The organism is Nesterenkonia flava, assembly GCF_031432335.1.
GTDB classification, from domain to species: domain Bacteria; phylum Actinomycetota; class Actinomycetes; order Actinomycetales; family Micrococcaceae; genus Nesterenkonia; species Nesterenkonia flava.
This window is the reverse complement of record NZ_JAVKGT010000001.1, coordinates 1-113,589: the sequence shown is the minus strand read 5'-3', so window position 1 is coordinate 113,589 and position 113,589 is coordinate 1. Positions and strand designations below refer to the sequence as shown.

General features: G+C 64.5%; 105 protein-coding genes and 1 tRNA gene (1 of these 106 only partly in view). 66 read left to right on the top strand and 40 right to left on the bottom strand.

Going from position 1 to position 113,589, the window contains the following annotated elements:
• The 17 genes from RH857_RS00530 to RH857_RS00450 form a co-directional block, all read left to right on the top strand.
• Positions 1–968, top strand: the 3' portion of a protein-coding gene (locus tag RH857_RS00530) for an aspartate carbamoyltransferase catalytic subunit (protein WP_310536098.1). 10 nt of this gene lie to the left of the window's left edge; 968 of the gene's 978 nt are visible here — the last part of the coding sequence; its start codon lies beyond the left edge, outside the window; it ends in the stop codon at positions 966–968.
• Positions 965–2,311 carry a dihydroorotase gene (locus tag RH857_RS00525; protein ID WP_310536019.1) on the top strand — a complete coding sequence of 449 codons (1,347 nt, stop codon included), beginning with the start codon at positions 965–967 and terminating at the stop codon, positions 2,309–2,311. Before RH857_RS00530 ends, RH857_RS00525 begins: the two co-directional genes overlap by 4 nt.
• On the top strand, positions 2,311–2,874 hold the full coding sequence (locus RH857_RS00520) for a PH-like domain-containing protein (protein WP_310536018.1): 564 nt from the start codon (positions 2,311–2,313) through the stop codon (positions 2,872–2,874). Before RH857_RS00525 ends, RH857_RS00520 begins: the two co-directional genes overlap by 1 nt.
• Positions 2,871–4,142 carry a glutamine-hydrolyzing carbamoyl-phosphate synthase small subunit gene (carA, locus tag RH857_RS00515; protein ID WP_310536017.1) on the top strand — a complete coding sequence of 424 codons (1,272 nt, stop codon included), beginning with the start codon at positions 2,871–2,873 and terminating at the stop codon, positions 4,140–4,142. The genes RH857_RS00520 and carA overlap by 4 nt, the downstream gene beginning before the upstream one ends.
• Positions 4,135–7,464, top strand: a complete 3,330-nt coding sequence (gene carB, locus RH857_RS00510; protein WP_310536016.1) for a carbamoyl-phosphate synthase large subunit — start codon at positions 4,135–4,137, stop codon at positions 7,462–7,464. Before carA ends, carB begins: the two co-directional genes overlap by 8 nt.
• A complete protein-coding gene (gene pyrF, locus RH857_RS00505) occupies positions 7,461–8,285 on the top strand; it encodes an orotidine-5'-phosphate decarboxylase (RefSeq protein ID WP_310536015.1) in 825 nt (274 codons plus the stop codon). The genes carB and pyrF overlap by 4 nt, the downstream gene beginning before the upstream one ends.
• Before the next feature lie 110 nt (positions 8,286–8,395).
• Positions 8,396–8,716: an integration host factor, actinobacterial type gene (gene mihF, locus RH857_RS00500; protein ID WP_310536014.1), complete on the top strand. Its 321-nt coding sequence runs from the start codon at positions 8,396–8,398 to the stop codon at positions 8,714–8,716.
• A gap of 140 nt (positions 8,717–8,856) precedes the next feature.
• Positions 8,857–10,314: a benzaldehyde dehydrogenase gene (locus RH857_RS00495; protein WP_310536013.1), complete on the top strand. Its 1,458-nt coding sequence runs from the start codon at positions 8,857–8,859 to the stop codon at positions 10,312–10,314.
• Positions 10,315–10,340: 26 nt separating this feature from the next.
• A complete protein-coding gene (gene gmk, locus RH857_RS00490; RefSeq protein ID WP_310536012.1) occupies positions 10,341–10,937 on the top strand; it encodes a guanylate kinase in 597 nt (198 codons plus the stop codon).
• A 14-nt stretch (positions 10,938–10,951) separates the two neighbouring features.
• Positions 10,952–11,224: a DNA-directed RNA polymerase subunit omega gene (gene rpoZ / locus RH857_RS00485; RefSeq protein ID WP_310536011.1), complete on the top strand. Its 273-nt coding sequence runs from the start codon at positions 10,952–10,954 to the stop codon at positions 11,222–11,224.
• A gap of 44 nt (positions 11,225–11,268) precedes the next feature.
• Entirely contained in the window at positions 11,269–12,525 is a 1,257-nt protein-coding gene (gene coaBC, locus RH857_RS00480) for a bifunctional phosphopantothenoylcysteine decarboxylase/phosphopantothenate--cysteine ligase CoaBC (protein ID WP_510186604.1), read from the top strand.
• Positions 12,526–12,645: 120 nt separating this feature from the next.
• Entirely contained in the window at positions 12,646–14,022 is a 1,377-nt protein-coding gene (locus RH857_RS00475; RefSeq protein WP_310536009.1) for a lyase family protein, read from the top strand.
• Positions 14,019–14,867: an alpha/beta fold hydrolase gene (locus RH857_RS00470; protein WP_310536008.1), complete on the top strand. Its 849-nt coding sequence runs from the start codon at positions 14,019–14,021 to the stop codon at positions 14,865–14,867. Before RH857_RS00475 ends, RH857_RS00470 begins: the two co-directional genes overlap by 4 nt.
• On the top strand, positions 14,860–15,240 hold the full coding sequence (gene pcaC, locus RH857_RS00465) for a 4-carboxymuconolactone decarboxylase (protein WP_310536007.1): 381 nt from the start codon (positions 14,860–14,862) through the stop codon (positions 15,238–15,240). The genes RH857_RS00470 and pcaC overlap by 8 nt, the downstream gene beginning before the upstream one ends.
• Positions 15,240–16,436 carry a thiolase family protein gene (locus RH857_RS00460; protein ID WP_310536006.1) on the top strand — a complete coding sequence of 399 codons (1,197 nt, stop codon included), beginning with the start codon at positions 15,240–15,242 and terminating at the stop codon, positions 16,434–16,436. Before pcaC ends, RH857_RS00460 begins: the two co-directional genes overlap by 1 nt.
• Before the next feature lie 26 nt (positions 16,437–16,462).
• The gene (locus RH857_RS00455) at positions 16,463–17,119 is read left to right on the top strand and encodes a 3-oxoacid CoA-transferase subunit A (protein ID WP_310536005.1); all 657 of its coding nucleotides are present in this window, start codon (positions 16,463–16,465) and stop codon (positions 17,117–17,119) included.
• A gap of 14 nt (positions 17,120–17,133) precedes the next feature.
• Positions 17,134–17,784 carry a 3-oxoacid CoA-transferase subunit B gene (locus RH857_RS00450; RefSeq protein ID WP_310536004.1) on the top strand — a complete coding sequence of 217 codons (651 nt, stop codon included), beginning with the start codon at positions 17,134–17,136 and terminating at the stop codon, positions 17,782–17,784.
• 38 nt (positions 17,785–17,822) lie between these two features.
• Here RH857_RS00450 and RH857_RS00445 read toward each other — a convergent pair whose 3' ends face one another.
• The 5 genes from RH857_RS00445 to RH857_RS00425 form a co-directional block, all read right to left on the bottom strand.
• Positions 17,823–19,037 carry a CynX/NimT family MFS transporter gene (locus RH857_RS00445; protein WP_310536003.1) on the bottom strand — a complete coding sequence of 405 codons (1,215 nt, stop codon included), beginning with the start codon at positions 19,035–19,037 and terminating at the stop codon, positions 17,823–17,825.
• 142 nt (positions 19,038–19,179) lie between these two features.
• Complete coding sequence (ligM, locus tag RH857_RS00440) at positions 19,180–20,586, bottom strand: vanillate/3-O-methylgallate O-demethylase (protein WP_310536002.1); 1,407 nt, start codon at positions 20,584–20,586, stop codon at positions 19,180–19,182.
• An 18-nt stretch (positions 20,587–20,604) separates the two neighbouring features.
• The gene (locus tag RH857_RS00435; RefSeq protein ID WP_310536001.1) at positions 20,605–21,471 is read right to left on the bottom strand and encodes an ABC transporter ATP-binding protein; all 867 of its coding nucleotides are present in this window, start codon (positions 21,469–21,471) and stop codon (positions 20,605–20,607) included.
• Positions 21,461–22,249, bottom strand: a complete 789-nt coding sequence (locus RH857_RS00430; RefSeq protein WP_310536000.1) for an ABC transporter permease — start codon at positions 22,247–22,249, stop codon at positions 21,461–21,463. Before RH857_RS00430 ends, RH857_RS00435 begins: the two co-directional genes overlap by 11 nt.
• A complete protein-coding gene (locus tag RH857_RS00425; RefSeq protein ID WP_310535999.1) occupies positions 22,246–23,058 on the bottom strand; it encodes an ABC transporter permease in 813 nt (270 codons plus the stop codon). Before RH857_RS00425 ends, RH857_RS00430 begins: the two co-directional genes overlap by 4 nt.
• A gap of 190 nt (positions 23,059–23,248) precedes the next feature.
• Here RH857_RS00425 and RH857_RS00420 point away from each other — a divergent pair, with 190 nt between their 5' ends.
• The 4 genes from RH857_RS00420 (at position 23,249) to RH857_RS00405 (ending at position 27,888) form a co-directional block, all read left to right on the top strand.
• Entirely contained in the window at positions 23,249–24,145 is an 897-nt protein-coding gene (locus tag RH857_RS00420) for a LysR family transcriptional regulator (RefSeq protein ID WP_310535998.1), read from the top strand.
• 225 nt (positions 24,146–24,370) lie between these two features.
• Complete coding sequence (locus RH857_RS00415; protein WP_310535997.1) at positions 24,371–25,297, top strand: ABC transporter substrate-binding protein; 927 nt, start codon at positions 24,371–24,373, stop codon at positions 25,295–25,297.
• Positions 25,294–26,955, top strand: coding sequence for a thiamine pyrophosphate-binding protein (locus tag RH857_RS00410; RefSeq protein ID WP_310535996.1), 1,662 nt, complete (start codon positions 25,294–25,296; stop codon positions 26,953–26,955). The genes RH857_RS00415 and RH857_RS00410 overlap by 4 nt, the downstream gene beginning before the upstream one ends.
• Positions 26,956–26,964: 9 nt before the next feature.
• Complete coding sequence (locus RH857_RS00405) at positions 26,965–27,888, top strand: malate dehydrogenase (RefSeq protein ID WP_310535995.1); 924 nt, start codon at positions 26,965–26,967, stop codon at positions 27,886–27,888.
• 14 nt (positions 27,889–27,902) lie between these two features.
• On the opposite strand, the gene RH857_RS00400 is transcribed toward RH857_RS00405, so the two are convergent.
• A complete protein-coding gene (locus RH857_RS00400; protein WP_310535994.1) occupies positions 27,903–28,565 on the bottom strand; it encodes a response regulator in 663 nt (220 codons plus the stop codon).
• 173 nt (positions 28,566–28,738) lie between these two features.
• Here RH857_RS00400 and RH857_RS00395 point away from each other — a divergent pair, with 173 nt between their 5' ends.
• From RH857_RS00395 to RH857_RS00385, 3 genes are all read left to right on the top strand, one after another.
• Complete coding sequence (locus tag RH857_RS00395) at positions 28,739–29,638, top strand: IclR family transcriptional regulator (protein WP_310535993.1); 900 nt, start codon at positions 28,739–28,741, stop codon at positions 29,636–29,638.
• 91 nt (positions 29,639–29,729) lie between these two features.
• Complete coding sequence (locus RH857_RS00390) at positions 29,730–31,304, top strand: dihydroxy-acid dehydratase domain-containing protein (RefSeq protein ID WP_310535992.1); 1,575 nt, start codon at positions 29,730–29,732, stop codon at positions 31,302–31,304.
• A gap of 122 nt (positions 31,305–31,426) precedes the next feature.
• On the top strand, positions 31,427–32,785 hold the full coding sequence (locus RH857_RS00385; RefSeq protein ID WP_310535991.1) for an FAD-dependent oxidoreductase: 1,359 nt from the start codon (positions 31,427–31,429) through the stop codon (positions 32,783–32,785).
• Positions 32,786–32,789: 4 nt separating this feature from the next.
• On the opposite strand, the gene RH857_RS00380 is transcribed toward RH857_RS00385, so the two are convergent.
• Together RH857_RS00380 and RH857_RS00375 are read right to left on the bottom strand one after the other, a co-directional pair.
• On the bottom strand, positions 32,790–33,896 hold the full coding sequence (locus tag RH857_RS00380) for a hypothetical protein (protein ID WP_310535990.1): 1,107 nt from the start codon (positions 33,894–33,896) through the stop codon (positions 32,790–32,792).
• Positions 33,893–34,438, bottom strand: a complete 546-nt coding sequence (locus tag RH857_RS00375; RefSeq protein ID WP_310535989.1) for a UGSC family (seleno)protein — start codon at positions 34,436–34,438, stop codon at positions 33,893–33,895. Before RH857_RS00375 ends, RH857_RS00380 begins: the two co-directional genes overlap by 4 nt.
• A gap of 272 nt (positions 34,439–34,710) precedes the next feature.
• Here RH857_RS00375 and RH857_RS00370 point away from each other — a divergent pair, with 272 nt between their 5' ends.
• The 14 genes from RH857_RS00370 (at position 34,711) to RH857_RS00305 (ending at position 47,849) form a co-directional block, all read left to right on the top strand.
• The gene (locus tag RH857_RS00370; protein ID WP_310535988.1) at positions 34,711–35,067 is read left to right on the top strand and encodes a protocatechuate 3,4-dioxygenase; all 357 of its coding nucleotides are present in this window, start codon (positions 34,711–34,713) and stop codon (positions 35,065–35,067) included.
• Positions 35,060–35,938, top strand: a complete 879-nt coding sequence (locus RH857_RS00365; protein WP_310535987.1) for a class III extradiol dioxygenase subunit beta — start codon at positions 35,060–35,062, stop codon at positions 35,936–35,938. Before RH857_RS00370 ends, RH857_RS00365 begins: the two co-directional genes overlap by 8 nt.
• Positions 35,935–37,302 (top strand): MFS transporter, encoded by a 1,368-nt coding sequence (locus tag RH857_RS00360; protein WP_310535986.1) that lies wholly within the window; start codon positions 35,935–35,937, stop codon positions 37,300–37,302. Before RH857_RS00365 ends, RH857_RS00360 begins: the two co-directional genes overlap by 4 nt.
• Entirely contained in the window at positions 37,299–38,030 is a 732-nt protein-coding gene (locus tag RH857_RS00355; RefSeq protein ID WP_310535985.1) for an alpha/beta hydrolase, read from the top strand. The genes RH857_RS00360 and RH857_RS00355 overlap by 4 nt, the downstream gene beginning before the upstream one ends.
• Before the next feature lie 29 nt (positions 38,031–38,059).
• Positions 38,060–38,335, top strand: a complete 276-nt coding sequence (locus tag RH857_RS00350) for a muconolactone Delta-isomerase (RefSeq protein WP_310535984.1) — start codon at positions 38,060–38,062, stop codon at positions 38,333–38,335.
• Between the two features lie 41 nt (positions 38,336–38,376).
• Positions 38,377–39,153, top strand: coding sequence for an SDR family NAD(P)-dependent oxidoreductase (locus RH857_RS00345; RefSeq protein WP_310535983.1), 777 nt, complete (start codon positions 38,377–38,379; stop codon positions 39,151–39,153).
• A 32-nt stretch (positions 39,154–39,185) separates the two neighbouring features.
• The gene (locus RH857_RS00340; RefSeq protein WP_310535982.1) at positions 39,186–39,911 is read left to right on the top strand and encodes a PIG-L deacetylase family protein; all 726 of its coding nucleotides are present in this window, start codon (positions 39,186–39,188) and stop codon (positions 39,909–39,911) included.
• Positions 39,908–40,612: a 4-carboxy-4-hydroxy-2-oxoadipate aldolase/oxaloacetate decarboxylase gene (locus tag RH857_RS00335; protein WP_310535981.1), complete on the top strand. Its 705-nt coding sequence runs from the start codon at positions 39,908–39,910 to the stop codon at positions 40,610–40,612. The genes RH857_RS00340 and RH857_RS00335 overlap by 4 nt, the downstream gene beginning before the upstream one ends.
• Positions 40,613–40,617: 5 nt before the next feature.
• Complete coding sequence (locus RH857_RS00330) at positions 40,618–41,904, top strand: GAF domain-containing sensor histidine kinase (protein ID WP_310535980.1); 1,287 nt, start codon at positions 40,618–40,620, stop codon at positions 41,902–41,904.
• A gap of 147 nt (positions 41,905–42,051) precedes the next feature.
• Positions 42,052–42,918 carry a methylenetetrahydrofolate reductase gene (locus RH857_RS00325; protein ID WP_310535979.1) on the top strand — a complete coding sequence of 289 codons (867 nt, stop codon included), beginning with the start codon at positions 42,052–42,054 and terminating at the stop codon, positions 42,916–42,918.
• Between the two features lie 29 nt (positions 42,919–42,947).
• Positions 42,948–43,877: a formyltetrahydrofolate deformylase gene (purU, locus tag RH857_RS00320; protein ID WP_310535978.1), complete on the top strand. Its 930-nt coding sequence runs from the start codon at positions 42,948–42,950 to the stop codon at positions 43,875–43,877.
• A 31-nt stretch (positions 43,878–43,908) separates the two neighbouring features.
• Positions 43,909–44,754, top strand: coding sequence for a bifunctional 5,10-methylenetetrahydrofolate dehydrogenase/5,10-methenyltetrahydrofolate cyclohydrolase (locus tag RH857_RS00315; protein WP_310535977.1), 846 nt, complete (start codon positions 43,909–43,911; stop codon positions 44,752–44,754).
• 44 nt (positions 44,755–44,798) lie between these two features.
• On the top strand, positions 44,799–46,205 hold the full coding sequence (gene ligM / locus RH857_RS00310) for a vanillate/3-O-methylgallate O-demethylase (RefSeq protein ID WP_310535976.1): 1,407 nt from the start codon (positions 44,799–44,801) through the stop codon (positions 46,203–46,205).
• Between the two features lie 156 nt (positions 46,206–46,361).
• Positions 46,362–47,849, top strand: coding sequence for an aldehyde dehydrogenase family protein (locus RH857_RS00305; protein WP_310535975.1), 1,488 nt, complete (start codon positions 46,362–46,364; stop codon positions 47,847–47,849).
• A 67-nt stretch (positions 47,850–47,916) separates the two neighbouring features.
• Here RH857_RS00305 and RH857_RS00300 read toward each other — a convergent pair whose 3' ends face one another.
• From RH857_RS00300 to RH857_RS00275, 6 genes are all read right to left on the bottom strand, one after another.
• Positions 47,917–48,885: an ABC transporter substrate-binding protein gene (locus tag RH857_RS00300; protein WP_310535974.1), complete on the bottom strand. Its 969-nt coding sequence runs from the start codon at positions 48,883–48,885 to the stop codon at positions 47,917–47,919.
• 142 nt (positions 48,886–49,027) lie between these two features.
• Positions 49,028–50,035, bottom strand: coding sequence for an ABC transporter substrate-binding protein (locus tag RH857_RS00295; protein WP_310535973.1), 1,008 nt, complete (start codon positions 50,033–50,035; stop codon positions 49,028–49,030).
• Positions 50,036–50,080: 45 nt separating this feature from the next.
• Positions 50,081–50,647, bottom strand: a complete 567-nt coding sequence (pcaG, locus tag RH857_RS00290) for a protocatechuate 3,4-dioxygenase subunit alpha (RefSeq protein WP_310535972.1) — start codon at positions 50,645–50,647, stop codon at positions 50,081–50,083.
• A gap of 2 nt (positions 50,648–50,649) precedes the next feature.
• Positions 50,650–51,447, bottom strand: a complete 798-nt coding sequence (gene pcaH, locus RH857_RS00285; protein ID WP_310535971.1) for a protocatechuate 3,4-dioxygenase subunit beta — start codon at positions 51,445–51,447, stop codon at positions 50,650–50,652.
• Positions 51,448–51,505: 58 nt separating this feature from the next.
• Complete coding sequence (locus RH857_RS00280) at positions 51,506–52,690, bottom strand: 4-hydroxybenzoate 3-monooxygenase (protein WP_310535970.1); 1,185 nt, start codon at positions 52,688–52,690, stop codon at positions 51,506–51,508.
• A 66-nt stretch (positions 52,691–52,756) separates the two neighbouring features.
• The gene (locus RH857_RS00275; protein ID WP_310535969.1) at positions 52,757–53,554 is read right to left on the bottom strand and encodes an IclR family transcriptional regulator; all 798 of its coding nucleotides are present in this window, start codon (positions 53,552–53,554) and stop codon (positions 52,757–52,759) included.
• A 170-nt stretch (positions 53,555–53,724) separates the two neighbouring features.
• On the opposite strand from RH857_RS00275, the gene RH857_RS00270 reads away from it, so the two are divergent.
• The gene (locus tag RH857_RS00270) at positions 53,725–54,519 is read left to right on the top strand and encodes an IclR family transcriptional regulator domain-containing protein (RefSeq protein ID WP_310535968.1); all 795 of its coding nucleotides are present in this window, start codon (positions 53,725–53,727) and stop codon (positions 54,517–54,519) included.
• A gap of 16 nt (positions 54,520–54,535) precedes the next feature.
• On the opposite strand, the gene RH857_RS00265 is transcribed toward RH857_RS00270, so the two are convergent.
• From RH857_RS00265 to RH857_RS00200, 14 genes are all read right to left on the bottom strand, one after another.
• Positions 54,536–56,110, bottom strand: coding sequence for an ABC transporter substrate-binding protein (locus RH857_RS00265; protein ID WP_310535967.1), 1,575 nt, complete (start codon positions 56,108–56,110; stop codon positions 54,536–54,538).
• Between the two features lie 24 nt (positions 56,111–56,134).
• Complete coding sequence (locus RH857_RS00260; RefSeq protein WP_310535966.1) at positions 56,135–57,757, bottom strand: ABC transporter substrate-binding protein; 1,623 nt, start codon at positions 57,755–57,757, stop codon at positions 56,135–56,137.
• A gap of 42 nt (positions 57,758–57,799) precedes the next feature.
• The gene (locus RH857_RS00255) at positions 57,800–59,398 is read right to left on the bottom strand and encodes an ABC transporter substrate-binding protein (RefSeq protein ID WP_310535965.1); all 1,599 of its coding nucleotides are present in this window, start codon (positions 59,396–59,398) and stop codon (positions 57,800–57,802) included.
• Between the two features lie 167 nt (positions 59,399–59,565).
• Positions 59,566–61,152 (bottom strand): ABC transporter substrate-binding protein, encoded by a 1,587-nt coding sequence (locus tag RH857_RS00250; protein WP_310535964.1) that lies wholly within the window; start codon positions 61,150–61,152, stop codon positions 59,566–59,568.
• Between the two features lie 45 nt (positions 61,153–61,197).
• On the bottom strand, positions 61,198–62,019 hold the full coding sequence (locus RH857_RS00245) for an ABC transporter ATP-binding protein (protein ID WP_310535963.1): 822 nt from the start codon (positions 62,017–62,019) through the stop codon (positions 61,198–61,200).
• Positions 62,019–62,903, bottom strand: a complete 885-nt coding sequence (locus RH857_RS00240; protein ID WP_310535962.1) for an ABC transporter ATP-binding protein — start codon at positions 62,901–62,903, stop codon at positions 62,019–62,021. Before RH857_RS00240 ends, RH857_RS00245 begins: the two co-directional genes overlap by 1 nt.
• Positions 62,903–63,781 carry an ABC transporter permease gene (locus tag RH857_RS00235; RefSeq protein ID WP_310535961.1) on the bottom strand — a complete coding sequence of 293 codons (879 nt, stop codon included), beginning with the start codon at positions 63,779–63,781 and terminating at the stop codon, positions 62,903–62,905. The genes RH857_RS00240 and RH857_RS00235 overlap by 1 nt, the downstream gene beginning before the upstream one ends.
• Positions 63,778–64,755, bottom strand: a complete 978-nt coding sequence (locus RH857_RS00230; RefSeq protein ID WP_310535960.1) for an ABC transporter permease — start codon at positions 64,753–64,755, stop codon at positions 63,778–63,780. Before RH857_RS00230 ends, RH857_RS00235 begins: the two co-directional genes overlap by 4 nt.
• A gap of 253 nt (positions 64,756–65,008) precedes the next feature.
• Positions 65,009–65,824: an IclR family transcriptional regulator gene (locus RH857_RS00225; protein ID WP_310535958.1), complete on the bottom strand. Its 816-nt coding sequence runs from the start codon at positions 65,822–65,824 to the stop codon at positions 65,009–65,011.
• A 198-nt stretch (positions 65,825–66,022) separates the two neighbouring features.
• The gene (locus tag RH857_RS00220) at positions 66,023–66,928 is read right to left on the bottom strand and encodes an amidohydrolase family protein (protein WP_310535957.1); all 906 of its coding nucleotides are present in this window, start codon (positions 66,926–66,928) and stop codon (positions 66,023–66,025) included.
• Positions 66,922–68,328 carry a 3-oxoacid CoA-transferase gene (locus RH857_RS00215; RefSeq protein WP_310535956.1) on the bottom strand — a complete coding sequence of 469 codons (1,407 nt, stop codon included), beginning with the start codon at positions 68,326–68,328 and terminating at the stop codon, positions 66,922–66,924. Before RH857_RS00215 ends, RH857_RS00220 begins: the two co-directional genes overlap by 7 nt.
• A 116-nt stretch (positions 68,329–68,444) precedes the next feature.
• Positions 68,445–69,302 (bottom strand): SDR family NAD(P)-dependent oxidoreductase, encoded by an 858-nt coding sequence (locus RH857_RS00210; RefSeq protein WP_310535955.1) that lies wholly within the window; start codon positions 69,300–69,302, stop codon positions 68,445–68,447.
• A 32-nt stretch (positions 69,303–69,334) separates the two neighbouring features.
• The gene (locus RH857_RS00205; RefSeq protein WP_310535954.1) at positions 69,335–70,387 is read right to left on the bottom strand and encodes a hypothetical protein; all 1,053 of its coding nucleotides are present in this window, start codon (positions 70,385–70,387) and stop codon (positions 69,335–69,337) included.
• Positions 70,388–70,527: 140 nt separating this feature from the next.
• A complete protein-coding gene (locus tag RH857_RS00200) occupies positions 70,528–70,785 on the bottom strand; it encodes a hypothetical protein (protein WP_310535953.1) in 258 nt (85 codons plus the stop codon).
• 296 nt (positions 70,786–71,081) lie between these two features.
• Here RH857_RS00200 and RH857_RS00195 point away from each other — a divergent pair, with 296 nt between their 5' ends.
• From RH857_RS00195 to RH857_RS00145, 11 genes are all read left to right on the top strand, one after another.
• A complete protein-coding gene (locus tag RH857_RS00195; protein WP_310535951.1) occupies positions 71,082–72,245 on the top strand; it encodes an NDMA-dependent alcohol dehydrogenase in 1,164 nt (387 codons plus the stop codon).
• A gap of 44 nt (positions 72,246–72,289) precedes the next feature.
• The gene (locus RH857_RS00190) at positions 72,290–73,759 is read left to right on the top strand and encodes an aldehyde dehydrogenase family protein (protein WP_310535949.1); all 1,470 of its coding nucleotides are present in this window, start codon (positions 72,290–72,292) and stop codon (positions 73,757–73,759) included.
• 20 nt (positions 73,760–73,779) lie between these two features.
• A complete protein-coding gene (locus tag RH857_RS00185) occupies positions 73,780–74,901 on the top strand; it encodes an NDMA-dependent alcohol dehydrogenase (RefSeq protein WP_310535947.1) in 1,122 nt (373 codons plus the stop codon).
• Positions 74,902–74,911: 10 nt separating this feature from the next.
• Entirely contained in the window at positions 74,912–75,454 is a 543-nt protein-coding gene (locus RH857_RS00180; protein WP_310535945.1) for a UGSC family (seleno)protein, read from the top strand.
• A 30-nt stretch (positions 75,455–75,484) separates the two neighbouring features.
• Complete coding sequence (locus RH857_RS00175; protein WP_310535943.1) at positions 75,485–76,591, top strand: zinc-dependent alcohol dehydrogenase; 1,107 nt, start codon at positions 75,485–75,487, stop codon at positions 76,589–76,591.
• 14 nt (positions 76,592–76,605) lie between these two features.
• On the top strand, positions 76,606–77,610 hold the full coding sequence (locus RH857_RS00170; protein WP_310535941.1) for an amidohydrolase family protein: 1,005 nt from the start codon (positions 76,606–76,608) through the stop codon (positions 77,608–77,610).
• A 469-nt stretch (positions 77,611–78,079) separates the two neighbouring features.
• Positions 78,080–79,615 (top strand): ABC transporter substrate-binding protein, encoded by a 1,536-nt coding sequence (locus RH857_RS00165; protein ID WP_310535939.1) that lies wholly within the window; start codon positions 78,080–78,082, stop codon positions 79,613–79,615.
• Positions 79,615–80,652: an ABC transporter permease gene (locus RH857_RS00160; RefSeq protein ID WP_310535937.1), complete on the top strand. Its 1,038-nt coding sequence runs from the start codon at positions 79,615–79,617 to the stop codon at positions 80,650–80,652. The genes RH857_RS00165 and RH857_RS00160 overlap by 1 nt, the downstream gene beginning before the upstream one ends.
• Positions 80,639–81,535, top strand: a complete 897-nt coding sequence (locus tag RH857_RS00155; RefSeq protein ID WP_310535936.1) for an ABC transporter permease — start codon at positions 80,639–80,641, stop codon at positions 81,533–81,535. Before RH857_RS00160 ends, RH857_RS00155 begins: the two co-directional genes overlap by 14 nt.
• The gene (locus RH857_RS00150; protein WP_310535934.1) at positions 81,532–82,665 is read left to right on the top strand and encodes an ABC transporter ATP-binding protein; all 1,134 of its coding nucleotides are present in this window, start codon (positions 81,532–81,534) and stop codon (positions 82,663–82,665) included. The genes RH857_RS00155 and RH857_RS00150 overlap by 4 nt, the downstream gene beginning before the upstream one ends.
• A gap of 20 nt (positions 82,666–82,685) precedes the next feature.
• The gene (locus RH857_RS00145) at positions 82,686–83,825 is read left to right on the top strand and encodes an ABC transporter ATP-binding protein (RefSeq protein WP_310535932.1); all 1,140 of its coding nucleotides are present in this window, start codon (positions 82,686–82,688) and stop codon (positions 83,823–83,825) included.
• Positions 83,826–83,962: 137 nt separating this feature from the next.
• Here RH857_RS00145 and mftB read toward each other — a convergent pair whose 3' ends face one another.
• The gene (mftB, locus tag RH857_RS00140; RefSeq protein WP_310535930.1) at positions 83,963–84,235 is read right to left on the bottom strand and encodes a mycofactocin biosynthesis chaperone MftB; all 273 of its coding nucleotides are present in this window, start codon (positions 84,233–84,235) and stop codon (positions 83,963–83,965) included.
• Positions 84,236–84,242: 7 nt separating this feature from the next.
• Positions 84,243–84,356 carry a mycofactocin precursor MftA gene (gene mftA / locus RH857_RS00135; RefSeq protein WP_310535928.1) on the bottom strand — a complete coding sequence of 38 codons (114 nt, stop codon included), beginning with the start codon at positions 84,354–84,356 and terminating at the stop codon, positions 84,243–84,245.
• A gap of 188 nt (positions 84,357–84,544) precedes the next feature.
• Between mftA and mftR the strand changes: the two genes are divergently transcribed.
• From mftR to RH857_RS00120, 3 genes are all read left to right on the top strand, one after another.
• Positions 84,545–85,156, top strand: a complete 612-nt coding sequence (gene mftR, locus RH857_RS00130) for a mycofactocin system transcriptional regulator MftR (RefSeq protein WP_310535926.1) — start codon at positions 84,545–84,547, stop codon at positions 85,154–85,156.
• Positions 85,157–85,158: 2 nt separating this feature from the next.
• Positions 85,159–86,790 (top strand): GMC family oxidoreductase N-terminal domain-containing protein, encoded by a 1,632-nt coding sequence (locus tag RH857_RS00125; RefSeq protein ID WP_310535925.1) that lies wholly within the window; start codon positions 85,159–85,161, stop codon positions 86,788–86,790.
• 122 nt (positions 86,791–86,912) lie between these two features.
• A complete protein-coding gene (locus RH857_RS00120) occupies positions 86,913–88,511 on the top strand; it encodes an ABC transporter substrate-binding protein (RefSeq protein ID WP_310535923.1) in 1,599 nt (532 codons plus the stop codon).
• A gap of 27 nt (positions 88,512–88,538) precedes the next feature.
• Here RH857_RS00120 and RH857_RS00115 read toward each other — a convergent pair whose 3' ends face one another.
• The 4 genes from RH857_RS00115 to RH857_RS00100 all read right to left on the bottom strand — a co-directional run bounded on the left by RH857_RS00115 (position 88,539) and on the right by RH857_RS00100 (position 92,477).
• Positions 88,539–89,393 carry an IclR family transcriptional regulator gene (locus RH857_RS00115; RefSeq protein WP_310535922.1) on the bottom strand — a complete coding sequence of 285 codons (855 nt, stop codon included), beginning with the start codon at positions 89,391–89,393 and terminating at the stop codon, positions 88,539–88,541.
• An 83-nt stretch (positions 89,394–89,476) separates the two neighbouring features.
• On the bottom strand, positions 89,477–90,832 hold the full coding sequence (locus RH857_RS00110) for an NtaA/DmoA family FMN-dependent monooxygenase (protein WP_310535921.1): 1,356 nt from the start codon (positions 90,830–90,832) through the stop codon (positions 89,477–89,479).
• A 38-nt stretch (positions 90,833–90,870) separates the two neighbouring features.
• Complete coding sequence (locus RH857_RS00105; RefSeq protein WP_310535920.1) at positions 90,871–91,401, bottom strand: flavin reductase family protein; 531 nt, start codon at positions 91,399–91,401, stop codon at positions 90,871–90,873.
• Positions 91,402–91,547: 146 nt separating this feature from the next.
• Positions 91,548–92,477, bottom strand: a complete 930-nt coding sequence (locus tag RH857_RS00100; protein WP_310535919.1) for an SDR family oxidoreductase — start codon at positions 92,475–92,477, stop codon at positions 91,548–91,550.
• 180 nt (positions 92,478–92,657) lie between these two features.
• Between RH857_RS00100 and mftC the strand changes: the two genes are divergently transcribed.
• Genes mftC through mftF form a run of 4 tightly spaced genes read left to right on the top strand, consistent with a single transcriptional unit; the run spans position 92,658 to position 97,647 of the window.
• On the top strand, positions 92,658–93,974 hold the full coding sequence (gene mftC / locus RH857_RS00095) for a mycofactocin radical SAM maturase (protein WP_310535917.1): 1,317 nt from the start codon (positions 92,658–92,660) through the stop codon (positions 93,972–93,974).
• Positions 93,975–94,010: 36 nt separating this feature from the next.
• Positions 94,011–95,315, top strand: a complete 1,305-nt coding sequence (mftD, locus tag RH857_RS00090) for a pre-mycofactocin synthase MftD (protein ID WP_310535916.1) — start codon at positions 94,011–94,013, stop codon at positions 95,313–95,315.
• Entirely contained in the window at positions 95,312–96,079 is a 768-nt protein-coding gene (gene mftE, locus RH857_RS00085) for a mycofactocin biosynthesis peptidyl-dipeptidase MftE (protein ID WP_310535915.1), read from the top strand. The genes mftD and mftE overlap by 4 nt, the downstream gene beginning before the upstream one ends.
• A gap of 44 nt (positions 96,080–96,123) precedes the next feature.
• Positions 96,124–97,647: a mycofactocin biosynthesis glycosyltransferase MftF gene (gene mftF, locus RH857_RS00080; RefSeq protein ID WP_310535913.1), complete on the top strand. Its 1,524-nt coding sequence runs from the start codon at positions 96,124–96,126 to the stop codon at positions 97,645–97,647.
• A 13-nt stretch (positions 97,648–97,660) separates the two neighbouring features.
• Here the strand turns inward: mftF and RH857_RS00075 are convergent, their stop codons facing one another.
• Complete coding sequence (locus RH857_RS00075; RefSeq protein ID WP_310535911.1) at positions 97,661–98,125, bottom strand: MarR family winged helix-turn-helix transcriptional regulator; 465 nt, start codon at positions 98,123–98,125, stop codon at positions 97,661–97,663.
• A 194-nt stretch (positions 98,126–98,319) separates the two neighbouring features.
• Here RH857_RS00075 and RH857_RS00070 point away from each other — a divergent pair, with 194 nt between their 5' ends.
• The 5 genes from RH857_RS00070 (at position 98,320) to RH857_RS00050 (ending at position 102,836) form a co-directional block, all read left to right on the top strand.
• On the top strand, positions 98,320–98,790 hold the full coding sequence (locus tag RH857_RS00070) for a MaoC family dehydratase (RefSeq protein WP_310535909.1): 471 nt from the start codon (positions 98,320–98,322) through the stop codon (positions 98,788–98,790).
• Between the two features lie 8 nt (positions 98,791–98,798).
• Complete coding sequence (locus RH857_RS00065; protein ID WP_310535907.1) at positions 98,799–99,794, top strand: SDR family NAD(P)-dependent oxidoreductase; 996 nt, start codon at positions 98,799–98,801, stop codon at positions 99,792–99,794.
• A gap of 7 nt (positions 99,795–99,801) precedes the next feature.
• Positions 99,802–101,445, top strand: a complete 1,644-nt coding sequence (locus RH857_RS00060; RefSeq protein ID WP_310535905.1) for an AMP-binding protein — start codon at positions 99,802–99,804, stop codon at positions 101,443–101,445.
• The gene (locus RH857_RS00055) at positions 101,442–102,647 is read left to right on the top strand and encodes an acyl-CoA dehydrogenase family protein (protein ID WP_310535904.1); all 1,206 of its coding nucleotides are present in this window, start codon (positions 101,442–101,444) and stop codon (positions 102,645–102,647) included. Before RH857_RS00060 ends, RH857_RS00055 begins: the two co-directional genes overlap by 4 nt.
• A 115-nt stretch (positions 102,648–102,762) precedes the next feature.
• Positions 102,763–102,836 (top strand) — tRNA-Val (locus RH857_RS00050).
• 88 nt (positions 102,837–102,924) lie between these two features.
• On the opposite strand, the gene RH857_RS00045 is transcribed toward RH857_RS00050, so the two are convergent.
• Positions 102,925–103,563 carry an HD domain-containing protein gene (locus tag RH857_RS00045; RefSeq protein ID WP_310535903.1) on the bottom strand — a complete coding sequence of 213 codons (639 nt, stop codon included), beginning with the start codon at positions 103,561–103,563 and terminating at the stop codon, positions 102,925–102,927.
• Between the two features lie 183 nt (positions 103,564–103,746).
• On the opposite strand from RH857_RS00045, the gene RH857_RS00040 reads away from it, so the two are divergent.
• The gene (locus tag RH857_RS00040; protein ID WP_310535901.1) at positions 103,747–104,727 is read left to right on the top strand and encodes a GlxA family transcriptional regulator; all 981 of its coding nucleotides are present in this window, start codon (positions 103,747–103,749) and stop codon (positions 104,725–104,727) included.
• 20 nt (positions 104,728–104,747) lie between these two features.
• Here the strand turns inward: RH857_RS00040 and ppgK are convergent, their stop codons facing one another.
• Positions 104,748–105,611: a polyphosphate--glucose phosphotransferase gene (gene ppgK / locus RH857_RS00035; protein ID WP_310535900.1), complete on the bottom strand. Its 864-nt coding sequence runs from the start codon at positions 105,609–105,611 to the stop codon at positions 104,748–104,750.
• 137 nt (positions 105,612–105,748) lie between these two features.
• Positions 105,749–106,642, bottom strand: a complete 894-nt coding sequence (gene map / locus RH857_RS00030; protein ID WP_310535899.1) for a type I methionyl aminopeptidase — start codon at positions 106,640–106,642, stop codon at positions 105,749–105,751.
• A gap of 84 nt (positions 106,643–106,726) precedes the next feature.
• Between map and RH857_RS00025 the strand changes: the two genes are divergently transcribed.
• Positions 106,727–106,903 carry an SPOR domain-containing protein gene (locus tag RH857_RS00025; protein ID WP_310535898.1) on the top strand — a complete coding sequence of 59 codons (177 nt, stop codon included), beginning with the start codon at positions 106,727–106,729 and terminating at the stop codon, positions 106,901–106,903.
• 12 nt (positions 106,904–106,915) lie between these two features.
• Here the strand turns inward: RH857_RS00025 and panB are convergent, their stop codons facing one another.
• Complete coding sequence (gene panB, locus RH857_RS00020; protein WP_310535896.1) at positions 106,916–107,803, bottom strand: 3-methyl-2-oxobutanoate hydroxymethyltransferase; 888 nt, start codon at positions 107,801–107,803, stop codon at positions 106,916–106,918.
• Positions 107,804–107,889: 86 nt separating this feature from the next.
• Between panB and glnA the strand changes: the two genes are divergently transcribed.
• Entirely contained in the window at positions 107,890–109,230 is a 1,341-nt protein-coding gene (glnA, locus tag RH857_RS00015) for a type I glutamate--ammonia ligase (RefSeq protein ID WP_310535895.1), read from the top strand.
• Between the two features lie 15 nt (positions 109,231–109,245).
• Positions 109,246–112,311 (top strand): bifunctional [glutamine synthetase] adenylyltransferase/[glutamine synthetase]-adenylyl-L-tyrosine phosphorylase, encoded by a 3,066-nt coding sequence (locus tag RH857_RS00010; RefSeq protein WP_310535894.1) that lies wholly within the window; start codon positions 109,246–109,248, stop codon positions 112,309–112,311.
• A 76-nt stretch (positions 112,312–112,387) separates the two neighbouring features.
• Here RH857_RS00010 and RH857_RS00005 read toward each other — a convergent pair whose 3' ends face one another.
• Positions 112,388–113,389, bottom strand: a complete 1,002-nt coding sequence (locus RH857_RS00005; protein WP_310535893.1) for an LLM class flavin-dependent oxidoreductase — start codon at positions 113,387–113,389, stop codon at positions 112,388–112,390.
• Positions 113,390–113,589: the final 200 nt, after the last annotated feature.

Genomic DNA, 113,589 nt, shown 5'->3' with positions numbered 1-113,589 from the left:
TGCTCTCCACCGCCGACCTCGCCGCCGAGGATGCCCTGACCATCCTTGACACCGCTGAGGAGATGGCGGCGGTCTCCACCCGCGAGGTCAAGAAGCTGCCGACCCTTCGCGGCCGGACCGTGGTGAACCTCTTTTTCGAGGACTCCACACGCACACGCATCTCCTTCGAAGCCGCGGCCAAGCGGCTCTCCGCGGACGTCATGAACTTCTCCGCCAAAGGGTCCTCGGTCTCTAAGGGCGAGTCCCTGAAAGACACCGTCAAGACCTTGGAAGCCATCGGAGCGGACGCCATCGTGATGCGTCACAGCGCCTCCGGTGCCGCCGCCCAGCTGGCCGGGTCCGGGTGGACCGACTGCGCGGTGGTCAACGCCGGCGACGGAACCCATGAGCACCCCACACAAGCGCTCCTGGACGCCCTGACCCTGCGCCGCGGATGGAGCGCCGCCCACGGTGAGAGCCCCCGCGGCAACGACCTGTCCGGCATGAAGGTGCTGATCGTCGGGGACATCCTGCACTCCCGTGTCGCGCGCTCCAACATCTGGCTGCTCAGCACCCTCGGGGCGCAGGTCAGCCTGGCCGGTCCGGCCACCTTGATGCCCTACGGGGTGGAGAACTGGCCCGTGACCGTGCACTACGGACTCGATGATGCCCTGGCAGCAGGGCCCGACGCCGTGATGATGCTGCGCGTGCAGACAGAGCGCATGGGCGGCACCTACTTCCCGACCGCCGCCGAATACACCCGCCGCTGGGGACTCAGCGACGAGCGCCTGGCCGTGCTGAACCGACTCACGCTGGGGGAGACCGACTCCCCGGCACTGATTCTCCACCCGGGTCCCATGAACCGCGGTGTGGAGATCTCCTCCGCCGCCGCCGACTCACCACAGACCAAAGTCCTCGACCAGGTGTCCCACGGCGTCTCCGTGCGGATGGCCGTGCTGCACCTGCTGCTGACAGGAGACCACTCATGACCACTTACCTCATCACCGGCGCCAAGCCCTACGGCGAAGAACCCGCAGACCTGCTCATCCACGACGGGCTCATCGCAGCCCTGGGCCCCTCGGCCGCCGAGCAGGCCGGCCGGTACGACGACGTCACCACCGTCGAGGCCGCCGGGCTCATCGCCCTGCCCGGCATGGTGGACCTGCACACTCACCTGCGCGAACCCGGACGTGAGGACGCTGAAACCGTGGAGACCGGCACCCGGGCGGCCGCGCTGGGCGGCTTCACCGCGGTGCACGCCATGGCCAACTCCTCGCCCGTGGCCGATACCGCCGGCGTCGTTGAACAGGTGCACCGCCTGGGCCAAGAGTCCGGCTGGAGCGAGGTCTACCCGGTCGGTGCGGTGACCGTGGGCCTGGCCGGAGAGCAGCTGGCCGAACTCGGAGCGATGGCCGAATCCTCCGCGAAGGTCCGCATGTTCTCCGACGACGGCATGTGCGTGCACAACCCCGTGCTCATGCGCCGGGCGCTGGAGTACGTGAAGAACGTGGACGGATTCGTGGCCCAGCACGCCCAGGATCCCGCGCTGACCGGATGGGATACAGAAAACCCCGCGCAGATGAACGAGGGAGAGGTCTCCTCCGTGCTCGGACTGCCCGGGTGGCCGGCCGTGGCCGAGGAGGCGATCATCGCCCGCGACGTGCTGCTGGCTCAGCACGTGGGGTCCCGCCTGCACATCTGCCACGTCTCCACCAAGGGATCCGTGGAGATCATCCGGTGGGCCAAGGAACGCGGCATCGCCGTCACCGCGGAGGTCACTCCGCACCATCTGCTGCTGACCGACGAACTGGTGCGCAGCTATGACCCCGTCTACAAGGTCAATCCGCCCCTGCGCACGGCAGAGGATGTGGAAGCGCTGCGTGAGGGACTGGCGGACGGAACCATTGACGTGATCGGCACGGACCACGCCCCGCATCCCACGCAGGCCAAGGAGTGCGAATGGGTTCACGCCGCCATGGGGATGACGGGACTCGAGACGGCACTGCCTGTTGTTCAGCACGCCATGGTGGAGACGGGGCTCATCAGCTGGCGCCGCTTCGCGGAGGTGACCTCCGAGCGTCCGGCCCAGATCTACGGCCATGCCCACCACGGTCGCCCGCTGGCGGCCCAGGAGCCGGCCAACCTCATCCTCGTCGACCCCCATGCGGCCCGCAGAGTGGACCCGGAGCAGCACGCCACCAAGGGCAGGAACTCGCCGTTCCGCGGTCTTGAACTGCCTGGACAGGTGCGGGCCACGTTCCTCTCCGGACACCCGGTGGTCCTCGACGGCGAACTCCACACATCACTGACCGGCAGGAAGGGCCAGAACTGATGCTTATCCCACTGCTGACCACCCAGGCAGACCGCACGGGGGAGTACCTGACGTACCTGTGGGTGGCGCTGGGCCTGATCACCGTGTTCTGCCTGCTCATCTGGCTGGGATGGCGCAACCGTAAACGACGCCAGGCCACCCTGCCCGCACCGCAGGAGATCCCTGCGCACCTGCTTGAACGCGAACCACTGGCCGCCGCCGAGGGCATGGTCATCGGCACCGTCTCGGCCGCGGACTACCTCGACCGGATTGCGGTGCACCAGCTGGGACTGCGCACCGGAGGCCGCGTGGAGCACCACACAGACGGTGTCGCGGTGTTCCGGGCAGGAGCACGCAACTACTTCATCCCGGCCCCGAGCATCACCTCCGTGCGCACTGACCGGGGAGTGGTGGGCAAGTTCGTCGAACGCGACGGGGCCATCATCATCGGCTGGACGCTGGGGGAGACCGCGGTGGAGACCGCATTCCGCGCCCGCCACGCCCAGACCAACACCGAGCTGCTGAACTCGCTGAACGAGGCTGTCACGTCAGAGGCCGTGAAGAAAGAGAGCACCACCGAATGAGCGTTACCACCGATGGGACCAGCGCAGTCCTCGTGCTGGAGGACGGCACCGTCTACCGCGGCACCGCCTACGGCGCCACCGGAACCACCCTGGGAGAGGCTGTCTTCTCCACCGCAATGACCGGTTACCAGGAGACCCTCACCGATCCCTCCTACGCCCGCCAGATCGTGGTGCAGACTGCACCGCACATCGGCAATACGGGAGTCAACGACGAGGATCCTGAGTCCCGCCGCATCTGGGTAGCCGGGTATGTGGTCCGCGACGCCGCCCGCCGTGCCTCCAACTGGCGCTCCGCGCGCAGCCTTGACGACGAGCTCGCGGCGCAGGGCATCGTCTCCATCAAAGACGTCGACACCCGAGCCATCACCCGTCACCTGCGCGATAAGGGCGCGATGAAGGCCGGCATCTTCTCCGGCGATGCGCTGACGGACGCACGCGGTGAGGAGCGCCCCACCGCCGAGCTCGTCGACGAGGTCATCAACCAGCCGGGCATGCTTGGTGCCCGCCTGGCGGAGGAGGTCACCACCGAGGAGGCCTACGTTGTCGAACCCTCCGACCACGGCTACAGCGGCGAACCGGTGGCCACCGTGGCCGCGATCGACCTGGGGCTGAAAACCATGACCCCGGTGCGTATGGCCGAGCGCGGGCTGCGCGTGCACGTGCTGCCGGCCACTACTACCTTCGCCGAGATCGAAGCACTGAACCCGGACGGTGTCTTCCTCTCCAACGGACCGGGCGACCCCGCCACCGCCAGCACTCAGATCGGTCTGCTGCGAGAGGTGCTCGACGCCGGAAAGCCCTTCTTCGGCATCTGCTTCGGGAACCAGATCCTGGGCCGCGCCCTGGGCTTCGGCACCTACAAGCTGCCCTTCGGCCACCGCGGCATCAACCAGCCGGTGATGGACCACACCACCGGCAAGGTCGAGATCACCAGTCAGAACCACGGATTCGCCGTGGACGCGCCCATCGGTGAGATCGTGACCGCTCCTGAGTCCCGCTACGGGCGTGTTCAGGTCAGCCACTCCAGCCTCAACGACGGCGTCGTGGAGGGGCTGCGATGCCTGGACATCCCTGCGTTCAGCGTGCAGTACCACCCCGAGGCTGCTGCCGGCCCCCACGATTCGGCCTACCTCTTCGACCGATTCGTCGAGCTCATGACGCGCGACGACGTCGCCACCGGCGCCGATACGCTCCCCCCGGCTGACCGCCGTCCCTCTGCCACCGACTCCGCCCCCGCTCCCACAGGAGGACACGACCAGCATGCCTAAGCGCCAGGACCTCAACTCCGTACTGGTGATCGGCTCCGGACCGATCGTCATCGGCCAGGCCGCCGAGTTCGACTACTCCGGCACCCAGGCTCTGCGGGTGCTGAAGGAGGAGGGCATCCGTGTCATCCTCGTCAACTCCAACCCGGCCACCATCATGACCGATCCGGAGTTCGCCGACGCCACCTACGTGGAGCCGATCAGCCCCGACGTCGTCGCCAAGATCATCGAGAAGGAACGCCCGGACGCGCTGCTGCCGACCCTGGGCGGACAGACCGCGCTGAACACCGCGATCGCCCTGGACAAGTCCGGAGTGCTCGAGAAGTACAACGTGGAGCTCATCGGCGCGAACATCGCCGCCATCGAGCTCGGTGAGGACCGCGAGAAGTTCAAGGGCGTGGTGGAGCGCTCCGGCGGCGAATCCGCAAAGTCCATCATCGTCCACACCATGGATGAGGCCTTTGCCGCCGCCGAGGAGCTGGGCTACCCGATGGTGGTCCGCCCCTCCTTCACGATGGGCGGTCTGGGCTCAGGCCTGGCCTACAACGCCGAGGACCTGCGCCGCATCGCCGGTGCCGGTCTGCAGTACTCGCCCACCACCGAGGTGCTCCTGGAGGAGTCCATTCTCGGGTGGAAAGAGTACGAGCTGGAGATGATGCGCGATGCCAATGACAACGTCGTCGTCGTCTGCTCCATCGAGAACTTCGACCCCGTAGGCGTGCACACCGGCGACTCCATCACCGTGGCGCCGGCCATGACGCTGACCGACCGGGAGTACCAGAAGCTGCGCGACATCGCGATCAACGTGATCCGTGAGGTCGGAGTGGACACCGGCGGGTGCAACATCCAGTTCGCCGTGGACCCGAAGACTGGCCGCGTGGTGGTCATCGAGATGAACCCGCGCGTCTCCAGGTCCTCGGCACTGGCCTCGAAGGCCACCGGTTTCGCCATCGCCAAGATCGCCACCAAGCTGGCGGTGGGCTACACCCTGGATGAGATCCCCAACGACATCACGCAGAAGACGCCGGCCAGCTTCGAGCCCACGCTCGATTATGTGGTCGTGAAGGTTCCGCGCTTTGCCTTCGAGAAGTTCCCCGCCGCCGATCCGACGCTCACGACCACGATGAAGTCGGTAGGCGAGGCCATGGCGATCGGCCGCAACTTCACCGAGGCCATGCAGAAAGCCCTCCGCTCCCTGGAGCAGCGCGGCAGCGAGTTCAGCTTCGTCCCCGCCTCGGGGGAGGAGCTCGACGCTCTCAAGAAGGGTATGGCCACCCCCACCACGGCACGTCTTTATCAGGTGCAGCGGGCGCTGCTCTCCGGAGTGAGCCTCGAGGAGATCCACGAGATCACCGCGATCGATCCATGGTTCCTGGATCAGCTGCAGCTGATCAACGAGACCGCACAGATGATCGCAGAGGCCGGGGAGCTCACCCCCCATGTGCTGCGCACCGCCAAGCGTCACGGATTCTCCGATGAGCAGATCGGACAGCTGCGGCACATGGACCCCGCGGTGGTGCGCGGCGTCCGCCACGCCCTCGGTGTCAGGCCCGTCTACAAGACGGTCGACACCTGTGCCGCCGAGTTCCCGGCCTTCACCCCGTACCACTACTCCAGCTACGACCTCGAGGATGAGATCGCCGACCACGCTGCGCCGTCGGTGATCATCCTGGGATCGGGCCCCAACCGCATCGGTCAGGGCATTGAGTTCGACTACTCCTGCGTCCACGCCACCATGGCGCTGGGCGAGGCGGGGTACGAGACGGTGATGGTCAACTGCAATCCTGAGACTGTCTCCACCGATTACGACGTCTCCACTCGCCTCTACTTTGAGCCGCTGACCCTGGAGGACGTGCTCGAGGTCATTGCCGCAGAGGAGCGCACCGGGGGAGTGGCCGGTGTGTTCGTCCAGCTCGGCGGACAGACCCCGCTGAAGCTGGCTCAGCAGCTGGCCGACGCCGGAGTTCCCATCCTGGGCACCAGCCCCGAAGCGATCGACCTTGCCGAGCACCGCGGAGCCTTCGACCAGGTGCTGCGCGAGGGCGGGCTGATTGCGCCGAAGAACGGCACCGCGGTGAGCTTCGAGGAGGCTAAGCAGGTCGCCGACTCCATCGGCTACCCCGTCCTGGTGCGTCCTAGCTATGTGCTGGGCGGCCGCGGCATGGAGATCGTCTACGACGAGGCGGGACTGGCCCGCTACATCGAGAACGCCACCGAGGTGACCCCCGAGCACCCGGTGCTGGTGGACCGTTTCCTCGAGGACGCCATTGAGGTCGACGTCGACGCCCTCTATGACGGGAGCGATCTCTACCTGGGCGGCATCATGGAGCACATCGAAGAGGCCGGCATCCACTCCGGCGACTCCGCCTGCGTGCTGCCGCCCATCACCCTCGGCCCCGAGGTGCTCCAGCGGGTCCGCGAGGCCACCCGCGCCATCGCGGCCGGCGTCGGAGTGCGCGGACTCATCAACATTCAGTTCGCCGTGGCATCCGATGTGCTGTACGTCATCGAAGCCAATCCGCGCGCCTCCCGCACGGTCCCGTTCGTCTCCAAAGCCACCGGGGTGCAGCTGGCCAAGGCAGCCGCCCACATCGGTACAGGAGTCAGCATCGCCGAGCTGCGTGAGGGCTCAGGCCATCAGCTCTCGGGCCTGCTTCCGGCCACCGGTGACGGCTCGCTGCTTCCTCCCGGAGCACCCGTGGCGGTAAAGGAGGCCGTGCTGCCCTTTGCGCGATTCCGCACCGAAGAGGGTCGCGTCGTCGACTCGCTGCTGGGTCCTGAGATGCGCTCCACCGGAGAGGTCATGGGTATTGATAAGCACTTCGATACGGCCTTCGCGAAGTCCCAGCTCGCTGCCAACAATCCGCTGCCGACCTCCGGCAAGGTGTTCGTCTCTGTGGCCAACCGCGACAAGCGAGGCATCATCATGGCGGTCAAGCGTCTGACCGACCTGGGCTTCTCAGTGGTCTCGACCGGCGGCACCGCCGATGTTCTGCGCCGCAACGGCGTGCACTGTGAGGTCGTGAAGAAGATTGCCGATGCCGAGGGCGAGTCGGGCACCATCCTGGAGGCGGTGGAGGCCGGGGAGATCGACCTGATCATCAACACACCCTCCGGCGGCGATGCCCGCAGCGACGGCTACGAGATCCGCGCGGCCGCGACAAGCCTGGGCATCCCGGTCATCACCACCGTGGCCGAGTTCGGCGCCGCAGTGCAGGCTATCGAGGCGCAGCGGCACTACACGTGGTCCGTGGCCTCTCTGCAGGAGCACGCAGAGCGGCTGCGCCTGGCAGGTCTGGGAGACAAGGCGGAGGCGGCCGGGTGAGCAGCTTCGGCAGCCGCCTGAAACACGCGTTCGAGGAGTATGGGCGCCTGTGTGTCGGCATTGACCCCCACCCGGGAATGCTCCCCGAGTGGGGGCTGCCCGATGACGCCTCCGGACTGCGCGAGTTCGGCAGCCGAGTGGTGGAGGCCTCCGTCGGACGCGTAGGGGTGGTCAAGCCCCAGGTGGCGTTCTTCGAGGCCTACGGGGTCGCCGGCATGCGGGCCTTGGCGGAGACCATTGCTGAGGCGAAACAGGCAGGTCTGCTGGTGATCGCCGATGCTAAGCGTGGAGACATCGGTTCCACGATGGCCGCTTACGCCGAGGCTTGGTTGAACCCGGAGGGCGATTTCGGAGCAGATGCCCTGACCGTGAGTCCTTTCCTGGGGTTCGGCTCGCTGGATCCTGCGGTGGAAGCCGCTCATCGCTACGACGCCGGCCTCTTCGTCCTGGCCTTGACCTCGAACCCGGAAGGGCAGGAAGTACAGCTGGCGCGCACCGAGCACGGGACCATCGCTGCGGGCATCGCTTCCCGTGCCGCGGCACTGAACGGAGAAGCGGAGCTGGGCAGCATCGGCCTGGTGGTGGGAGCCACCACCGCCTATCTGGCTCAGGCCAACGGCATCGATCTCACCCAGGGGCGCCCTCCGCTGCTGGCCCCGGGCTACGGCGCCCAGGGGGCTACTGCCCAGGCCATGCGGGAAGGATTCGGGGATGCCTGGGACCAAGTGCTGGTGAATTCCTCCCGGGACATTCTGCGCCGGGGCCCGGAGATCCTCGCCCTGGCGGAGGCCGTCGACGAGGCTCGGGCGGACGTGGCCTGAGCTGAGGCTTGATGGGTGCGGGGTGTCACGTCCTATTGCCGTGGACGAAAATTGCCGCTAGATTCTGCCTAAGATAGCTCTGGCGCACCACGCGATGAGGAGAACCAACAGTGGCACTGCGAGAACTCACCCAGGAAGAGCGAGATACCGCGCGGCAGAAGGCACTGGCTGCCCGGGTCGAGCGGGCTGAGGTGAAACGCGAGTTCGGCGCCGGACGGCTTAGCTTCACAGGCGTCCTGTCCCGCGCAGACGATTCTGAGGCGGTCGCACGGCTGAAGACCCTCGAACTCCTCGAGGCTCTGCCGGGAATCGGCCGGGTCACCGCCACCAAGATTCTCGAGGACCTGGGCATCTCCATCAACCGCCGACTCGGCGGTCTCGGGGTCAAGCAGCGCCGCGCCCTGGGCGATCACCTCGCCCGCCTGGGCTGAGCGCCCGCACCGTAGCCTCCCACGGTCCCGCCCGTTGAACGGGAGACCCCATTGCGAGGGCGCAGCCCCGCGGGAAACAGTGATCTGGGTAACACTCACTGCACTGTTTCTGCACAGGCGACGAGCCGGGGAGATGCGCCATGGGACTGTTGGACACCGCCGTATGGCACGGCAAGATCTTCATCAACGAGTGGACCGACGGGGGAGGCGGAACATCGCCGGTCATCGAACCGGCTACCTCCCAGCAGCTTGCTGACCAAGGCTTTGCCTCCATCGAGGACGTCGCCCGAGCCTCCGCTGCCGCAGCTCGCGCCCAGGCGGAGTGGGCTCTCCGACCTCCTGAGGAGCGAGCCGGGGTTCTGCGGCGCGCCGGGCAGCTCTTCGAGCAGTATGCCGAGGAGATCCGCTGGTGGATTCAGCGGGAGACCGGTGCTATTGCAGCCAAGGCGGGACTCGAGACTCACGTGGCGGCCAATGAGTGCTTTGAGGCTTCCGCACTGCCTACCCTGGCCCAGGGAGAGGTGCTCTCCTCCAACGATGACCGCTGGTCCTTTGCCCGACGTCGGCCCCTGGGAGTGGTCTCTGTCATCGCGCCCTTCAACTTCCCGCTGATCCTCTCCATCCGCGCGGTGGCACCGGCGCTGGCCACCGGCAACGCGGTGCTGCTGAAGCCCGATCCGCGCACCACCGTCAGCGGCGGTTACGTCCTAGCCCGGATCTTCGAGGAGGCAGGCCTGCCTGCCGGCCTGCTCCAGTTGACTCCCGGCGGAGGAGATATTGGGGCGGCCGTCGTGGAGGCCCCCGAGGTGAAGATGGTGGCCTTCACCGGATCCACCGCGGCAGGACGCAAGGTGGGTGAAACTTGCTCGCGCCTGTTGAAGAGAGCGCATCTGGAGCTCGGCGGCAAGAACGCGATGATCGTGCTTGAAGGGGCGGGTGTGGACAAGGCGGCATCAGCGGCGGCCTTCGGCTCCTTCCTGCACCAGGGCCAGATCTGCATGACCGCGGGCCGGCACATCGTCCACGACTCGGTCTATGACGAGTACGTCTCGGCGCTGGCCGACAAAGCGAAGAACCTTCCCGTGGGCGACCCCACGGACGCCGGCACCGTGATCGGCCCCATCATCGATGAGAAGCAGCTGGCGCGTGTGGACGGCATCGTGCAGGATGCGGTCGCCCAGGGTGCGACGATCCTCGCGGGCGGCGAGCACTCCGGGCCGTTCTACAGCCCCACGGTGCTGACCAACCTCACCCCAGAGAACATCGCCTGGCGCGAAGAGATCTTCGGTCCAGTGGCTCCGGTGATGCGCTTCTCCGACCTTGAGGAGGCGATCTCCCTGGCCAATGACACCGACTATGGACTCTCCATCGGGATCCTCGGTGATGTGGGCGAGGCGATGAAGATCGCAGACAGGGTGGTCTCCGGCAAGATTCATATCAACGAACAGACAGTCTCCGATGAGGCACATGCGCCGTTCGGCGGCTTCAAATCCTCCGGCAACGGCACGCGGATCGGCGGAGCGACCGTGAACCTGGAGGCCTTCACTGAGATCCAGTGGCTGACCATGCGACCAGAGATTGCCCCGTACCCCTTCTAGGGTTACCGGCGGATAAGATGGTCGGCATGCCATCGCCGGACTCCACTGCCCCGACCGTCACTGTGCTGGCCGGGCCCACCTCTGTGGGCAAGACCACGCTGAGCCGCTATATCCGCAGCACCTACCCCCAGGTGCACTTCTCCGTCTCCGCCACCACCCGCCCCGCACGGCCGGGTGAAGTGGACGGCGTCGACTACCTGTTCCTGAGCCCCGAGCGCTTCGACGAACTGGTCGCAGAAGACGCGTTCCTTGAATGGGCCACCGTCCACGGCACCCATCGCTACGGGACGCTGCAGTCCACGGTGGAGGAGGCTCTGGCGGAGGGTAAGCGCGTGCTTCTGGAGATCGACCTGCAGGGAGCGCGTCAGGTCCGGCAGCGTCTGCCGGAGGCCCAGTTCGTCTTTTTGGCCCCTCCCAGCTGGGATGATCTGGTCTCCCGGCTGCTGCAGCGCGGCACCGAGAGCCAGGAGGAGCAGCAGCGTCGCCTGGAAACCGCTAAGATAGAGCTTGCGGCAGAGAAGGAATTTGACGTCACCATCATCAACGACGACGTCAACCGCGCCGCCGCCGAACTTGTCACCCGCATGGGTTTTGACCTGAAGAACCACGACATCAACAGCTAAGGACACACGTTCACGTGACTGAGCAGCTCGAAGGCATCATCGACCCGCCGATCGACTCCCTGCTGGAGAAGGCCGACTCCAAGTACGCTCTGGTGCTCTTCGCCTCCAAGCGCGCGCGTCAGATCAACGCCTACTACGCCCAGCTGCATGAGGGGCTCTTCGAGTACGTCGGACCCCTGGTGGACACCAAGCTCAACGAGAAGCCGCTGTCCATCGCTCTGCGCGAGATCAACCAGAACCTTCTGGTGAATCACCCCGCAGGCAGCGCCGAGGCTGAGGCCGCCTAGGGCGACGTCGCCTCAACACTCCTTCACATCGACCTGATGCAGATCTGACCCGCATGAGAATTGTTCTCGGAGTCTCGGCAGGCATCGCCGCCTACAAGGCGGTGCACCTGCTGAGGCTTCTGCGGGAGGACGGGCATCAGGTCGATGTCATTCCCACCCCTGCCTCCCTGGAATTCGTCGGGAAGGCCACGTGGGAGGCCATCAGTGGCCGACCGGTCACTACCGGGGTCTTCGAGGGCGTCGAAGACGTCCGCCATGTGCGCCTGGGGCAGGAGGCTGAGCTCGTCGTCGTCGCCCCCGCCACTGCTGATCTGCTGGCTCGAACCCGCGCCGGTCAAGCGGGGGATCTGCTGACCACCACTCTGCTGGCGACGGAAGCGCCCGTCGTTCTGGTCCCCGCGATGCACACCGAAATGTGGAACAATCCAGCCACCGCGGAGAATGTGCGAGTGCTGCGCGAGCGGGGCATCGACGTGATGGAGCCTGCGGTAGGCCGTCTGACCGGCGCCGATACAGGTCCCGGTCGACTCCCGGAGCCCGCCGACATCTATCAGCATCTGAGAATGCGCATGACGCAGATTCAGGAACCCAGCACCGGGGTGCTGGCAGGACGCCGGGTGGTCATCACCGCAGGCGGCACCCGCGAACCGCTCGACCCGGTGCGGTATCTGGGCAATCGCTCCTCCGGCAAGCAGGGGATCGCGCTGGCTCAGGAGGCCGCCGCGCAGGGCGCTCACGTGCACCTGATCGCCGGCATTGTGGAGGCTGAGCTGCCTCGGGGCACTGCACGTCTTCAGGTGGAGCGCATTGAAACCGCGCAGGAGCTCCAGGAGGCCGTGCAGCGCGCGGCTCCCGAGGCGGACCTGCTGGTGATGGCCGCGGCCGTGGCGGACTTCCGGCCTGCGGAGTACGCCCAGGCCAAGATCAAGAAGACTGACAACGGCGGGGCCCCGGTGATCACTCTCACGCGGAACCCCGACATCCTTGCCGAGACCGTCCACCGCCGCAGCGTGGAAGGAATCGGGCCGCGTGTGATCGTCGGCTTCGCCGCCGAGACCGGTGACGAAGGGTCTGACCCGCTCACCCTGGCCCAGCAGAAGCTTCAGCGGAAGGGCTGCGACCTGCTGGTGCTCAACCGCGTGGGAGAGAACCTGGTCTTCGGCGAGGACGCTACAGAGGTCCACATTCTCGCGTCAGAATCCGCGCGAGCGCAGCTGAAGGATTCAGAGGTCATATCAGTGCGCGGTACCAAGGCGCAGGCCGCCGAGGCCGTGCTGCTGCAAGCCGCAGAGCTGCTCTAGCGTCGCTGAAGACTGCGGTCTCGCTGAACATTCGTTGAATGAGACCGGGATAGCCCGGATCGGCAGCCTGCTGAAGACTGGTGTGCAACGAGCTGCCGGATCGAGGAGGTACTGACGTTCATGGACGGGCTGCTTTCTCCGGTGTGGGCTGGTATCCCGGCTGCTGAACAGACCAGTGACCACGCGTTCCTCGCCGCCCTCCTCGAGGTCGAGGCCGTCTGGGCCGAAGTGCTCGCCGATGGCCAGCACGTGGAGTTTCAGGACGCCCACAGCGTGCGGCGGATCGCCAACGAATGGACGCATCTGTCTGAGCTGAGTCCCGAACGGATCGCCGCGGCCGCGCCCGCCGGCGGAAACCCGGTGATTCCGCTGCTGAACGCCGTCCGAAAAGTGCTGAGCAGCCGCGGCGAATCCGATGCGGCGCTGCACCGGGGAGCCACCAGCCAAGATGTGATGGACACAGCCCAGATGCTCGTGGCGCATTCGGTGACGGAGTCCGTGCTGGCAGACACAGCCCGGGCCGCGGATTCACTGGCGGCGCTTGCCGCCGAGCACAGGGGAACAGTCTGCATCGCTCGGACCCTGACCCGACACGCTCTGCCCAGTTCGTTCGGCCTGCGTGCTGCCTCATGGCTTGACGGTCTGACCCAGGCCGTCTCCGAGGTGCGGTCGGCGGCCGCGCAGCTGCCCCTCCAGTGGGGTGGGGCGGTTGGCACGCAGGCGGGTCTGGTCGAAATCGTCGGCGCAGGGGAGGCCAGAGAGCTCACCGCGCAGCTCGCGGAGCGGCTGGGCCTGCAGAATCCGGGACAGCCCTGGCACGTCCAGCGACAGCCGATCCTCCAGCTCGCCTCAGCGCTGACCTCACTCACCGCAGCCTACGGAAAGATCGCCTCCGACATACTGCTGCTGCAGCGTCCGGAGATCGGGGAGCTCAGCGAACCACGCCGAGCCGGCCGCGGCGGCTCATCCGCCATGCCGCAGAAGCAGAACCCCGTCTTCTCCGTGCTGATCCGCTCAGCGGCCCTCGGCGCTCCGGGGCATATGAGCACCCTTTATCAAGCTGCCTCTTTGAGCGTCGAGGAACGGCCCGACGGTGCCTGGCAGGCCGAATGGCCCGCCCTGCGAGATCTCCTGCGGCTCAGCGCCGGAGCATCAGCACGCGCCGCAGAGCTCCTCTCGGGTGTCGTCATCCATCCGCAGCGCATGAGACAGAACCTCGAAGAGGCGGGCCCCTCGGTCTTCAGTGAACGGCTCGTGGAGACCTTTGCGCCATATCACCCGCAGCAGCGCAGTGGCGTTCGGGACGCGATCGCCCGGTCCGCAGCTGAGCACACTGAATTGGCACCGCTGCTGCGGGAAGAGATTCCAACGAAAGCTCTCGCAGACCAGGAGTTTGAGGTCCTGATGGGCCAGATCCTCGATCCCGCTGGGTTCCTCGGGCGGACGCAGGAGTTCGTCGACGCCGCACTGGCGGCCCACCGACAGGAGAACCTATGACATCGCAGATCCCTGACCCCTCCGCAGAGCCGGTGGTGCCCGACCTCGCAGCCGTGCTGCTGTCCCCGGCCGAGGCCGCGGGTGCCGCCTCTCAGGAAAAGCCGATTCTGGTGGTGGGGCCGTCTCTGGGGACCAGCGCCACGGCGCTATGGTCACTTGCTGCCGAGCACCTGGGCTCGGATTTCACCGTGATCGGCTGGGACCTTCCCGGTCACGGCTCAAGCCCCGCGGCACAAGCGCCGTTCCGGGTTGAGGATCTGGCCCACGCCGTCGTCGGGCTCGTCGAACGAGTCCGGGAGGAGCTGGAGCTTCCCCGGGAGGTTCCCCAATTCGCAGCGGGGGTGTCCCTGGGCGGTGCGGTGACACTTCAGCTTGGCCTGACCGCGGAGAGCCCCTTCCAAGGGCTCGCAGCTCTGTGCACGGCCGCCCACATCGGCGAGCCAACGATGTGGCAGGAACGGGCAGAACTCGTCGAGCGGGCCGGAACTCCCACGATGGTGGAGGGGTCGGCCAAACGCTGGTTCGCGCCAGGTTTCCTCGAGCGCCATCCACAGCGGGCCACCTCGCTGCTGCATGTGCTCCAGCAGGCCGACCGGCACTCCTACGGCTACGCCTGCAGGGCACTGGGGAACTACGACATCCGGGACAGACTCCAGGAGATCAGCCTTCCCGTCCTCGCAGTGGCCGGAGCCCACGACGCCGTCTGTCCGCCGAGCGATCTGGAGCAGGTCGCTGAGGGCGTCGCCGACGGCAAGCTGGTGACCCTCGACGACGTCGCGCACCAGGCGCCGATCGAAGCACCCGCAGAGACCGCCCGAATCCTCAAGGAGTTCTTCCATGGATGAGACCCGCTACAGCGAGGGCATGAAGGTTCGACGGGAAGTCCTCTCCGACGCTCATGTGGACCGCGCCGAAGCCTCCAAGAATGCCTTCACCGAAGATTTCCAGGAGCTCATCACTCGCTACGCCTGGGGCAGCATCTGGACCCGACCGGGACTGCCCAGAACCACACGATCAGCTATTACCCTGACGGCGCTGATCGCCGGGGGGCACTGGGAAGAGCTGGAGATGCACATCCGGGCCGCGCTGCGCAACGGCATGACCTCGGACGAGATCAAAGAGGTCTTTCTGCAGTCGGCCATCTACTGCTCAGTGCCCTCGGCCAACCACGCGTTCGCCATTGGGCAGCGTGTCCTTCGTGAAGAGGAGAACTCCTGATGGAACAGGCCTACGTCTACGGAGGTGTTCGCACCCCCTTCGGCAAAATCGGAGGCGGGCTGGCCTCGGTGCGACCCGACGACCTGGCAGCCCATGTTCTGACGACTCTCGTGGAGAAGGCCCCGGCGCTGGCCCCCGAGTCCCTGGCCGAGCATGTGGGAGAGGTGATCCTCGGAAATGCGAACGGTGCCGGCGAGGACAACCGCAACGTGGCCCGGATGTCGTGGCTGCTGGCAGGTTTCCCGGTGGAAGTTCCCGCCACCACGGTCAATCGCCTGTGCGGATCCTCGCTGGACGCAGCCATCTCCGGGGCTCGCCAGGTGGTGCTGGGGGAGACCGACCTGGTCCTGGTGGGCGGTGTGGAGTCCATGTCGCGCGCCCCCTGGGTGCTACCCAAGACAGAACGACCCTATCCTCTGCAGAATCTCGAGCTGGTCAACTCCAGCCTGGGCTGGCGCCTGATCAACGAGCGTATGCCCAAGAAATGGACGGTCTCACTCGGGGAGGCCACGGAGCAACTGCGCGAGAAGTACGGCATCACCCGTGAGCGTCAGGACCATTTCGCCGCCGTATCCCACGAGCGCGCGCGGGCGGCGTGGGACGCCGGGCACTATGACGACCTCACCGTGCAGGTTCCCAACACCGAGCTGGAGCGTGACCAGACCATTCGCGAAGGGGTTACGGAAGAGAGCCTGGCGGGCCTGAGAACCGTGTTTCGCCGAGAGGGCGGGACCATCACCGCCGGTAATGCCTCACCCATGAACGATGGCGCCTCCGCGGCATGGATCGGCTCGGCAGCTGCCGCAGAGATCCTGGGCACCTCGCCGCAGGCGCGGATCGCCGGCTGGGCCGCCGCCGCCAACGAGCCCCAGTACTTCGGCTACGCACCGGTGGAGGCCACGAATCGGGCCCTGGATCGAGCCGGCATCACCTGGAGTGATGTCGAGGCCGTGGAGCTCAACGAGGCCTTCGCGGCGCAGTCCCTGGCATGCATTGACGCCTGGGGCATCGATCCGCACATCGTCAACGAATGGGGCGGTGCCATCGCCATCGGCCATCCGCTGGGCGCCTCCGGAACTCGTGTCCTGGCCACACTGGCCAAGCGGCTTCAGGCCAGCGGCGCCCGCTGGGGCGTGGCCACCCTGTGCATCGGCGTCGGACAGGGTCTGGCTGTGGTCCTGGAGAACGCGGCCTGAGGGCTGGCGAGAGAAGGAGATCGACAATGCCGGAATTTGTGGACAGCGCTGCCGAGGCGGTTCGGCATGTCAGCGACGGCTGCACGGTGCTGATGGGTGGCTTCGGCAATGCCGGACAGCCTTTCGAACTGATTGATGCACTGCTCGACACCGACGTGCGGGACCTCACCGTGGTCAACAACAACGCCGGTCAGGGCGATGCCGGCCTGGCACTGCTGATCAAGGAGCGGCGGGTGCGCAAGATCATCTGCTCCTTCCCCCGCCAATCCGATTCCTGGCACTTCGATGAGGCCTACCGGTCCGGGGAGATCGAACTCGAACTCGTCCCGCAGGGAAACCTGGCCGAGAGGCTGCGTGCCGCCGGGGCGGGGATCGGGGCGTTCTACACGCCCACCGGATACGGCACGGTGCTGGCCGAAGGGAAAGAGACCCGTGAGATCAACGGTCGGCAGTACGTATTGGAGTACCCCATTTTCGGTGACGTCGCCTTGATCAAAGCGCATCAGGCCGACGACGTCGGGAATCTTGTCTACCGCAAAACTGCGCGGAACTTTGGTCCGCTGATGGCTGCGGCTGCGACCCACACCGTGGTCCAGGCCTCACAGCGCGTCGCCGCCGGAGAGATCGATCCGGAATCAGTGGTGACCCCTGGGATCTACGTCGACACCATCACGGTGATGTGAGGAGCCGGAACACCATGAGTAACTCCACCCTTAGCCGCGAGGAACTGGCCCAGCTGGTCGCCGAGGACATCGCCCCCGGATCATTTGTGAACCTGGGCATCGGTCAGCCCACCAAGGTTTCGGATTACCTGCGTCCCGAGCAGCGGGTCACCCTTCACACGGAGAATGGCATGCTGGGCATGGGACCGGCTGCCGTGGGAGACCAGATCGATGAGGATCTGATCAATGCGGGAAAGATCCCGGTCACCGAGCTGCCCGGAGCAAGCTACTTCCATCATGCCGACTCCTTCGCCATGATGCGTGGGGGCCACCTCGATGTCTGTGTCTTGGGGGCCTTTCAGGTCTCGGCCAGAGGCGACCTCGCCAACTGGTCCACGGGTGCTCCCGATGCGATCCCGGCAGTCGGCGGCGCCATGGATCTGGCGATCGGGGCCAAGGAGGTCTTTGTGATGATGACTCTCTTCACCAAGGACGGGACCCCGAAGATCGTTCCTGAGTGCAGCTATCCGCTGACCGGGGTGGGCTGCGTGACCCGGGTCTACACTGACCACGGTGTTTTCAGCATTACCAAAGACGACGACGGCGGGACCACGCTGAGCCTGCGGAAGCCTTATGGGCTCTCCCGCGAGGAGATCGCGGCCCGTCTGGACGTCTCCCTGGACTGAGAAGGGCTGTCCAAGGGACACCAACCAGCGGCCGGTGCTCAGCGCCTGGGCCCAGCCGGAGGTATCTGGACGTTGCGTCCGGCGAAGTAGCCGACTGTGGTGTAGATGGCGATCACCACCAGAGCTGCGTAGAGCGGGGGGAGCCAGGAGCCGGTTACCTCGAAGAGGTTTCCTCCCAGGACAGGCAGCACCCCGCCGATGATATAGCCCAGCCCCTGAGCCATGCCGGAGAGCTGGGCTGCCTGCTCGCCGCTGTTGGCGCGCAGAGAGATCATCGTCATGGACAGCATCAGGGTTGCAGTGGAGGACAGGCCGCAGATCACCGCCCACAGGGGCATGACGGCGGGGAAGAGGATCATGCCCAGCACACCGACGCCCATACCTGTCCCGAGCCCTACCGCCACCATCCGGTGGTCGGCCATGCGCTGCATGATGCGCCCAATGACCAGAGTGGCGACGATGCCGATGGCCTGGAACGCTGCCACGCTGTAGCCGGCGGTGCGCTCGCTGTAGCCCTGGTAGGTGTGGATCGAAGCCATCCAGGTCAGGAAGAAGTAGAAGATCGAGGACTGGAATCCGAAGAAGAGCGTCACCTGCCATGCCAGGCCGGAGGTCCAGACGCTGCGCTCCTTCTGAGCCGGAGCGCTTGCGGGAGCTGCTGAGACGTGGGCCGACGTCCTGTCGCGACGTGCCAGACGGGTGCTCCAGAGCGCAGCGGCAATCAGTGAGAGAAGAGCGGTACTGGCCAAGGCGTACTGCCAGCCGATGCTGTCTGCCAGCGGAACCGCCACACCCGAGGCGACCGATGCGACCGCCGTGAGCGACGCCGTGTACGCGCCGGTCATCATGGGCACACGGTCAGGAAAGTCCCGTTTGACGATGATGGGGACTAACACGTTGGTGACCCCGATTGCGGCAGCGAGCAGGACGGTTCCGGCAAACAGCGTGTAAGGCACGGCCGGAAGCGCTCGAAGCAGGGTTCCCACGGTGAGCACCAGCAGAGCGATGAAGATCGCCCGTTCCATGCCCCACCGTCGGCCCAGTAGATGGACGAACGGAGAGACGACGGCGAAGGTGAAGACCGGAGCTGCCCCCAGGACTCCCAGGGAAACTGCGCTCATCCCCGTATCGCTTCCGATACGTTCGATGAGGGGTCCGACCACGGTGATGGCGGGGCGAAGATTGGCTGCGACGACCAGAACGGTGGCCAGCAGCAGCAGCCGCGAGGGTGCGGCAGCGCGTGCGTGCTCCATGGGCTCACCCTAGTCCTGTCCTGATCAGCATCGATGAACAGTCCCAACGATCGGGACGCCGAGGCGCATTGCCCGCGACACACGGATGCCCCGACCTGATTCAGGCCGGGGCATCCGTGATTCAGAAGGGCAGAGCGGGCGATCAGTCGTTGTAGCCGGTGCGCCAGCCGCCCTGGTACTCCTTGCGGGCTACCACAGAGAACGGCACCGGGCTGACCACGGCGCGGATCTCGATCTGCTCGTGAGGCTCCACGGTGGGCTTGGAGGTGCCGCCGTTGGGCTCGCCCCAGATGACCTTGACCTCTGCGCCCTCCGGCACGTCTGCTGCCACGGTGGACAGCGAGATGACCCGGCGGTCGTTGGAGGTATAACCGGTGAACATGGAGAAACCGATGTTGGTGCCGTTGGCATCCACCACGGAGTCGTAGTTCGAGGAGCCGTACTGAGCCATCGGCAGGTCGAAGTACTTGTACTGCGGACCGTCGACGTCGACCAGGGATCCCCACACCTTCTTGATGTCTTCGGGGTTCCACGACAGAGTCACCTTGCGGCGCTGAGTGGAAGGATCGATCTTCTCCAGGGCCTCGCGGCCGATGAAGTCGTGATCGAACTTCACGAAGCTGCCGTAGCCCAGCTCCCACGGAGTCAGGTAGTAGTCCTCGATGTTCTCGGAGACGAAGCTGCCGGCCAGCGCGTTGACCGACTCGTAGCTGTCAGCGCCGAGCCATTCACGGTAGCCGCGCATCTCTTCACCGGTGTACACGGCCGGTAGCGGGGACGGGATCCAGCCGGACTCGATCGTGTTAGATGAGTAGGTGCGGGAGCCGACCGGCAGCAGACCGAACTCGGCGCCCGCCTCCAGGATCGCGTCGCGGACCTGGAAGTAGGTCTCGTAGGGTCCCCAAATCTCGAGTCCCGGGGCACCTGCCATACCGTGACGCAGGGTCCGCACCTGCTGGCCGCCGATGTTCATGTAGGACATGTTGAAGAACTTCAGCTTCTCCAAGGACTCGCCGTGGAGCTTCTCAATGACCTGCCACGCGTTGGGACCCTGGATCTGGAAGCGCCAGTACTTCCGCTGCACCGGACGGCCCATCGGGTGGGAGGGCGAGCGGCGGTCGACTTCGACCTCCACGTTGTACCCGCCCGTTTCAGCGTGGTACAGCAGCCAGTTCGCGGCGGGGGAGCGGCCGACGTAGACGAACTCCTCCTCAGCCTCACGGAACATGATGCCGTCGCCGATCACGTGGCCGGAGTGGGAAGTGGGGACGTACTGCTTAGCCTTATTGACCTCAAAGTTGGCCACGGAGTTCACCGCGGTGTCGGAGATCAGCTTGAGCGCATCAGGGCCCTTGATGAACAGATTGTCCATGTGGTGGGACTGGTCGAAGAGGACCGCCGTATTGCGCCAGGCCTGCTGCTCACTGCGCCAGTTGGAGAACTCGGTAGGCACCACGGGGTACACGTAGGCGCCGAGCTGGGAGTTCCGCAGGTGATCTACGGTGTTTCCGGCTTGGTCGAGGACTTCCTGGAGGTTCTGTGCTGACATGGATGTTCCTTCCTGTTTTCAGGCTTCGCCGGGACGGAAGCCCTGCTTTGCCTTCTGAATCTGTTCGTAGACGTGGTGGCGAAGTTCGGTGAATCGTGGATCTGAGCGTGTCTCCAGCTGAGTGCGCTCCGCGGGCAGGTCAATCTCGATGTCGTCCTGCACGACTGTGGGAGAGGAAGAGAGCATGATGACGCGTTGGCCCAGATAGACCGACTCATCAATGTCATGGGTTACGAAGAGAATCGTCACCCCCAGTTTCTTCCACACGGAACGAATAAGGTCCTCAAGGTCCGCGCGGGTCTGCGCGTCAACGGCAGCGAAGGGCTCGTCCATCAGCAGCACCTCAGGCTGGTAGGCGATGGCCCGTGCGATGGCCACGCGCTGCTGCATGCCACCGGAGAGCTGCCAAGGATAGGACTTGGGTACGTGCCCCAGACCCACCGCTTCGAGGGCCTCCTCGACGAGCTCCTTGCGCTTAGCTTTGGGAATGCCGGCATTCTTCAGCGGAAGTTCGACGTTCGAGGCGACTCGCAGCCAGGGGAAGAGCGATCGTCCGTATTCCTGGAAGACCACCGCCATCTTCTTCGGCGGGCCCGTGACGAGCTTGCCGTCCAGGAGGACCTCACCGCTGGTGGTGTTCAGGAGTCCGGCGATGCACTTCAGCAGCGTCGTCTTGCCTGAGCCGGAGGGGCCGACCAGGCAGGCGAGCTCTCCTCGTCCCAAATCAAAGGTGAGGTCGCGAACAGCCTCGATGGGGCCGGCGTCGGACTGGTAGATCTTCTGAAGGCCGCGGACCCTCAGCAGCGTCTCCTCGTCCGGGAGCGTGCGGCCCGAGGGCGTGGGGCCCTCTGCGGCGGCGGGGGAGGAAGGGGAATTAGGCTGCATTTTCTACCTCTTTCAGTCCGTGATACCAGCGAAGAACTCGTCGTTCGACAAACTGGAAGATGAAGGACAGGGTGACGCCGATGATGCCGAGGACGGCGATACCGGACCACATTTCAGGGATGGCGAAGGAGCGCTGGAACTGCACGATGGTGAAGCCCAGGCCCGAGGAGGTGGCGAACATCTCCGAGATCACCATGAGGATCAGGCCGATCGAGAGGCTCTGGCGCACACCCGCCATAATCGGGGGCGCCGCGGCGGGGACGATCTGGTAGCGGATTCGGCTGAAACCCCGGATTCCGTAGGACCTGGAGGTTTCGCTCTGGACCGGGTCGATGCCGCGGACACCCTCGATGGTGTTCAGCAGCACCGGCCAGATGCAGCCGGAGACAATGACCGCGACCTGCATGGTGTTACCCACACCGATCAGCAGCATCAGCACCGGGATAAGCACCGGGGGCGGAAGGGCGCGAAAGAACTCGAACACCGGTTCCGTCAGGGCTCGGATGGTCTTGTTCAGGCCGATCAGCAGTCCCAGGATGATGCCCAGCACGATAGCCAGGAGCAGGCCGGTAGCCAGGCGCTGCAGGCTAGGCAGCACATCACGGGTAAGCCGTTCGCCGGTCACCCACGTGCTGATGAACGTGTCGACCAGCTGCAGGGGCTCAGGGACGAAGAAGTTCGAGGTGTTCAGCGTGTAGATCCACCATGCTGCCACCAGGATCGCCGGCAGGGCGACGAGCGCCAGCACTGGGGAGATAAAGCGTCGGAAAATGCTCATGCCGCCAGCTCCGCTCTCACTGAAGTGTGCCAGGACAGAACGCGACGCTCGACGTAGCGCGCGGCCAGGTTGATGATGACGCCCAAGATGCCCGTGGCGAGGATCAGTGCATACATGTTGGTGATGGCGCCGCCCTGCTGGGCGCGACTGATGGCGCTGCCCAGACCCGGCGAGCCGATGACGAGTCCGGCGGTGATCGCCAGGATGAGTGCCACTGCTGCGCCCAGGCGGATGCCCGTCATGAAGTAGGGCAGCACCGTGGGAATGACGACGTCGCGTACCCGCTGGATGTAGCTGAAGCCGTAGGACTGTGCGGTGTTCATGGCCACAGAGTCCACATCAGCTACTCCATAGAGCACCTGGATAAGCACCTGCCAGAAGCACGCGTAGATGATCAGCATCAGAGCAGACTCAATGCCGATACCGAACAGCAGAACAGCCAGGGGGATCAGCGCCACTGAGGGAATCGGGCGCAGGAATTCGATGGTGGAGTTCGTGTAGCGCCGCAGGAACTGACTCATACCGATCACCAGGCCCAGCACCGTCGCGGCCAGAGCTGCAGTTCCCAGGCCGATGGCCCAGGCGAGCATGGTGTCGTAGACATCGGACCAGAAGGTTCCGCTGCCCAGATTGCTTCCAGCAGCAGCCAGCACTTCCGTGGCAGGCGGCAGATAGCGGCGATCCACCAGGTCCAGGCGCGGAAGAAGCTCCCACAGTGCCAGGAAGCCCACAATGCCGATCAGACCCAACACTGGGACTTTCCATGAGGGGTCGCCTCTGCGCTGCTTACCCCGGGATCCAGGTGCCACAACTCCTCCTTGCTTCGCGTGCGAACGAATCGGTCGTTGGTCTGGTGCCATCATGGAATAACCAGCTACGTGATGCGCGTCACGGCCCATTGGGTAGGAAAATGCGAACAGGCGTGCGGATTGTGAACTGCATGTGATACTCCACACGGCGGAAGAAAAAGATTCTGGCCGCAGTGAGAGAGGCGGAGAGATGGATCTGAACCTACTGCGGGTTTTCGCCGCGGTTTATGAGGAGGGGTCGCTTTCGGGGGCGGCGGGTCGGCTGCACCTGACACAGCCGACCATCAGCCACTCGTGCCAGAAGCTGCGCAGACACTACGGTGACCCGCTCTTTGTGCGTACCGGCCGAGGGGTTCGCCCCACCTCTTTCGCCGACGACCTTTACCGCCAGGTGGGCGCTCATGTGCAGGCCCTCGACGGGATTGCCGCCCAGAGAGTCAGCTTTGACCCGGCCATTGCCCGTCAGGAGTTTGTCCTGTGTCTGTCTGACATCGGGGAAAGCGCGTTCTTGCCGACCATTCTTTCCCGGCTCATGGTGGAGGCTCCAGGGGTGACCGTGCAGTCAGTTCCGGTGGACGTAGCCACAGCTGCGGAGCGGCTCAGCCGCGGGGAGTGTGATGTGGTCATCACCAGTGGGCATCTCGAGGCGACGACGGAGAGTTGGGTGATTCGTCGGGACAGCTACTGCTTTGTCCACCACCCTGCTGCAACGGTGCCCCTGAAGGACGGGCGATACGCCGAGGTGCCCTTTGTCTTCGGGCATCCGAGCCTGGGGCATCATCCGCCTGTTCAGAGGCTCCTGGAGTCTGAGGGTTTCAGTGGTGTCCGTTACTCAACGGTGCAGAGCTTCTCCTCCCTGCCCTACATACTCACCACACTGCCGGGGGCGAGTGTTGCGCCTGAGCTGATCGTCCGGCACTGGCGCCACCTATGGCCGCAGTTGAGGCTCACGCCGCTGCCCACTGGGGAGGGAATTCCTGAAGTGAGGCTGCATCGTCGACCTGGCGCGGTGACTCCCGCGCTGGACTGGTTCTGTGCGTTTGTGCTGGATGCGGCGCGCAGTGCCACCGCCTCGCTTCCGAAGTGAGGCGGTGCCGGGTTTCTTCTCTCCCGATGGCGTGCGATATAGAGGTCGTCTATATCGCACTCAGCTCGGATTTAGTGGACCAGTTCCTTTTGGGCCTCTACGGTGAGGAGAAGTCACGCAGTGTGGCGTGTATCACAGTCAGTTAAGCGGAGGTAGAACATGCGCACCACCAGATCTCAACGACGAGAAGCTGTGTCCCTGTCAGCGACAGGATTGGTGGCACTGATGGCTCTGACCGCCTGTGGGGGCGACGGAGGGAACTCCGAGGGCGAGCTCACCGAGGTCTCGGTGGGGGCTATGCCGATCGCTGACACCGGCCCCCTGTGGCTCGGGGTGGAAAAGGGCTTCTACGAACAGGAAGGCCTGGACCTGGAAGTGATCGAGACGACCGGCGGGGCAGTCCAGGTTCCGGGAGTCCTGGCGGGAGAGTACGATTTTGCCTTCGCGAACATTGTCACGGGCATGGTCGCGCACGACCAGGGTCTGCCCGTGGAGTACATCATCAATGGTTCCTCGGTCACCGGTGATCCCGACGAGGATGTGGCGGCTGTCCTGGTGCCCGCTGACTCCCCGATTCAGAGCATTGAGGATCTGGAGGGCACCACCATGACCTCCAACAACCTCAACAACGTCGGTGATACGGCTATCCGTGCTGCGATGGACCTCAACGGATACGAGGGGGCCTCAGCTGAGTTCATCGAGCTGGCCTTCGGCGAAGCCATGAGCGTGGCAGAGCAGGGACAAGTTGACGCCGTTCTGCTGGTCGAGCCGTACAAGACGATCGCTCTGCAGCAGCACGACGCCCGCATCATCATGCACCCCTACACGGAAACCCACGAGAACTTTGACATCGGTGGACTGCTGGCGACCCACGAGCTCATCGAAGGGGATCCCGAACTGGTGGAGGCCTTCCAGCGTGCTACGGCCCGAGCGATGGAGTATGCGCAGGAGAACCCGGAGGAACTGCGCGAAGTGATCCTCGCCAACACGACGATTGAGGAGGACATCATCGACGACATCACCCTGCCGACCTTCCGTCCGGAATTTGACCGGGAAGCGGTGCAGGTGATCGCCGACGCCGCGCACCAGCACGGAGTAGTGTCTGACCCCATTGATTTGGATGAGCTTCTGCCCGAGGAGTACACCCGATGACTGAGCAGACCATGACAGTGGCCCAGGCGGTGGGAACGGCGCTCGCAGAATTGGGCTCCTCACACATCTTCGGCGTCGTCGGCAGCGGCAACTTTCACATGACCAACGCGATGATTGCCGCCGGGGTGGGCTTTACCGCTGCACGGCACGAGATGGGTGCCGCCTGCATGGCGGACGGCTACGCCCGGTCCACCGGCAAACTCACGGTGGTCTCCGTGCACCAGGGGTGCGGGTTGACGAATTCCCTGACGGGAGTGACCGAAGCCTCCAAGTCGGGGTCGCCGGTCATCGTTCTTTCTGGGGATACACCCGGATGGAACCCGGGATCCAACTTCTACATAGACCAGGATGCTGTCGTCCGCGGCCTCGGGGCTGTGGCCGCGCGTGTCCACCGGCCGGAGACCGTGTGGCAGGACGTGACGACTGCGGTGCGCACCGCTGTGCATGAGCGCCGGACGGTTGTCCTGTCGGTGCCCCTGGATATCCAGGAGCAGCAGGCACCGCCCAGGCCGCCGGAGGGGTTGCGGCTGCTGCCGGTGGTTCCCGCCGGCGCCTCGCCCGAGGCGATCGAGGAACTGGCCAGCGCGCTGCTGGCGGCCGAGCGTCCCGTCATTGTGGCCGGCCGGGGTGCGCTGCACGCCAAGCAGGAGTTGCAGGCCGTGGCGGGGAGGGTGGGGGCACTCCTGACTACCTCCGCGGTGGCACGCGGCCTCTTCGCCGATGACGATTGGTACCTGGATGCGATGGGTGGTTTCGCCACTGACGGCACCGCTGAGCTGATCGGCGAGGCGGATCTGCTGGTGGCCTTCGGTGCCAGCCTGAACAGATGGACCACTCGCAGCGGGTATCTGCTGCGGGGAAAGAAGGTCATTCAAGTTGACGACCGGCCCCAGGCCTTCGGTTTTCATTTCGATATCGACCTACCGGTGCTCGGAGACAGTCGCCACATCGCTCAGGCGCTTGATGCGTCCCTCGCGAGCAGGGGTACGGGTCCCAAGATGGGCTACCGCCGCGAGGACATCCGGGAGAAGGTGCGCCGTTCACGCCACTGGTGCGAGCAGCCCTTCGATGACACATCAACTGACACAGAGATTGACCCCCGGTTGCTGACCGTCGAGCTGGATCGCAAACTGCCCGATCACCGAGTCGTGATTCCCGACGGCGGAAACTTCAACTGCTATCCCGCCATGCTCTTCAGGGTTCCGGACAATACGGGGTACTGCCTGGGGCTCGCCTTCCAATCGATCGGTCTCTCCCTGGCCATGGGCATCGGAGCCTCCGTGGCACTGCCTGATCGGCTTCCTATCGTGGGCATCGGTGACGGCGGGTTCATGATGAGCCACGTGGAGCTGGACACCGCGGTAAGACTGGGAAAGCGGATGGTCGTGGTCGTCTACAACGACCATGCTTACAGTGCCGAGGTGCATCACTTTGTGCATGAAACCGACCACCTGGACACGGTCATCTTCCCGGAGACCGATATTGCCTCCATTGCGCGAGGATACGGCTGTGAGGCGGTGACGGTGCGCACCAAGGAGGACCTCTCAGCCGTCGACGAATGGCTGAACAGCGACAAAGCCGTGCCGCTGGTCATCGACGCGCGCATTACCTCCTTCCCCTCCTGGGTGCTGGCGCACTCATTCGAGGGACCCGAGTAAGCCGGGGCCGTGCACCAGTTCTCAAGGATCTGCGTCATCGGTGCAGCCGGAGTGGTGGGATCCTCTGTGGCGGCGCAGCTGGCAGCCCACGGTCTTGGACAGGAGCTCTATCTCCAGGACATCAGGGAGAACCTCGTCGAGGCTCACCGGATAGATATCAGCGACGCCCAGGCTCTCCTGGGGCTGGACGAACCGCAGCTCTTTGTAGGAGCGGCCCCTGCGGGCACCGCCGATCTTGTGATCGTGGCGGCGTCGCTGCCGGAGAACCCCCGGGCCGACCGTCGGGAGTTCCTGCAGGGGAACGCCGGACTGCTCCGGGGCCTGGCTCCCAGCGTCCATGAGCAGCTGGCCCCCGAGGGGGTGGTGCTGCTGCTCTCCAACCCGGTGGACATCCTGGCAGACTGGATGACGCGTACTCTGGGCTTCTCGGAGACCAGGCTCATCGGCTATTCGCTCAACGATGCGGCGCGCTTCCGAGCAGCGGTTGCCGACGAGCTCGGAATGAGGGTCTCGCACATCGATGCGATGGTGCTGGGGGAGCACGGCAGGGGACAGGTCCCCGTCTTCTCGAGTGTGCGCGTAAACGGGCGGGCCGTGGAGTGGCGCCCTGCCCAGAAGCAGCGCCTGGAAGAGCACATGGCCGGATGGTTCGGCAGGTACCTGGCGCTGAACTCCGGGCGAAGCTCAGGCTGGGCATCGGGGTTCGGCGTGATGAAGCTCGTGCGGGAGCTCGAGCACGGGCAGCAGGTCATCACCACGGTCTCGACCCGGGGGATCCCTCAGCTGCCCGAGACGTACACCGCGCTGCCGGTGCGCTGGTCCGGTCAGAGTATGCGCGCCGAACTCCCAGCCCTCGACCGCGGTGAGTTGGAGCTGCTCCGCCAGGTGGCTCGCAGCACGAGGGCTGCAGCCGATGAGCTGGAGTCGACTTAGCCGGGCTGAGAGTTTCAGCTGCGGGAGGCCAGGAGTCCCGCATCCACGGCAAGCAGTGCAGCCTGGGTGCGGGACCGAAGGTCCAGCTTGCGAAGAATGTTGGAGACGTGGGTCCGAGCGGTGCGTTCGCTGATGAACAGCTCCTGGGCAATCTGCCGGTTGGAGCGGCCTTCGCCCACCAGAGCGAGCACCGTCCTCTCTCTGTCGGTGAGAGTGGAGATGCCGGTGGCCGGGCTGTTCATCATCTGCGCGAACTTCTTCGTCATGGCGGTATCGATGTACATCTCGTCGCGAAGAGCCGCCCGCATCGCAGACGCCACCTCCTGCGGACCGGCATCCTTGAGCAGATACCCGACGGCGCCGAGTCGCATGACGGTGTTCATCCGCTCCGGTTCGGCGAAGCTAGTGAGCACCACAACCTTCACCTGCGGGTAGCGGGCTCGGATCTCCGGCAGCGTAGCTGCCCCGTCCATCCTGGGCATGATCAGATCGAGCAGCACGATGTCGGGAAGATTGTCATAGGCGTCTAGCTCGGCGAGCTTTTCTAGAGCTTCTTTGCCATCACCGGCCTCGCCCACCGCCTGGACGTCCTCGACGACCTCCAGATAGGCGGCAATGCCACGCCGGACGACGGCGTGGTCATCCACAATGAGAACTTTGACGGTGCGATCATCCACTGCGCGTTTCTCCTGCACGTCGTCTTCCGCACCTGGTGCGGAAGGGGAAGAGGGGTGGGACCCGGAACAGGCCCGCCTATGGTGTGGTAGGCATCACATTATGCCGTGTTTGCGATTCTGGCCAGTGGAAGGCGGGCTGATCATCGTGAGCATGGTGCGGCACCCTGACGTCTATGGTGGTCACACTGATAGACGGCGAGGGCTCCTCGGACCGCTCGCCAGAGGCTCGGGACACGGCAAAACCAACGGCCGGGGCGGGGGTGGCGTCCGGCAGGAGTTCCCCGAAGCGCTCCTCCCTGGAGCGGTTGCACCGGCTCCTCTCGGCTTTCGACTATGAACACACCACCCTTAGCCTCTCCGAGCTCAGCCGCCGCTCAGGCCTTCCGCTGTCGACGACTCATCGAATGGTCTCCGAGCTGCTGGAGCTGGGGATGCTGGAGCGGGGGGAGGGTGACAGGCTGTGCATCGGCATCGATGTCTGGAAGTTCGGCCTGCTCACGCCCAAGACCCACGGGATCCAGCGTGTCGCCCTTCCCTTTATGCAAGATCTCTACGCCACCACCGGATACCCCATCCACCTGGGTATCCCGCAGGGGGACTATGTCACCGTCGTAGAGAGCCTGCGGCCTCGCGAACCAGGGCACGAGCGCCCACGCGTCGGCCAGTGCGACCCCTATCATGTCGCGGCGGTCGGATTGGCTCTGCTGGCCTTCTGCGAACCCGCCTTTCAAGAGCAGTATCTGCAGACCCTTGAATCTCAGGGCGCCCACGGCAAGGAAGCTCCTGAGGAGATCCGCAGAGCACTGGCGCGCACCCGTGCGGAGGGCTACTGCGTCAACGACCATCGCACCTATCCCCATGTGGGAATCGGCGCGCCCATCCTGGGACAATTCGGTCTTCCGATCGCCTCGCTGTCCGTCGTCGTGCCACCCGGAACCTCCGAAACTCCCTACGGTCACATGATCCGCAGTGCCGCCCGCGCCGTGCAGCGTACGGCCTGGGAGCAGGGCATCGGTGCCCCGAGGGTTTCGGGTATGCGGAAACACCGCTTGTCGCCCGTCCAGAGCGCGTGACACCGTCTGCTCATCATCGCGCCGCCGTTCCGGGCGCGCTTGCGGTGCCGACCCGCCTCCATCGTTTCCGGTGGAGCCAAGGAGGAAGACCATGACATCGCGACCACCGTCCAGCCTGCGCAGCAACTTTGGTCCCCATCACGCAAAGACTGTGACCCGTCGAGCTCAGTGGGTCACTCTGGGTATCAATCCGGAGGACATGGAGCGACCCAAAGTCGCCATCGTGAACACCTCAAACGACCTGGCAGCGTGCTTTGCGCACCTTGACGACATTGTGGCAGTCATCAAGCAGCAGGCCTACGACGCTGGTCTGCTGCCCTTTGAGATCCGGACTACGGCTCCCTCCGATTTCATCACCAGCGCGGGGAAAGGCGGGCGATACGTTCTCTCGTCCCGGGACCTGATCGTCAACGACATCGAAGTGATGGTTGAGGGCGCACAGCTGGATGCCATGATTTGTCTGAGCTCCTGCGACAAGACGACTCCGGCCCACTTGATGGCGGCAGGCCGCCTGGACATCCCCACCGTCATCATTCCCTGCGGTTACCAACGCAGCGGGCTTGCTGAAGGTGGCGACGCCGACGTGGAGGAGGTCTTCTTTAATGCTGCGCTGGAGGCGTTGGACGGGGAAATCTCCCAAAAGGTGGTGCAGCAGGCAGACCGGGCGATTCTTGGTCCCGGGGTGTGCTCAGGGCTGGCCACGGCAAACTCCATGCACATGGTCGCCGAAGCGCTGGGAATGGCCGTTCCGGGCGCGGCCCCTGTGAAGGCGAACTCGCCGCGGATGTGGGACGCCGTCGCCCGTTCAGTGGACGCGCTGACGCGAGCTGTTGAGCAGGACCTGCGGCCGCGGCAGATCATCACGGAGGCCAGCGTCACCACTGCGGCCAGGCTGATGCTCGCCGTCGGGGGGTCCAACAACACCATCAAGCACCTCCAAGCGGTGGCGGTGGAGACCGGACTGAGCCTCGATGTCTGGGAGACCTACCGCCGCCTCGGGCGCCAGACGCCCACGCTGTGCTCCATTCGGCCCAACGGCAACCACCTAGTGGAGGATCTTGAAGCGTCCGGCGGTGCGGCGACCGTTCTGAAGGAGTTGCTTCCCCTCATCGACGGAGCCGCGATGACCATCACCGGTGCCACGCTCGCGGAGAACCTCAAGACGGCCCCGGGTGCCGACGGCACGGTGATCCGCCCCCTGGAGGCACCGTTGTCGCGGACCCCGGCCATCGTGGTGGTCAAAGGATCGTTGGTGCCGGAAGGAGCCGTGGTCAAGCGTCCGATTCCTGATCCAGGGCCCTACCAGTTCACCGGGCCAGCCCGGATCTATCACTCCCGGGAGGAGGGAATCGACGCCATCGGCCGGGACGAAATTCAACCCGGCGACGTCGTCGTCATCCGCGGGCTGGGCGTCAGAGGCGGTCCAGCCATGGGCATGGTCTCGGCCTTCATCTTCGCTCTGGACGGCCGCGGCCTCAGCGACCAGGTCGCAGTGATCTCCGACGGTCAGCTCAGCGGACTGGTCAACCGCGGAATCGTGGTGGGCGAGGCCTCGCCAGAGGCGGCCGCTGACGGTCCCCTGGGGCGGCTGCGCAACGGCGACCAGATCCACATCGATCTCACCACGGGAACCGTCGACGTGCTGGTGGACCCCGAGGAGCTGTAGAGCCGCCCGCCATATCAGCCGCCTGCAGGTCACCAGGATGAAGCCGGCAGCGGATTCCTCGACCAGTACCGCGCTACGGTCCAGCCGCTGTCCTGCGGCGCGGTCTTGTGCGGAGGCCAGTCATGAGCGCGCAGATCTATGAGTCGCCGCGGCGTACTCCGGTGGTCGGTGAGTATGACGTCGTCGTCGTAGGCGGGGGCCCCGCCGGCCTCATGGCCGCGGCCGCCGCCAGCCGCGCGGGATGTTCGACCCTGATCATCGAGCGCTACGGGTTCCTCGGAGGGGCGGGCACCATGGGCGGCCTGAGCACCTTCTGCGGCCTGCACGCAAGGGTCCACGGAGAACATCGGCGTGTGGTGCGCGGCTACGCCGACGAACTGCTGGAACGGCTGGAACGCATGGACGGACTCAGCCGGCCGCATCTGAGCGTGCAGGACCGCATTCAGGCCCAGGCTTTCGACATCTCCGCCTACAAGATCGCTGCGGATGACCTTCTGCTGGACGGAGGGTGCGAGATCCTCTTCCATGCCTCGGTGGTGGACGTGGTGATGGAGGACGAGACCAGGATCGACGCCGTCGTCATGGAGTCCAAGTCCGGACGGGAGGCTGTGCGGGGCCGGATCTTCATCGACGGTTCTGGGGACGCGGATATCGCCCACCGTGCGGGCGCCCCCACCGAGACCTCCGAACATCTCCTCTATCCCTCCCTGATGTTCCGGATCAACGGCGTCGATGCCGAGCGCGCAGGGCCGGCGTGGAAGACCATCGCCCGGCTCATGGAGGAGGCCGAGGCGCGCGGCGAGCAGCGATTTCCTCGGAAGAAACCGATCGTCAGGCCGCAGCGCAACCCTCTGGAATGGCGATCCAATCTCACCCAGCTCTCCAACGACGACGGCAGCGCCATCGACGGCACTGACGTCCGTCAGCTGACCCGGGGAGAGCTGCAGGGCAGGAAGCAGGTGTGGGAGACCTTCGGGTTCATTCGACGTAGCACGCCGGGCTTCGAAAACTCCTACATCGTGGACATCGCCCCCCAGGTCGGGATCCGCGAAACCCGGCGGAGCATCGGTCTCTACCAGCTCAGCGAGGATGACATCTTAGGCTGTGTGAACTTCAGCGACAGTATCGGTGTGCAGGGCTGGCCGGTGGAGGCTCACGTGGAGGGGACCGTTGAATTCCGATTCCCTTACGCGGGGGACGACTCGCGGGGTTTTAATCAGCTGCCCTACCGAATGCTCGTTCCACAGAAGGTCCAGAACCTGCTCACCGTGGGGCGCTCGGCCTCGATGACGCAGTGGGGACAGTCCTCGGCGCGTGTGACCGGGCCCTGCTTCGTCATGGGTCAGGCCGCGGGCCTCGCAGCCGGCATTTCCCTGGCCGCCGGCGTCCCAGTAGGAGACGTCGACTACCCGACTCTGCGCCGATCCCTGGAGGACACCGGGGTCTACCTGGGCGCGGACCTTCCGCCCGACCACCCCTGAACGTTCAGGGGTAGACCACGCGGCTGTAGGAGGAGGGACGCAGCCTCGCGTGCAGGCCGAAGATCTCCACCACCGCGGAGACGCCGGCGTTATTGGCGCCAGCGACCATGATCTGTACGGATTCCGGATTCGTGAGCCCACGCACCTGCTCTGGGGTGGAGGTGGCGCTCGCCGTATCCGGCTCGGCGTCTGGATGATCCGTAGCCAGGCGCCACTTGGTGTGCCGGGAGACCGCGTCCTTCCCCACGGCGGCGAAGTCCGGGCGCGGCCGCACCGCGTGTGCGTAGACGAACTCCCGGAGGTCCTCCTTGCTCCAGCCGGCACGGGCAAAGAGGTCCGCATGCTCCGGGCTGACCACCAGCAGTGCATTGGTGTACTCGTGGATGAAGGCGCCGGTGCGCATGATGGAGTCTGTAAAGTCCAGCGCCAGGTGCTCGGCGGCCTGCGTATGCCGGGCTTCAATGTGCATCACCGAGCGAATCACGAATGAGGTGACGACGTCGTCGTCGCGTGTGAACCCATACTCGGTGTGTAGGGGATCCCAGGGGCTCATCTCCTCGTTCTCCCCAATGAGGGCCGTGTACTTGGCCGGTGTGGCCTGGGTCGCCTGGTCCAGTCCGTGAGGGTGCAGGCCGAAGACATTGATGAGTGCCAGGCGCAGGGCCCGTCCGATAGTGGCGTTCGCCCGGTGCCCCGAACCGAAGATGTTGCCTGCGGAATTGATGTCCAAGCGCTGGCGCACCGGCCCGTTGACCACTGTGAAGGGGGCCGTGCCCGTGGTGGACTGCCAGATGCCCTTCTTAGGATTCGGCTCCTGGGCGATCCCCTCCCACGCGGCAACGACCACGGGAAAGTACTCGGGCAGGCACCCGGCCAGAGCCGCATTGATGGCTGCATCGCGCACTGTCAGGCGGCGATTCAGGTGGGGCTTCTCGAACAGGACCTCATCGGGATCCTTCGGAGTCGTGGCCAGAAACTCCTCCAGCACGGACTCGCTGACCGGAGCGACGGGTAGGCCGTCTGTCCAGCCCTTGCGCTGGTACTCCTCCAGCAGCTCGCGTACCTCGCGCACATCCACTGGCGTCTGCCTCTGGGCACCTGTGACCGTCATGCCGTCACCCCCAGGATTCGTTCCACCTGGGGCACCAGGTCTCGGGCGCGCTCGCTCAATTCATCAGCGGTGAGGCTCGCCACCGGATGAGGCACGGCGAGAAACTCGTAGCCGGGGAATCCCTGCACGGTGGCTATAGCCTCGCCGGAGACGAAGAAGGCGTCGCTGGTAATGCTGACGGCCGGAATCCCGGCGCGTTCGAACAGAATCCCGTCCGCGACGGTGGCCGCGCTGCAGGATCCGCAATCGCCCACCGCAGTGACCACGGCGTCGCAATCGGCGGCGATCTGTTCCAACAGTTCGTCTTTGACGGGAGTGCCGAAATAGTCCTTGGTGTACAAGGTGACGTGCGCTAGGCCGTGGCGTTCCTGCAGGGCGGAGGCGATGTTCTCCAGCAGTGCCGTGGCATTAGTCTTCGTGTTGTCCAGCAGGCCGAGCCGCAGGCCCGTGAGGGAACCGGGTCGGGGAGCCAGCGTGGCGTCGTCGTCGCGTTCGGAAGCCCCTGTGGGATCCAGGAGGGGCTCCGTGGTCAGTATGGTCATGATCCCTTACTCCTTTGGTTATGGGTGGGATGCTGTCACCACACCACAGGCGCGGAGACCCGTTTAACCCGCCTTTCCGCGCATTGGAAGCCCCCCTGGGTGGTGGAAGAGGTATGCGGCAGGGTGTCTCAGGACGCCTGCAAGAGCCCAGGACGACGCCGGGACAAATGTCGCATCCCCATTAGGTCGGGCTGCCTATGTGCCTCAGCTCACACCACATCTACACTTCATGAGTGAGGCACATCACACAACCCGGTATTCAAGGAGGCATTGTGTCGTCCTACACCCCGCATATCGAGGGAACCCATGTCTTCGACACTCAGATGAGTAATCGTGGGCGTGCCCTCAACAAAATGCTGTATTCGCTGAAGGACCCGCAGAACCGCGAGCAGTTCAGCGCTGACGAGGCAGCCTACTGCGACAAGTACCTGCTCACCGACGAGCAGAAGCAGGCAGTGCTGGACCGCGACTGGAAGAAGATGACAGACATCGGCGCATCGATCTTCTACGTCATCAAGCTCGCCGCCATCGATAAGAAGTCCATGCAGGACCTCGGCGGTGTCTTCACAGGCATGACTACTGAGGAATTCAAAGCAGAGCTCAAAGCAGGAGGGCGGAAGTTTGGCTGAGATCATTTGGGGACTGGCAACTTCTCACGTCCCGTCCATCGGCGCAGCCATGGACGGAAAGAAGACCGAGGACGAACTGTGGAAGCCGCTGTTCGACGGCTACGGTCCGGCCCGTGAGTGGATGGCCCAGCACACACCGGACGTGGCGGTGGTCGTCTACAACGATCACGCCAACGCCCTGGGTCTGGAAATGATCCCGACCTTCTCCATCGGCACTGCGGATCACTACGACGTCGCTGACGAGGGCTACGGCCCCCGCCAGGTGCCTGACGTGGTCGGCGCCCCCGACCTCTCCGAGCACGTGCTGGTGAACCTCGTCGACGAAGGCTTCGACATGACCGTCCTGCAGGAGCTGGACGTGGACCACGGCCTGACCGTGCCCCTGTCGGTTTACACCCCCGAGCCGGGCGACGCCTGGCCTTGCAAGGTGGTGCCGATCCTGGTCAACGTCCTGCAGTACCCCCAGCCCACGGCACAGCGCTGCCTGCAGCTGGGTGAAGCCCTCGGGCGGGCCATCCGGTCCTTCCCGAAGGACATCAAGGTCGCTGTCTTCGGCACCGGCGGAATGTCGCATCAGCTCTCCGGCGAGCGCGCAGGTCTGATCAACCAGGAGTTCGACCGCAACTTCCTGGAGAAGATCGAGACCGATCCCCAGAGCCTGGCCGAGATCTCCCGCGCCGACTACATCAAGGAAGCCGGCTCCGAGGGCATCGAGATGATCATGTGGCTGATCATGCGCGGAGCCCTGGGTGACAACATCCGCCGCATCCACGACACGTATCACGTGCCCGCCTCCAACACGGCTGCGGCGCTGGCTCTCTTCGCCACCGACGCCGTGGCGGAAGAAGGATCGGAGGAAGCCGCCGCATGAGTGAAGCAGCTCTCTCAAGCGGCACTAGTCTGCCCTCCGCCAAGGAGCGCCAAAAAGTTCTTGGCGCTTCCTTGGTGGGGACGGCGATCGAATGGTACGACTTCTTCATCTACGGCTCCGCCGCCGCACTGATCTTTGGACCACAGTTCTTCCCCTCGGAGAACCCGCTGGCCGGCACACTCGCCGCATTCGCGACCTTCGCCGTCGGCTTCCTCGCCCGCCCGCTGGGCGGCATCATCATGGGGCACTACGGGGATCGCGTCGGTCGCAAGACCATGCTGATGGTCTCGATGCTGCTGATGGGCGTGGCCACTGTCGCAATCGGCCTGCTGCCGACCTATGCGGCCATCGGCATCTGGGCGCCCATCCTGCTGGTGCTCTTCCGCATCCTCCAGGGCGTCGGCGTTGGCGGTGAATGGGGCGGCGCGGTGCTCATGGCAGTCGAGTACTCACCGAGCAACAAGCGGGCTCTCTACGGCTCGTTCCCGCAGATGGGTCTGCCGCTGGGCATCATCGGCGCCAACGTGGTCTTCGTGATTGTGTCCAACATTCTGGCGCCCGAGGCCTTCGAGGCATGGGGCTGGCGCATTCCGTTCCTGTTCAGCGCCCTGCTGGTGCTCATCGCGCTCTACATCCGACTCCAGGTCGAGGACTCCCCGGCGTTTAAGAACGTCAAGGAGTCCAAGACCGTGGCCAAGGCGCCGATGCTGGATCTGTTCAAGAACCACACCGGCACTGTGCTGCTGGCAGGCATCGTCTCCATCGCACCCCCGGCCATCGGCTACATGTACTCCGTCTGGATGCTCTCCCACCGCGGCAACCTCGGCGAGGACGGCGTCTCTCAGAACATGATGCTCGCCCTGATCATCTGGGGTGCTCTGTGCCACCTGGTGACCGTCGCCCTCGGAGCGATCCTTGCCGACCGCTTCACCCAGAAGAAAGTCTTCCTCTGGGGCGCCGGCATGCTGGCGGTCTGGGCCTTCCCGTTCTTCTGGCTCGTGGACACCGCTCACTGGTACAACATCGCGATCGCCTTCGCAGTGATCCTGCTGGCCCAGTCGCTGATGGCCGGACCACAGGCCGCACTCATCGCAGAGCTGTTCCCGGCCGAAGTCCGCTACTCGGGCGCCTCGGTGGCGTACCAGATCGGATCCATCCTCGGCGGTGGCTTCATGCCGCTGATCGGGACCAGCCTCTACGCCGCGTTTAACGCCTCCTGGCCGATTGCCACCTATCTGCTGATCATGGGTGTCGTGAGCTTCCTGGCCATGAGCGTCTTGAAGGTGGGAACGTACCGGGCCTCGGCTGATGCCCTCAACAAGCCCGAGAACCAGACGACGACGACAAAGGAGGCCGTGCTGTGAGCACCTTCGTTCTGACCTCCGGCGCCTGGCACGGTGGCTGGTGCTGGCAACGGGTCGCGCCCCTGCTGCGGGACGCCGGCCACGAGGTTCACACCCCCACCCTGACCGGTCTCTCTGACGCCGCACACCTGATCAGCCCCTCGGTGGGGCTGGAGACCCACGTGACCGACGTCGTCAGCCTCATCGAGGCCTATGACCTGCGTGACGTGATCCTGGTGGGGCACAGCTACGCCGGACAGGTCATCACGGGTGTGGCCGACCGCGTGTCCGAGCGCATCAGCCGCCGAGTCCACCTGGACGGCTTCATCGGGGACGGGCAGCCTGCCATCGACCTGCTGCCCGAGAAGGTGGCTCACCACTACTACGAGTCCGTGGCGGAGGCCGGCTTCGGCTGGCTGATTCCGCCCCGGCCGCTGGAGAAGCTGGGGGTCACCGATCAGCGTGACATCGACTGGCTGGTGCCGCGCCTGACGCCTCACCCGTGGAAGACCTATACCGATCCTCTCCCGCTGAGCGGGGCCTACCAGGAGGTCACCGGCGTCTACGTAGAGTGCGTGGACTGGATGCGGGTCTTCCAACCGTTCCACGAACAGGCAGCCGCGGCTGGCTGGGACACCTATGAGGTGGCCACCGGGCATGAGGCTATGGTCACCGCGCCCGCCGAGCTGGCTGAGGTGCTGCGGACCATCGCTGACCGCGCCGCAGTCTCCGCGCCGAAGCACGACTGACCCACCCCTCACCGAGGAAGGAACCTCTCATGGAGTTTCTCGTCCGTTTCGAAACCCGCCTGCCGGAGTCGCTGAGCAGCGAGCAAGTTGCTGAGCTGAAGGCGGCCGAGCGTGAGCGCGCGGTGCAGCTGCGGCAGTCGGGGATTCTCAAGAAGCTCTGGCGCGTACCCGGCCGCCGTGCCACCGTAGGGCTGTGGGAGGCCGATGACGCCACGGTCCTGCACGAGGCGCTGGCGTCTCTACCCCAGTTCCCGTGGATGGACGTCGAGGTCGAGCCGCTGGCGACCCATCCGCAGGAGAAATAGGTCTGAAGTCGGCAGCACATCAGGTCAAGAGAGGGTCAACGATGAGCACCCAGCACGCTGGTCCGGCTGAGGAGCCGGCTGCCGTCCCCGGGAGGCTCAGGGGCACGGTGTCGGTGGTCACCGGTGCGTCCGGTGGACTCGGCCGGGGCATCGCAGATCGTCTCGCCGCAGAGGGCAGCGCCGTGGCCTGCCTGGACATTCGGGAGCCTGACGTTCCGTGGGGCGAGAACCAGCACTACTTCGGCTGCGATGTGACCGATGAAGACGCCATCGTTGAGGTGGTCGGCGCCATCGCCGACCGCCTCGGCGGCGTGGACATCCTGGTCAACAATGCGGGTCTGCTCTCGGGTCGAGGCAGTTATCTGGACGTGAGCGCACAGGAGATGCACCGGTACTTTGCGGTCAACGCGGTAGGTGCCCTCCTGATGGTGCAGGCCTGCCACGATCATCTGGTGCGCAGTCCGTGGCGGGGGCGGGTGATCAACATTGCCTCGCGCACGTTCTTCACCGGCAATGCCGGGCAACTGGCCTATATCGCCTCCAAGGGCGCGCTCACGGGCATGACCCGCGTTCTGGCGCACGAACTGGGAGCCGAAGGCGTGACGGTCAACGCCGTCATGCCTGCCCAGGTGGCCACCCCCGGCACCCGGGCACATTCCGGTGACGAGGTCTTCGCCGCCACCCGGGACAAGCAAGCTATCAAAGAATTCGTCACACCAGCCCACTTCGCCGGCATGGTGGCCTACCTCGCCTCACCCGACGGCGTCCTGGTCACCGGACAGACCATGGTCTGTGACGGCGGCGGGCTGATGAAATAGCACACACGCACACTAGGGAGAGCAGTCACCTCATGGCATCTGAGAAGAAATCTGTCGTCGTCTTCAGCGCGCACTCCGGAGACTTCGTCTGGCGGGCCGGCGGCGCGATCGCCACCGCAGCCCAGCGCGGAGACGACGTGCACGTGATCTGCCTGAGCTTCGGCGAGCGCGGAGAATCCCAGGGGCTCTGGCGCCAAGAGGGCATGACCATGGAGAAGGTGCTGCAGAAGCGCCGCGAAGAGGCGACCAATGCCGCGGAGATCCTGGGAGCGAGCACCGACTTCCTGGACCTGGGTGACTACCCGCTCCACGTGGATGACGAGGCCTTCAATCGCGTCGTGGACCTGCTGCGCGCCTACCAGCCGCACACCATCCTCACCCACGTCGCCAACGATCCCTACAACCGCGACCACAACATGGCTCACGAGACGCTGCTGCGGGCACGCATGGTGGCCCAGGCGATGGGCCATCAGACGGAGAACCCTCCGATCGGGGCGCCGCAGGTGCTCATGTTCGAACCCCATCAGCCCGAGATGTGCGGCTTCTCCGTGGACCTGCTGCTGGACATCACCGAGGTCTTCGACACCAAGCGCCGAGCCATGGAGTGCATGGGCGCTCAGAGCCATCTGATCGAGTACTACACCGACTTGGCGGTGCGTCGCGGAGTCCAGGCTGTGCGCAACGGCGGGCCCAAGTCCATCACTCACGCTGAGGCCCACGCTCGCCTGTTTCCCGTGGTGGGACGTGAGCTTGTATGAGCGGGCACAAGATCGTCCGCAGCGCCTCCATTCCCGGCCCCGACCCGGAGGCACTATCCACCTTCAGTCGTCTGGGCGTCTCCACGGTGCACGAGGCAATGGGCAAAAGCGGCCTCGTGGAGCCCGTTCTGCGTCCCATCTATCCTGGGGCGCGGATCGCCGGACGCGCGGTGACGGTCCTGAGTCATCCAGGCGACAACCTCATGATTCACGCGGTCATCGAGCAGTGCGGGGAGGGTGACGTGCTGGTGGTCACCACCACCTCGTCCTCGAGTGACGGCATGTTTGGGGACCTCTTCGCGACCGCGCTGAAGGCCCGGGGGACCCTCGGTCTGGTGATCAACGCCGGCGTCCGTGATGTCGCTGACCTCACGGAGATGGGTTTCCCCGCATGGTCGCGTGCTGTGCATTCCCAGGGCACCAATAAGCTGAATCCCGGATCCATCAACGTCCCCGTGCAGCTGCCCGGGGTCACGGTGCATCCGGGGGATGCCGTGGTGGCAGACGACGACGGCGTCGTCGTCGTTCCCCGCCGTCTGGCAACGGAGGTCGCGGAGAAAGCTCAGGCCCGTGCGGAGAATGAGGCACAGAAGAGAGAGCAGTTCAGTCAGGGCGTGCTGGGACTGGATCTCTACAATCTGCGCCCCAAGCTGGAAGAATTGAACATCAGATACGTCGATGCCGAGGAGGCGGACGCTTAAAGATGATGCCGGAGCCACTCGTACCGACGGAGCTGGAGGCGATTCGCCGTCGAGAACGTCGGGCCGCCGCTGTGGCGCGCACTGCGGCGCGAGTGGCCTCTGAGCGTTCCCTTCCGGCCACGCTGCGAGCCCTGGCCCATGAGATTCTCCAGGCGGACGGACTGGCCGGAGTCCAGGTGCTCACCAACGAGCATTCGGGAGACAAGCTCCATATGCTCGGCATCGCCGGTTTTCCCACCTCCCGAGGTCGATCCTTTTTTGCGAGGCTGAAGGAGTGCGAGCAGCGTGGCGCCGATCTGCGCATGATCGAGGCGCTGCACACCGGGGAACCGGTGATCATCCCGCACCGCTACCAGGCGATCATGAACGATCCTGCGTGGGAGCCACTGCACGATTATCACCGGTATCCGGAATGGGACGCCTTTGCCTCCGTGCCCATCAAAGTTCGACAGTCAACGATCGGGATCCTCAACGTCTTCGTGTCCCCGGGCAAGGAGATCGACCAGGAGGGCCTGGAGTTTCTGCTGGCCATGGCAGAGCAGGCGGGTCTGGCCATCGACTATGCGTCACTGCTGGAGCAGGAGCGCAGCGCCGCGCAGCGACAGGTTCGCCAGCAGCTGGCTCGCGACCTTCACGACTCGGTGGTTCAGCAGGTCTTTTCCATGGGCATGATCGTCCAGACGTTGAAGGTGCTCAGCCGCGGGGAGCACCCGCAGAGTCTCCAGCGCATCCAGGAGATCACCGAGGACCTCGAAGGGATCACGGGCTCGGTGCTGCAGGATCTGCGGGGACTCGTGGCCCAGTTGCGCCCCTCGGCCATCAGCGGGGTGGGGCTGCGTGAGGCGCTGAGGAAGCTGGAGGCCACCACGCACCGGCAGACCGGCGTCGTCTTCGATATGACCGTCGGGCCAGTCGCGGAGGAGCTCGCGGGTGAACTGGCCGAAGATATCTACCATGTCATTGCCGAATCGGTCCACAACGCTGTCAAGCACTCTTCCGCCGACCTGCTGACGATCAGTCTGGACCAGGCCGGTCTGGATGCCATCCAGATCTCCGTGCGGGACAACGGGCGTGAGCCCGATTCCGTGCCCAAGGGACGGGAGAACCCTTGGATCGAGGGCAATGGTCTGAGCTTCATGCGTCAACGCGTGGAGCGTTGGGGCGGGCAGCTGGATGTCACGCTCGACATCGGGGGAGTGGGCACGCTTGTGCGGGCTGAGTTCCCCTATCCGGGGGCCGACGGTGAGCCGGACACCGAGGCGGCGCATGGTTCGGCCGCGTCCGGCGCATAGGACAAACGTCGCAGGACAACTTCCGTCTATTACCCCATGGAGTGGGGCAAGTCACACCGTAGAGTGAATGTGAAGCAGATCACTCTCCAGTGCCCGGGACGCGTTCAGGGTATTGGAGCAGTCACACGTACCGAGGAGACACCACTTATGGCCAAGCCAGTAGCAGTCACCGCGCAGGAGAAGAAGGTCCTCGCCGGACTCGTTGAGAACATCGGCTACGAGGTGATGCCGTTCAAGACCGCGAAGGACAAGGTCGTGGCCGAGGTGCCCACCGAGGTTCCCCTGACGATCACGGCCACCGGAGGCAAGGGGCTGGAACCGACCCTGGACGCCGCTTTCTTCCTGCGGGACAAGGGTTACACCGTGGCCCCCCACGTCCCGGCCCGGCTGGTCCGCGGTCCGGAGGAGCTGGACCAGCTGGTCTCCCGCATGGAAGCCGCGAACATCGACCGAGTCTTCATCGTCGCCGGTGACGCCGAGAAGCCAGCAGGTGAGTTCAACAACGCGCTCGACCTGCTCAAGGCACTGGATGCGCGCGGCCACCACTTCTCCAACATCGGCATCGGAGGCTACCCGGAGGGGCACTCGCTGTTCCCCCAGAAAGACATCGACCAGGCCCTGCGGGACAAGGCTCCCTACGCCGACCGCGTCCTGACCCAGATCTGCTTCAGCGCAGACGCCTTCATGGACTGGGGCAAGCGGATCAAGGCTGAAGGCGTGGATCTTCCCGTCTACGTCGGCATGCCCGGACCGGTGAGCCGTCAGAAGCTGGCGCGCGTCTCAGCCGGACTGGGGCTGGGACAGTCGGCCAGCTTCCTGAAGAAGCAGCAGAACATGTTCTGGAAGTTCTTCTCGCCCTCGGGGTACAAGCCGACCAAGCTCATTCGCGGCCTCGTCCAGCATCTGGCCCAGGGCAACGCGGACACAGCCATCACTGGCTTCCACATCTTCACCTTCAACGACCTCGCCAACACTGAGGCGTGGCGGCGCGATCTCATCGCCCAGGCCTCATAGACCGCATCTTCAGGGATAAGGAGCACCACGTGGAGACTCACACTGCGCCCGCACCGCAGAATCCGACGACGACGTCGACCGCCGGCGATGCCAGCGCCGCACAGCAGCGGGAGAATACGGCGCGACTCATCGTCCAGGGCGTGGACCGCCCTGGACTGGTCGCAGCGATCACCAGCACCCTGGCTGAGGTGGGGGCGAACATCGCCTCCCTGGATCAGTACACCTCGGATCCGGAAGGCGGACGATTCTTCCAGCGCACCGTGTTCACGCTGCCTCAGCTCTCGGCTGTCCTGCCTCAGCTGGAGGCAAGACTGCACGAAGTGCTCGGCGAGTTCGATCTGAGCTGGAACCTGGTCGAGGCAAAGAAGCGCAAGCGGGTGGCCGTGTTCGCCTCGAAGTCCGATCACTGCCTCCTGGACCTGCTGTGGCGCCAGCGCCGAGGTGAGCTGCCCATCAATATCAGCATGGTGATCTCCAATCACCCCGATCTCAGCGATGACGTCAGGGCATTCGGCATTCCCTACTTCTACGTTCCGGTGGAGAAGGGCAAGCGTGAAGAGGCCGAGGCACGGCATTTGGAACTGCTGGAGGGAAATGTCGACCTCGTCGTGCTGGCCCGCTACATGCAGATCCTCACCGAGGGGTTCATCGACAACGTGGGCGTGCCCATCATCAACATCCACCACTCCTTCCTGCCGGCCTTCATCGGGGCTGCCCCGTACCGCAAAGCCAAGGAGAGGGGCGTCAAGCTCATCGGCGCCACGGCCCACTACGTCACCAAGGACCTCGACGAAGGCCCCATCATCGCCCAGGACGTCATCAGCGTGACGCATAAGGAGACTGCCTCGGATCTTCAGCGACGCGGCGCTGACGTGGAGCGTCGTGTCCTGTCCTCCGCAGTGGAGGCCCACTGTGAGGACCGGGTGCTGCGTGACGGCAACGCCACCATCGTCTTCTGATCCCCGCACCAGTACAGAGAGAGGTACGAGGATGAGCGCACAGATACTCGACGGCCGAGCAACGGCCAAAGCCATCACCGAGGAGCTTCAGGCGGAGGTCGCAGACCTGACCGCGAAGGTCGGCCGCGCACCCGTTCTGGCCACCGTTCTGATCGGTGACGATCCGGCATCTCACACCTACGTGAAGATGAAGATCAACCGCTGTCGGCAGGTCGGCATTGAGCCCCGCAAGATTGAGCTGGACCACAGCACGACCACTGAAGAGGCCGTCGCCGCCGTGCGCCGCCTCAGCGAGGACGCAGAAGTTGACGGCATCCTGGTCCAGCATCCCGCCCCCCCGCAGGTGGACGAGGCGGCGGTGTTCGAGGCGATCGATCCCGCCAAAGATGTGGACGGTGTGACCAGCGGATCGCTGGCTTCCATGGCGTTCAACGAGGGCGGGTTCCGTTCCGCGACACCGGGCGGCATCATGCGCCTGTTCGAGCGCTACGGGATCGAGCTTGAGGGCAAGCACGCCGTCGTCGTCGGGCGCAGCCGGATTCTCGGCATCCCCATGGGCCTGCTCCTGCTGGGCCAGAACGCCACCGTGACCTACTGCCACTCACGCACGACCGATCTGGCCGATCACGTGGGCCGGGCCGACATCGTCGTGGCCGCCGCCGGACGCCCTGAGCTCATCAAGGGGGAGTGGCTGAAGGCAGGAGCCGTGGTTGCCGACGCCGGCTACGCGGACAACACCGGCGACGTCGAATTCGGCTCAGCCGCCGACCGTGCCCGGTGGATCACCCCGGTTCCGGGTGGCGTCGGTCCCATGACCATCGCCTGCCTGCTGGAGCAGACCGTTCAATCCTTCAAACAGCGCACCCGTCTCGCCTGAGAACCTCAACCCTCAGCGCCGAATTCAACGAGAGGAACATGATCATGTCGAATAAGTCCCTGCAGGACGTCCTGGACGCCTCAGGTAACGTCGTCGAACACCTGCGCAATGTGCAGGTCGGCGCCTATGTCTACCCCGTGGTGGCATCGGAGTTCACCAACTGGCGCCGGGAGGTTCAGGCCTGGCGCGAATCCGCGGTGCTCTTCGACCAGAGCCACCACATGGATAACCTCTACATCAAGGGACCGGATGCGCTGAAGCTCATCTCGGACACCGCCATCAACTCCGTGGCGAACTTCCCGGTCAACAAGGCCAAGCAGTACGTGCCGGTGACCCCCTACGGTCACGTGATCGGTGACGGCATCCTCTTCCGCGAGGCCGAGGAGGAATTCGTCTACGTGGGTCGCAGCCCTGCTGCCAACTGGCTGATCTTCCACGCGGAGACCGGCGGCTACAACGTTGAGCTGACGGTGGACCGTCGATCTCCCTCGCGGCCCATGGGTAAGGCCGTCATCCGCCAGGAATGGCGTCTGCAGATCCAGGGGCCCAAGGCGTGGGACGTCATCGAGAAGGTGCACGGCGGCCCGCTGGAGAAGCTGAAGTTCTTCAACATGTCCACCATGAACGTCGGCGGCAAGCAGGTGCGCACCCTGCGTCACGGTATGGCCGGAGCCCCGGGCCTCGAACTCTGGGGTCCCTATGAGGACTACGACTTCATTCGCGAGACCATCATCGAGGCCGGTGCCGAGTTCGGCCTGGAGCCCGCTGGTGCCCGTGCCTACTCGTGCAACACGCTGGAGTCGGGCTGGATCCCCTCGCCCCTGCCTGCGATCTACTCCGGCGACAAGCTGGCCGACTACCGCAAGTGGCTCGGCGCCGACAGCTACGAGGCGAACTCCGCCATCGCCGGCTCCTACGTGCCTGAGAGCATCGAGGGGTACTACACCACGCCGTGGGAGCTCGGCTACGGATCGTTCATCAAGTACGACCACGACTTCATCGGCGCGGATGCCCTGAAGGAGATGGACCCCGAGGCGCAGCGGAAGAAGGTCACCCTGGCATGGAACGGCGACGACGTGGCCACCATTCACGCCTCGATGTACCAGAAGGACAAGCCCCCCTACAAGTTCTTCGACCTGCCCAACGCCAACTACGGCGCCTCCAACTTCGACTCCGTGATCGATGAGTCCGGCAAGGTGGTGGGCCTGTCGATGTTCACCGGATACAGCTGGAACGAGCGGCGCCCGCTGTCTCTGGCCATCGTGGATCCCAGTGTCGAGATCGGATCTCAGCTGAAGGTGGTCTGGGGCGAGCCCGACGGCGGCACCAAGAAGTCCTCGGTGGAGCCGCACCGCCAGTACGAGGTCTCCGTCGACGTCAGCCCGGTGCCCTACTCCGAGGTTGTTCGCCAGAGCTACACCGACGGCGGATGGCGCACTAAGGCGGAGTAGTCGCCTCTGAGCTATCTCGGTGGGCACCCGCGGTACCACATGTGTGGTCCCGCGGGTGCCCACCGTCCAATTGAGTGGGATATTCAGGGAGCGCTTCCGTGACCTGGAACACAATGGAACTGTCGTACATTCACGTCCACGAGGAGGTGGGCACCTATGCCCGCAGCAGGAACTAATGAACCAGTCGTGACCGGCTTGTTCATCGGCGGAGAAGAGATCCGCACGGACGACACGCTGACTGTCGTTGACCCAGCACGGCCTTCCCACGTGGTGGGCCATGCAGCGGCAGCGACCCCGGACCATGTGCACCAGGCGATCGCCGCCGCGAAGGATGCCTTCCTGCACTGGTCCGCGCTGAGCGCCCAGGAACGCGCTGAGGCGATGATCGCGGCCGTTGAAGGCATTGACGCGGACCGGGACACCGATGCGGCCATCCTCTCCCAGGAGAACGGCAAGCCCGTCATGGAGGCCTGGGTTGATGCGTTGGTCTTCGAGATCCGCTGGAGGCTGGCTGCCGGACTGGCGGATGAGGTTGATCAGGCGACTGTCCTGAGAACCGCCGATCAGATTCCGACCGAGACCACCGTGCGCTACAAGCCCCTAGGGGTGGCTACGGTCATCATTCCCTACAACTGGCCACTGGCTATTCTCGCCGCATCCCTGCCCCAGGCTCTGGTGGCGGGCAACACCGTCATCGTTAAGCCCCCGCCGTCCACGCCCCTGGCGACCACCCGGCTGGTGCAGCGTGTCGCGGAGAAGCTGCCCGCCGGTGTGCTCAACGTGGTCACTGGGCGCAACGAGGACGTGTCGGAGCTGATCACCAGCGAGGACGTCGCGAAGCTGACCTTCACCGGATCAGTGGGCGGCGGCAAGAAGATGCAGGAACTGGCCTCACAGGGCCTTACCCGCGTCACGCTGGAGCTCGGAGGAAACGACGCGGCCCTCATCCTGGAAGACGCCATCCTTGATGACAAACATCTGGACCGTCTCTACCATGCCATCTACGATACGACCGGCCAGATCTGCATGAATGCTAAGCGGATCTACGTTCACCGCTCCCGAATGGACGAGGTCGTACAAGGGCTCTCGGCACGGCTGGAGAAGGTTGTGCTGGGGCACGGCCTGGCACAGGACACCACGATGGGACCGCTGCATACCAAGGAGCAGAAGGAGTTCGTGGCTGATCTCATCGCTGAAGCACGGGAGTCCGGAGCTGAAGTCCTCGAGTTCGGTGAACTTCCGCAAGGTGAGTTCTCCGAGGGGCACTTCCTGCGACCGGCGATTGTGGTGGATCCTGATGAGTCGCTGCGGGTCGTGACCCAGGAGCAGTTCGGCCCGGTGGTCCCCATCATCCCGGTGGAGTCTGAGGATGAAGCCGTGCACAAGGCTAACGACAACTGGGCAGGACTGTGCGGCTCGGTGTGGTCAGCTGATGTGGAGAAGGCGCAGCGGATCGCACAGCGCATCGTGGCCGGCTACATCTGGGTCAACGACCACGGAGCCACGCGTTTGGACAACCGTGCTCCTTTCGGCGGTTTCAAGCAGTCAGGCTTCGGCCGCGAAATGGGAATCCAGGGAGTCCGTGCATTCCAGGACACCCAGTCGGTCGCCGTTCTTGATGAATCACTGGTGGTAGAGCACTAAGTATCACAAAAGATGGGGCGGGAGATGCTGTCTCCCGCCCCATCTTTTGTGTATTGTCTTCCAGTTATTACTGCAGCACGACAGAATCCAGGTCGATTTCCTCGTCGATAAACCCGTAGCCGACCATCAGCTCAACCATCGTACGCAGCTGCTCCACGCGGGGGTCGCTGTCGAACTGCTCCATGCGGACTCCTGAAGCGACGTCCTCCGGCATATCGAGGAATTCAGCGAGTGCTGCCGCGGTGCCTTCAGGGTCCTCCTCGGCGGAGGAGAGAACCTCGTCCATCGCGCTCTGGAACTGCTCGACCACCTCGGGGTTCTCCTCGGCGAAGCTGCCGGAGGTGAAGGTGATCATGGTCGGCAGGCCGGGAATGACCTCTTGGTTGGGGTGCCCCAGAAGCTCAAAGTCGTCCTCGGCCAGAGCCTGGCTCAGGAACGGCTCGGGCAGCCACGCGGCGTCGATGTTTCCGCGTTCCAGTTGTGCCGTCATGTCCGGGAAGTCGACTTCAGTGAGCCCGATGGCGTCGGGATCGCCGCCGTCCTGTGACACGGCCTCCATGATCGTCAGGTCGCCCTGTCCGTTGAGCACGTTAACAGCGACACTCTGGTTCTCCAGATCGCTCCAGGAGTCGATTCCCTCGCCGGCCCGCACCACCACTCCGTTGATATCGTCCCCTTCGGCGTAGGAGTGGGAGTAGCCGGTGAGGATGCGCATGTCCAGGCCCTGGTCCACGGCGACCAGAACGGAGAGCGCATTGCCGACGGCGAAGTCCATGTCTCCAGTCTGAACCGCCGGAAGCATGGCCGCAGCGCCCTGACCCGGAGTCAGCGTGACATCGAGCCCGTGCTCTTCGAAGATTCCTTGATCCAGGCCGTACTGGACGGCAGCCGATGGGGCGATGGACAGCACTCCCAAGTTGATCTCGGTGAGGCCGTTCTCCTCTCCTTCGGCACTGTTCCCGTCGTTTCCGCAGGCGGTCAGCGCCAGGGCCAGTGTGCCGGTCAGCGCGATGCCGCGCACGAGTCTGTTCTTCATGGTGCTCCCTCACTGGATGTAATGTGGATCACATTCAGTATCAGGCAGCCTGTATCTATAGTCAAGGGCTATTCGGCACAGAGAAGGCCCGGGGTGGGCAGAGTGTTAGCCTCTGCCTGCCCCGGGCCTGTCAAAGATAGTGCTACTCAGTGACGGTGTAGTCGCTGAAGAGCTCCTCGAGGTCGAGCTGTTCGTTGATGATGCCGGCCTTCTCCGAGATCTCGTTGATCTGCTGGAGGGAGTCCCGGTTCACCGCGGCGGGGTAGCGCGAGAGCGTCAGCTGCTCGATGACTTCTGGGTCGAGATCCGTGTAGGTGGGCAGAATCTCCCGCACAGCATCAGGGTTCTCGTCGGCATAGCGCTGGGACTCGGCGATGGCCCGCGTGAAGGCCTCCACCACTTCCGGGTTGTTCTCAAGGTAGTCGCCGGAGGTGAACCAGACGGCAACGGTGAGGTCCTCCACCGGATAGGCGTAGTTCGAGAAGATGGCACGTGCCTGGTCGTTGAGGATGAGCGTCTGGAACGGCTCGACCGCCGCGGCGGCGTCGACCGTGCCATTGCTCAGTGCCCCTGCCATATCGGGGAAGGGCATTTCGACGAACTCGATGGAGTCAGGATCACCGCCAGCCTGCTCAACCGCCTCGCTGATGGTGGAGTCAGAGATGTTGCTCAGGGTATTCACCGCAATGCTGGCGCCCTCCAGGTCGGCGATGTCCTGGATGTCTGAGTCCTCAGGCACGACGACGGCGGCGAAGTCCTCGTCCGGATCTCCCGTGGTTCCGCTTCCGCCCGCCAGGATTTCGATGTCCAGGCCCTGGGATTCGGCAATGACCAGTGAGGTGACGTTGCTGAAGCCGAAGTCCATGTCACCGCCTACGACGGCAGGAAGCAGGGCGGCGCCTCCTTGGGCCTGGGTGAGTGTGAGGTCCAGCCCCTCATCCTCGAAGAAGCCTTCCTGCTGGCCGAGGTAGATCGCGGCATTGTCGACGATCGGCAGGACGCCGACCTCGATGGGGACGAGTTCTCCGTCCTCAGCGGGAACGGGCCCGTCGCCGCCGCCGTCGCCGTTGCCGCACGCGGAGAGCGTCAGGGCAAGGGCGCCGGCGGCAGCCAGGGCAGCTTTGGGGATCCGGTGTGATCGTTGTGTCATGGGTACTCCTTCATTGTGGGTGAGCGAGTGGGGCGTTGACGACCGTCAGTGCCCGTAGTCGAAGAAGACGGTCTGGCTCTCGCCGGCGAGGTGAACATCGAAGCGCAGCCCACCGTCCTCGTCACGGTGGGCGAAGAGGCGGTGACGGTCCTCGGCGGACAGTCCGGATAGGGCGGGATCCTCTTCCACAGTCTGCCGGTGCTCGGGAAGGTAGATGCGTGTGAACAGGCGGTCGAGCAAGCCCCGGGCAAAAACTGTCATCAGGATGAAGGGTGCCTTGCCCTCGTCAGTGGCCCCGGGGTTCAGCGTGATGAACTGGTACTCGCCAGCGCGATTGACCTCGGCGCGGCCGAAACCGGTGAAGGTGTATCCATCGCGGTGCAGGGACCCAGTCTCCTGGGAGATGCGACCCTGGTCATCGGGCTGCCAGATCTCCAGGAGCGCATCTGGGACGGGAGTGCCCTCGGCATCGCGCACGGTCCCGTAGAGACGAACTGCGCGTGGGTCGGAGGGGCGAATGAGTTCCGGCCCGCCCTCAAAGGGGAGGGCGTAGCCGTAGAAGGGGCCGACGGTCTGCCCCGGAGTGGGCGGAAGTGCAGTGGTGCGCGTCATGATTAGTGATCCTCCTCGTCCTCGGTCCAGGTCCTTTGTGGTCCGCTGAGGACGATGTCCCAGCGGTAGCCGGTGGCCCACTCATGCTCGGAGACGGAGTGGTCATACTGTGCCACGAGCTGATCCCGGGCGCGCTGGTCCACGATGGACTGATAGATCGGGTCCAGTGCGAAGAGCGGGTCGCCCGGGAAGTACATCTGGGTCACCAGCCGCTGGGTGAACTCCGTGCCGAAGACGGAGAAATGGATGTGGGCCGGTCGCCAGGCGTTGTGGTGGTTCTTCCAGGGGTAGGGAGCGGGTTTGATCGTGGTGAACACATATTCGCCCTGTTCGTTGGTGAGTGTGCGTCCCACCCCGGTGAAGTTCGGGTCCAGCGGGGCAGGATGCTGGTCACCCTTGTGGATGTAGCGTCCTGCGGCATTGGCCTGCCAGATCTCCACCAGCTGGTTGCGGACGGGGCGTCCGTCACCGTCGAGCAGCCGTCCGGTGACGATGATGCGCTCACCCACGGGTTCACCGGAGTGCTGAATCGTGAGGTCCGCCTCGATGGGGTGAACGTCCCGGTGACCGAACGCCGGGCTGGTGAGTTCGATGGTCTCCGGATCCGCATGGTGGAGGTCCTTGGTGGGGTGGCGCAGAATGGAGCTGCGGTACGGAGGGAAATCCAGGCGCGTGCGATGCTCCTGCGCGCCGGAGGCCGATAGATTCTGCTGATACTCGCCGTGCAGAGCAGCGATCTCCTCAGAGATCTGCTGCTGCGTGCCTGCGGCGGCATCAGAGCTGACATTGGGTGTGCTCATGAGGCTGTCCTCTCAATGATGGAAATTCGTGGTGCGGTGTCGGCGTAGGAATACGGTCCTACCAGGTCTCATGCGGCCACCCCGTGTAGCTCTCTGCGAGATAGCGTCGTCCCGAACCCATGGAGGTGATCGCCTCCAGCTCTGCCGCCGCTCGGCGGTTGGAGAACTCGTCCTGGCCCGGGGGATTGTGCATGAGGGTGGTCAGCCAGTAGGAAAAGCTCTGCACACGCCACATTCGGCGAAGGGCTCGCTCCGAGTAGGACTCAAGGCCTTGGCTGCCGCCGCCGCGATAGAAGCTCTCGAGGCCCTCGTGCAGGATCTTCGCATCGTGCAGAGCCAGGTTCAGGCCCTTGGCGCCGGTAGGCGGAACGGTGTGAGCGGCGTCGCCGGCAAGGAAGAGCCGGCCGTGGCGCAGAGGTTCCCTCACATAGGAGCGGAAGGGAAGGACCGTCGTGGAGATGATGGGCCCGGTCTTCAGCGCGAAATCATCATCCCCGGCGAGGCGGGCGTGCATCTCGGACCAGATGCGATCCTCGCTCCATTCGTCGGCGTTCTCAGAGGGGTCGCACTGAAAGTACATGCGCTGCACGGTATCGCTACGCTGACTGACCAGCGCGAAGCCCTGCGGGGAGTGGGTATAGATCAGCTCATCAGCACTGGGGGGAGCCTCCACCAGGAAGCCGAACCACGCATAGGGGTAACTGTGTCGGTGCTCAGCGGCGGCCGGCATCAGCGTGCGTGCCACCGACCGGGATCCGTCGGCGCCAATGACAAAGTCGCACTCGACGCGAACCTCCTCGCCGTTTACCGTCCTGGCGTGAATGACCGGGCGCGTCTCCTGCAGGCCCTGAACATCGGACACCGTCGTCTCGTAGAGGACGGTGCCGCCGTCCCGTCGTCGCTGCTCGGCGAGGTCTGTGAACAGCTGATTCTGCGCGTAGAGACTCACGGTGGCACCCACCAGTTCCGTGAAGTCGAGATGATGGGAACGGCCGGAGAACCGAAGGTAAACGCCGCGGTGCTCGTGGCTGTTGGCCTCTACTGCGTGGGACAGGCCTGCTGTGCGCAGCAGCTCGACTGAGGCCTGCTCCAGGATCCCCGCCCGGTGGGTGGTGGCGATGGTCTCCTCGTCCCGGGCTTCGCAGACCACCGATTCCACGCCGGAGAGGTGCAGCAAATGCGACAGAAGCAAGCCCGCCGGACCGCCACCGATGATGCCCACCTGGGTGCTGTATGTGTGCATGGGATCACACTAGGAAGCTGTGAGGCCGCTGGGGGCGCGAGTCTCATTGACTGATAGCCGGGAAGGTCAGCTGGCCAAGGCGACCACGTGTTGCCGGAGAGGCTGGGGTCCGCGGTCCTCAGCCTGGGCCTGACCCCGCAGTCTGGAGGCAATGCCGCGTGCAGCCGTCTTCAACGCCATGACATGCATACCCAGGTTGACGGAGTCCGAGGGGACCACGACGGTGATGGCCGCCTGAGCGCGACCGTGAACGTCGAGAATCGGCGCGGAGATCCCCGTGGTGTTGCGATGGATGAGGTGGTCCAGGCTGGCGTAGCCCCGGCGACGGGTTTCGGCCAGTTCAGCTCGGAACTGTGGGCGCTCAGCCGCGATGCGCTCGCCGTGCCTGCGCAGCACGTCGTCAACGACTGAGCGGGCAGAGAACGCCAGAATGGCGTGCCCCATCGAGGTCAGGTGCACCGGCATTCGGCTGGCCACCTCAGCAGGATTGACCACGGCACCTGTGCGGGAGAGTCGTTCGACGATCATCACCGACGTGCCGTCCAGGACGGAGAGCTGCGTGGTCTGCTGGACGACGGCGTTGAGATCCTCCATATAGGGCAGGGCAGTTTGCCGCAGGGTGGCCGCCAAGGGGGTTCGCTGGGCGATCTCCCACAGTCGCCGTCCCAGGGAGATCTGCCCGTCTGGTCCGCGCTCTAACAGGCCGCGGCGGGTGAGGTCCTCAATGAGGCGATAGGCAGTGGACTTGGGCAGTCCCGCCTCGCGGGCCAGGCCGCTGGGCGTGAGTTCCGGTTCGGTCTCCAGGGCGGTGAGCATCCGCATGACACGATCCAGCACCGATTCTCCAGAAGGTGAGTTAGCCATCAGGGGGCCTCCTTGTCCCAGCAGCCGAGAAAATTCTGTTCTTCGTCCTCGCCATCCCTATTCAGTGGGACGAATACTAGCTTGAGTGTGACGCAGTTCATATCGTGGCGTCAAGTTCGATATGCGAACACGGCCTGGAGGAAAATTCATGAGAACGACGGCGGGCGCGCATGAGCACCGGTGATTATGTCCAGTCCCTTGCACGGGGCCTGGAGGTCATTCGAGCGTTCACCGAGGAGCCGGAAGGAGAGCCGCAGCACCTGCGGATGGCGCTGTCTCTGACCGAGATCGCAGAGCGTACTGGCCTGTCGCGCGCGACCGCACGCCGATTCCTTCTGACCCTGGCCGACCTCGGCTACGTCTCTCAGCGCGGTCGTACCTTTGAGCTCACGCCCAAAGTGCTGGAACTGGGGTACTCCTACTTCGCCTCGGCGGATCTTCCTCAGCTCATCCAGCCCGTGCTCGAAGACGTATCGACCAAGCTGGGGGAGTCGGTCTCAGCCTCGGTGCTGGACGGTGCGGAGATTGTGTATATAGCCCGCGCCCACATCCGTCGCATCATGAGGATCAACATTGCCGTGGGCACTCGGCTTCCTGCCTATGCCACGTCCATGGGGCGAGTCCACTTGGCGCACGTGGGCCCCGATGAGGTGCTCACGCGCCTGAAGCTGCCCCTGAAGGCTCTGACTCCTCACACTGTCACGGATCTTGACGAGCTGTTCGCACAGCTGGAAGCTACACGGATCCATGGGTGGAGCCTCGTGGAGCACGAGCTGGAGGTGGGGCTGCGTTCGGTGGCTGTCCCGGTGTTCGCGCCCGGGGGCGAGGTGGTGGCCGCCATGAACGTGGCCCTAGGAATGACCAACGGCCTTGACTCGAGCCCTGCGGAGCTCGAGCAGCGATTTGTCAGGCCACTTCAGCATGAGGCCGAGCGAATCCAAGCGGCCCTGCGCCAGCAGCGCTGAACTCGAGGCGAACCGTCTAGTCCTCCACCGGCTTCAGCAGCGTCCAGTCCTGGCCATTGAGGCCAGAGGCAAAGTCGTGGCCTTCCCAGTTTGCGGTGTTGTAGGCATTGATCTGAGAGACGAAGACGATGGGGGCGGCGATCATCGCCTCAGCCGCGGCCTCCTCGAATCGCTGAAGGTGCTGGCCTCGTTCTTCCTGTCCGGGCGTCAGAATGGCCCGCCGGGCGGCGTCGTCGATCTCTTCATCACACACGCCCGAAGGGTTCCGCGCCGCCACCTTCTCCGGATTGCAGGTGTACCACCGCGTGATGCCCAGACTGGGATCGGTCGAAAGAGTCGCGATCTGGATCGCCGTGTCGAAGTCCCTCTGCTCGTAGACCTTCTCCGTGTAGACGTTGGTCTCCAAGCCAATGAGCTCCACGCGGATGCCCACTTCAGCGAGGGTGGACTGCATGACTTCAGCCACGGCCGCGGCATCCGCCAGGGGGCTCATGTAATGGACATCGACGCTGAAGCGGTAGCCGTCACCGCCGGCGGTCAGCCCGAGCTCATCGAAGCGGCGATTGATCTCCTCGACGTCGTAGGCAAAGTCCTCGGTGAAATTCACGTGAGGGCTGCGCGCCCACCCCAGCGACTCGGGGAAGACCCCTTCCGGAACCGTCGAGGTTTCCGGCAGCGCAGTGTCCACCACCTGGTTCTTGTCGATCGCCGAGTAGACCAGACGGCGGACCTCGGGGCCAGCGAGCTCCTCGGAGTCGGCGTTGAACATGAGGACCACCTGCTGCGGAAGATTCCCCCGCAACGTGAGCTCAATGTCAGGATGTGCCTGGAACTCCTCGACCCGTGTCGCGACAATGCCTCCTCGTTGGTCAATCTCCCCGGAGAGCATCGCGAGATCGCTGGCATTGGGGTCTGTCATGATGGGAAAGATGACCCGGTCTACCTGGACTTCGCCCTTCCAATAGTTGTCGTTCCCCCGTGCCTCCACGCGATCTGCGTCGACGAACTCCTCGAACACCAGGGGACCGGTGCCCACGGGGGCATTGTTCGCAGGATTCTCGAGGTACTCCGTGCCTTCGTAGACGTGCCGGGGAAGCAGAAACTGCAGGGAAAGGGACTCCAGCAGCGCTCCGTAGGGCTCGCTGAGGCGCAGGACGACGGTGTAGTCGTCCGGAGTCTCCACCGACTCGATGGTCCCTACGAAGTCAGCCCCCAGCGAGTCTAGGGGCATGATCTCTTCGAAGTTGAACTTGACGTCTGCAGCAGTGAAGGGCTCACCATCGTGCCACTGCACGCCTTCCTCCAGGTGGAAGGTGACCTCGAGACCGTCATCACTGACAGTCCAGTCATGAGCCAGCCACGGGACGACCTCGAACTCGTCGGTAATCCGTACCAGTGGTTCCAACATGGAGGATCCCACCTGCTGAACGGCGGGTGAGGTGACAAACTGCGGATTGAGCATGGGCAGTGTTCCGGTGGAAGAGATGAAGATTCGGTCTCCGTCGTCGTCGCCTTGGGTTTCGCCGCAGGCGGTGATTATCAGGGCGGCCACCGCCGCTGCGCTGAGGGTTTTCCGGGCTGTCTTTTTCATGCTGAGCTCCTGATGTTCTGCCGATCAGTTGTCGGTGGGCACGACGTCAAGCCAGTCCCCGCCGACCAATCCGTCGGCGAAGTCATGGCCCTGCCACCGAGCGGTGTTGTACACGGTCACCTGATCGAGATGGGCGAGCGGAGCGGAGATCATGATCTCCGCGGCGCGTTCTTCGAACGCATGCAGATGCGCGGCGCGCTCCTGCTCGTCGAAGCTCAGCAGAGCCTCACGCGCTGCGGTGTCCAGCGCCTCGTCGCATACCCCAGACGGGTTTCTTGCCGCAATGTTCTCTTCGTTGCAGGTGTACCAGAGGGCCAGGCCCAGGCTGGGATCCGAGGACGCCGTCGTGATTTGGATGGCGAGGTCGAAGTCCCGCTGGTGATAGACCAGGTCGGTGTAGACATTCGGGTCATAGCCCTGGAGATTGAGTCGGATTCCCACGTCGTCCAGGGACGACTGCATGACTTCGGCAGCATTGTGCGCATCGGCGAGCACACTGAGGTAGAAGATGTCGAGAGTGAAGCGGTAGCCGTCGTCCTGGCGGGGGTATCCCGCCTCGTCCAGGGCAGTGTTGATGGCGTCAACGTCACGCGGGAACAGCTCCAGCAGATCTACATCCGGGTGGGAGGCCCAGTCCATCGCGGGCGGAAAGACGCTGTGCGGAAGGTGCGAGGTGCCCGGTAGGGCAGTTTCGGTGAGGACCTCTTTGTCGATGGCGGCGTAGATCAGCTGCCGGACGGCTGGATCGGAGAGCTCTTCGCGATCGGCGTTGAAGTTGAACATCACCTGCTGAGGCAGGTTTCCTCGGATGGTTGTCTGCAGCGTCGGCTGGTTCTCGATCTCGTTGAGGCGGGTCCTGCCGAAGGAGCCGACTCGGTCGATGTCACCCGCCAGCAGGGCCATGTCGCGAGCGTTGGCGTCGGTGGTGTTGGTAAAGATCACCCGGTCCACCTGGACATCGCCCTTCCAGTAGTCCTCGTTGCGGACCACCTCAATGCGGTCGCCGTCCTCATGGAGGTCGAAGATGAAGGGGCCTGTTCCGACAGGTTCCATATTGGCAGGATTCTGAAGGTACTCAGTTCCCTCGTAGATGTGCTTCGGCAGGATGTACTGCAGAGCGAGCGCCTCCAGAAGTGCCCCGTAGGGCTCATGCATCGTGAGATGGACCGTGTGATCGTCCACAGCGTCCACTTCGGCAATGACGTCGATGAACTCTGCGCCTAAGGTGTCGAGGGCGAATAGCTCATCGATGTTGAACTTCACGTCCTCGGCAGTAAAGGGTTCGCCGTCGTGCCATGTGATGCCCTCTTCCAGGTGAAGTGTGACCTCAAGTCCGTCGGCACTAATGCTCCAGTCTCGGGCCAGCCACGGAACCACCTCATAGTCGTCGGTGATGCGCACCAGGGGCTCCAGCATGGACTGACCCACGAGCGTCACTGCCGGGGACTGGATGAACTGTGGATTGAGCATGTTGGTGGTGCCGGTAGGAGCCACAAATACACGTTCAGGGCCTGAGTCGTCCGCGGTCGCTGCGCCGCCGCCCCCGCAGGAGCTCAGGGTCAGCGCCGCGATGCTCAGTGCTCCGGTCCAGTGCAGCCCTCGAATTCGGGGTCCGCCGCTGTGTGTGCTGGTCGTGGTGGTGCTCATGGAATCCGCCTCGTGTCGATGGTGTGAGTGATGATGGATGGGCTAAGGAGCGGAATCCGGCGATGAGGTGGGGCTGATCTCATGCCAGTTGATCGGTACGACCCTGGCGGGGAGGTCGGCCCCCTCCCACTTCGCGTCGTTGAAGGCGGCTAATCCCCAGAGGTGGACGATGGGCGCGGAGATCATGACTTCTGCGGCACGTTCCTCCAGCTGCTGCAACGCCTGACCGCGGGCCTCCTGGTCCACCGAGCGGATGGCCTGTTCAGCCAGTGCATCGATCTCTTCGTCGCAGATGCCTGAGGGATTGCGCGACATCACCCTCTCTTCGTTGCACTCATGCCAGATGGTGATGCCGAGACTCGGATCCGTTTCCGTCGTCCCCACTAGTACGGTGATGTCGAAGTTGCCCTCCTCATAGACCTGTTCCATGTAGAGGCGGGTCTCGATGCCGTTGAGGTCCACGCAGATTCCCACCTCGTCCATCGAGGACTGGATGACCTCCGAAATGCTGCGTGCGTCGGCCAGGGTGGCCATATACGTGAGTTCCAGGTCGAAGCGGCAGCCGTTGCTCTGGACGGGATAGCCGGCCTCGTCGAGCCCCTCGTTGATTGCGTCGACGTCGTAGGGGAAGTCCTCGAGGTAGTTGACGTTGGGGCTGTGGGCCCAGTCCACCGCGTCGGGGTAGATGCTCTCGGCCAGGTCTGAGTTGTTCGGCACTGCCGCCTCGTGGATGCGTTCACGGTCGATGGCCGAGTAGACCAATTGCCGGACCTTGGGGTCGGAGAGCTCCTCCACCTGGGCGTTCATGTTGAAGAACACGTGCCAGGGCATGGTGCCGTTGGTGTTGACCCCCAGCGCGGGGTCGGCCTCGACCTCTGGAAGCTGGGAAGAGTCCACATCGCTGCGGTCTAGCTCGCCGGAGAGCAACGCCAGGTCGCGTGCGGTGGTGTCGGTGAAGACGGGGAAGATCATGCGGTCGATGCTGACGTCCCCGGCCCAGTAGTTCTCGTTCTTCACGACCTCCACGTGCTCCTCCTCCGCAAAGGAGTCGAAGACCATGGGCCCGGTGCCCACCGGTGCCGAATTGGCGTCATGGGTGAGGAAGTCGGTGCCCTCGTAGATGTGCTTCGGCACCATGAACTGCAGGGCGAGCACCTGCAGGAAGGGGCCGTAGGGCTCGTTGAAATGGACGACGACGGTGTGCTCGTCGGGTGCTTCGACGGAGTCAATCGACGCCGCGGCCTTGCCGGCGATGTATTGAAACTCGATGACCTCTTCGAGGTTGAACTTCACGTCCTCAGAGGTGAAGGGCTCACCGTCGTGCCACTGGACGTCCTCCTGCAGATGCAGGGTCATTTCCAAGCCGTCGTCGCTGAGCTCCCAGTCCTGAGCCAGCCATGGGACGACGTCGTAATCGTTGGTGATCTTCACGAGGGGTTCCATCATGGAGCCGCCCACCAGCCTGACCGCGGGGGAGACGAAGAACTGGGGGTTCAGATGGGGCAGGGTTCCTACCGCCTGGACAAAGACCGCCTCCTCCTCGCCCCCTGCGCTGCCGCCGCAGGAGGTCACCGCTAAGGAAGCTGCGCCCAGGACGGCGGCGACTTCCACGATTCGTGTTCGGAGCGATCGTTGTGCCATGTCGGGCCTTTCACCAGAAGTGTGGGTGGTGGACCCCACCTTCCTCGTTCACTGTGACGTACGCCACAGTGATTTCCGGTTAGTGGAAGTACCCGGAACAGGGGACGGCCCGGACATCGAAGGATGCCCGGGCCGTCGTACCTCCGTTCGGAGGCGGTGGCAGGTGGTTACTCTGCGCGTCGGATAGTGTGCCAGTGGATCGGCACAGCCTTATCAGGAAGGTCCAGGCCTTCCCACTTGGAATCGTTGTAGGCGGAGAGTCCCCAGAGGTGGACGATGGGTCCGGAGATCATGACTTCTGCGGCACGTTCCTCCAGCTGCTGCAACGCCTGACCGCGGGCCTCCTCACCCACGGTGCGGATGGCCTGTTCGGCTAGTGCATCAATTTCTTCGTCGCAGATGCCTGAGGGGTTGCGGGACATCACCTTCTCCTCGTTGCACTCATGCCAGATGGTGATGCCAAGGCTGGGATCGGTCTCCGTTGTGCCGATGAGGACTGTGATCTCGAAGTTGCCCTCCTCATAGACCTGTTCCATGTACACACGGTCATCGATGCCGTTGAGGTCCACGCAGATGCCCACCTCGTCCATAGACGCCTGGATAACCTCCGAAATGCTGCGCGCATCCGCAAGGGGCGCCATGTAGGTGAGTTCCAGGTCGAAGCGGCAGCCGTTGCTCTGGACGGGATAGCCGGCCTCGTCGAGCCCCTCGTTGATTGCGTCGACGTCGTAGGGGAAGTCCTCGAGGTAGTTGACGTTGGGGCTGTGGGCCCAGTCCACCGCGTCGGGGTAGATGCTCTCGGCCAGGTCTGAGTTGTTCGGCACTGCCGCCTCGTGGATGCGTTCACGGTCGATGGCCGAGTAGACCAATTGCCGGACCTTGGGGTCGGAGAGCTCCTCCACCTGGGCGTTCATGTTGAAGAACACGTGCCAGGGCATGGTGCCGTTGGAGTTGTACTCCAGGTCGGGGTTCGCTTCGACTTCGCCGATCTGAGAGGAATCCACATCGCTGCGGTCCAGTTCGCCGGAGAGCAGTGCCAGGTCCCTCGCATTCGAGTCGGTGAAGACGGGGAAGATCATACGGTCGATGCTGACCTCGCCGGCCCAGTAGTTCTCGTTCTTCACCACCTCCACGTGCTCCTCTTCCACGAAGCTATCGAAGACCAGCGGGCCGGTGCCTACGGGGGCTCGGTTGGCTTCGTTGGTGAGGAAGTCGGTGCCCTCGTAGATGTGCTTCGGCACCATGAACTGCAGGGCGAGCACCTGCAGGAAGGGGCCGTAGGGCTCGTTGAAATGGACGACGACGGTGTGCTCGTCGGGTGCTTCGACGGAGTCAATCGACGCCGCGGCCTTGCCGGCGATGTATTGAAACTCGATGACCTCTTCGAGGTTGAACTTCACGTCCTCAGAGGTGAAGGGCTCACCGTCGTGCCACTGGACGTCCTCCTGCAGATGCAGGGTCATTTCCAAGCCGTCGTCGCTGAGCTCCCAGTCCTGAGCCAGCCACGGAATGATCTCTGCCTCATTAGTGATCTTGACCAGCGGCTCCATCATGGAGCCGCCCACGACGCGGACTGCGGGGGAGACGAAGAACTGGGGATTCAGGTGCGGGAGTGCGCCCACGGCCTGCACGAAGACTGCTTCGTCATCGCCCTGGGCGTTGCCCCCGCAGGAGGTCAACGCGAGTGAGGCGGCTCCCACGACGGCGGCACCGCGCAGCAGGCGGCTCTTCAGCGTCGTTTTCTTCTTGTTCATCAGGTACCTTTCAGCGGTTCTTCCCGGTATCGCCGGGGCGAGTGTTCAGACGGCGGATGAATCCGCGGCCGGGGAGGATTCAGTCAGAGAATCCAAGGTGGGGGCGGCATCAAGCAGCGTGGCGGTGTACTCGTGCTGCGGGTTCTCGAAGATCTCTCGGGCGGGCCCGTGCTCCACCACTTCACCCTGATACATCACGTGTACGTAGTCGGCGACCTTCTTCACGACAGGCAGGTCATGGGTGATGAAGACGTAGCCGACGTTGAGGCGTTCCTGCAGGTCCGCCATCACGCGCAGCACTCCTGCTTTGACGGAGGCATCCAATGCGGAAACCGCCTCGTCAGCAATGATGATCTGTGGGTTCAGCGCGACAGCGCGTGCAATCAGAACGCGCTGACGCTGGCCGCCCGAGAGTTCGTGCGGGAAGCGGTCGATGTAGTGCTCCGCCGGGTCCAGGCCCACAAGTTCCAGTGCCTCGAGGGTCTTGGTCCTGATGTCGCGGCGGGAGTCGGCGATCTTGTGCAGCCGGATGACCTCACCGATCGACTGAGCGATGGACTTGCGCGGGTTCAAGGATCCCGAGGGGTCCTGAAGAACAGCCTGCACAGTGCGGCGGAAGTCCTGGCGCTGCGCCTTGTTCATGGATCGCACGTCCACGCCGTTGAGCTCGATGGAGCCCGACGACGCCGGGTGGAGGTCCAGCAGCATTCTCGCGAGGGTCGACTTGCCCGAACCGGATTCTCCGACGATGGCGACAAACTCGCCTCGCTGTGCAGTGAGGCTGACCTCCTTGACCGCGTGTACGGAGGAGCTTCCGCGACCGCTGCTGCGAAAGGTCTTCGAGACGTTCTTGGCTTCCAGAAGCATCAGACGGCCTCCTCCATCGCGAGCTGGCGACGCAGTTCCAGCGGGATCGAATACAACTCCACGTCCGGCTCCGAGAGGCTCCGGACGCTGCGCAGCAGGGCCTGGGTATAGGGGTGCTCGGGAGCGGTGAGAATCTGGTGGGTGGTGCCTGACTCCACGACTCGTCCTCGGTACATGACGTAGATGCGCTCGGTCATGCTCGCGACGACGCCGATGTCGTGGCTGATCAGAATCAGGCTCGTGCCCGTTTCCTCGACAGTATTGTGCAGCGTCTCGAGCACCCGCTTCTGCACTGTGGCATCCAAGGCAGTGGTGGGCTCATCGGCGATGAGCAGCCGGGGGCACTTGGCGATGGCGATGGCGATGAGGACGCGCTGACGCATTCCTCCCGAGAGTTCATGCGGATACCGTCTGGCGACGGACGGGGGATCGGGAAAGCCGGCGAGCTCCAGGAACTCAAGTGCCTGAGTGCGCACCTGAGGGTCCCGGTTCTTCCAGCGGCGAGGAGCGATGGACTCTTCCACCTGCCGTCCCACGCGCATCACGGGGTTCAGGTAGGTCAGTGGGTCCTGGAAGATCATGCCGACCTTGTGGGTGCGCACCTGACGCCACGCTTCTGCTGGCGCCCCCACCATCTCTTCACCGTCGACGAGGATTGAGCCTTGGATTTTGACCCGCGGCGACGTCGGCAGTAGTCCCGCCACCGCCCGACCCGTGACGGACTTTCCGGAACCGGATTCTCCGATGATGCCGACCTTCTCGCCGGGGTGAATCTCGAGGCTGACCTGAGTTACGGCGTCAACACTCGAGCGCCGTCCCGTCGGCAGATTCACGGCTAGGTCGGTGACCTTGACCAGTGGTTCTGTGTGTGTTGAAGCGGTCATTACTTCACCTTCCCGATGTTCGGGTTCAGGACGTCATTGAGGGCGTCTCCCAGCATGTTGACGGCGAGGACAACGATGAAGATGCACAGTCCCGGGATAACAGCCAGCCACCACGCAGACGTGATGTAGGGCTGGGCCAGGTTGAGCAGTGCGCCCCAGCTGGGGCGGTTGGCGTCGCCGATTCCGAGGAAGGCCAGTCCCGATTCCAGCAGGATGGCCAGGCCCACCGTCATGGTGGTGGCCACCAGTACAGGGGGCATGGCGTTGGGGATCACATCGGACCAGAAGATTCTGAAGCGAGAGAATCCGGCGGCCCGAGCGGATTCCACGTAGCCCAGCTCCGCGATGCGCATGGCTTCAGCGCGGGCGATGCGAGCCACGATCGGCCACATGGTCACGGCGAGGATGCCGATGATGATGCTCACGTTGGACCCCAGCAGCGCTGCTGCCACCAGAGCAAGCAAAAGGCCCGGAATCACCTGGAAGAACTCGGCAACCTTGACCAGCAGCGTGTCGACAATGCCCCCGTAGAAGCCGGCAAGGCCGCCCACCAGAACCCCGGCGGTCATACACAGCAGTGCCACGCTGAAGCCGACGAGGAGGGAGGTGCGCCCGCCGTAGACCACCCTGGCCAGATAGTCGCGTCCCAGGTGGTCGGTGCCGAGCGGGGTCTGTCCGCCCGGCGCCTGCAAGGGAGTGTGGGCGGTGCTGAACGGGCTGCCGACAAAGCTGGGGCCTACGAAAGAGACGACAACCATGATGGCCAGCAGCGTCAGAAAGATGATGACGACCGGCTTGTGCAGGTAGACCTTCCACGTCTTCTGCTTAGGTCGGGTTCCCCCGGCCTGGGTGATGTCAGGAACTGCGATCTGGCTCATGCTTCGCTCCTCTTGGGGCGGAATCGTGCCCGCAGACGCGGATCCACGAGTCCGTAGACGATGTCAGTGAGAATGTTGGCGATGAGGATGCAGACGGTGATGACGATCGCTACGCCCAGCACCACCAGGGTGTCGTTGTTGTTGATCGACTCCACCAGCAGAAGACCCATGCCGGGCCAGCCGAAGACGCGCTCGACAAGGACCGAGCCCGCCAGAATGAGGCCGATGCCGTAGCCGGTGATGGTGATCATCGGCAGCATGGCGTTGGGCATGGCATGGCGCCAGACGATCTGGCGGTAGGAGAGGCCTTTGGAGCGGGCCGTGTCGACGTAGTCCTGACCGAGGGACTCGATCATGGAGGAGCGCATAACGCGGATGTTGTAGGCGAACTGGCTGGTGAGCAGAGTGATCAGCGGAAGAATCATGTGCTCCAGGGCGATGCCCGACTGGCCGTAGCTCGCGGTGCCTTGAGCGGGAAGCCAGTTCAGCTGCACGGAGAAGATCGAGATGAGCATCAGACCCAGCCAGAAGTTCGGCACGGAGAACATTCCTACGGCGCCGCCGGAGATCCCGGTGTCCACCCACGGGTTACGGGTGCGAGCGGCCATGACACCGAGAATGATGCCGCCGATGGTAGAGATCACCGTGGCAGGAATAGCCAGTGCGAGGGTGTTGCCCAGCCGGCCCAGGATGCGGTCCAGCACGGGGGTCTGAGTGGTGAACGACGTGCCGAGGTCGCCAGTCAGGACGCTGCCCATATAGATGAAGTAGCGCTCGAAAACTGAACGGTCCAGCCCGTAGGCGGCCACCAGCTGCTCTCGGAACTGATCGGAGACTGGAGCGTCGCCGACCAGTGACTGCACCGGATCGCCGGGAGCTGCTTCCAGGAGGATGAACAGGATGGTGATGACCACCAGGAGTAGCAGGAAGGACGATCCCAGCAGTTTGGCGTAGTGGATCAGGACTGCTTTCATAACCCGCCTCTGTTGGTGATTGCGGTCAGGATGTAGTGAGTGCCTGTTTCATATCAGGCTTCCTTAAAGTGATCCTGGTCACTTCGGGGCGGTCGAACAATGGTGCTTCCATGTCATGGAAGTGTGCATTCACGAACTATTAAAATCCTTCTGACCGACGGAAAAGCCCAGGTCAGAGGGAAATCCTGGCGCATTACACACCGGTAGCCGCCCCTCGTGGTGTGAGGGGCGGCTACCGGTGTGTCGACAGGAGTTAGAGCATTCCTGCGTGACGGCGGTTGAAGTCCACCGTGCGCGGATCAAGCTGCTGCTTCTCCCGCAGGGCACGTGAGATCCGGGTGGCGGTCACTCGCACCAGGTCCACCAAGGCCGAAGGGTTGACCTGGTTGACGTGATAAGTCAGTCCCAGGGAGGAGGTGACCTCCCCGTCAAGTCCCACGATGGGTGCGCCAACGGCGCCAGCAGTGGGGGAGACGAACTGGTGAGCCACTGCGTACCCCTGCTGCCTCACGTCATGGAGGGTGGTGCGAAGCTCGTCGGCGTCGGCGATGGTGTGCTCCGTATAGCGCTTCAGGGGTTGGTTGAGGTACTCCTCGATGAACTCCTCGCGCTCATGTGCCAGCAGCACCAGGCCGGTTGCCGTGACGTGCAAACGGAAATGGCCGCCGATGCGGCTGCGCCCCGTGTAGTTCGGGTGGGCTCTCAAAGCTTCGATGTACATGACCTCATCCCGGTCCCGGACGGCGAGGTGGACGCTCATGCCGGTGCGACTGTGCAGTTCCATGAGGTGAGGCAGGGCTCGCTCTCTCAGTACCATGGCCCGCGAAGTGGAGGCAAGGCCCAGGATCTTGCAGCTGAGTCGGTATCGCCCGGACTCGTCTAGCTCGAGGCCGCCCCATTGCAGGACCTCTTTGACGAGTCGGTGGGTGGTGGTCAGTGATAAGCCGGCCTGCCGGCTGATCTCCGAGAGGGTCAATGGGCTGCCGCCCTGAGTGAAGGCGTCCAGCAGGGCCAGCACTCGGCCGGCGGCAGTACGTTTAGGTGCGGTGAGTTCGTGCGTAGATTCCATGGTGCAACCCCGGCAATTCTGTGCGTACGTGATGTAGATCACTATGGCACGCAGTGTCGTAAATCACAAGAAGTCCTGAAACTCATGCCATTCATTGGGTACGGAATCCGGCCTGCGGTAGCGACCGGCTCTCCAGAAATCGCCCCGAGACCCAGCTCGGCCGCCGTCCCGAGCGGGCCGGCGGCCGAGCTGGGGGGACTACTCGCCGCTGGTGAGTCCCAGCAGCCGAGCGGCGTTCTCGCGGTAGATGAGGCGCTTGACGTCGTCGTCATATCCCAGCGTGTCGAAGTCCTTCATCCAGCGCTCGGGCGTCAGCAGGGGAAAGTCCGTGCCAAAGAGCATCTTGTGCTTCAGCAGGGTCCGCGCGTACTGCACAAGGCTGGGCGGGAAGTACTTGGGTGACCATCCCGAGAGGTCGATGTGGACATGCGGCTTGTGCAGGGCCACCGAAAGAGCCTCGTCCTGCCACGGGAATGATGGATGGGCCAGGATGATCTTCAGGTCCGGAAAGTCCACAGCGACATCATCGATGTGCATGGGATTCGAGAACTTCAGGCGAATCCCTCCGCCACCGCGTCGTCCGGCCCCGGCTCCGGTGTGGCCGCTGTGAAACAGGGCCACGGTGCCGGTTTCCTCAATAGCCTCCAGGATGGGGTAGACGCTGCGGTCGTTGGGATAGAAGGCCTGCGAGCTTGGGTGGAACTTGAATCCCCGAGTGCCCCTGGCTGCCAGGCGACGGATCTCCTTGGCGGTACGCATGCCGCCGTGGGGGTCCACCCCGGAGAACGGGATGATCGTCTTCGGGTACTGGGCAGCGAGTTCAAGCACCTCGTCGTTGCTCACCGCGTTCGGCTCACCTGTGGCCCAGCTGGAATCCACGGAGAAGACCACGCACATCATCTTCTGCTCGCGGTAGATCGCGGCAAGATCGTGCACCGTCGGGTTCTTGAAGTCACGTCCGAAGTACTTCTGCATCGCCTCGTTGTGCTGGGCGTGCTCCTCAGAGTCCTGCGGATCGTTGACCGAGGCCAGGACGTGCGTGTGCACATCGATCGCGACGATGTCGTCTCCGAGTTCAATCTGTGTGGGTTGTGTGTTCACCATGCCTCCTGCATCACGCCGACGTTGTCTGCGACATCCACTGTCATGCCTGTCAGTTCCAGAACTTCATCCACGGTGAAGCCTTCGGCGACCTCCTCGAGAGTGAATCGTCCCTGCTCATTGTGTCGCAGCAGGGCAAGGTCGGTGACGACGACGCTGGTGCACTCGGCTGCCGTGATGGGGTAGTGGCACTCCTGCACCAATTTGGGGCGACCTTTGGAGTCGACGTGCTCCATCGTCACGATCACGGAGCGGGCGCCGACAGCGAGGTCCATCGCGCCGCCGATTCCGCCTCCGGGGCGCCCCGGGTGGGCCCAGTTGGCCAGGTCGCCGTTGCTGCCCACCTGGTAGGCGCCAAGGATGACCGCGTCCAGGCGCTTGCCGCGGGCGATCTCAAAGGAGGTCACCGAATCGAAGAAGCTCACCCCTGGCAGCACGTCAATGAAATTGCCGCCGGCGTCGTGGAAGTCGGGGTCGGCGCGGTCCGTGTCGACGAAGCCGCCGTATCCCAGCATGCCGTTCTCCGCATGGAGTACCACATCGCGACCATCCAGATAGTTCACCACCTGGTTGGGCAGTCCGGCCCCGAGGTTGATCACGGCGCCGTTCTCCAGCAGCGCTGCGGCTCGGCGGCCGATCTCGGCACGCGAGAGGGCAGGCTTGCCGTTGTACTCCCTGCGAGAGTCGGCGGGCCGGGCAGTGCGCTGGGGCAGGGTCTTCACGTCAACCTTGGTGGTGGTCTTTACGACGCGGGAGATGAACACCCCGGGCAGGTGGATCTCCTCCGGCTTCAGCTCCCCGACCTCGAGAATCTCCTCCACCTCGATGATGGCGACCCGGGCAGCCTTGGCGAAGCTGTCGTTGAAGTTGCGGCTCCCGCCCCGGAACTGGATGTTGCCATACCTGTCGGCACGGTAACCCCGAAGGATCGCGTAGTCGGTGGTGATGCCCCGCTCCATAATGTGCGGACGTCCGTCGAAGTAGCGGACGTCCTTGCCCTCAGCGACCTTGGTCCCGGCACCCACCTCGGTGTAGAAGGCCGGGATCCCGGCCCCGCCGGCGCGCATGCGCTCCACAAGGATGCCCTGAGGCACCACTTCAAACTCGAGCTTTCCGGCCAGAATCTGCTCTTCAGCCAGGGTCGGGGGTCCGGGTCGGGAGGAGAAGCTGGCGACCAGCTTAGAGATCTGCTCGTTCTCGGCCAGCAGCTGGGCGGTAGGGGCGCCTTGGGAGCCCAGGCCGTTGCAGTAGACCGTCAGGTTCTTGGCGCCCTGATCTCGCAGTGCTTCGAGCAGAGTGGACGGGAATCGGTGGGAAATGCCGAAGCCGGCGACCGCCACCGAGGCGCCGTCGGGAATGTCGGACACCGCTTCGGCGGCGGATGAGACAACCTTGTCTTCCATCAGGGGCCTCCAATGTCAGGGAGTGAGTTACAGGTAGCCGATATCTCTTGTACCGTAGCGCGGCACCGTCGGCGTTCAGTGGGACTGTGCCACTGAGTGGAAAAGGAACGACGTCGTTACGCCGAGTTCTTCTTCACGGTGTCGTCTCCTGCGGCGCCGGTGTTGCGGATGGCGAAGCCGCCGCCGTCCACGGAGAGCACCTGGCCCGAGATCCACCGGGCCTGGTCGGTGGAGAGGAAGAAGGCTGCGGAGGCGATGTCCCAGGGATTGCCCTCCGTCTGCAGGGCCACGTTCTTACGCCGGATCTCGCGCATCTCTTCGTTCATGCCGCGGGCGGCGAAGGCGCCCCAGATCATGCCGACCCGGATGCAGTTGACGCGGATTCCCTTGGGTGCCAAGGTGGCTGCGGCACCTGTCGTGAGCTTCTCTACGCCAGCCTTGGCCAAACTGTAGGGCATCGCCGGACCGCGCCCCTCGGCCGCCCCGGACGAGACGGTGACGATGGCTCCTCCGCGCTGCATATGGGGCTCTGCGGCCACCATCAGGCGCCAAGCCGACTTCAGGTTCAGGTCGAAGGCCCGGTCCCAGTCCTCCTCGGAGAGGCCGAAGACGCTGGTGGCCCCACCGCCACCGATAGAGGTAGCCACGACATCGATGCTTCCAAAGTGATCCGCTGCAGCTTGGACAGCAGCTGTAGTTGATTCTCCGCTGAGGACATCAACCTCGAAGGTCTTGGCCGAGCCGCCGTCCCCTTCGATAGCGGCTACGGTGCGATCACCAGCGGTGGTGTCGCGGTCCAGGACGGCTACCTTGGCGCCTGCCTTGTGGTAAAGCCACGCCATGGCGAATCCGACGTTGCCCAGGGGGCCGGAGAGTCCGCCGCCGGCGACGACGGCGGTCTTGCCGGCCAGCCACTGATCGTCAGCGGTGGCCAGGGGGTCGGTGAGGGGAGCGGGGAAATCGTGTTCGGACATAGGTATCTCCTTGTATGGATCAGACGGGGACTTTAGGCGCCGGGAGTCTCGACCGGGAAGGACTCGCCGGCCCAGTCGGAGAACACCCGAACCACCATGGAGATCGCAGCGTTGGGGGAGCCTGCCACCACGATGGGCAGGGCCTTGGGGCTGTTCTCGGCAAAGACGCGGTGGAAGTGCTCGTCGTCGAAGGGGCCGTCGGGAAGCTTGGCGCCCAGTCCCTTGCCCACGGACTTCAGGTGACCCTCAGTCTTGCCGCAGTGCTCCACCAGCCACTCGCGGACGTCCTGTTTGGAGTAGCCCGCCTCCGAGAGGACGCGGGCATGGTCGGGGTTCATCACAATGCCCACTGCGGAGTGCTTGAAGATCCAGGGGCCGGAGCGGGAGATGGTGTCGGCGAAGTCGCGCAGCACCTCGACCGGATCGTGGAAGTGCCTGTTGTCAAGGAACTCGCACGTCCGCACCAGCATGGTGCTCACGCGACTTTCCCCGGGGGCAGCGCCGAGTTCCACGGAGAGCGGCTCCCAGGGGCTGTGCTCCTCATCCTCGCCGATGAGCTGACTCCAACGTCCGGGCACACCCTGCGTGGCCTGCTCGAGCTCATGGGGCAGCACCCCGAAGCTGTTGCGAACGGTCAGCCCGATCACCCGGGGGATGGTCATGTTCGGGCGGAAGCCGGGGCCGTAGACGCCGCCGGTGCTGTTGATGCCCAGTTGCTCGCGCACTGGCCCGTTGACGATCACCCACGGGGCGGGACCTGACGTGGACTGCCAACCACCTCCCAGGGCTGCTCGCTCGTTCGTGAGCGCATCCCATGTTGCCAGGACCACGGGGAAGTACTCCGGGCGGCACCCGGCCATCACGGCGTGGACGGCTACGTCCCGCACGGTGGCCGTGCGCCCCAGCTGCGGAAGCTTGGCGATGACCTCCTCGGGATCCCGGGATGTCTGCGCAAGAAACTCGTCCACGTGCTCCTGCGTGGCGGGAAGCACTGGAAGGCCGTCTGACCAGCCATGCTCGTAGAGATACTCGGAGACTCGATGGGCGTTCTGGGGATCGAGCTCTGTGGCCTGCTGTGCGTTCACGAGGCTCCCTTTCAACCGTTGGGCGAGAGGACTGGTGCCCGATCTCGCCTAGCCTGTGTGTCGCATATCACTATTCAGGGAGCCGAAGAGCAGTGTCATGGGTGCTTCCATGCCATGGAATGGCGTGAAGCGGCTCATCCTCAGTGGTCGTTGGGCAGCACCACATGGTCGAGCGTGTAGGGGGTCTGTGACAGTGCCTCGCCCATGATGGCCTCCATCACGGGGGTCGGGGAGAGGCAGTCTGCGCAGGCTTCGGGGCCGGCCTCGATCTCCACCGTGACCCGGTTCTCGTCGCTCAGGGACCACTTCAGGTGATAGTCGTCCTTGGCCATCATGTCCCGGAACTTTGCCAGGGCGTCGTCGATGGTGCTGGTGTCAGCGGCAGTCTGGTCGGTCATGGCGGTCCTCGCTTATTCGATGGTGGGGTGGTCGGTGGCGACGGGTTTCACCCGGCACCGGTGTCGGGTGTGCTGTGCTGCATCTTCGCCGCAGCGGATCCCCAGGGGCAGGGGCATTACCGCGTGCTGGAAGGGTGATGCACCTGTGTCAACGCTCGGGCTCGCGGCGAGGGTTTCTCTCTTCCATCCTGAGGAAGTGATCTGTGTCACGGTGACTGCGGGGAGCACTATGAATCACCAGGGAGTCTCCCACCACGGAGCGTGCCCGAAGCAAAGATGCTGACTGAAGGGGGCTTATGAGCACCACCGTTGCCGCGCCGGAAGCTGCTGAACAGGCGCTGACACCAATCAAGACCAAGGCAGTTGTTTGTTACGAGGGCGGTACGCCCTGGGAGCTGACTGAGCTGGAACTGGATCCCCCGAAGGCCAACGAGGTCAGGATCAAGTTCTACGCCGCAGGGCTCTGCCACTCGGATGACCACATTCAGAAGGGTGACGCACCGATGCGTATGCCCGTGGTCGGTGGTCACGAGGGCGCCGGCGTCGTCGAGGCCGTCGGTCCCGGAGTCACCCGAGTCGAGGTGGGGGACCACGTCGTCGCCTCCTTCATTCCCGTCTGCGGCAGCTGCCGCTACTGCTCCTCCGGGCGCCAGAACCTGTGCGACGACGGCAAGAACGCCGGAATCGGCATTCTCAAAGACGGCACCTTCCGCTTCCACAAGGACGGAGTCGACTACGGCGGACTGTGTGTGCTGGGCACCTTTACCCAGTACTCCGTGGTCTCCGAGTCCTCCGTTATCAAGATTCCCAAGGACATCCCGTGGGAGGTGGCATGCCTGTGCGGCTGCGCCGTTCCCACAGGATGGGGCACCGCCGTGAAGGCCGCCGGAGTCAAGGTGGGCCAGACCGTGGTCATCTACGGCGCCGGCGGCGTCGGCTCCAATGCCGTCCAGGGCGCAGCAATGGCTGGCGCTGAGCGCGTCATCGTGGTGGACCCGGTGGAGTTTAAGCGGGACATGGCCAAAGTCTTCGGGGCGACCCACACCTTCGCCACGGCAGAAGAGGCCTTCGAGTTCGTCCGGGACGTGACATGGGGCGAGCTCGCCGAGCACGCTCTGATCACTGTGGGGCAGCTTCACGACAAGGTCATCGCGGACGCCCTCAACATCGTCGGCAAGACCGGCCAGGTCACCATCACCGCGGTGGGCCCGGGCAAGATCAAAGCCAACCCCGGCCTGTTCATTGGCTACCAGCGGCGGATCAAGGGACACGTCTACGGCGCCTGCAACCCGCTGGTTGACGTTCCCCGGCTGTTGAGCATGTACAAGTCAGGCAAGCTCAAGCTCGACGAGCTGGTCACGCGGACCTACACGCTCGAAGAGGTCAACCAGGGCTACCAGGACATGCTCGACGGTAAGAACATCCGCGGTGTGGTCCTCATCGACCACGACGACGACTGAGCACTCTCATCCTTTAAGACTTAAGTAGAAGAAGGACATGCACCATGACTGTCACCGCAGAAGCACCCCAGACCCTTGATCCCGATCTCCTCATCGACGGCGCCCAGCTCATCGGCGGGGAGTGGGGACCCTCCGTCAGCGGCGAGACCATCGAAGTCATCAACCCCGCCAATCGCAGCGTCATCGCCCGCATCCCGCGTTCCGGTGCCGCCGACGTCGACAACGCCGTCGAAGCTGCTGAGAAGGCGTTCCCGGCATGGCGCGATCTGAGCGCCACCACGCGCGCCAACCTCATCTTCAAATGGGCAGACCTCGTGGAGCAGAAGGTCCAGGAGCTGGACCAGCTGGAGTCTCAGGAGGTCGGACGACCCGCCAGCGGGATGGTGCCCATGGCCGGCCAGCTGCGCTTCATCGCTGGTCAGGCGGACAAGGTCCAGGGCGTCTCGCTGCCGACCCATACCCCCGACACCCTGGGCTTCACCCTCCGGGAGCCTTTCGGCGTGGTCGGCGCAGTTATCCCGTGGAACGCGCCCGGCCCTATGTTTGCGGTGGAGGTGGGCGCCGCCATCGCGGCAGGCAACACCATCGTCATCAAGCCGGCTGAGGATGCCCCTCTGGCGGCACTGGCGCTGGCCAAGCTTGCGCTGCAGGCGGGGATCCCCGCTGGAGTGATCAATGTGGTGACCGGTTACGGCGTGGAGGCCGGTGCGGCCATTCCCGCCCACCCCAAGGTGCGCCGCATGGGCTTCGTCGGCTCGCCGCAGACCGGGCGTGCCATCATGGACGCCTGCGCGAAGAACCTCACGCCGTTGCACCTCGAGCTGGGCGGTAAGTCACCTCAGGTCGTCTTCGACGACGCCAACCTCGATGCCGCCATCCCCGGAATGGCCTTCGCGATCACCATCAACACCGGCCAGGTCTGCGCGGCCGGCTCGCGTGTGGTGGTTCACCGAAGCGTCCACCAGGAAGTGGTGGAGCGACTGGCCTCGCACCTGCAGAAGACGACCATCGGTCCCTGGTACGAGCAGGTCAACATGGGTCCGCTGGTCAACCAGAAGCAGCACGAGCGGGTTCTGGGGTACATCGACATCGGGAAGCAGGAAGGCGCCGATCTGATCATCGGTGGCGGTAAGCCCAGCGGTGAGAAGTACAAGGACGGCTTCTTCGTGGAGCCCACCATCTTCGACAAGGTGGATCCCGACAGCCGTCTTGCCCAGGAGGAGATCTTCGGACCCGTCCTCTCCGTCATCGTCGTTGATGACGACGAGGAAGCCCTCCAGGTGGCCAACAACACCGAGTACGGCCTGGTCTCCTCCGTCTGGACGAGCGACACCGGCCGTGCCGTGAAGTTCGCTCGCGGACTGCAGGCCGGTCAGGTGGGCGTCAATAACCCCATCGGCGCCGGCGTCATCGGTGGCCCCTTCGGCGGCTACAAGAACTCCGGCTTCGGCCGCACCATGGGCGCCGACTCCGTCCTGGAGTGGACCCAGGTCAAGACCGTTTCCATCCGCTGAAGTGAGGCTGCGTACCAACCATGACTGAGACCATCACCACTCGCGCCGCTGTCACTCACGCGGCGCACACCGGCTGGCAGATTACCGAGCTCGAGCTCGATGCGCCGAAGGCCTTCGAAGTCCGTATCAAGTTCTACGCTTCTGGGCTGTGCCACTCCGATCACCACATCACCGAGGGCGACGCCCCCGTGCGTATGCCCGTGGTGGGCGGCCATGAGGGCGCTGGCATCGTGGAGTCCGTTGGCGAGCACGTCACCCGCGTGAAGCCGGGGGACCGGGTCGTCTGCTCCTACATCCCCGCGTGCGGCACCTGTCGTCCCTGCTCGGAGGGTCACCAGAACATGTGCGTCAAGGGGCTCAATGCGGGCACCGGCATGTTCCTGGACGGCACCTTCCGCTTCCACAAGGACGGAGAGGACTACGGAGGATTCTGCTCCCTGGGCACATTCTCTGAGTACGCCGTCGTCTCCGAGTATGCGGTCGTTCCTCTCTTTGATGACATCCCGCTGGACATCGCCTCCATCGTCGGCTGCGGCGTGCCCACCGGCTGGGGATCGGCCGTCTATGCCGCCGGGGTGCGTGCCGGCCAGACCGTCGTCGTCTTCGGCGCCGGCGGTGTGGGCTCCAACGCGGTCCAGGGAGCTCGCTACGCGGGTGCCCGCGACGTCATCGTAGTGGATCCTGTGGACTTCAAGCGTGAGAACGCCAAGACCCTCGGTGCGACCCATGCCTTCGCCACCGCGGAGGAGGCCCACGACTTTGTGGTGGCTCACACCTGGGGTCAGCTCGCCGACCATGTCATTCTGACCCCGCACATCGTGACCGAGGAGATCGTCAACGCCGCGGTGCAGATGACGGGCAAGGGCGGCAAGGTGACGATCACGGGCGTCGGTCGCGGCGAAGCCGTCCATCTGCCGGGCGGGTTCCTCATCGGCTATCAGCGAGAAATCCGCGGCGCCCTCTTCGGCGACTGCAACCCCACCTACGACATCCCACGGTTGCTGCGGATGTACATGGAGGGTGATCTGAAGCTCGACGAGCTCATCACCCGCCGGTACACCCTCGATCAGGTCAACGACGCCTATCAGGACCTCGTGGACGGCAAGAACATCCGCGGCGTCATCATCCACGACGAAGAATAGGAGCCGCGGCATGTCGCCGAATGGAATTCTCGATCCCACACAACTCTCCGGCGCTCCGACCGAGACTCACGCAGCCCAGGCGGAACGCCGCCCGAGCCTCGAAGGTCTTCGCGTCGGCCTGCTCGACAACACCAAGCACAACGCGCTGCTCTTCCTGAAGGAGATCGGCAACCTCCTGACGCAGGAGTACGGCGCCAAAGAGGTCAGCATCATCGAGACCAAGAAGAACTTCTCCGTGCCGGTGGATGACGAGATCATCAGCCGCTACAAGGAGAGTTCCGACGTGGTGGTCACCGGCATCGGGGACTGCGGCTCCTGCAGCGCAGCTGCCGTGGCGGACGGCATCAACTTCGAGAAGGGCGGGCTGCCCGCCGCGGTGGTGTTGACCGACGCGTTCGACACCACCGGGCGCACGATGGCCAAGCTGCAGGGGGATGAGGACTACGAGTGGATTACCACCGAACATCCCGTCGCGCCGCTGACCGAGGAGCAGGTCAAGGAGCGGGCCCGTCAGTTGGCGCCCTCCATTGTGAAGACACTGACTGCGCCCTAAGGCGCCGCACACACTGAAGAAGAGGTGATCATGGCAGAGATGGTGCGCGCCGCGGTCCAGACCGGACCGCGGCAGATCGAGATGCGCGAATACCCGCGCCCCACAATTGGGCGCGACGACGGACTCATCCGCGTGGAGGCCAACGGCATCTGCGGTTCGGATGTGGAGATCTTCAGCGGCGAGCTCGGCAGCGCCCGCGGCGCGTTCATCCCGGGCCATGAGCCGATGGGAATTGTGGAGGAACTCGGGGAGCTCGCCGCCGAGCGGTGGGGTGTGGAGGTGGGGGACCGCGTAGCCCTCGAGGTGATCGTTCCCTGCCGGCAGTGCAAGGACTGCCTGACCGGCCGCTACCAGGCCTGCCGCTTCCGCAAGGGCGGCCACGGCGTGACTCCGGTCGACGTCGAACCCACCCTGTGGGGCGGCTTTGCTGAGTACATGTACCTCTCGCCGACGTCAGTTATGCACAAGATCGACAAAAACCTCCCCGAGGAGGTCGCCGCCATGTACAACCCGCTGGGTGCGGGTGTGCGCTGGGCTGTCGATCTCGGGGGAGTGGGGCTGGGAGACACCGTCGTCATCCTTGGCGCCGGCCAGCGAGGCCTCGGTGCCCTGATCGCCGCCAAGTCGGTGGGTGCCTCCAACGTCATCATCACTGGTCTGGAAAAGGACCGTCACAAGCTCGAAATCGCCAAAGAGTTCGGTGCCGACCACGCCGTCACGGTGGACGGTGAGAACGGCGTCGATATCGTGGAGTTCGTCGGGGACATCACCAACGGAAACATGGCAGATGTGGCTGTTGAGCTGACGCCCATGGCCGCTGGACCGGTCACCGATGCCATGCGCTCAGTCAAGCACGGAGGCACCGTCGTGCTGGCGGGTCTCAAAGCTGGGCGTGAGATTCCCCTGGTCACCGACTCGATCATTCAGCGCGGCATCACCATCAAGGGCGCCTTCGGCGTGGATGCCCCCGCTCAGCGCAAGGCCATCGAGATCATCGAGTCCGGTCGCTTCCCCCTGGAGAAGCTGCACACCCACACCTTCGGGCTGGATCAGGTCGGTGAGGCCATCGACACCCTGGCCGGCAAGACGGGAGACGGCAACGCCATCCATGTCTCCGTTCACCCCCATAAGAACTGAGCAGGAGACAGACCATGATTGTTGATGCACACGCGCACTATCTGCCCAAGGACTACCCGGCGGATGCACCCTCGTGCTTTCCCTCCATGGAGTCCATTGACGGGAGCACTGACCGACAGCTGGTCTTCGGCCAGATGAAGTTCCGGGCCAAGGACGTGTTCTTTGAGGCGGAGAAGCGCCTGGAAGCCCAAGACGCCTCGGGCGTCGATGTCGAGGTCATCAGCCCCATGCCTCCGCTGCTGCGCTACGACCTGCCCGCAGCCGACGGTTTGGCGCTGGCGCGCCACACCAACGAATTCACGGTGGAGCTGACGAGCCACGCGCCTGAGAGGCTCATCGGGCTGGGCATGGTCCCGATGCAGGATCCTGACGCCGCGACGGCTGAGCTCAAGCACATTAAAGAGATGGGGCTCGCGGGCGTGGAGATCGCCTCGAATATTCTGGGCAGCTCCATCGGGGACGAGAAGTTCCTGGAATTCTTCAAGGAGCTTGAGCGACTCGATCTGGCGCTGTTCGTTCACGCTATGCCGTCCCCGATGGACCGGCTGCCGATGTCAGCCATGGGGACGTATGTGGTGGGCATCGAAGGCATGTTCGCCGCCGCCTCCCTCATTCTGGGCGGCACCGCTGCAGCCTGCCCGAATCTGCGGATCTCCTTCAGCCACGCTGCCGGCGGCCTGGCGATGATGCTGCCGCGCGCCAACTACTTCTGGGGCGGCTCCTGGAACGAAGAGCCGAAGAACCTCGAGCGGGCAGTGATGCCCGACGACGGACCCTCACCGCTGGAGTACGCGCGTCGCTTCTACTACGACTCCATGGTGTTTGACCGCCGTACTATCCGGTATCTCATTGACCTGCTGGGCGCAGATCGTCTGCTGGTCGGCTCGGACTTCCCCGCGATGCTGCGTGAGGACCCGGCGGCCAAGACGCTGAAGTCCATGGAACTGCCGGAGCAGGACTGGGAGAACATCAGTCACCACAACGCCTATCGGTGGCTGGGCCTGAACCAGCCCGCCTAACAGCACCGAAAGCCGGCCCGAAGGGGCTTCGGCGCACCGTCTCCGTCGGTGCGCCGAAGCCCCTTCTGCGCGCCTAGGACGATTGACGTATCGAGTATTCCCTCCAGCGGAAGACATGTGATCGCCGTCACATGCATCAGTCAGGCTTTGAGTATTCGAAGGGAAGCTTCGGATGGTGCCGAGAGAGTGATCCGGCGCCTAGGAGTTCAAAGGGGAACTTGTCATGAGGGAATACAGTTCATCACGAATCGCGCCAGCACTTCGGAGAGTTTTAGCGCTGGCTGCCATCGGAGTCCTGAGCCTCACCGCGTGCGGAGGGGGTGGCGGTGCCGCAGAGACAGCCGGGAGCAACGCAGAAGTTGGCGAGCCGCAAGAGGGTGGCACCATTACGGTCATCCTCGATTCCGCCTTCGCAGGAGACTGGTCGACCGGTCTTGACCCCGCTACCAGCAACAGTGTGGGAGCGAATATGGGTCAGAATTCCGCGATCTTCGGGGGTCTCTTCAACCTGGAGCCAGCCGAAGACGGAGAAGGTGCTGAACTGGTTCCCAATCAAGCGGAGAGTGGCGAGTGGTCTGACGACGGCCGTACGCTCACTATCACCCTGCGCGAAGGTATCGAGTTCTCAGACGGCACTCCTCTGGACGCCGACGCCGTCATCTGGAATTGGATTCGTGCCTTCAGCTCAGGGAGTACCGGCACCCCCCAAATCGCCCTCGATCTTGAACGTGAGGCACCTGAGCTGGATCAGGAATGGATGGACAGCCTGTTCGCTGCTCTTCCGGATGACGTTGACGAAGAGGTCATCCTCTCGCGGCTGGGAGCTATGCAGGCCGTGGACGAGCGGACGGTGGAGCTTCACCTCGAGGAGCCCAATGCTGCTCTGCTCAACGGGCTTGCTGGTACAAATCTGAACTATATCGCTTCTCCCGCCGCCTATGAGGAGCTGGGTGCCAACGCATTCAGCAGCACCCCCGTAGGAGCGGGCCCCTTCGTGATCACAAGCAACCGCCAGAATGAACGGCTTGAGCTGGAGAGAAACGACAACTACTTCAAGGATGGCTTGCCGTACCTCGATGGGTTGAACTTCCAGTCGGTGGGCGGCGACCAAGTGGCATACCAGACGGTTCAAGCCGGACAGGGTGACGTTGTCGAAGGACTGAGTGACGTCAACCTGATCGCGGAAGCTGACCGCAACCCCGACTTCGGAGTCTATCTGGGAGCGCCGACGTCCCCTTACGTCGTTCAACTCAACACACGCAGGGAGCCCTTCGACGATAAACGTGCGCGTGAGGCCATCTACTACGCAACAGACTTCGAGGCCATTAATGAAGGACTGTTCGGTGGAGAAGGTGACATGAGCCAGTCCTTCACTGCCTCCGGGGGACTTTTCCACCATGCCGAGGTGCCGGGGTACCGCGAGTACGATCCGGAGCGTGCGGCCGAACTCGTGGATGAGCTTGGTGGACTCGAAGTCGAACTGAGTACGACCGACTTGTCGACTGCACGCCAGGTGACCACGGCTCTGCAGACGCAGTGGCAGGAGGCCGGTATCGACGTCACGATCAATTCCTCGGGATTGGGCGACATCATCACAAAGTTTGTAGGCGGCGAGTGGGAGTCCGTCCTGCAGACGGCCGGCGCGTGGGATCCAGCAGCAGGCATTGGAGTGGCTGTGCGCTTCGGGTCTACCTCCCCCTTCAGCGGCACGCCACTGCCCGACGGAGCGTCATCCTCTCAAGAGGCCTTGGATGAGGGCCTGCAGACTGAGCTGGACGAATTGCTGCAAGCAGCCTCGCAAACTGTGGATGAAGAAGAGCGTCAAGCCCTCTATGAAGAGATTTCGCAGTACATCTCAGATGAAGCGTATGGACCTTTTGGGCCTGCCTTCAGCCCGGCGCAGGTAGTCCGGGAGGGGATACATGGTCCCGGTCTGACCGAGCCGATCCCCGCTCTGGCTGTCAATCAGCAGGTCCTCTACGATCGCGTGTGGGTTGAGCAGTGATGTCTCAGACCGCTGCTGCTCCGGCACGCGCCGCCCGGTCTAGGAAGACAAGCAGCTTCCTAGGCCGGGCGGGGGGCTCTCCCCTTCTGCGTTTGATTCTCAGGCGGGTCCTCCTAGCCGTCCCGCTCCTCCTCGCCGTCAGCGTATTGGTATTTATCCTGCTCGAGGCTATGCCCGGGGACCCGGCACGCAACCAGGCGGGCATGGATGCCTCAGAGGAACAGGTACAGGCAGTCCGAGAGCGGATGGGGCTTGATCGCTCCGCCCCGGAACGCTATCTTTCCTGGTTGGCTGGCTTCCTGCGGGGCGACCTGGGTGTTTCGGCGGTGAACGGGCGTTCTGTCTCGGAGCTGCTGGCGGAACGGTTGCCGGTGACGCTGGAGCTGGTGGGACTAGCCTTCGTGCTCTCCATTGTGCTGGCACTTCCCGTGGCACTTCTGGCCGCTCGTCGTCCCGGAGGGCTCATGGACCGAATCGTCATGGTCTGTTCGATGACGCTCCTTGCGGTGCCCAACTTTGTGATGGCCCTCCTGCTAGTCCTGGTATTCGCGGTCACGCTGCGGATGTTGCCGGCGATCGGTTATGTCGCGGTTCAGGACGGACTCGTGGACAACTTGCGGTCCGTCATTCTCCCTGTTTTGGCCCTCGCGATTCCCATGGCGTGCTTCTATGCCAGGTTCCTGCGAGGTGACTTGGTAGAACAGCTCTACGGGGCTGGATACATCGACACCGCACGTGCCAAAGGGGCAGGAATGTGGCGCATCCTCTGGCTTCACGCCTTCCGAAACTCCAGCTTCGGCCTTCTGACGCTGGTGGGTCTGAACATCGGGGGGCTTGTCGGCGGAACCGTGATCATCGAACAGATCTTCGCGATGCCCGGGATGGGCATGCTCATGCTGCAGGGTGTCATGAGTTTGGACATCGCTGTCGTGCAGAGCTGTGTCTTTATCTTCGCCGCGGTCGCTATCTTCGCCAACCTCATTGTCGACGTCATGTACGCCGTTCTCGACCCAAGGATTCGCTATGGCAGTCATTAGCCCGCCAACCAAGTCGGAGACGCGTGCCGCCGCCCCGACTCCGCTCGCCGCACGCGCCGGTGTGCGCTGGTCTCAGTTCCGCCGTCGCATGGTGGCCTGGATCTCCGGATCGGTGGTCCTGCTCCTGCTGCTGACCTGCTTTGTGGGGCCTCTGGTCCTTCCTCTGCACCCGCCGATCGGCGGCAGCGTTCTGGACAGCGCCCTACCCCCGGGGTCTCCAGGCCACCCGCTGGGTACCGACGTCAACGGCAACGATGTACTCTCGCGCTTGATCCACGGAGGACAGGCGTCCTTGACTGTCGGGATCGTCGTCAATGCGATCGGCCTGGTGGTCGGTGGCTCCGTCGGAGCGGTGTCCGCCTACCTGGGGGGAAAGTCAGACACGGTGATAATGCGTGTCCTTGACGTGCTGATCGCGTTCCCATCCCTTGTGCTGATGATTGTTCTGGCGCAGGTGCTGGGACCCAGCCTGCCCAACACGATCATTGCGCTTACGGCCTTCAGCATTCCGGCGGTCGCGCGGATTGCACGCTCCTCCACGATGAAGGTGATGAGCATGCCCTACCTGCAGGCGGCACAACTGGCGGGGAGCCCCTGGTGGCGGATCCTCTTCCGGCACATCGTCCCGAACATCGTGCCTCAGCTGACCAATTTCCTGATGCTGGGAATGGCCATGGTCATCGTGACCGAGGGAGCCTTGTCATTCCTGGGACTTGGCATTCCTGCACCGAACCCCAGCTGGGGAAATATGGTCTATGAAGGACAGCAGTCACTTTCTGCCACCCCCCAGCTGGTGCTCTGGCCCTCCTTGGCCCTGTTGATCACTGTGCTGTCATTCAATCTGCTGGGGGAGAGTATCCGAGATGAGGCGAACACACGATGACGGCCACACAGACTGAGAAGAGGGGTGCCGTGCAGCCCGACACTGAGCCGACACCCGGCCCAGTGCTGGAGGTCAAGGACCTGCGTGTGGTGTTCACGCGGCACGGACGCCAGATACATGCGGTGAACGGCTTGAACTACCGTCTCCATGCCGGCCAGACGTTGGCGATCATCGGCGAGTCCGGATCCGGGAAGTCTGTGGGTGTTCGCTCACTCATGGGTCTGCTGCCGCCCAGCGCTCGCGTCACCGGCTCGGTTCAGCTGAACGGACAAGAACTGGTAGGGCTCTCGGAGAAGGAGTTCCGCAGCGTGCGTGGGCGGGAGATCGCTATGGTCTTCCAAGATCCGGCGACTTCACTGAACCCCACCATGAACATCGGCAGCCAGATCGTGGAAGCCATTCGCCTGCACGCACCCATGCGAAAAAAGGAGGCCGAGGCTAAGGCCGTGGAGCTCCTGAAGCTGGTCCGTCTGCCCTCGCCGGAGACCCGTGTCAGCCAGTTTCCGCACCAACTCTCGGGGGGCATGCGTCAGCGAGTGGTCATTGCGATCGCACTCGCGTCTGATCCGAAGGTGCTGATTGCGGATGAGGCGACGACGGCACTGGACGTCACGACCCAGGCCCAGATCATGGAGCTTCTCGTCGACATTCAAGAGCGACTGGGAACGGCTGTCATCATGATCAGCCATGACATTGGACTGGCAGCCAACTATGCGCACGACGTCATGGTGATGTACGCGGGCAAGGTGGTCGAGCATGCGGAGACCAAGGCGCTGTTCAGCAACGTTCAGATGCCCTACACCAAGGCACTGCTGGGTGCGGTCCCGCAACTGACCACTAAGCCGCATTCGAAGCTGACCGTCATCGGCGGTCACCCGCCTGACCTCAGCAACCTTCCCAGCGGCTGCCCCTTCGCTCCCCGCTGCCCGCGGGCGACGGACATTTGCGTGGAGGAGGAGCCCCGTCTAGTCGAGCACGCGAAGCGGCATCGCTACGCGTGCTGGCATCCCGTCAACGGTCAGGCCTTAGAAGCCGGTGGTACCAAAGAGCTGCTGGAAGTGGACGCCCACGAACCGCTTGAACGCGATGGTGACCATCGCAGCGACGAGCAGCGGGGGTCTACGGCATGAGAGATCAGGAGAGCGCCACGATGACAAAAACTGTGTCACACACCAGATCTCCCGGTATGGGTCAGATTCAGCCCTCCCCGGGGGAGGCCCACGGCCAGGGGAAAGCGCCCAGGGAGGCCGAGCCTCTTCTGGTCGTCACTGACCTGGTCCAGGAGTACGCCACACGGGGAGCCGGAGGTGTCAAGACCGGGACGGTCCATGCGCTCTCGGGAGTGTCTTTTGAGTTGTTTCCGGGAGAGACGCTGGGCATTGTGGGGGAGACCGGATCGGGGAAGTCCACGTTGGCACGAGCCATCATCCAGGTGGAGCAGCCAGTCTCGGGCTCCGTGGAGTTTCAGGGCAAGCAGATGATCGGCATGTCCAAGAAGCAGCTGCGCGCCACACATGCAGAGATGCAGATGGTCTACCAAGATCCGTTCGGCTCACTGAATCCGCGGTGGAAGGTGGCAGACGTCATCGCCGAGCCCATGCTCGGCCACACCACCATGAGCCAGCGGGAACGCCAGGAGCGCGTGGAGCAGCTGCTGGAACTGGTGGGCCTTGATCCGGCGATCTACTGTCAGCGGCGCCCGATCGAGCTCTCGGGAGGGCAGGCACAGCGAGTGGCGATTGCCCGCGCCGTCGCGCTGAAACCGGCTTTGATCATCTGTGACGAGGCGATCTCGTCCCTGGACGTCCTCATTCAGGCGCAGGTCCTGAACCTGTTTGAAGAGTTGCGGCAGGAGCTGGACCTCGCCTACCTGTTCATCGCCCACGACCTGGCCACTGTGAAACAGATCAGTGACTCTGTCGCGGTGATGCACCTGGGACAGCTCGCGGAGATCGGGCCGGCCGAAGAGATCTATGCCGCACCCCGGCATCCCTACACCCGTGCTCTGCTCGATTCGATCCCCATCCTCGACATTGAGACGGGTGAAGCCAAGCGGCCCGTGCCCCTGAAGGGCGACCCCCCATCTCCGCTCGATCCGCCGTCGGGGTGCCGCTTCCGCACGCGATGCCCTCTGGCACAGGACATCTGCGCAGAAGTCGAGCCTCGACCAGCGGAAGTCGGTGACGGGACTGGCCGTCCGCACAAGGTGGCGTGTCACTTCCCGCTGGAGCCGGGACAGATGCTGCCTGATCGGGGTGCGCGTCCGCAGGCAGCCGCAGCGGCAGCCTGACGCAGTACCGCAGCACACGAAGGGGCGGGGAGACCGATGGTCTCCCCGCCCCTGTGTTTCTTCCGTGCTGTGCGGCGGCGCCCCCGCTGTGGCCCGGACTGCGGCCGCGAGCTGCGCCCAGTCCTCAGGCGCCGTGCTCAGGACCCGCGCTGGACCACCATATGGGAGTCCGCGAGGGCGCCCACCGCTCCGATGTAGGTTCGCTGTGCAGACTCGGCCACGCCTGCAGCCTCGACCGCAGCCCTGGCGCTGGGCTGCTCGCCCAGGCTCTGCACGATCTCCACGAGCGTGCGGTCCTTCAGGAACGACAGCTTGCGTGTGCCGAAGTGGTACAGCAGGGCACCAAAAGGCTCGGGCCGAACCGCCACCTGCGGACTCAGTCGCCAGGAAGCGTCAGGATCGAATGCCATGGCGAACTCAGTAGACGCCGCACATGCCGTCGATCGAGACTTCCTCAATGAGGGAGTCTGTCTCCACGGGGCTTTCGACCTGTTCTGCGTCAACCTTCTCCGGTTCAATGTGCTGGCTCATGACACACATCCTTTCTGCGTTCCTTCACCACCTGGATTTCAGGTGAGCTGATGAATGTTGTGATGTCAGTCATACTATTGGCACCCGGTGTCGATGGAAAGGGGTGCGGCGCATTTCGCCACATCCGTCTACTGCCAGGCGGAAAATGCCTCTGCGTCTCCTACTCCGCGTGCTGAAGTAGAGCTGTCATGCAGACCGTCGTTGGGCCCGTTGCGCAGCGCTCCCGTCCAGTGGGGAGGGCGCGATCCACCACGGCCGACACCCTGGGGCGCATTGGTCTGGAGCTGTTCATCCAGCGGGGCTTCGACAACGTCACAGTCGAAGACATCGCCGAGGCCGCGGGGATCGGTCGCCGGACATTCTTCCGGTACTTCCCCTCCAAGAACGACCTTCCCTGGGGTGATTTCGACGCGCTCCTGTGCAGTATGCACGCTCGTCTGGCGGCCGTTCCCGCGGATATCCCCGTCTTCGATGCGCTGCGGGAGGCGGTCATTGACTTCAACCGGTTTCCCGCAGAGGAGATCCCGTTCCTGCGTCAGCGCATGGAGTGCCTGCTGAAGACTCCTACACTTGTTGCGCATTCGGCGCTGAGGTACCGAGCCTGGCGGCAAGTCGTGGCGGACTTCGCTGCCGAGCGTCTGGGCGTCAGCGGGAGCTCGCACCTGGCGATGACGCTGGGGCAGGTCTGCCTGGGCATCAGTCTCTCCGCCTATGAGGAGTGGCTGGAGGATGAGCGACTGGATCTGGCGGAACTGATCGACCAAGGCTTCTGCGATATGCGCCGGGTCTTTGCGGGGTAGCGGTGAGCGCCGGCTATGACGTCGTCGTCGTGGGTGCCGGTGCCGCCGGCTCTGCGCTGGCAGCCCGCCTGAGCGAGAACCCGGAAGTCTCCGTGCTGCTGCTGGAAGCAGGCCCGGTCCCGGATCCCGGGAGCCCGGTGGATCCAGAGACCCTCGATGCCGGATCCTTGCAGGGCGCTATGCCTCACCATCGGTTCAACTGGGCGTACCCGAGCCAGCTCACGGCCGAGCGGCAGTGGGGGGTGGCGCGCGGAAAGGTGCTCGGCGGCTCGATGGCGATCAACGGCGGGTACTTCGTGCGGGCGCATCCGCAGGACTTCGCCGAATGGGCCGGCAGCAGCGGCGAGCACGTGGCCGACTCCCCGTGGTCCTATGACCGCGCCCTTCCGATCCTGCGCTCCATGGAAACCGACCTCGATCACCAGGATCCGCTCCTGCACGGCGCGGACGGGCCCATGCTGGTCCGGCGCCCATGGAAGGATCACCCCGACGACGGCGACTGCGGGCCTCTCGATGCGGCCTTCGTCTCGTCCGCTCTGGCCCTCGGAGCGCGCTGGGAGCCGGACAAGAACGCCGGCGAAGTCCCCGGCGTCGGGCCGGTTCCGCTCAACGTCAGTGATGGGGTCAGGCGCCACCCGGGGCTGCAGTATGTGCATCCAGCTCGCGGGCGTCCCAACTTAGAGGTCCGCGGTGAAACGCAGGTGCTCAGGGTGCGGATTCAGGACGGATGTGCGGTGGGGGTCGACGTCGCGCGGTGCGGTCCTGGCGGTGAGTTCAGCGGCAGAGAGACGATTGATGCCGGAGAGGTAGTGCTGGCGGCCGGGGCCATCGCCACACCTAAGCTGCTGTTGCTCTCCGGAGTCGGGCCGGGTGCGCATCTGCGGGAGCATGCACTGCCTGTTCATGCCGATCTGCCCGGGGTGGGGCGCGGGGTCAACGATCATCCCGACGTGACCCTGCCGCTCCTCGCCAAGCAGGGCCTGGCACCTCCGGCCTCGGTGCCCTTCACGGCCGCATGGAACGTCAGCCCCTCGTCCGCGGGCAGCGGCCCGGAGCGTTCCAGCTCGGGGGCGCCGGAGGTGGACCGGGGAGAGGTGGAGCTGTTGCTCACCGCGCGGCCGAACAGCGCCCTCTTCGGAGGCAGTGCAGCGGGGGAGCAGGCTCGCAGCTATGCCATGATGGTCGGTCTGCAACGCGCCGACTCCCGGGGGTCCATCACCCTGCGCACCTCGGACCCGGTCGCCCCTCCACGGATCGACTACAACTTCCTCGAGGCGGCGTCGGATCTGCACGCGCTGCGCGGGGGGCTGCGGCGAGCGCTGGCCCTGCTGCAGTCAGCGGAGTTCGACGCTGTGCTGGAAAGGCCGTTGTGGTGGGCCGTGCTGAATGACGGGGCCGACGCGGTTCTGGAGCGCTGGATTCGGGAGAACCTCGGCATCCGGTTCCACACCTGCGGCAGCGCTCAGATGGGACCCGAGGGCAAGGAACATGCCGTGACCTCACCCCGCGGTGAGGTGTACGGCATCCGGGGTCTTCGGGTTGCGGACCTGTCCCTCCTGCCGCAGGCTCCCTCCCGGGGTCCGGCAAACACGGCGGTCTTCATTGGCGAGCTCATCGCTGCCGCTATGGCCTAGCCCCTGCTCGTGCCGCCGACAGTTGTCCTGACCGCTTCCGTGCCACGGAAGAAGCACTAACTTCCCTCGCTGCGGTGTGACGAAGATCACTTTACCCGCACCACGCAACGGAGAGGCGCACCATGAATCATCACCGTGACACCACCCGAAAGAGTCGCACCCGTTGGAGCAGGGGAGTGGCCCTGACCGCCGTGGCGGCGCTTGCCCTCACATCCTGCAGCGCCAGCGATGCCCAGAACGACGACGAGGTGACGCTGGTGCAATCCATTGGGCCGCTGCCCCACCTCAACCCTCAGCTGATTACCTCGCCGAATGTGCGCATCGCGGCCGGAACCATGCTGGAACCGCTGGTGAAGATGACCGACGAATACGACGTCGTCCCCTGGTTGGCCCACGACTGGGAGATCAGCGACGACGGCACGGAGGCCACGCTCTACCTGCAGGAGGGCGTCACCTGGCACGACGGTGAGCCATTTACCGCAGACGACGTGAAGTTCAATCTGGACGAAGTGATCCAGTACCAGCGTGCAGGGATCGAAATTTCCGGAGCCATCGACACCGTGGAGGTCGTGGATGAGCATACGGTCAGGGTTCTCTTCCGTGAACCCTACGGCCCGTTCCTGCAGGGACTGGCTCTGCAGTCCATGCTGCCCCGGCACATTTACGAGGGAACAGACTTCGTGGAGAACCCGGCCAACAGTTCTCCGGTGGGCACAGGACCCCTCGTCATGGAGCGCTTTGAGGAGGGCAGTCAGGTGGAGCTCGTGAGAAACGAGGACTACTGGGCCGGGGAGGTTCATATCGATCGCCTCATCTTCGCCATTCTGACCGACCCGAATGCCCAGGACCTGGCGTTGAAGTCAGGGGAGCTGGACCGCAGCGCCATCGACTCCGCGCGTCTGGCCGAGGTGGAGGCCGATCCGGATCTGGCGGTCACGACTCACGGGAGTATGCCCTGGCAGGTCTTCTTCAACATGAATGCCCAGGTCGAGGAACTGACCGACCCGGAGGTCCGGCGGCTGGTCTTCTCTGCGGTGGACATTGACGCCCTTCACGAGATTGCGGTGCCTAACAACTCCACACCCGCCGAGAGCATCTATCCGCCAGGCCTGGAATGGGCCAAGAGCCCTGAGGTCGACTACCTGGAGGACTTCGCCTATAACGTGGAGGCCATCAACCAAGGACTGGACGACGCCGGCTACCCCGTGGGGTCTGACGGTTACCGATTCAGCCTGGAGCTGACCTTCATGTCTCACCTGGCCGACGCTCGTGCCATGGCGGAGGTTATCCAGTCCTCCATGGATGAAGTCGGCATTCGTATTGAGCTCAACGCCATCGAGGACACTGTCTACCAGGAGTACGTCTCCCAGAAGGGTGACTTCGAGCTGGCGCTGCTCATCGGCGGCACGGAGACGGACCCCAATCTGGGGATCACCATCTGGCATGAGTGCAACCCTGAGGAGATTCCGTTCCGGAACCCCTCCGGCGAGTGTGATGAGGAGCTGGATCAGTACGCGATGGAGGCGCTCCGCAGCGTCTCCGAACAGGAGCGCGGTGAGGCCTTCCAGAAGTTTGAGGAGCGTGCCGCCGAGGTGATGACCTCAGCTCCGGTGGTGCATATGTGGCCCCTGACGGCGTACAGCGAATCCCGTTGGGAGGGCGCCGAGATCCCCACCCGCAATATTCCCCTGGATTGGCATCTCATTCGCCCCAAAGACTGACGATGTATGAGGCTGTGGGGCCCGGGCTCATGCGACATGGGTCCGGGCCCCAGGCTCGTCCTCCACCAGGGCGGCGTAGCGCAGGCGGAACTCACGGGCTCGGTCTCCCGAATAATTCAGCCGTCCCTGGAGTGCCTCGGAAATGCGGCGTGCAGCTGCCCTCACCGGGCCGATATAGCTGGCAGGCTCGTGATGCTCCAGCCAGCAGATCAAGCCGAGGGATGCCTCAATCTCGCCGTCGGAGTTCATGACGGGAGCGGCCACCATGGCGCGATCCGTCACGGGAGTGTGTGAGGCGATCGCATAGCCGTCCTCCCGAATCCGTTGCAGTGCGGCGCGCAGCTGGCCCTCTGAGGCGATGGTGTGCTCTGTGAACTGCTGCAGCGGCTCCTGGACATAGAGGTCGACGAACCCCGGTGGCGCATAAGCCAGCAGCACCAGTCCAGTCGCGCCCATATGCAGTCCGATGCTGCCCCCGATCCGATTGGCGCCCCCGTAGTTGGGATGCAGGCGCAGTGCCTCGAGATTCAGGACGTTCCGCCCGTTGCGCACGCCAAGGTGAACCGTGAGCCCGGTCCTGCGCTGCAGATCCACCAGGAACGGCAGCGCAGCCTCCCGCACGTGCAGCCCCCGTGTGGAGCGCGATGCCAGCTCGAGGAACTTGGCGCTGAGGCGGTAGCGCCCGGAAGCTTCCGTCTCCAGCCCTCCCCAGGCGAGGAGCTCCTGGACCAGGCGATGGGTGGTGGTCAGTGACAGTCCAGCCCGTTCCCTGATGTCCGTCAGGCGTAGCGCGCCGTCACCCGAGGAGAATGCGCCGAGCAGCGAGAGCAGCCGGCTCGCAGCTGTGGGCTTCGGGTGGTCGTGATGCGGTGCGGCATCCATAATCCTCCTCTTGTGATTCCTATCACATTCTACGACGAGACCGCCCGCATCGCGAGGAGGCGGGCGGTCTCGAGGAGGGACGGTCAGCGGCTCACCAGGGTGGTCTGCGCGTAACTGGACCGCACTCGATCGATCTCATCCTGGCTCACTGTCAGCCCGGAGCGCTCGCGGAACGTGTCACCGACATAGTCATGCCGGAAGTAACCCCGCTCCTGTAACTCGGGAACCAGCAGATCGAACATGTTCTGCATTCCCTCCGGCACGCTCGGGGGATTGAAGTTGTAGCCGTCGCAGGCCCGAGACTCGAACCAGTCGATCATGCTTTCAGCGATCTTGTCCGGGGTGGAGACCATGACCCGGTGCCCGACGGCCCGGGAGAGGTGGACAATGAGCTCCCACAGGGTCTTCTCCTTGGCCAGCTCCCGGAAGAGGTACCACCGCTCAATGTGCTTCGGATCTTCCACGAAGCGGTCCTGCGGGATTTTCTCGTCGAGGCCGATGTCGCTGATGTCTGCGTCGATGAGGCCGCTGACCATGGCACGCCCGTTGCCCTCGTCGATGCAGTTCTCGAGCTCTTGGGCCAGCTCGTCGGCCTCAGCCTGAGTCCTCCCGGTGATCGGCATGATGCCGGGCATGATTTTGACCTTCTCCGGGTCCCGCCCCTTGGACTGGACCTTTTTCTTGTACATCGCGTACCACTCGATGGCTTTGTCCTTCTGGGGTTGAACGGTGTAGATGAAATCGGCGAAGGAGGAGCCGAGCTCAATGCCGTTGGGGGACTGGCCAGCCTGAACTAGAACAGGCCATTCCTGCGGAGAGCGCGGAATCGCCAGGGGACCTTCGACCCTGAAGTGTTTGCCGACGTGGTTGATATTGCGAATGCGCTCATTGTCGACCCACAGCGACTGGCTCTTGTCGTTGACGATGGCATCCGGGTCCCAGGTGTCCCAGAGCTTCTGCACGACCTGGACGAATTCGGTGGCACGGTCATAACGCACCTCGGGCAGGGGCATCTCGTCCAGACCGAAGTTCTCATTGCCGTTGTTCGAGGTCACGATGTTCCAGCCGGCGCGCCCGCCGCTGAGCATGTCGAGGCTCGCGAACTGTCGAGCCACGTGGTATGGCTCGTTGAAGGTGGTCGACTGTGTGCCGATCATCCCGATCTTCTCCGTGTAGCCGATCATGGCCGCCATGGTGGTCAGCGGCTCGTAGACCGATGCTCCTCGGTAACCTCCCTTCCTCAGCGGGCGAGCACTGAAGCTGTCTGCGATGAAGAACGCGTCGAGCTTGGCCGCCTCGGCAGCCTGGACCACGTCTCGCATCAGGCCCAGGGTGCCGATCTCCTCCGATCTGCTGCGGGGGTGTCGCCATGCATCGTTGTGGTAGCCGAAAAGGGTGGTGAACATGGTTAACGCCATCTGGCGTTTCTGCTGCGCCATTGCAAACTCCTTGATGGTAAAGACGAGGGGGAGGGCTTTTACTGCGGGCCGTCGTCGTGCTCCAGCCTGCGGTAGGCCCTGTCGAAGAAGATGAGGGGGTCTGTGCGTGCCTGGTCGTCCGACCCCAGGGCGCGGACCTCACCGATGACGATGAAGTGGTCGCCGGCCACGTGTTCATCCCAGATCTCGCAGTCGATCCATCCCAGGGTGCCGGTGAGTGCCGGCAGTCCCGAGGGCGTCTTGACCCACGAGATTCCGTGCCATTTGTCGGTTCCCGTGCGTGCGAACTGGTCGGAGACATGGCGCTGGTCCTCGGCGAGGAGATTGACCGCGAAATGACCCGAATCGCGCACGCGTGGGTAGGAGGTCGATGTCCTCATGACGGAGAAGGACACCAGGGGTGGCTCGAGGGAGACGCTGTAGAACGCCTGGCAGGTGAAGCCCACCGGCTCAGTCTCGTCCATACTGCTGATGACCGTGATCCCAGACGGGTATCGCGCCAGGGTGTCGCGGAAGCGCCGTGCCTCCACGAAGAGCGGGGGGCTTGGTGCCGTGCTGCGTGTACTCACCGTAGTTCTCCTTCCAGGGGCTCCGCCGCGTGGATGAGGCGAGCCCGGTGGTGGGGTGAGTCCATGGTCTGCACCGGCGCAGCACGGCCCAACGAGAACTTCCGGGGCACGGAAGTGGTCCGGGGGTCGGGCGCCGACCTCTCCCCTCAGTGCCCGACGGGAGGAGTGGGGGAGGGGCGTTCCTGCTCCTGGGTGTAGACCGTGGCGTCCGTGAGGAACGGGATCGCGGCAGCGCGTTCTTGGTTCAGCGGCTCATCGGGGAAAGCGTGCTCGATGGCACGGTGCCTGATGGCTACACCCTCCTTGAACTCCGGGTGGGTGAGGATGAACATGTCCCCGCGCTGCAGTCCCTGGAGCACTCGCTCTCCGGCTTCTTCTGCACTCATGTAGGGCTGCTTCTTGGCCAGTGCAGCGAACTCCTCCGACGGCGGCTGGTAGCCGGACTCGCCGTACTGGGCAGGGCGGTTTGCCGTTCCCAGGGCAATATTGCTGTGCACCGGACCGGGCATATAGGCGGAGACCCCGATGTTCTGCTCACGCAGCTCGATGTGCAGAGCCTCGGACAGAGCGATGACGGCTGCTTTGGTCATGGAGTAGAGCCCGGCAACGATCGGCATCAGTCCGCCCATGGACGAGGTGTTGATGATCCATCCGCCTTCGCCGTGGGCCTGAATCTTCGGCAGAAAGGCCTGAATGCCGTGGCCCACGCCGCGGATGTTGACGTCGATGACCCAGTTCCAGTCGTCGGGCGTGGCCTTCTCCACCGGGCCCGTGAGTCCGATGCCGGCATTGTTGACGAGGACGTCGACTCGTCCATAACGGTCGGCGACATAGTCGGCCAGCTCGCGCATGCCCTGCAAGTCGGTGACATCAACGCTGCGGCCCTCCGCCTGAAGTCCGTGGGAGGCAAAGACCTCCTGGGTCTCGTCCAGGTGGTTCTGGCGCCGTCCGGTCACGACCACGGTCATGCCGGCACGAGCGAAGGCCAATGCGATGCCGCGCCCGATCCCGCTGGATCCTCCGGTGATTACGGCTACCTTGTTCTGAACGTCCCGCAGGGGTGCTTGTGTCTTCATGCTCTGATGCCAGCACCGCGCGGGGAGGTTCCGAGTGGTCTCTTCCGCGAGGCAGAAAGCTGGGACGCCGAATGGCACCGAGTGTCATTAGTGTGGTCTCAGTCACATTGCGACGTGCTTCTCGCCGTCCTCCGTGTCTGACCTGCAGTATGTCGCCGACGCATCCGAGAGGTAGCTGCCATGACAGCAGAGCCCATTGCCCTTCCCCGGACCAGCGAGTCCCACCTCGTCTCCGCACCGCCGAAGCCCACGCGTCTGGTGGATCATTTCGAGTACGGCCTTGATGCGCCGATCTGCCTGACCTGGGAGCTGACCTACGCGTGCAACCTCACCTGTACGCACTGCCTCTCCAGCTCCGGACGCCGGGATCCTCGCGAGCTAACCACCGAGGAATGCAAAGCGGTCATTGACGAACTGCAAAAGATGCAGGTTTTCTACGTCAACATCGGTGGCGGTGAGCCCACCGTGCGCAGCGACTTCTGGGAGCTGTTGGACTACGCCACCAGTCACAACGTGGGCGTGAAGTTCTCCACCAACGGAGTGAAGCTTACCGAGGACAAGGCCCGCCTCCTGGCCGCCAACGACTACGTTGATGTGCAGATCTCGCTTGACGGCGCCACTGCGGAAGTCAATGACTACATTCGCTCCAAGGGCTCCTATGACATGGCCATACGAGCCATGGAGAATCTCCAGAAGGCCGGTATGGAGAACTTCAAGCTGTCGGTGGTCTGCACCCGATGGAACATTCCGCAGCTGGACGAGTTCAAAGCCATCGCGGACCGCTACGGGGCGCAGCTGCGCCTCACCAGGCTCCGTCCCTCCGGTCGGGCCGTGGATGTGTGGGACGACCTGCACCCCACGCAGGAGCAGCAGCGGGAGCTCTACGAGTGGCTCGTGGCCCACGGCGACGAGGTGCTCACCGGGGACTCCTTCTTCCATCTCTCCGCCTACGGCGAATCTCTGCCAGGCCTGAACCTCTGCGGTGCAGGACGCGTGGTCTGCCTCATCGATCCCATCGGCGAGGTCTACGCTTGCCCCTTCGCCATCCATGACGAGTTCCTCGCTGGAAACGTGCGCGAGGAGGGAGGATTCGAGAAGGTCTGGAAGGAATCCGCCCTGTTCCAGAACCTGCGCGAGCCCCAGTCTGGCGGGGCCTGCTCCACGTGTGCCTTCTTCGACACGTGCAAGGGCGGGTGCATGGCAGCGAAGTTCTTCACCGGGCTGCCCCTGGACGGACCAGACCCCGAATGCGTTCGCGGCTTCGGCGAGGAGCTGCTCGCCGAGCGTGAGGATTCCGCCGTCCCCAAGCCCTCGGGCGACCATTCGCACCGGACCTCGCCCCCGCGTCCGCGCAAGTCACCGGCGCGTCCCATGACCAACCGCAAAGTGGCGGTCAGCATCGGCAGCGGGCCCCCTGCTCCCAGCGCCCCGCCGGTGTCTGCCTGCAACGAGAGCCCGCTGGCAGGATTCGCCCCGCCGACGCGCACCACCCCCTGAGACCCACCCCCCCCATTTGACACGGAGAAACTGCTGATGGCCAACGCATGGTTTGAGACGGTCGCGATTGCTCAGAAGCGCGCGAAGAAGTACCTTCCGCCCTCTGTCTACGGAGCCCTCGTTGCAGGGTCGGAAAAGGGCGTGACCATTGAGGCGAATCAGGACGCTTTCGCCCAGATCGGCTTTGCTCCGCACGTTGCTGGGCACAAGCCTCACCGCGAACTCAGCACAGAGGTCATGGGCATCCCGATCTCGATGCCGGTGCTCATCTCTCCTACGGGTGTTCAAGCGGTGCATCCTGAGGGTGAAGTGGCGGTGGCGCGCGCCGCCGCGAATCGCGGAACCATCATGGGGCTGAGCTCGTTCGCGTCGAAGCCCATTGACGAGGTGACGGAAGCCAATGAGAATACGCTCTTCCAGATCTACTGGTGCGGCACCAAGGACCAGATCCTCCAGCGGCTGGAGCGCGCTAAGCGCGCGGGCGCCAAGGGCATTATTGCGACCCTTGACTGGTCCTTCTCCAACGGCCGGGACTGGGGCAGCCCCTGGATTCCCGAGCGGCTGGATCTGAAGACTGCCGCAAAGTTCGCTCCCCAGGCCGTAACGCGTCCCAAATGGCTCTACACCTTCCTCAAGACCGGCCGGGTGCCCGACCTCACGGCGCCGAACCTGCAGGCACCCGGGGGAGAGGCTCCCACGTTCTTCGGGGCCTACGGCGAATGGATGGGCACCCCCCCGCCCACCTGGGAGGACGTGGCGTGGCTGCGCGAGCAGTGGGACGGACCCTTCATGCTCAAGGGCGTCACCCGGATCGACGACGCCAAGAGGGCCGTCGACGCCGGAGTCACTGCTATTTCCGTCTCCAACCACGGCGGCAATAACCTCGACACGACGCCGGCCACGATCCGCGTGCTGCCAGGAATCGCCGAAGCCGTGGGAGACGAGATCGAGGTCCTCCTCGACGGCGGCATCCGCCGCGGCTCTGACGTTGCCAAAGCACTGTCCCTGGGGGCCAAAGCGGTGATGATTGGACGCGCTTACCTCTGGGGTTTGGCTGCTAATGGCCAGGCTGGTGTGGAGAACGTGCTGGACATTCTGCGCGGAGGGCTGGACTCGGCGGTGCTGGGCCAGGGCAAGTCTTCCATCCACGAACTCTCCCCCGAGGACCTGGTGGTCCCAGAAGGCTTCTTCCTGCGGCTGGGGGACCCCGGGAAACTCTCCGGGGCGGTGGTGGACAGCAAGAACTCTTCCAGCCGCACCGCTGCCGACACCAATGCCGCGGCCAATGGGCGGGTGCCGGTGCCCAAGCCAGCGCCAGCCTCTGCGGCGAGCCGGTCGTGACGTCGGAATCCGCAGCTGGGACACAGACTCCGCGGCGACTGACGCAACATCCGTGGCCCGAGATCGGACGTCCGGTGCTGCTTCTCCCGCTGGGCTCCGCCGAGCAGCACGGCCCGCATCTGCCGGTAGACACGGACACCGTGATCGCCGAAGCCGTGGCAATGGGTCTCGGCGCCCGGTTGGAAGAATCCGGCGCCGAGGTGCTCGTGGCACCGCCGCTGACCTACGGCGCCAGCGGCGAGCACGCCGGATTCGCCGGCACCGTGTCCATTGGTCACGAGGCACTGGGGGCTGTGCTGGTCGAGTACGGACGCTCTGCCCTGGAGTGGGCCTCGCAGCTGATCATCGTCAACGGCCATGGCGGCAATGTGGCATCGCTGTCTCAGGCAGTCCCCCAGCTGCGGTATGAGGGGCGCGATGTGGCTTGGATACCCTGCGCCAACGGATACGGATTGCCGGGACCCGAGGAGGACGCCCACGCGGGGCGGATCGAAACGTCCCTCATGCTGCACATCGCACCAGACCGGGTCCAGATGGATAAGGCGGAACGAGGCGTCACCGAGCCCCTGGAGAAGATTCTTCCTCAGCTGATGAGCGGCGGTGTGCTGGCCGTCTCGCCCAACGGGGTGCTCGGGGACCCCACCGGTGCCACAGCCCGCGAGGGTGAGGAACTGCTCGACGCCGTCGTCGCCAGTATCCACCGTCGATACCTCGCCTGGGACCAGGCCGAATCCGGATGCCTGTCCCTGCCTCAACAGGGGTGAGCGCAATGGGCGCGGGGGATCTTGTTCTACCCCAAGGGGCCGTCGTGACCCTCCACGCGGGGACCTATGTCTTCGAGGGCGGCAGAGTGCTCATGGGCGGAGCGCCGGCACGAGTGGCCACGCTGAGTCCGGCGGCAGCGGGAGCTCTTCGGCCAGCTGCCGCCCCACAGGGCGAGGACCGCCGCGGCCAGCGGGCCTCCACTGGCCGGCCACGGCTCGCGGTGACGGTCACTGACGCCACCACGCGTCAGCTGGGAGGATACTTGGTGCGCGCCGGCCTGGGGGACCCTGATCCGCGGACCCTGCCGGCAGCTGATCTCTCTGAAGTCACCGTCGTCATACCCTGCTACCGGCGCCTGCATCAGCTGCACCGCCTGCTCAGGAGCATTACGACCGCGCTACCCGACTCTGCCGTCGTCGTCGTCGATGACGCTTCCGGCGAGCAGAGCGAGCACATCGTCGCGCTCGCCCGGGATTTCGGAGCGGAGGTCATCACCTGCGACGTCAACAGAGGCCCTGCGGCAGCGCGCAACACCGGACTGGCCCGGGTGCGCACCCCCTACGTACTTTTCGTTGATACGGATGTGGTGGTGTCTGAGGGGTGCATTGATGTCCTGCTGCGGCACTTCGCGGACCCGAGACTGGCGGCGGTGGCCCCGCGTGTACTGGGCCTCGGTCCAGACGCCGACGGCCGGTCCGGGCACCGACCCGCATCAGCGAGCAGAGCGCCGTCGACTCCTCATGGAGGTTGGGTGCAGCGCTACGAGAACATCCGTTCCTCGCTGGACCACGGGCCCGAACCGTCACTGGTGCGGCCCCACTCCACCCAGTCCTGGCTGTCGACCACGTGTCTGCTGGCTCGCAGGGAGGCACTCGGCGGTGGATTCGAGGACGGCATGCGGGTGGCTGAAGACGTGGATCTGATCTGGCGGCTGGCTGCTTCAGGATGGCGCATTCGGTACGAGCCCCGAGTCATCGTCGAGCATGAGCACCGCACGTCTATGCGCAGCTGGTTGAGTCGCAAGCATCTATACGGCACCGGGGCCGCTCTGCTGGCTCAGCGTCACGGAGACCTCGTTGCGCCGGCGGTGATGTCGCCCTGGGCGGCTGGGGTGCTGATGGCAGTGGCTTGTCAGCGGCGGTGGTCCCTTCCCGTTGCTGGCCTCGTGACTGCCGTTGCCACGGCGGCAAATATGCACCGTCTCAAGCACGCCGTGCCGAGTCTATCCTCACGCGCGCGCCTGGCCGGCCAGCTCACCTGCTTCGGCCTCGGTGCTGCGGTGGGGCAGGGACTTGCTCTGGCGGTGCGGCATTGGTGGCCGGGGCTCGCCGCTGCCGGCATCCTTTCCAGGAGGGCCCGGCGGCTACTCGTGGTGGCGGCCGTGGCTGAAGCGGCCTGGGAGTACGTCCGGCTGAAGCCGGAGATGGATGCCCTGCGCTTTGCTGCAGCGCGACGCCTCGACGACGCCGCCTATGGTCTGGGGGTGTGGAAGGGTGCCCTCCGGAAGAGGTCGTTGAGGGCTCTCCTGCCGGCCCGTCCGAGGGCGCGGGACTCCGGTGTTCGGTGAGGTGGGGAGCGATTTAATCGCTGAGACCCTGAAGATTGTGCCGCAGAGTACGCAGTGTCGAGGCCAACTGTGCACGTGAGGCGTCACTGAGCCCGGCAAGAACGGCCGCCTCCGCTTCTGTCACCGGCTGCTCGACCGCGGCCAGTGCCGCGGCACCCTCATCGGTCAGGTGCAGCAGAAGGCGCCTGGCATGAGTGGGGTCCTGCTCCCGCTGCACTAATCCTCTGCTCTGCAGACTGGCTACGGTCTCGGCCATCGACTGAGCCTTCACGAACGAGCGGCGTGCCAGTTCGGAGGAGGTGATGCCCGGGCGCACCCGCAGCACTGAGAGGGCGGTGTACTGGGCCGTGGTGAACCCGTGTGCCGACAGTGCGGACTCCAGGGAGGGCCGAAGGCCCGTCTCGATGAGCTTCAGCATGTAGAGGAACCACCCGCCCGGCAGCGGCTGCTGCGGGGGGTTCTCAGAGAGTTGGGTCATACCTTCACTTCCGGACGGGCGGTCAAGGGGTGGTGTTCAGCATAACTTCACCACGGGCGCAAGGGCTTTCCCGCAGACCCTCCTGCAGGTGGAAACCTCCCTTGACGTCTGATTAAGGCGGCCTGATACTGAATGTGACCTAGATCAATCGTCGTCACGCCCCCGCGGCGGCGGCACGAACACGAGGAGCCCCTATGGCAGAAGAAGCCCAGAACCGTCTCTCCGTCACCATCGATCAGCTTCCCGAGCTCGTCGGCAAAACCTTCGGGCCTTCGTCATGGCAGCGAATCACCCAGGAGGACATCAATCTCTACGCCGAGGTCTCTGGGGACCACAATCCGATCCATGTGGACCCCGAGGCCGGGCGGAACAGCCCGTTTGGCACCGTCGTGGCCCACGGATACCTCACCCTGAGCCGCGTGGTGCCGCTGATGGCCGAAGTGTTCGAGGTGACCGAGATCGGCTCTGGCATCAACTACGGCCTCGACAAGCTGCGCTTCCCCGCGCCGGTGCCGGTGGACGGACGTATCCGACTCCACGGCACCGTGACCGACGTCAAGGAGATTGCCGGCGGCTACCAGGTCCACGCCGATCTGGTGTGGGACGTCGAAGGCAATGACAAGCCCGCTTGCGCAGCCCAGCAGGTCCTGCGCTACTACCGCTGAAGGACACCATGACACAGGACACTCAGACCTACGCAGACTTCTCCGACCGAGTGGGCGAGAGCCTGCTGCAGGGCAAGGTTGCCATCGTGACCGGCGCTGGCCGGGGGCTGGGCCGCTGCTACGCACTTGCCTTGGCAGCTGCCGGCGCCGCCGTCGTCGTCAATGACGCCGACGAGGCCTCCGCCGAGGAGGTTGCCTCCTCGATCACCGCCGAGGGCGGTCAGGCGCTGGCCGTGGCCGCTCGCATCGGTCCCCTTGCCGTGGCGCAGGACCTGGTCCATCAGGCCGTCAGCACGTTCGGGCGGTTGGACATCATGGTGACCAACGCCGGTATTCTGCGGGATCGCGTCACCTGGAAGATGAGCGAGGAGGATTTCGACGCCGTCATCGAAACTCATCTGAAAGGCACCTGGACCTGCGGTCGCGCCGCGGTGGAGCACATGCGCAGCCAGGGCGAAGGGGGCCGTCTGATCCTCATCGGATCACCGGCAGGGCAGTTCGGTTCCTTCGGGCAGTCCAACTACGCTCCCGCCAAGGCCGGGATCGTCGCCCTGGGCAGGACCTGGTCCATGGAACTCGCCCGGGACGGGATTACCGTCAACGTTGTGGTGCCTACCGCGATGACCGCGATGACCGCCACAATTCCCGTCTATAAGGAATGGGCCGAGGCCTATGAGCAGGGCGTGGCGCTGCCCCAGGCCGCACGCCAGGACCATGCACTGGGCGGTCCGGAGGATGTGGCGCCGCTGATCGCCTGGCTGGCTTCCGACGATGCCCAGGGCGTCACCGGGCAGGCCATCGGCCTGGGAGGTGACCGCCTCACCCTGTACTCCCACCCCGGCGAGCTGATCACCGCTGACGAGCCTGGCGGCTGGAGCACCGCGGGCATTGCTCGGGCCTGGAGCGAACGGTTCGCCTCTCACGCCCAGCCCTCAGGCATGCCGCCCAAGCCCGATCCCCGTGAGCACCCCGCGGCGTCGGAGTCGCAGAACTCCCAGGGGTGAGCGCACCGTGCATGAGAATCACGCCAATGTATGGCAAGGAATCGCTGAACGCCGCCCGGAGCTGCCAGCAGTGGTGGCCGGAACCCGCCACTACGACTACCGGACCTTCGACGAGCAGGCCGGTCGCGTGGCCGCCTACTTCGCCGCGCAGGGAATCGGCGCCGGTGACACGGTGGGCTTCTACCTGCACAATACGGCGGAGTTTCTCATCGCGTTCTACGCGTGTCTGAAGCTGGAAGCCACGCCCGCACCGATGAACTACCGGTACCGCGCCGCGGAGATCGCCGAACTGGTGGACGTCGCCGCACCGCGGGCGTTCCTCTACCGAGCCTCATCCCGAGCGAAGGTCCGCGCCGCCCAGCACCTCTTGGGTGAGCGCGGACCCCAGCTCTGGCTCGAGATCGATGACGGCGAGTACGCCAAGGCGCCGCAGGAACCTGGTCCCGAGGGGGCGCTGAGCTTCGAGGCACTGCTTCAGGAACAGCCTGAACCGCTGCCGCATCGACACCTGAGCAAGGACGCCGAGCTTTACATCTTCACCGGCGGGACCACGGGCCGCCCCAAAGCAGTGGTCTGGGGGCTGGGCGATCTGATGGATATTCAGGAGACCTCCACCTACACACCTCTAGGCCTCACCCCGCCCCAGACGCTTGAGCAGGCGGTGGACATCGCCACCGATCCCCGGACGCCAGTGGTGCGGACCCTTCCGCTGGCGCCGTTCATCCACGCCACAGCCCTTTTCATGTCAGCCAACACGCTCAACGTAGGCGGCACGGTCGTGGTCAATCCCAATCCGAGCCTGGACGCGGATGCTGCTGCAGACCTCGCGGTGAAGCACCAGGTCACGCAGCTGGTGGTTGCCGGCGACGCCGTCGCCCTTCCCATCGCCGAAGCGCTAGAGCGGCATCCGGAGCGCGAGCGGCTGGCTGTTAATTCGGTGATGAGCTCGGGCATGCGCTTCGGAGACGAAACCAAGGCCCGGCTGCACCGCCTCAGGTCCTTGACGGTCATGGACATCCTCGCCTCCAGCGAGGGCGGGCCGTTTGCCATGGCCATCACAGGATCAGAGGACGATCTGCCGGCACGATTCCGCCTGACTGCCGACGCCGTGGTGCTTGACGACAGCCTGCGCCAGGTGCAGACAGAAGTCGGCGCCAAGGGCATCCTGGCTTTCCGCGGCGCGCTGCCGAAGGGCTACCTCAACGATCCCGAAAAGAGCCGTGACACCTATCCGGTGATCGACGGAGTCCGTCACGCCAGGCCCGGAGACTACGTGCAGGTGCTTGATGACGGCTACATCGAGTTCCTCGGACGCGGCTCGGCGGTGATCAACACCGGCGGGGAGAAAGTCTTCCCTGCTGAGGTGGAGGAGGTGCTGCTGGAGTTCGACGGTGTCCATGACGCCGTGGTCTTCGGGCTGCCGGATCAGAGGCTGGGGGAGCGGGTCTCCGCCGTCGTCGCGGTGGACGAGGGCGCATCAGTGACGCCCGAGGCCCTCCAGGAATGGGTGGGGAGCCGACTGGCCGGATACAAGAAGCCGCGCACGATCGTGGTGCGTGACAGTCTTGAGCGCACACCCGCAGGCAAGCTGAACATGCGTCGAGTCAAGGAGACAGCCAGCCGGGCGGTTCACGGGGAGACCGCCTCATGACGTCCGCGCCTCCGTCCCGGGACAAGCTGCTGGGCGAGGGAGACTTTCTCTCATGGTCCAGCCTCCTCACCGACACCGAGCACCAGGCCCTGATGCGGCAACGTCGATTCCTGGTGGAAAAGGCCCAGCCCGCCCTGGCTGAGCACTGGGACCAGGGTCTGACGCCGCACGTGCTGCGCGAGGAGTACGTGCGGGAAGGTCTAGTGCGACCAGCGGAGCTGCCCGCAGGCGAGGACCTGCGGCCGCTGTTCGTGGGGGTGCGCAACGCGGAGCTTTCCCGGATGGACGGCTCACTGGCCATCCTCATCGGGGGTCAGATCGGCATGTTCAACACGGTCATGCGTGTCGGCCTCCCCGAGCAGGAGTACGCGAACCTGCGGCCGGAGATTGAAGAGTTCCGGGTCACCGGTTGCTTTGCTCTCACGGAACCTGAGCATGGCTCGGACGTAGCCGGAGGACTCAGCACCAGTGCTGAGCGACGCGGGGACACCTGGGTGCTGCGCGGTGAGAAGAAATGGATTGGTAACGCCGAACTCTCCCAGGTGCTGCTGGTGGCCGCGGTGGACACCGCCGACGCTCAGGTGAAGGTCTTTCGGGTCCCGGCTGATGCACCCGGAGTGGACATCGAGCGCATGACCGGGAAGACCTCACTGCGGATGGTCGGTAACGCCCGGATCCGTCTGCACGAGGTCGAGGTGGCCGAGGAGATGAGGCTGCCACGCATCAACTCCTTCGCCGACCTCAATCGCGCCTTCCGCCAGCTGCGGCCGGACGTGGTCTGGAACGCCGTCGGGCTCCAAGCCGGGGTCTACGAGCACACCCTCGCCTACGCGCGGGAAAGGGAGCAATTTGGGAGGCCCATCGCGGGATTTCAGCTCGTGCAGGAGAAGCTGGCACGCATGCTGGGGAACCTCAACGCCTCGCTGGGCGTAGCAGTGCGCCTGGCCCAGCGGGAGGAGGAGACCGGCGCGCCGGTGAGCCAGGCGGAGGCCGCACTAGCCAAAAGCTGGGTGACGCGCCAGATGCGTGAGACCGCTGCCCTGGGCCGGGAGATCCTGGGAGGCAACGGCATCCTCCTGGAGCACCATGTGGCACGCTTCCATGCTGATGCCGAGTCGCTCTATACCTTTGAAGGTACCTATGAGATCAACAGTCTGATCGTGGGCCGGGCTGTCACCGGTCGCAGCGCCTTCACGACATAGCCTCACGCGTCCGTTGCAGGTGGGGACGCGTGAGGCGGCCGGAAAGTCGCTGCGCCCCCGACGGCGGAGTTTGCTATAGTTTCTCCTTGCTGCCTCGCCCGTCTGGGCAAGCCGCGCGCCTGTAGCTCAGTTGGTTAGAGCACTGCGTTTACACCGCAGGTGTCGGGGGTTCGAGTCCCTCCGGGCGCACCGATCAGATCGGTCCAGTTTCCCTTGCGGAAGGACCCTTTCATACAGCGACTACCGCAGGGTTTGCCACTCGTACTTCTCTAGTTGCCTATTCTGGCCAAGCGCTGGACTTGATGATGTCGACGAAGTTCTTTCGCTGGAATGAGGGGTCGAAATGCGACAAGACGTCGTCGTTCATGGTGCCGAAAGTAGTCTCGGGGCGGTCGGCCATGCCGTCGTAGAAGGCCCTGAGGATCTTCTCCTTGAAGTCCGGTCTCGGGTGCGCCGCAGTGACTTCCGTTCGCTGTTCCTCCGTAAGGTCGTCTAGGTGAAAGCCCAGGACATCAGTTTCGACGCCGAGGGTGACAACGGCGATCTCAGCAGCGAGGTACATGGGGACCTCAGGCGTGGTGTGCAGAGCGATAGCGAGCCACACGGCACGAGCTTCCTGCTCCGAGCGACCATGGTCGCGAAGGAAGGTGTACGCAGCCTCTGCGCCGTCGATCTCGAAGCGGCGGTGGGTGCTTCGATAGGCGCTGGTCAGGCCTAGGTCATGGAAGAGTCCACCGACGTAGGCGAGCTCGGGATCGACCTCCATACCGCGGGCCTTGGATGTGAGCATCCCCCAGAGGAAGACACGGCGCGAATGGTGGAAAATGGTCTCGTCCGCGGTATCGCGAACCAGTGACGTGGCATCGCGCACCAGGGCTGTGTCGGGGATCGTGACCCCAGCGATCGTCTCAGACATGAGGCTCCTTGGATGAGTGAGGGTGAAGACCGCCGCCTTCGGCGGTGATCTCCAGACTCACAGACCGATCTCTGTTGAGACAGGGGTGAAAGGGACTGAAATCCCACAAAACCGGACACTGCGTCCCGGAACGCCGGCACACAGTTGACTTGACGGGCCCACGCGAAGCGTCATGATTAGGCTATGGCCAAGCACCGCATCGTCTTCCTCGTCTTCCAGGGCGTGAAGCACCTGGACGTGGCGGGCCCGGCGGAGGTTTTCGCCGAAGCGACCCGTCTCGGGGCGGAGTATGACCTCACCTACGTGTCGCCGAACGGAGACGAGGTAGGCACATCTGTCGGTCTTCACCTGCAGGCGGGCAGCGCGGCTCTCAACGTTGCGACCGCCGGTACTGTGGTCATCCCCGGGGGAGACTCACTCCCACGAGGCGCTTTATCTGCTGAGCTACGATCTGCGACGGCACACTTGGTCTCCGTCGCAGATCGCGTGGCGTCGGTGTGCACAGGAGCTTTCCTCCTTGCGTCGGTAGGTGCATTGGAGGGACGGCGTGCAACGACTCACTGGGCTCACGCAGCCTTGCTCGCCAGGGTCAGTCCCGGAGTCGAAGTGATCTCAGATGCGCTGTTCCTGCAGGACGGCAAGTTTCACACCTCTGCCGGTGTTTCCTCTGGGATTGACCTCGCCTTGTCGATCGTGGAGGCTGACCATGGGCCTGAACTGGCTCGACAGGTGGCCCAGCAGCTCGTCGTGTACATGAGGCGCCCAGACGGGCAGTCCCAGTTCTCCACCCTGCTGGAGCTCTCCCGCGGTACGGGCGAGAGCGTGAAGCGCATCGTGCAGTCCGTCTCGGCGCATCCCCAAGGGAACTACGGCACCCATGAACTCGCGAAGATGGCAGGCGTCAGTTCGCGACACCTGACTCGGCTGTTTCAGGCAGAGCTAGGGATGACGCCCGCGAAATGTGTTGAACGGATTCGACTGGAGACCGCTAAAGCCCTCCTGCTTCAGGGAGAGGCCGTGGCCGCAGCAGCCGAACGGTCAGGATTTCAGACCCCCGAAACACTGAGACGGGTTTTCGTGCACCGCCTGGGGATGCCACCGAGCGCCTTCCGAGAGCGTTTCGCCTCTACGGGCAGCACAAGCAAGTGGAGTCCGGTGGACTAGACCTTGGGTGGGGACCCTCTTCAGCGCTGAGGACGCGTTTCCGCCAGGCGTGCCTGTTCTGCCGCATAGAGTGCCGCGCCCACGATGCCGGCGTTGTTCTGCAGTGCCGCTGGGACCACTTCAGCGCGCAGTCCCGTGACCTGGGGAAGGAAGTCTTCGCTGCGCTTGGAGATCCCGCCCCCGATGATGAAGAGGCCAGTGGGCTGGATGCGCTCGACGTGCCTCAGGTACCGGCGCAGAGTCTCTCCGTACTCATCCCAGGGCATATCGGCGCGTTCGCGGGCGGCCGCGGAGACCTTGGTCTCGGCCACCACGCCTTCAAACTCCAGATGCCCCAACTCCGAGTTGGGCACCAGGACTCCGTCGTGCACCAACGCCGAGCCGATGCCCGTGCCCAGGGTGATCATCATGACGGTGCCTTCGCGGTTGGCTCCGGCGCCGTACCGTGCCTCAGCCAGTCCGGCGGCGTCGGCGTCGTTCATCGTGGAGACGTGGCCGGGAAGGTGCTTCAGCAGAGCCGCCGCGTCACACTCCAGCCAGGAGTCATCGATATTGGCGGCCGAGAGAACCACATTGTCGATGACGATGCCCGGGAACGTCACGCCCACTGCCAGTTCCTGCTCAGCAGGAGCCTTCTCGCGCTGGAGGAGCTCCTCGAGAATGGTGGCGATCACCTCGGCCACGGCCTGAGGCGTGGCTGGCTTGGGCGTGGGGATGCGGAAGCGCTCCCCGATGAGCTTGCCCTTGCGGAGATTGACGATGCCGCCCTTGATACCGGTACCGCCCACGTCGATGCCGATGGCACGCTTGGGCAGCTCAGGCAGAGTGGCGCTGGCCGGGCCGAGTGATTCTGCAGCGGGCGATGTCTGGTCTGGCTTGGTCATAGTTCTCCGCGGGCGAGTGAAGGGGGTACGGAAAGACAGCGCCACGCTGCGCCGGAATGCGGGTACAGTATACCGCCCCCGCGCTCAGGGCGGGAGCAGCGCCCCGGTCCGAAGCGCGGGCAGTGCTGGTGGAATCTTCAGCTGTCCGCCGAGGAAGGCAGCGTGAGGATCTCGGCGCCCTCCTCGGTGACCACCACCGTGTGCTCAAACTGTGCGGTGCGCTTTCGGTCACGGGTCACCGCCGTCCAGCCGTCCTCCCACAGGTCCCAGTGTCGGGTGCCCAGCGTGAGCATCGGCTCCACGGTGAAGACCATTCCGGGCTCCAGGGGCTGCGAGTAGTCCGGTGCCGCGTCGTAATGGGGTATGACCAGTCCCGTGTGGAAGGCCGGCCCCACGCCGTGGCCGATGAACTCATGCACCGTCCCGTAGCCGAAGCGCCGGGCATAGACCTCGATGGCACGACCGATCACGTTGATGGGCCGGCCGGGCTTGACCGCGCGGATGCCGCGCATCATGGCTTCATGACTGCGCTCAACGAGCAGGCGGGACTCCTCGTCCACGTCCCCGACCAGGAAGGTGACGTTGTGGTCACCGTGAACTCCGTCGAGGTAGGCGGTAATGTCCAGATTCACGATGTCCCCGTCCTGCAGGACCGTCGAATCGGGGATCCCGTGGCAGACCACCTCGTTGACCGAGGTGCAGATCGACTTGGGGAAGCCCTTGTAGTTCAAGCAGCTGGGATACGCCCCGCGCTCAATGAGGTACTCATGGGCAAACGCGTCGAGCTCGTCCGTGGTCACGCCGGGCCTGATGTGCTCTCCGGTGGCGACCATGGCATCGGCGGCCAGCCGTGCGGCTCGGCGGATACGGTCGATCGTCTCCGCGTCGAAGACGTCCGGTCCGGTGTAGCGCGGCGGTTCGGAAAGCCCCACGTAATTGGGCTTGTCGATGTGGCCGGGAACCGGCCGTTCGCGAGAGAGCGTGCCCTTGGTCAGAGTGCCCACGGGGGCGGTGGAGATCGCTGAGGCCATGGCCGCCATCCTACGCGTTCGCCTCGTGCAGGAGTACTCGGCGGCAGTACTTGAATCTGCTGGCAGGCGGCGTACCCTGAAGCCATGACCGAGTACTGGTACAACGTGCGCACAGCCCAGATCGAAGAGGGCCCCCAGTCCAGTTGGAAACACCTTCTGGGTCCCTATGCCACCCCGGAGGACGCAGCTGCTGCGTTGGAGCGGGTCAAGGCCAACAATGAACGCTGGGATGAGGAGGAGGAGAACGACGACGCCAGGTGACGTCGTCGTGCCTCACTCGAAGCCGTGCTCAGGCGCCGGGAATTCTCCGCTGAGCACATCCCGGCGGTAGCTGCTGACTGCTGAGGAGATCACCCCGCGCAGGTCGGCGTACTGTTTGACGAACTTCGGCAGACGTCCGTTGTTCAGTCCCAGCATGTCCTGCCAGACGAGCACCTGGCCTGTTGTGGCGTTTCCTGCTCCGATGCCGATGGTGGGAATGCGCAGCGCCGACTCGACCTCGGCCGCAACCTCGCTGGGCACCATCTCCAGCACCACGCTGAAGGCGCCGGCCTCCTCCATAGCGCGTGCGTCGGCGAGTACCTGCGCGGCGGCCTCACCGCGGCCCTGGACCCGGTAGCCGCCCATCGCGTGTTCGGACTGTGGCGTGAAGCCCACGTGCCCCACCACCGGGATGCCCGCGGAGACCATGGCGCGCACCTGAGGAGCCATCGTGGCGTCGCCCTCCATCTTGACCGCGTGCACTCCTGACTCCTTGAGGAACCGGACCCCCGTCTCCACCGCCTGGGCGGGGGAAGCCTCATAGGAACCGAAGGGGAGGTCGGCCACCACCAGGGCGCGCGAGGCGCCATTGACGACGCTCTTGGAGAAGACGAGCATCTCGTCGACGGTGATGGGCAGCGTAGTGCCGCGGCGCATCATGACGTTCGCGGCGGAGTCGCCCACCAGCAGAACTTCGATGCCCGCCTCGTCAAAGACTCCGGCGATCATCGCGTCGTACGCGGTCAGCATGGAGAACTTCTGTCCCGTCTCCTTGAACTGCTGCAGGTGGACGGTGCGCACACGCTTGGGCGTCAGGGACGTGGACTGCTCAGGGGCACCGGCGCCGTACGGGGCGCTCTGCTCGGCACCGGTGGGGGCCGCATGCTCGGGGGATGACATGCCCCACAGCCTACTGGAAGCGTTAGAGTAGGAGCGCGAGGAAGCAAGTAGGTGCAAGCCCGCCAGTCTCAGGAGGCCGTAGAGGAATGGACCGTCAGCAGGAATTCGTACTGCGCACCATCGAGGAGCGCGATGTTCGCTTCGTGCGCCTCTGGTTCACCGACGTGGTCGGCTCCCTGAAGTCAGTGGCGCTGGCGCCTGCTGAGGTCGAAGGCGCCTTCGCGGAGGGACTGGGCTTTGACGGGTCCTCGATCGAAGGGCTCTCCCGCGTCTTCGAGGCCGACATGCTGCTGAAGCCGGATCCCTCCAGCTTCCAGATCCTTCCCTGGCGGGGGGAGGAAGAGCCGACCTCGCGCATGTTCTGCGACATCCTGACTCCGGACCAGGAGCCTGCCGCCGGAGATCCTCGTTATGTGCTGCGCCGCCAGCTCGACGCCGCCGCAGAGATGGGATTCACCTGCTACACCCACCCGGAGATCGAGTTCTATCTGCTGAACTCTGAGGAGCCCGGCAGCAACGGCGAGCCCGTACCGGCCGACCGGGCCGGGTACTTTGACCACATCACCGGCTCCGTGGCCCAGGACCTGCGCCGACACACCGTCAACATGCTTGAGGCCGTGGGCATCTCCGTGGAGTTCAGCCACAACGAGGTGGGCCCGGGCCAGAACGAGATCGATCTGCGCTACGCCGATGCCCTGACGACCGCGGACAACATCATGACCTTCCGCACGATCGTCAAAGAGGTGGCGCTGTCCTACGACAAGTACGCGACCTTCATGCCTAAGCCGTTCTCCGAACACCCTGGCTCGGCCATGCACACCCATTTCAGTCTCTTCGAGGGCGACACCAACGCCTTCTTCGCCCCCAACGCCGAGTACAACCTCTCGACCACGGCACGTCAGTTCATTGCCGGTGTGCTCACCCACGCCCCCGAGTTCACCGCTGTCACCAACCAGTTCGTGAACTCTTACAAGCGCCTGTGGGGCGGGGGAGAGGCCCCCAGCCACGTCTCCTGGGGCCACAACAACCGCTCCGCACTGGTCCGTGTGCCGCTGCACAAGCCCACCAAGGGCGGCTCCGCACGCGTGGAGTTCCGCGGCATCGACTCCTCCGCCAACCCCTACCTGGCCTACGCCGTTGCCATCGGCGCGGGGCTGAAGGGCATTCGCGAGGAGTATGAGCTGGGCGAGGCCATTACCGAGGACGTCTGGGGCCTGACCACGGCCGAGCGTAAGGCTCTGGGGATCAAGCCTCTGCCGGGAACCCTGCATGAGGCGCTGCGTCAGATGGAGGACTCGGAGCTGGTGGCCGAGATTCTTGGGGAGCAGGTCTTCGAGAACTTCCTGCGTAACAAGCAGCAGGAGTGGGATGAGTACCGCGTAAACGTCTCGCCCTGGGAGATCAACCGTTACCTGGGCATGATCTGATCCCACTTCTGGTTTATGCCGCAGCCCTCAGCCCGTGATCTCATCTCCGCCGGATTCCAGGAGCTCGAGCGCGCTCAGAGCTTCCTGAACGACGCCCAGCTTGAGGACCTCGACACGGCGGCGCTGGTGGCCTGCTTCCGCGAAGCTCCCCAGCCGGACAAGGCTCTTCTGCTGCTGATACGGCTGCTGGAGCGCGCCCCGGATCTCGCCGGGCTCTTTGCGGATCCCGACGACGGCTACCGACGGGCCGTGCCGCTGGTTCGGCTGCTCGGAGCCTCCCAGGCGCTTGGGGAGTTCCTGATTCGCCATCCCGACCACACGGACCTTCTCTGGGAGGACTCCGGGCCGGACTCTGCGGAGCAGCTCCCCGAGGAGGAGAGGGGGGTGCTGAGCCTCCAGTCCCTGCGGCAACGTCTGATGGCCGTAGTGGGCGCAGACCCTGAGGATCGCATGCCGCAGGCCTGTCTCGGAGAGACCCGCAGCCTGCAGGAGGCTGCCACCGCACTGCGCGTGGCCTATCGGCGTCAGCTGACGCACATCGCCCTGCAGGACCTGGCTGCACCAGACCCGTTGGCGATCCAGCCCCTGATCTCCCGGCAGCTGGCCGACGCCGCGGGGGCCGCGATTGATGCAGCCTTGGCTGTGGCGCGTGCCGACCTCGCCTCCCGGCAGCGAGAGGCCGGCCAGGTGGAGCTGGCCGTGATCGGCATGGGCAAATGCGGAGCCCGGGAGCTGAACTATATCTCTGATGTGGATGTCATCTTCGTCCACCGTGCCCCCGATGATCTGGAAGGGGGACTGGCCGGGCGTCTGGCGGTGGAGCTCGCCTCGGGCATCTCCAAGGTGCTCGGAGCGTCTGTCGGGGAGCCCGCCCTGTGGGAGATTGACGCTAACCTCCGGCCCGAGGGTAAGGACGGGCCACTCTCGCGCACTCTGGACTCGCACGTGGAGTACTACCGGCGCTGGGCTCACGGCTGGGAGTTTCAGGCTCAGCTGAAGGCGCGCCCGCTGGCGGGCAGCCTGAGCCTCGGCGAAGACTATATGGCCGGTGTCTCACCCATGGTGTGGCAGTCTTCCGCCGCGGAAGGCTTCGTGGAGAACGTCCAGGCCATGCGTCGTCGGGTCTTCGAGAACATCCCCGCCCAGCACGCTGGTCGGGAGATCAAGCTGGGTCGCGGGGGCCTGCGGGACATCGAGTTCACCATTCAGCTGCTGCAGCTGGTCCACGGGCGAGTGGATGAGTCGCTGCGTGTGCCCGATACCCTGTCAGCCATTGCTGCGCTGGAGGCCGGGGAGTACATCTCCAGCAAGGACGCGGCGGCCGCCTCGCGGTGCTACCGGCAGCTGCGGCTCTACGAACACCGCATTCAGATGATCAATATGCGCCGCACCCATCTGATGCCTCAGAAGGAAGCTGAGCTGCGGGCCTTGGCGGCCTCTGTTCTGCCTCCGGGCATCGGCAAGCGGCCTGCGGGGGAGGACGTGCTGAATCAGTGGCGCGCGGTGGTCCGCGAGGTCTCAGCCTTCCATGAGATCATCTTCTACCGGCCCCTGCTCTCGACCACCGCGGTGCTCTCCGACGACGACGTCAAGCTCTCGGCCGAAGCCGCGCAGGCTCGCCTGGCGGCTCTGGGCTACCGGGACCCGCAGGGCGCGATGCGTCATATTGAGGCTCTCACGCAGGGGGTCTCCCGGCGGGCTACGCTGCAGCGTCGAATCCTGCCGGTGATGCTGGGATGGTTCGCCGAGGGTGTGGATCCTGACCGGGGTCTGCTCGCATTTCGGCGGCTCAGCGAGTCTCTGGGGCAGAGCCCCTGGTACCTGACGATGCTGCGGGACTCCTCCGTGGCGGCCGAGCGACTGTGCCACGTTCTGTCAAGCTCCCGTTTCATCTCCGACATGCTCGAGCACATGCCCGAGGCCGCTAAATGGCTGGGTGACGATGCGGAGCTGCGGCCCAGAGGATTCGAGACGCAGTGGACTGAGGTGCAGAACGCGCTGTCCCGGCACAGTGGGGATGCTGAGGCGGCGGTGCGTCTGGCGCGGTTGGTGAGGCAGCGGGAAGTGCTGCGTACTGCCGTCGCCGACGCCGCCGGTCTGCTGCAGGTAGAGGAAGTCGGCCGGGCACTGGCCGAGACAGACCGTGTGGCGACGCTCGGTGCCCTGCGAGTGGCCGAGGAGGAAGTCTTCGCCGCCGAGGGTCAGCACATCGAATTCCTGGTGGTCGCCATGGGGCGGCAGGGCGGCCGGGAGATTGCCTACGGTTCGGACATGGACGCGATGTTCGTCCACCGCGCACTGCCCGGGGCTGACCGTTCCGCCGCAGACCGCCAGGCTCAGAAGCTGGCGGCTCGACTGACCGCTCTGCTCTCCAAGCCGGTGAAACCGGCTGTCCGCGGAGAGTTTCCCCTCCAGCTGGACGCAGACCTGCGTCCTGAGGGCAAGAAGGGGGCTCTCTCCAGGTCCTTGGACTCCTTTGCCGAGTACTACCGGCGGTGGATGGAGATCTGGGAGCGTCAAGCGCTGCTGCGTGCCCGGCCGGTGGCCGGCAGCGACCAGCTGGCCCAGGACTTCCTCGAGCTGATCAACGGCGTCCGCTACGCTGAGCCGCCGTCGCCGGCTCAGGTCCGCGAGATCCGTCGCATCAAAGCGCGCGTGGAATCCGAACGGCTGCCCCGAGGCGCTGACCCGGCACGGCACGTCAAGCTCGGTCGCGGCGGACTCTCAGATGTCGAGTGGCTGATTCAGCTCGAGCAGCTTCAGCATGCGCATCAGCTGCGGGTGTTGCGGACCACATCCACAATGGACGCTGTGAATGCTCTCGTCGACCAGGGACTGATGTCCCCCGATGATGCCCGGGCGTTGGCCGAGGCGTGGGTGCTGTGCACCCGGGTCCGAGCCGCGATCATGGTCTACAGCGGCAAGACGAGCGATGTGCTGCCATCCGCTCGACATGACTTGGAAGCGGTCTCCCGCTGGTGCGGCTTCCCGCCGGGCAGTGCGAGGGACTTCGAGGAGCACTACCTTCGCACCACCCGGCGAGCCCGTCAGGTCTTCGAGCGGCTCTTCTACGGAGACTGACATGAGTGCTGCTGTTCCTGTCGAAACTTCTGGCGGAGGCGACAGAAACAGCGGTACCAGATAGCAGGGGTGTGCCTCAGGACGGCTGTGGTGCCAGCAGCTCCAGTGTCCGGTGCTGGACGTCCTCATCCGGGGCAAGGTTGACGAGCATGAGCTCGTCGGCCTGCACGGTATCGGCAAAGCGTCCCAGCCAGTCAAAGACCTCCTGCTGCGTGCCTGACACCGTCTGAGAGAGCATGGTGAGCACCTGCTGCCCCGCCGGATGATCGCGGAGCATGGTGACGTCGTCGGCGCTCAGGTGCTTGTTCCGGCCCAGCATGGTCTTGATCCAGCCGTCTTCAGCTTTGCGGCGCTGCTGGGCCGCCAGGTCGGCATCGTCGTGGGCGATCACGTTGGCGGCGGCAATGAAGTACGGCTTGGCGTCCGGGCCGGCGAGGGACTGGCTGGCGTCAAAATTCTCACGGTAGGTGTGTGCGGCGTGCTCCAGCATCTGTGGGGCAAAGTGCGAGGCGAAGGCGTAGGGGAGTCCCAGCTGGGCTGCGAGCTGAGCACCGTACAGTGAAGAGCCGAGGATGTAGAGCGGCACATTCGTGCGCCAGCCTGGATAGGCGTTGACCCCCGGGATGCGACTGTATCCGGTGAGGTAGCCGTTGAGCTCCATGATGTCCGATTGGAAGCGGTCAGCCTCAGTGCCGTCGCGCCGCAGGGCCCGCATGGTGGCCCCGTCAGTGCCCGGGGCACGGCCTAGGCCCAGATCGATGCGACCGGGATAGAGCGTCTCGAGTGTGCCGAACTGCTCAGCGATGACCAGAGGGGAGTGGTTGGGCAGCATGATGCCCCCCGCTCCCACACGCACGGTGTCAGTGTTCGCGGCGATGTGCTGAATCAGCAGCGAGGTTGCCGACGACGCCACGGCTGGCATGTTGTGGTGCTCGGCGAACCAGATACGGGTGTAGCCGAGGGAGTCTGCGGTCTGGGCCAGCCGGACGGAGCGGGCGATGCCTTCGCTGATGCTGCTTCCCTCAGGCACGCGGGCGAGGTCCAGCAGTGAGAGGGGACGAGGTGCTGTGGAGGTCATAATCAGTCCCAACGCCCGACGGCGTCGTTCTCATCCCACAACCTCGCGTGCCTCATGGGAGCGCAGGGAAGATTCAGTTCCTCAAGACGGCCCAGGCGATCAACCGATCCAGGCGACGAACGTCTACTTGCTTGCCCACTTTGATGGCTCTTCGGATTTCAGGTGGGGGCGGGGTGACACGCCGAGGAGACTGGTGAGTC

What these genes read in the sequence shown, in the direction of transcription:
- RH857_RS00525 (WP_310536019.1), top strand. Translation starts at nt 965, where the DNA reads ATGACCACTTACCTCATCACCGGCGCCAAGCCCTACGGCGAAGAACCC.
- RH857_RS00520 (WP_310536018.1), top strand. Translation starts at nt 2,311, where the DNA reads ATGCTTATCCCACTGCTGACCACCCAGGCAGACCGCACGGGGGAGTAC.
- carA (WP_310536017.1), top strand. Translation starts at nt 2,871, where the DNA reads ATGAGCGTTACCACCGATGGGACCAGCGCAGTCCTCGTGCTGGAGGAC.
- carB (WP_310536016.1), top strand. Translation starts at nt 4,135, where the DNA reads ATGCCTAAGCGCCAGGACCTCAACTCCGTACTGGTGATCGGCTCCGGA.
- RH857_RS00495 (WP_310536013.1), top strand. Translation starts at nt 8,857, where the DNA reads ATGGGACTGTTGGACACCGCCGTATGGCACGGCAAGATCTTCATCAAC.
- gmk (WP_310536012.1), top strand. Translation starts at nt 10,341, where the DNA reads ATGCCATCGCCGGACTCCACTGCCCCGACCGTCACTGTGCTGGCCGGG.
- RH857_RS00475 (WP_310536009.1), top strand. Translation starts at nt 12,646, where the DNA reads ATGGACGGGCTGCTTTCTCCGGTGTGGGCTGGTATCCCGGCTGCTGAA.
- RH857_RS00470 (WP_310536008.1), top strand. Translation starts at nt 14,019, where the DNA reads ATGACATCGCAGATCCCTGACCCCTCCGCAGAGCCGGTGGTGCCCGAC.
- pcaC (WP_310536007.1), top strand. Translation starts at nt 14,860, where the DNA reads ATGGATGAGACCCGCTACAGCGAGGGCATGAAGGTTCGACGGGAAGTC.
- RH857_RS00460 (WP_310536006.1), top strand. Translation starts at nt 15,240, where the DNA reads ATGGAACAGGCCTACGTCTACGGAGGTGTTCGCACCCCCTTCGGCAAA.
- RH857_RS00455 (WP_310536005.1), top strand. Translation starts at nt 16,463, where the DNA reads ATGCCGGAATTTGTGGACAGCGCTGCCGAGGCGGTTCGGCATGTCAGC.
- RH857_RS00450 (WP_310536004.1), top strand. Translation starts at nt 17,134, where the DNA reads ATGAGTAACTCCACCCTTAGCCGCGAGGAACTGGCCCAGCTGGTCGCC.
- RH857_RS00445 (WP_310536003.1), bottom strand. Translation starts at nt 19,037, where the DNA reads ATGGAGCACGCACGCGCTGCCGCACCCTCGCGGCTGCTGCTGCTGGCC.
- ligM (WP_310536002.1), bottom strand. Translation starts at nt 20,586, where the DNA reads ATGTCAGCACAGAACCTCCAGGAAGTCCTCGACCAAGCCGGAAACACC.
- RH857_RS00435 (WP_310536001.1), bottom strand. Translation starts at nt 21,471, where the DNA reads ATGCAGCCTAATTCCCCTTCCTCCCCCGCCGCCGCAGAGGGCCCCACG.
- RH857_RS00430 (WP_310536000.1), bottom strand. Translation starts at nt 22,249, where the DNA reads ATGAGCATTTTCCGACGCTTTATCTCCCCAGTGCTGGCGCTCGTCGCC.
- RH857_RS00420 (WP_310535998.1), top strand. Translation starts at nt 23,249, where the DNA reads ATGGATCTGAACCTACTGCGGGTTTTCGCCGCGGTTTATGAGGAGGGG.
- RH857_RS00415 (WP_310535997.1), top strand. Translation starts at nt 24,371, where the DNA reads ATGGCTCTGACCGCCTGTGGGGGCGACGGAGGGAACTCCGAGGGCGAG.
- RH857_RS00410 (WP_310535996.1), top strand. Translation starts at nt 25,294, where the DNA reads ATGACTGAGCAGACCATGACAGTGGCCCAGGCGGTGGGAACGGCGCTC.
- RH857_RS00395 (WP_310535993.1), top strand. Translation starts at nt 28,739, where the DNA reads ATGGTGGTCACACTGATAGACGGCGAGGGCTCCTCGGACCGCTCGCCA.
- RH857_RS00390 (WP_310535992.1), top strand. Translation starts at nt 29,730, where the DNA reads ATGACATCGCGACCACCGTCCAGCCTGCGCAGCAACTTTGGTCCCCAT.
- RH857_RS00385 (WP_310535991.1), top strand. Translation starts at nt 31,427, where the DNA reads ATGAGCGCGCAGATCTATGAGTCGCCGCGGCGTACTCCGGTGGTCGGT.
- RH857_RS00380 (WP_310535990.1), bottom strand. Translation starts at nt 33,896, where the DNA reads ATGACGGTCACAGGTGCCCAGAGGCAGACGCCAGTGGATGTGCGCGAG.
- RH857_RS00375 (WP_310535989.1), bottom strand. Translation starts at nt 34,438, where the DNA reads ATGACCATACTGACCACGGAGCCCCTCCTGGATCCCACAGGGGCTTCC.
- RH857_RS00360 (WP_310535986.1), top strand. Translation starts at nt 35,935, where the DNA reads ATGAGTGAAGCAGCTCTCTCAAGCGGCACTAGTCTGCCCTCCGCCAAG.
- RH857_RS00350 (WP_310535984.1), top strand. Translation starts at nt 38,060, where the DNA reads ATGGAGTTTCTCGTCCGTTTCGAAACCCGCCTGCCGGAGTCGCTGAGC.
- RH857_RS00345 (WP_310535983.1), top strand. Translation starts at nt 38,377, where the DNA reads ATGAGCACCCAGCACGCTGGTCCGGCTGAGGAGCCGGCTGCCGTCCCC.
- RH857_RS00340 (WP_310535982.1), top strand. Translation starts at nt 39,186, where the DNA reads ATGGCATCTGAGAAGAAATCTGTCGTCGTCTTCAGCGCGCACTCCGGA.
- RH857_RS00335 (WP_310535981.1), top strand. Translation starts at nt 39,908, where the DNA reads ATGAGCGGGCACAAGATCGTCCGCAGCGCCTCCATTCCCGGCCCCGAC.
- RH857_RS00330 (WP_310535980.1), top strand. Translation starts at nt 40,618, where the DNA reads ATGCCGGAGCCACTCGTACCGACGGAGCTGGAGGCGATTCGCCGTCGA.
- RH857_RS00325 (WP_310535979.1), top strand. Translation starts at nt 42,052, where the DNA reads ATGGCCAAGCCAGTAGCAGTCACCGCGCAGGAGAAGAAGGTCCTCGCC.
- RH857_RS00315 (WP_310535977.1), top strand. Translation starts at nt 43,909, where the DNA reads ATGAGCGCACAGATACTCGACGGCCGAGCAACGGCCAAAGCCATCACC.
- ligM (WP_310535976.1), top strand. Translation starts at nt 44,799, where the DNA reads ATGTCGAATAAGTCCCTGCAGGACGTCCTGGACGCCTCAGGTAACGTC.
- RH857_RS00305 (WP_310535975.1), top strand. Translation starts at nt 46,362, where the DNA reads ATGCCCGCAGCAGGAACTAATGAACCAGTCGTGACCGGCTTGTTCATC.
- RH857_RS00300 (WP_310535974.1), bottom strand. Translation starts at nt 48,885, where the DNA reads ATGAAGAACAGACTCGTGCGCGGCATCGCGCTGACCGGCACACTGGCC.
- RH857_RS00295 (WP_310535973.1), bottom strand. Translation starts at nt 50,035, where the DNA reads ATGACACAACGATCACACCGGATCCCCAAAGCTGCCCTGGCTGCCGCC.
- pcaG (WP_310535972.1), bottom strand. Translation starts at nt 50,647, where the DNA reads ATGACGCGCACCACTGCACTTCCGCCCACTCCGGGGCAGACCGTCGGC.
- pcaH (WP_310535971.1), bottom strand. Translation starts at nt 51,447, where the DNA reads ATGAGCACACCCAATGTCAGCTCTGATGCCGCCGCAGGCACGCAGCAG.
- RH857_RS00280 (WP_310535970.1), bottom strand. Translation starts at nt 52,690, where the DNA reads ATGCACACATACAGCACCCAGGTGGGCATCATCGGTGGCGGTCCGGCG.
- RH857_RS00275 (WP_310535969.1), bottom strand. Translation starts at nt 53,554, where the DNA reads ATGGCTAACTCACCTTCTGGAGAATCGGTGCTGGATCGTGTCATGCGG.
- RH857_RS00270 (WP_310535968.1), top strand. Translation starts at nt 53,725, where the DNA reads ATGAGCACCGGTGATTATGTCCAGTCCCTTGCACGGGGCCTGGAGGTC.
- RH857_RS00265 (WP_310535967.1), bottom strand. Translation starts at nt 56,110, where the DNA reads ATGAAAAAGACAGCCCGGAAAACCCTCAGCGCAGCGGCGGTGGCCGCC.
- RH857_RS00260 (WP_310535966.1), bottom strand. Translation starts at nt 57,757, where the DNA reads ATGAGCACCACCACGACCAGCACACACAGCGGCGGACCCCGAATTCGA.
- RH857_RS00255 (WP_310535965.1), bottom strand. Translation starts at nt 59,398, where the DNA reads ATGGCACAACGATCGCTCCGAACACGAATCGTGGAAGTCGCCGCCGTC.
- RH857_RS00250 (WP_310535964.1), bottom strand. Translation starts at nt 61,152, where the DNA reads ATGAACAAGAAGAAAACGACGCTGAAGAGCCGCCTGCTGCGCGGTGCC.
- RH857_RS00245 (WP_310535963.1), bottom strand. Translation starts at nt 62,019, where the DNA reads ATGCTTCTGGAAGCCAAGAACGTCTCGAAGACCTTTCGCAGCAGCGGT.
- RH857_RS00240 (WP_310535962.1), bottom strand. Translation starts at nt 62,903, where the DNA reads ATGACCGCTTCAACACACACAGAACCACTGGTCAAGGTCACCGACCTA.
- RH857_RS00235 (WP_310535961.1), bottom strand. Translation starts at nt 63,781, where the DNA reads ATGAGCCAGATCGCAGTTCCTGACATCACCCAGGCCGGGGGAACCCGA.
- RH857_RS00230 (WP_310535960.1), bottom strand. Translation starts at nt 64,755, where the DNA reads ATGAAAGCAGTCCTGATCCACTACGCCAAACTGCTGGGATCGTCCTTC.
- RH857_RS00225 (WP_310535958.1), bottom strand. Translation starts at nt 65,824, where the DNA reads ATGGAATCTACGCACGAACTCACCGCACCTAAACGTACTGCCGCCGGC.
- RH857_RS00220 (WP_310535957.1), bottom strand. Translation starts at nt 66,928, where the DNA reads ATGGTGAACACACAACCCACACAGATTGAACTCGGAGACGACATCGTC.
- RH857_RS00215 (WP_310535956.1), bottom strand. Translation starts at nt 68,328, where the DNA reads ATGGAAGACAAGGTTGTCTCATCCGCCGCCGAAGCGGTGTCCGACATT.
- RH857_RS00210 (WP_310535955.1), bottom strand. Translation starts at nt 69,302, where the DNA reads ATGTCCGAACACGATTTCCCCGCTCCCCTCACCGACCCCCTGGCCACC.
- RH857_RS00200 (WP_310535953.1), bottom strand. Translation starts at nt 70,785, where the DNA reads ATGACCGACCAGACTGCCGCTGACACCAGCACCATCGACGACGCCCTG.
- RH857_RS00195 (WP_310535951.1), top strand. Translation starts at nt 71,082, where the DNA reads ATGAGCACCACCGTTGCCGCGCCGGAAGCTGCTGAACAGGCGCTGACA.
- RH857_RS00190 (WP_310535949.1), top strand. Translation starts at nt 72,290, where the DNA reads ATGACTGTCACCGCAGAAGCACCCCAGACCCTTGATCCCGATCTCCTC.
- RH857_RS00185 (WP_310535947.1), top strand. Translation starts at nt 73,780, where the DNA reads ATGACTGAGACCATCACCACTCGCGCCGCTGTCACTCACGCGGCGCAC.
- RH857_RS00180 (WP_310535945.1), top strand. Translation starts at nt 74,912, where the DNA reads ATGTCGCCGAATGGAATTCTCGATCCCACACAACTCTCCGGCGCTCCG.
- RH857_RS00175 (WP_310535943.1), top strand. Translation starts at nt 75,485, where the DNA reads ATGGCAGAGATGGTGCGCGCCGCGGTCCAGACCGGACCGCGGCAGATC.
- RH857_RS00170 (WP_310535941.1), top strand. Translation starts at nt 76,606, where the DNA reads ATGATTGTTGATGCACACGCGCACTATCTGCCCAAGGACTACCCGGCG.
- RH857_RS00165 (WP_310535939.1), top strand. Translation starts at nt 78,080, where the DNA reads ATGGGTCAGAATTCCGCGATCTTCGGGGGTCTCTTCAACCTGGAGCCA.
- RH857_RS00160 (WP_310535937.1), top strand. Translation starts at nt 79,615, where the DNA reads ATGTCTCAGACCGCTGCTGCTCCGGCACGCGCCGCCCGGTCTAGGAAG.
- RH857_RS00155 (WP_310535936.1), top strand. Translation starts at nt 80,639, where the DNA reads ATGGCAGTCATTAGCCCGCCAACCAAGTCGGAGACGCGTGCCGCCGCC.
- RH857_RS00150 (WP_310535934.1), top strand. Translation starts at nt 81,532, where the DNA reads ATGACGGCCACACAGACTGAGAAGAGGGGTGCCGTGCAGCCCGACACT.
- RH857_RS00145 (WP_310535932.1), top strand. Translation starts at nt 82,686, where the DNA reads ATGACAAAAACTGTGTCACACACCAGATCTCCCGGTATGGGTCAGATT.
- mftB (WP_310535930.1), bottom strand. Translation starts at nt 84,235, where the DNA reads ATGGCATTCGATCCTGACGCTTCCTGGCGACTGAGTCCGCAGGTGGCG.
- mftA (WP_310535928.1), bottom strand. Translation starts at nt 84,356, where the DNA reads ATGAGCCAGCACATTGAACCGGAGAAGGTTGACGCAGAACAGGTCGAA.
- mftR (WP_310535926.1), top strand. Translation starts at nt 84,545, where the DNA reads ATGCAGACCGTCGTTGGGCCCGTTGCGCAGCGCTCCCGTCCAGTGGGG.
- RH857_RS00120 (WP_310535923.1), top strand. Translation starts at nt 86,913, where the DNA reads ATGAATCATCACCGTGACACCACCCGAAAGAGTCGCACCCGTTGGAGC.
- RH857_RS00115 (WP_310535922.1), bottom strand. Translation starts at nt 89,393, where the DNA reads ATGGATGCCGCACCGCATCACGACCACCCGAAGCCCACAGCTGCGAGC.
- RH857_RS00110 (WP_310535921.1), bottom strand. Translation starts at nt 90,832, where the DNA reads ATGGCGCAGCAGAAACGCCAGATGGCGTTAACCATGTTCACCACCCTT.
- RH857_RS00100 (WP_310535919.1), bottom strand. Translation starts at nt 92,477, where the DNA reads ATGAAGACACAAGCACCCCTGCGGGACGTTCAGAACAAGGTAGCCGTA.
- mftC (WP_310535917.1), top strand. Translation starts at nt 92,658, where the DNA reads ATGACAGCAGAGCCCATTGCCCTTCCCCGGACCAGCGAGTCCCACCTC.
- mftD (WP_310535916.1), top strand. Translation starts at nt 94,011, where the DNA reads ATGGCCAACGCATGGTTTGAGACGGTCGCGATTGCTCAGAAGCGCGCG.
- RH857_RS00075 (WP_310535911.1), bottom strand. Translation starts at nt 98,125, where the DNA reads ATGACCCAACTCTCTGAGAACCCCCCGCAGCAGCCGCTGCCGGGCGGG.
- RH857_RS00070 (WP_310535909.1), top strand. Translation starts at nt 98,320, where the DNA reads ATGGCAGAAGAAGCCCAGAACCGTCTCTCCGTCACCATCGATCAGCTT.
- RH857_RS00065 (WP_310535907.1), top strand. Translation starts at nt 98,799, where the DNA reads ATGACACAGGACACTCAGACCTACGCAGACTTCTCCGACCGAGTGGGC.
- RH857_RS00055 (WP_310535904.1), top strand. Translation starts at nt 101,442, where the DNA reads ATGACGTCCGCGCCTCCGTCCCGGGACAAGCTGCTGGGCGAGGGAGAC.
- RH857_RS00045 (WP_310535903.1), bottom strand. Translation starts at nt 103,563, where the DNA reads ATGTCTGAGACGATCGCTGGGGTCACGATCCCCGACACAGCCCTGGTG.
- RH857_RS00040 (WP_310535901.1), top strand. Translation starts at nt 103,747, where the DNA reads ATGGCCAAGCACCGCATCGTCTTCCTCGTCTTCCAGGGCGTGAAGCAC.
- ppgK (WP_310535900.1), bottom strand. Translation starts at nt 105,611, where the DNA reads ATGACCAAGCCAGACCAGACATCGCCCGCTGCAGAATCACTCGGCCCG.
- map (WP_310535899.1), bottom strand. Translation starts at nt 106,642, where the DNA reads ATGGCCTCAGCGATCTCCACCGCCCCCGTGGGCACTCTGACCAAGGGC.
- RH857_RS00025 (WP_310535898.1), top strand. Translation starts at nt 106,727, where the DNA reads ATGACCGAGTACTGGTACAACGTGCGCACAGCCCAGATCGAAGAGGGC.
- panB (WP_310535896.1), bottom strand. Translation starts at nt 107,803, where the DNA reads ATGTCATCCCCCGAGCATGCGGCCCCCACCGGTGCCGAGCAGAGCGCC.
- glnA (WP_310535895.1), top strand. Translation starts at nt 107,890, where the DNA reads ATGGACCGTCAGCAGGAATTCGTACTGCGCACCATCGAGGAGCGCGAT.
- RH857_RS00010 (WP_310535894.1), top strand. Translation starts at nt 109,246, where the DNA reads ATGCCGCAGCCCTCAGCCCGTGATCTCATCTCCGCCGGATTCCAGGAG.
- RH857_RS00005 (WP_310535893.1), bottom strand. Translation starts at nt 113,389, where the DNA reads ATGACCTCCACAGCACCTCGTCCCCTCTCACTGCTGGACCTCGCCCGC.